The organism is Flavobacterium selenitireducens (assembly GCF_014748335.1).
Taxonomy (GTDB): Bacteria; Bacteroidota; Bacteroidia; order Flavobacteriales; family Flavobacteriaceae; genus Flavobacterium; species Flavobacterium selenitireducens.
Map to the genome: position 1 here is coordinate 346,029 of NZ_JAAVIY010000002.1, position 115,343 is coordinate 461,371.

Annotated in this window: 82 protein-coding genes and 2 tRNA genes (2 of these 84 cut by a window edge); 37 read left to right on the forward strand and 47 right to left on the reverse strand. The window is 49.3% G+C overall.

Annotated elements, in window-relative coordinates; all coding sequences use genetic code 11:
• Positions 1-390: the 5' portion of a retropepsin-like aspartic protease gene (locus HC229_RS05070; protein ID WP_191019377.1), read on the reverse strand. It extends 57 nt beyond the left edge of the window; the window shows 390 of its 447 coding nt (coding positions 1-390); its start codon is at positions 388-390; its stop codon lies off the left edge, out of view.
• Positions 391-475: 85 nt separating this feature from the next.
• Here HC229_RS05070 and HC229_RS05075 point away from each other — a divergent pair, with 85 nt between their 5' ends.
• The 9 genes from HC229_RS05075 (at position 476) to HC229_RS05115 (ending at position 9,062) form a co-directional block, all read left to right on the forward strand.
• A complete protein-coding gene (locus tag HC229_RS05075; protein WP_191019378.1) occupies positions 476-1,246 on the forward strand; it encodes a TatD family hydrolase in 771 nt (256 codons plus the stop codon).
• Between the two features lie 58 nt (positions 1,247-1,304).
• A complete protein-coding gene (locus HC229_RS05080; RefSeq protein ID WP_191019379.1) occupies positions 1,305-2,441 on the forward strand; it encodes a 1-acyl-sn-glycerol-3-phosphate acyltransferase in 1,137 nt (378 codons plus the stop codon).
• Positions 2,431-3,468: an asparaginase gene (locus HC229_RS05085; protein ID WP_191019538.1), complete on the forward strand. Its 1,038-nt coding sequence runs from the start codon at positions 2,431-2,433 to the stop codon at positions 3,466-3,468. The genes HC229_RS05080 and HC229_RS05085 overlap by 11 nt, the downstream gene beginning before the upstream one ends.
• A gap of 125 nt (positions 3,469-3,593) precedes the next feature.
• A tRNA-Ser gene (locus HC229_RS05090) sits at positions 3,594-3,680 on the forward strand.
• A 1,081-nt stretch (positions 3,681-4,761) separates the two neighbouring features.
• The gene (locus HC229_RS05095) at positions 4,762-5,622 is read left to right on the forward strand and encodes an STAS domain-containing protein (protein ID WP_191019380.1); all 861 of its coding nucleotides are present in this window, start codon (positions 4,762-4,764) and stop codon (positions 5,620-5,622) included.
• Positions 5,623-6,015 (forward strand): STAS domain-containing protein, encoded by a 393-nt coding sequence (locus tag HC229_RS05100; RefSeq protein ID WP_191019381.1) that lies wholly within the window; start codon positions 5,623-5,625, stop codon positions 6,013-6,015.
• The gene (locus HC229_RS05105) at positions 5,993-6,403 is read left to right on the forward strand and encodes an anti-sigma regulatory factor (RefSeq protein ID WP_191019382.1); all 411 of its coding nucleotides are present in this window, start codon (positions 5,993-5,995) and stop codon (positions 6,401-6,403) included. Before HC229_RS05100 ends, HC229_RS05105 begins: the two co-directional genes overlap by 23 nt.
• The gene (locus HC229_RS05110; RefSeq protein ID WP_191019383.1) at positions 6,394-7,422 is read left to right on the forward strand and encodes an ATP-binding protein; all 1,029 of its coding nucleotides are present in this window, start codon (positions 6,394-6,396) and stop codon (positions 7,420-7,422) included. The genes HC229_RS05105 and HC229_RS05110 overlap by 10 nt, the downstream gene beginning before the upstream one ends.
• The gene (locus HC229_RS05115; RefSeq protein ID WP_191019384.1) at positions 7,422-9,062 is read left to right on the forward strand and encodes a PAS domain-containing sensor histidine kinase; all 1,641 of its coding nucleotides are present in this window, start codon (positions 7,422-7,424) and stop codon (positions 9,060-9,062) included. The genes HC229_RS05110 and HC229_RS05115 overlap by 1 nt, the downstream gene beginning before the upstream one ends.
• 75 nt (positions 9,063-9,137) lie before the next feature.
• On the opposite strand, the gene HC229_RS05120 is transcribed toward HC229_RS05115, so the two are convergent.
• Together HC229_RS05120 and HC229_RS05125 are read right to left on the reverse strand one after the other, a co-directional pair.
• The gene (locus tag HC229_RS05120; RefSeq protein ID WP_191019385.1) at positions 9,138-9,590 is read right to left on the reverse strand and encodes a response regulator; all 453 of its coding nucleotides are present in this window, start codon (positions 9,588-9,590) and stop codon (positions 9,138-9,140) included.
• Between the two features lie 265 nt (positions 9,591-9,855).
• Entirely contained in the window at positions 9,856-11,031 is a 1,176-nt protein-coding gene (locus tag HC229_RS05125; RefSeq protein WP_191019386.1) for an NDNF family FN3 domain-containing protein, read from the reverse strand.
• A gap of 238 nt (positions 11,032-11,269) precedes the next feature.
• On the opposite strand from HC229_RS05125, the gene HC229_RS05130 reads away from it, so the two are divergent.
• Both HC229_RS05130 and HC229_RS05135 read left to right on the forward strand, forming a co-directional pair.
• Positions 11,270-11,623, forward strand: a complete 354-nt coding sequence (locus HC229_RS05130; RefSeq protein ID WP_191019387.1) for an MmcQ/YjbR family DNA-binding protein — start codon at positions 11,270-11,272, stop codon at positions 11,621-11,623.
• Positions 11,624-11,895: 272 nt separating this feature from the next.
• The gene (locus HC229_RS05135; RefSeq protein ID WP_191019388.1) at positions 11,896-14,610 is read left to right on the forward strand and encodes a T9SS type B sorting domain-containing protein; all 2,715 of its coding nucleotides are present in this window, start codon (positions 11,896-11,898) and stop codon (positions 14,608-14,610) included.
• A gap of 1,738 nt (positions 14,611-16,348) precedes the next feature.
• Here the strand turns inward: HC229_RS05135 and HC229_RS05140 are convergent.
• The 16 genes from HC229_RS05140 to HC229_RS05215 form a co-directional block, all read right to left on the reverse strand.
• Positions 16,349-18,574, reverse strand: a complete 2,226-nt coding sequence (locus HC229_RS05140; RefSeq protein ID WP_191019389.1) for a glycoside hydrolase family 3 N-terminal domain-containing protein — start codon at positions 18,572-18,574, stop codon at positions 16,349-16,351.
• A gap of 82 nt (positions 18,575-18,656) precedes the next feature.
• Complete coding sequence (locus tag HC229_RS05145) at positions 18,657-19,487, reverse strand: glycoside hydrolase family 16 protein (protein ID WP_191019390.1); 831 nt, start codon at positions 19,485-19,487, stop codon at positions 18,657-18,659.
• A gap of 35 nt (positions 19,488-19,522) precedes the next feature.
• Positions 19,523-21,397, reverse strand: coding sequence for an Ig-like domain-containing protein (locus HC229_RS05150; protein WP_191019391.1), 1,875 nt, complete (start codon positions 21,395-21,397; stop codon positions 19,523-19,525).
• A gap of 6 nt (positions 21,398-21,403) precedes the next feature.
• The gene (locus tag HC229_RS05155; RefSeq protein WP_191019392.1) at positions 21,404-24,538 is read right to left on the reverse strand and encodes a glycosidase; all 3,135 of its coding nucleotides are present in this window, start codon (positions 24,536-24,538) and stop codon (positions 21,404-21,406) included.
• 303 nt (positions 24,539-24,841) lie between these two features.
• Positions 24,842-27,649, reverse strand: coding sequence for a helix-turn-helix and ligand-binding sensor domain-containing protein (locus tag HC229_RS05160; RefSeq protein ID WP_191019393.1), 2,808 nt, complete (start codon positions 27,647-27,649; stop codon positions 24,842-24,844).
• A gap of 181 nt (positions 27,650-27,830) precedes the next feature.
• A complete protein-coding gene (locus HC229_RS05165; protein ID WP_191019394.1) occupies positions 27,831-29,849 on the reverse strand; it encodes a beta strand repeat-containing protein in 2,019 nt (672 codons plus the stop codon).
• A 69-nt stretch (positions 29,850-29,918) separates the two neighbouring features.
• Positions 29,919-34,679 carry a MopE-related protein gene (locus tag HC229_RS05170; RefSeq protein WP_191019395.1) on the reverse strand — a complete coding sequence of 1,587 codons (4,761 nt, stop codon included), beginning with the start codon at positions 34,677-34,679 and terminating at the stop codon, positions 29,919-29,921.
• A 371-nt stretch (positions 34,680-35,050) separates the two neighbouring features.
• A complete protein-coding gene (locus HC229_RS05175; protein WP_191019396.1) occupies positions 35,051-36,643 on the reverse strand; it encodes a T9SS type A sorting domain-containing protein in 1,593 nt (530 codons plus the stop codon).
• A 374-nt stretch (positions 36,644-37,017) separates the two neighbouring features.
• Positions 37,018-40,575, reverse strand: a complete 3,558-nt coding sequence (locus HC229_RS05180; protein WP_191019397.1) for a T9SS type B sorting domain-containing protein — start codon at positions 40,573-40,575, stop codon at positions 37,018-37,020.
• 372 nt (positions 40,576-40,947) lie between these two features.
• A complete protein-coding gene (locus HC229_RS05185) occupies positions 40,948-42,579 on the reverse strand; it encodes an alpha-glucosidase (protein ID WP_191019398.1) in 1,632 nt (543 codons plus the stop codon).
• 2 nt (positions 42,580-42,581) lie between these two features.
• Positions 42,582-44,297, reverse strand: a complete 1,716-nt coding sequence (locus HC229_RS05190) for a hypothetical protein (RefSeq protein ID WP_191019399.1) — start codon at positions 44,295-44,297, stop codon at positions 42,582-42,584.
• Positions 44,298-44,301: 4 nt separating this feature from the next.
• Complete coding sequence (locus HC229_RS05195; RefSeq protein WP_191019400.1) at positions 44,302-45,600, reverse strand: MFS transporter; 1,299 nt, start codon at positions 45,598-45,600, stop codon at positions 44,302-44,304.
• Positions 45,601-45,605: 5 nt separating this feature from the next.
• Complete coding sequence (locus HC229_RS05200) at positions 45,606-46,658, reverse strand: glycoside hydrolase family 130 protein (RefSeq protein ID WP_191019401.1); 1,053 nt, start codon at positions 46,656-46,658, stop codon at positions 45,606-45,608.
• A 45-nt stretch (positions 46,659-46,703) separates the two neighbouring features.
• Positions 46,704-48,185: a RagB/SusD family nutrient uptake outer membrane protein gene (locus tag HC229_RS05205; RefSeq protein WP_191019402.1), complete on the reverse strand. Its 1,482-nt coding sequence runs from the start codon at positions 48,183-48,185 to the stop codon at positions 46,704-46,706.
• Positions 48,186-48,193: 8 nt separating this feature from the next.
• The gene (locus HC229_RS05210; RefSeq protein ID WP_191019403.1) at positions 48,194-51,274 is read right to left on the reverse strand and encodes a SusC/RagA family TonB-linked outer membrane protein; all 3,081 of its coding nucleotides are present in this window, start codon (positions 51,272-51,274) and stop codon (positions 48,194-48,196) included.
• A gap of 185 nt (positions 51,275-51,459) precedes the next feature.
• The gene (locus HC229_RS05215; RefSeq protein ID WP_223845526.1) at positions 51,460-55,671 is read right to left on the reverse strand and encodes a hybrid sensor histidine kinase/response regulator transcription factor; all 4,212 of its coding nucleotides are present in this window, start codon (positions 55,669-55,671) and stop codon (positions 51,460-51,462) included.
• 238 nt (positions 55,672-55,909) lie between these two features.
• On the opposite strand from HC229_RS05215, the gene HC229_RS05220 reads away from it, so the two are divergent.
• Entirely contained in the window at positions 55,910-57,265 is a 1,356-nt protein-coding gene (locus tag HC229_RS05220; RefSeq protein WP_191019404.1) for an exonuclease domain-containing protein, read from the forward strand.
• Positions 57,266-57,462: 197 nt separating this feature from the next.
• Entirely contained in the window at positions 57,463-60,243 is a 2,781-nt protein-coding gene (locus HC229_RS05225; protein WP_191019405.1) for a T9SS type A sorting domain-containing protein, read from the forward strand.
• Positions 60,244-60,329: 86 nt separating this feature from the next.
• Here HC229_RS05225 and HC229_RS05230 read toward each other — a convergent pair whose 3' ends face one another.
• From HC229_RS05230 to mce, 8 genes are all read right to left on the reverse strand, one after another.
• A complete protein-coding gene (locus HC229_RS05230) occupies positions 60,330-60,689 on the reverse strand; it encodes a heavy-metal-associated domain-containing protein (protein ID WP_191019406.1) in 360 nt (119 codons plus the stop codon).
• A 27-nt stretch (positions 60,690-60,716) separates the two neighbouring features.
• Entirely contained in the window at positions 60,717-62,657 is a 1,941-nt protein-coding gene (locus HC229_RS05235; protein WP_191019407.1) for a heavy metal translocating P-type ATPase, read from the reverse strand.
• A gap of 4 nt (positions 62,658-62,661) precedes the next feature.
• A complete protein-coding gene (locus HC229_RS05240) occupies positions 62,662-63,933 on the reverse strand; it encodes an efflux RND transporter periplasmic adaptor subunit (protein WP_191019408.1) in 1,272 nt (423 codons plus the stop codon).
• A 1-nt stretch (position 63,934) separates the two neighbouring features.
• Positions 63,935-68,278, reverse strand: coding sequence for a CusA/CzcA family heavy metal efflux RND transporter (locus tag HC229_RS05245; protein ID WP_191019540.1), 4,344 nt, complete (start codon positions 68,276-68,278; stop codon positions 63,935-63,937).
• Positions 68,279-68,373: 95 nt separating this feature from the next.
• Positions 68,374-68,691: a DUF6660 family protein gene (locus HC229_RS05250; protein WP_191019409.1), complete on the reverse strand. Its 318-nt coding sequence runs from the start codon at positions 68,689-68,691 to the stop codon at positions 68,374-68,376.
• Between the two features lie 128 nt (positions 68,692-68,819).
• A tRNA-Ile gene (locus HC229_RS05255) sits at positions 68,820-68,893 on the reverse strand.
• A 244-nt stretch (positions 68,894-69,137) separates the two neighbouring features.
• Complete coding sequence (locus tag HC229_RS05260) at positions 69,138-69,503, reverse strand: VOC family protein (RefSeq protein ID WP_223845527.1); 366 nt, start codon at positions 69,501-69,503, stop codon at positions 69,138-69,140.
• A gap of 4 nt (positions 69,504-69,507) precedes the next feature.
• The gene (gene mce / locus HC229_RS05265) at positions 69,508-69,909 is read right to left on the reverse strand and encodes a methylmalonyl-CoA epimerase (RefSeq protein WP_191019411.1); all 402 of its coding nucleotides are present in this window, start codon (positions 69,907-69,909) and stop codon (positions 69,508-69,510) included.
• A gap of 559 nt (positions 69,910-70,468) precedes the next feature.
• On the opposite strand from mce, the gene HC229_RS05270 reads away from it, so the two are divergent.
• A complete protein-coding gene (locus HC229_RS05270; RefSeq protein WP_191019412.1) occupies positions 70,469-71,158 on the forward strand; it encodes a Dph6-related ATP pyrophosphatase in 690 nt (229 codons plus the stop codon).
• A gap of 48 nt (positions 71,159-71,206) precedes the next feature.
• On the opposite strand, the gene HC229_RS05275 is transcribed toward HC229_RS05270, so the two are convergent.
• Positions 71,207-71,674 carry a ferritin-like domain-containing protein gene (locus HC229_RS05275; protein ID WP_223845528.1) on the reverse strand — a complete coding sequence of 156 codons (468 nt, stop codon included), beginning with the start codon at positions 71,672-71,674 and terminating at the stop codon, positions 71,207-71,209.
• A 201-nt stretch (positions 71,675-71,875) separates the two neighbouring features.
• On the opposite strand from HC229_RS05275, the gene HC229_RS05280 reads away from it, so the two are divergent.
• The gene (locus tag HC229_RS05280; protein WP_191019413.1) at positions 71,876-73,219 is read left to right on the forward strand and encodes a serine hydrolase domain-containing protein; all 1,344 of its coding nucleotides are present in this window, start codon (positions 71,876-71,878) and stop codon (positions 73,217-73,219) included.
• A gap of 37 nt (positions 73,220-73,256) precedes the next feature.
• On the forward strand, positions 73,257-74,408 hold the full coding sequence (locus HC229_RS05285; protein ID WP_191019414.1) for a DUF3095 family protein: 1,152 nt from the start codon (positions 73,257-73,259) through the stop codon (positions 74,406-74,408).
• Between the two features lie 81 nt (positions 74,409-74,489).
• On the opposite strand, the gene HC229_RS05290 is transcribed toward HC229_RS05285, so the two are convergent.
• Positions 74,490-75,176: an NUDIX hydrolase gene (locus HC229_RS05290; RefSeq protein ID WP_191019415.1), complete on the reverse strand. Its 687-nt coding sequence runs from the start codon at positions 75,174-75,176 to the stop codon at positions 74,490-74,492.
• Between the two features lie 135 nt (positions 75,177-75,311).
• Positions 75,312-75,563 (reverse strand): hypothetical protein, encoded by a 252-nt coding sequence (locus HC229_RS05295; RefSeq protein ID WP_191019416.1) that lies wholly within the window; start codon positions 75,561-75,563, stop codon positions 75,312-75,314.
• A 355-nt stretch (positions 75,564-75,918) separates the two neighbouring features.
• Between HC229_RS05295 and HC229_RS05300 the strand changes: the two genes are divergently transcribed.
• Together HC229_RS05300 and HC229_RS05305 are read left to right on the forward strand one after the other, a co-directional pair.
• Positions 75,919-76,485, forward strand: a complete 567-nt coding sequence (locus HC229_RS05300) for a Crp/Fnr family transcriptional regulator (RefSeq protein ID WP_191019417.1) — start codon at positions 75,919-75,921, stop codon at positions 76,483-76,485.
• A 133-nt stretch (positions 76,486-76,618) separates the two neighbouring features.
• Positions 76,619-76,948: a DMT family transporter gene (locus HC229_RS05305; protein WP_191019418.1), complete on the forward strand. Its 330-nt coding sequence runs from the start codon at positions 76,619-76,621 to the stop codon at positions 76,946-76,948.
• A 42-nt stretch (positions 76,949-76,990) separates the two neighbouring features.
• Here the strand turns inward: HC229_RS05305 and HC229_RS05310 are convergent, their stop codons facing one another.
• Positions 76,991-78,412, reverse strand: a complete 1,422-nt coding sequence (locus HC229_RS05310) for a glycosyltransferase (RefSeq protein WP_191019419.1) — start codon at positions 78,410-78,412, stop codon at positions 76,991-76,993.
• Between the two features lie 521 nt (positions 78,413-78,933).
• Here HC229_RS05310 and HC229_RS05315 point away from each other — a divergent pair.
• The 7 genes from HC229_RS05315 to HC229_RS05345 all read left to right on the forward strand — a co-directional run bounded on the left by HC229_RS05315 (position 78,934) and on the right by HC229_RS05345 (position 86,894).
• Positions 78,934-80,634 (forward strand): sodium:solute symporter family transporter, encoded by a 1,701-nt coding sequence (locus tag HC229_RS05315; RefSeq protein ID WP_191019420.1) that lies wholly within the window; start codon positions 78,934-78,936, stop codon positions 80,632-80,634.
• Positions 80,635-80,778: 144 nt separating this feature from the next.
• A complete protein-coding gene (locus tag HC229_RS05320) occupies positions 80,779-82,080 on the forward strand; it encodes a cytochrome ubiquinol oxidase subunit I (RefSeq protein WP_191019421.1) in 1,302 nt (433 codons plus the stop codon).
• Positions 82,064-83,107 (forward strand): cytochrome d ubiquinol oxidase subunit II, encoded by a 1,044-nt coding sequence (locus tag HC229_RS05325; RefSeq protein WP_223845529.1) that lies wholly within the window; start codon positions 82,064-82,066, stop codon positions 83,105-83,107. The genes HC229_RS05320 and HC229_RS05325 overlap by 17 nt, the downstream gene beginning before the upstream one ends.
• 68 nt (positions 83,108-83,175) lie before the next feature.
• Positions 83,176-84,063: a GNAT family N-acetyltransferase gene (locus HC229_RS05330; protein ID WP_191019422.1), complete on the forward strand. Its 888-nt coding sequence runs from the start codon at positions 83,176-83,178 to the stop codon at positions 84,061-84,063.
• 76 nt (positions 84,064-84,139) lie between these two features.
• The gene (locus HC229_RS05335) at positions 84,140-85,048 is read left to right on the forward strand and encodes an oxidoreductase (protein ID WP_191019423.1); all 909 of its coding nucleotides are present in this window, start codon (positions 84,140-84,142) and stop codon (positions 85,046-85,048) included.
• Between the two features lie 12 nt (positions 85,049-85,060).
• Positions 85,061-86,029, forward strand: coding sequence for an SDR family oxidoreductase (locus HC229_RS05340; RefSeq protein WP_191019424.1), 969 nt, complete (start codon positions 85,061-85,063; stop codon positions 86,027-86,029).
• An 82-nt stretch (positions 86,030-86,111) separates the two neighbouring features.
• The gene (locus HC229_RS05345) at positions 86,112-86,894 is read left to right on the forward strand and encodes an AraC family transcriptional regulator (RefSeq protein WP_191019425.1); all 783 of its coding nucleotides are present in this window, start codon (positions 86,112-86,114) and stop codon (positions 86,892-86,894) included.
• A gap of 19 nt (positions 86,895-86,913) precedes the next feature.
• Here the strand turns inward: HC229_RS05345 and HC229_RS05350 are convergent, their stop codons facing one another.
• On the reverse strand, positions 86,914-87,888 hold the full coding sequence (locus tag HC229_RS05350) for a hydrogen peroxide-inducible genes activator (RefSeq protein ID WP_191019426.1): 975 nt from the start codon (positions 87,886-87,888) through the stop codon (positions 86,914-86,916).
• Positions 87,889-87,996: 108 nt separating this feature from the next.
• Between HC229_RS05350 and HC229_RS05355 the strand changes: the two genes are divergently transcribed.
• From HC229_RS05355 to HC229_RS05365, 3 genes are all read left to right on the forward strand, one after another.
• Entirely contained in the window at positions 87,997-89,025 is a 1,029-nt protein-coding gene (locus HC229_RS05355; protein WP_223845530.1) for an alpha/beta hydrolase, read from the forward strand.
• A 111-nt stretch (positions 89,026-89,136) separates the two neighbouring features.
• A complete protein-coding gene (locus tag HC229_RS05360) occupies positions 89,137-89,556 on the forward strand; it encodes an OsmC family protein (protein ID WP_191019427.1) in 420 nt (139 codons plus the stop codon).
• A gap of 143 nt (positions 89,557-89,699) precedes the next feature.
• Complete coding sequence (locus HC229_RS05365) at positions 89,700-90,416, forward strand: porin family protein (protein ID WP_191019428.1); 717 nt, start codon at positions 89,700-89,702, stop codon at positions 90,414-90,416.
• Here the strand turns inward: HC229_RS05365 and HC229_RS05370 are convergent.
• From HC229_RS05370 to asnS, 4 genes are all read right to left on the reverse strand, one after another.
• Positions 90,411-91,016, reverse strand: a complete 606-nt coding sequence (locus tag HC229_RS05370) for a hypothetical protein (protein WP_191019429.1) — start codon at positions 91,014-91,016, stop codon at positions 90,411-90,413. The genes HC229_RS05365 and HC229_RS05370 overlap by 6 nt on opposite strands.
• A 2-nt stretch (positions 91,017-91,018) precedes the next feature.
• Complete coding sequence (gene rpoN, locus HC229_RS05375) at positions 91,019-92,476, reverse strand: RNA polymerase factor sigma-54 (protein WP_191019430.1); 1,458 nt, start codon at positions 92,474-92,476, stop codon at positions 91,019-91,021.
• An 86-nt stretch (positions 92,477-92,562) separates the two neighbouring features.
• Positions 92,563-92,943: a GxxExxY protein gene (locus tag HC229_RS05380; protein ID WP_191019431.1), complete on the reverse strand. Its 381-nt coding sequence runs from the start codon at positions 92,941-92,943 to the stop codon at positions 92,563-92,565.
• Between the two features lie 97 nt (positions 92,944-93,040).
• On the reverse strand, positions 93,041-94,474 hold the full coding sequence (asnS, locus tag HC229_RS05385) for an asparagine--tRNA ligase (protein ID WP_191019432.1): 1,434 nt from the start codon (positions 94,472-94,474) through the stop codon (positions 93,041-93,043).
• A 329-nt stretch (positions 94,475-94,803) separates the two neighbouring features.
• Between asnS and HC229_RS05390 the strand changes: the two genes are divergently transcribed.
• A complete protein-coding gene (locus tag HC229_RS05390) occupies positions 94,804-95,430 on the forward strand; it encodes a porin family protein (protein WP_191019433.1) in 627 nt (208 codons plus the stop codon).
• 8 nt (positions 95,431-95,438) lie between these two features.
• The gene (locus HC229_RS05395) at positions 95,439-95,918 is read left to right on the forward strand and encodes a hypothetical protein (protein ID WP_191019434.1); all 480 of its coding nucleotides are present in this window, start codon (positions 95,439-95,441) and stop codon (positions 95,916-95,918) included.
• Between the two features lie 230 nt (positions 95,919-96,148).
• Here HC229_RS05395 and HC229_RS05400 read toward each other — a convergent pair whose 3' ends face one another.
• Complete coding sequence (locus tag HC229_RS05400; RefSeq protein ID WP_191019435.1) at positions 96,149-98,575, reverse strand: efflux RND transporter permease subunit; 2,427 nt, start codon at positions 98,573-98,575, stop codon at positions 96,149-96,151.
• Positions 98,576-98,804: 229 nt separating this feature from the next.
• Between HC229_RS05400 and HC229_RS05405 the strand changes: the two genes are divergently transcribed.
• The 5 genes from HC229_RS05405 (at position 98,805) to HC229_RS05425 (ending at position 105,432) form a co-directional block, all read left to right on the forward strand.
• Positions 98,805-101,069 (forward strand): cation:proton antiporter domain-containing protein, encoded by a 2,265-nt coding sequence (locus HC229_RS05405; protein ID WP_191019436.1) that lies wholly within the window; start codon positions 98,805-98,807, stop codon positions 101,067-101,069.
• Positions 101,066-101,800, forward strand: coding sequence for a sensor histidine kinase (locus HC229_RS05410; protein WP_191019437.1), 735 nt, complete (start codon positions 101,066-101,068; stop codon positions 101,798-101,800). Before HC229_RS05405 ends, HC229_RS05410 begins: the two co-directional genes overlap by 4 nt.
• Positions 101,769-102,488: a LytR/AlgR family response regulator transcription factor gene (locus HC229_RS05415; protein ID WP_191019438.1), complete on the forward strand. Its 720-nt coding sequence runs from the start codon at positions 101,769-101,771 to the stop codon at positions 102,486-102,488. The genes HC229_RS05410 and HC229_RS05415 overlap by 32 nt, the downstream gene beginning before the upstream one ends.
• A 280-nt stretch (positions 102,489-102,768) precedes the next feature.
• A complete protein-coding gene (locus HC229_RS05420) occupies positions 102,769-105,039 on the forward strand; it encodes a cation:proton antiporter (protein ID WP_191019439.1) in 2,271 nt (756 codons plus the stop codon).
• 3 nt (positions 105,040-105,042) lie between these two features.
• Positions 105,043-105,432: a hypothetical protein gene (locus HC229_RS05425; protein WP_191019440.1), complete on the forward strand. Its 390-nt coding sequence runs from the start codon at positions 105,043-105,045 to the stop codon at positions 105,430-105,432.
• Positions 105,433-105,435: 3 nt separating this feature from the next.
• Here the strand turns inward: HC229_RS05425 and HC229_RS05430 are convergent, their stop codons facing one another.
• Genes HC229_RS05430 through HC229_RS05450 form a run of 5 tightly spaced genes read right to left on the reverse strand, consistent with a single transcriptional unit; the run spans position 105,436 to position 110,303 of the window.
• Positions 105,436-107,670, reverse strand: a complete 2,235-nt coding sequence (locus tag HC229_RS05430) for a DUF5686 family protein (protein WP_191019441.1) — start codon at positions 107,668-107,670, stop codon at positions 105,436-105,438.
• A gap of 45 nt (positions 107,671-107,715) precedes the next feature.
• Complete coding sequence (locus HC229_RS05435; protein WP_191019442.1) at positions 107,716-109,338, reverse strand: serine hydrolase domain-containing protein; 1,623 nt, start codon at positions 109,336-109,338, stop codon at positions 107,716-107,718.
• On the reverse strand, positions 109,335-109,514 hold the full coding sequence (locus HC229_RS05440) for a hypothetical protein (RefSeq protein WP_191019547.1): 180 nt from the start codon (positions 109,512-109,514) through the stop codon (positions 109,335-109,337). Before HC229_RS05440 ends, HC229_RS05435 begins: the two co-directional genes overlap by 4 nt.
• A gap of 13 nt (positions 109,515-109,527) precedes the next feature.
• Complete coding sequence (locus HC229_RS05445) at positions 109,528-109,968, reverse strand: hypothetical protein (protein WP_191019443.1); 441 nt, start codon at positions 109,966-109,968, stop codon at positions 109,528-109,530.
• Positions 109,965-110,303 (reverse strand): PadR family transcriptional regulator, encoded by a 339-nt coding sequence (locus HC229_RS05450; RefSeq protein WP_191019444.1) that lies wholly within the window; start codon positions 110,301-110,303, stop codon positions 109,965-109,967. Before HC229_RS05450 ends, HC229_RS05445 begins: the two co-directional genes overlap by 4 nt.
• Positions 110,304-110,437: 134 nt before the next feature.
• On the opposite strand from HC229_RS05450, the gene HC229_RS05455 reads away from it, so the two are divergent.
• Positions 110,438-110,998: a DUF6642 family protein gene (locus HC229_RS05455; protein ID WP_191019445.1), complete on the forward strand. Its 561-nt coding sequence runs from the start codon at positions 110,438-110,440 to the stop codon at positions 110,996-110,998.
• Here HC229_RS05455 and HC229_RS05460 read toward each other — a convergent pair.
• The 5 genes from HC229_RS05460 to pyrH form a co-directional block, all read right to left on the reverse strand.
• Positions 110,992-111,858 carry a helix-turn-helix domain-containing protein gene (locus tag HC229_RS05460; protein ID WP_191019446.1) on the reverse strand — a complete coding sequence of 289 codons (867 nt, stop codon included), beginning with the start codon at positions 111,856-111,858 and terminating at the stop codon, positions 110,992-110,994. The two genes, HC229_RS05455 and HC229_RS05460, sit on opposite strands and share 7 nt — an antisense overlap.
• An 82-nt stretch (positions 111,859-111,940) precedes the next feature.
• The gene (locus HC229_RS05465; protein ID WP_223845531.1) at positions 111,941-112,936 is read right to left on the reverse strand and encodes an alpha/beta fold hydrolase; all 996 of its coding nucleotides are present in this window, start codon (positions 112,934-112,936) and stop codon (positions 111,941-111,943) included.
• A 155-nt stretch (positions 112,937-113,091) separates the two neighbouring features.
• Positions 113,092-113,313 (reverse strand): hypothetical protein, encoded by a 222-nt coding sequence (locus HC229_RS05470; protein WP_191019447.1) that lies wholly within the window; start codon positions 113,311-113,313, stop codon positions 113,092-113,094.
• The gene (gene frr, locus HC229_RS05475) at positions 113,310-113,873 is read right to left on the reverse strand and encodes a ribosome recycling factor (RefSeq protein WP_191019448.1); all 564 of its coding nucleotides are present in this window, start codon (positions 113,871-113,873) and stop codon (positions 113,310-113,312) included. Before frr ends, HC229_RS05470 begins: the two co-directional genes overlap by 4 nt.
• 60 nt (positions 113,874-113,933) lie before the next feature.
• Positions 113,934-114,641, reverse strand: coding sequence for a UMP kinase (pyrH, locus tag HC229_RS05480; protein ID WP_191019449.1), 708 nt, complete (start codon positions 114,639-114,641; stop codon positions 113,934-113,936).
• A 315-nt stretch (positions 114,642-114,956) separates the two neighbouring features.
• Between pyrH and HC229_RS05485 the strand changes: the two genes are divergently transcribed.
• Positions 114,957-115,343: the 5' portion of a thioredoxin family protein gene (locus HC229_RS05485; RefSeq protein WP_191019450.1), read on the forward strand. The gene runs 237 nt beyond the window's last position; only the first 387 of its 624 coding nucleotides appear in the window; it begins with the start codon at positions 114,957-114,959; its stop codon lies off the right edge, out of view.

The following is a 115,343-nucleotide window of genomic DNA, read 5'->3' on the forward strand; positions in this document are numbered from 1 at the left end:
GTGGATCAGCACGTCGGCGCCGATAATTCCCTGGACGCGCTTGGCCTTGTGTTGTTCGAGTGCCGTATTGACGTGGGACAGATCGAAAACCACAAGGTTGAAATCGTCATACGTCCAACGCCCGATCTTGAGCAGGTTTTTGTGCGCCGCTTGCGTAAACATATCGATGGCGCCTGCTCCGGCGGCCTTGGTCTTGGAATTTTCGGTAATCAGTTTAAAAAGTTCGGTTTCCTCAAATCCGACGCAACTGTTGGAGGCGCCCGTGTCGAGGATAAAATCGCCTTTTACGCCGTTTATAGAGGCCGACAACAACAAATGCTGTGTTTTGGAAATCTTGAATCTTATCTTCCGATAATGATCTTTGTCGAGAATCTCATCTATTTGATGCATAGGCCTGGCGTGAGCCCAAATTAAGTGAATTCTGACGAAAACAAGTCTTAAGGACTTTGTAACTTTGCGTCCAATTGCGTTAAAAATGATCTTTACCGACACCCATACCCATATTTACAGCGAAGAATTTGCCGATGACAAAGGCGCCATGATGCAACGCGCATTCGATGCCGGCGTGAGGCGACTGTTCGTTCCTTCGATAGATTCCACTTATACCGAAAAAATGTACGCGATGGAAGCCGATTATCCGGACAACGTTTTCCTGATGATGGGGCTGCATCCTGTTTACGTAAAGCCGGAAACCTGGGAAGCGGAACTTGCGTTTGTCGAGGCAGAATTGGAAAGGCGCAAATTTTATGCGATCGGAGAAATCGGAATCGACCTATATTGGGATAAATCGACGTTGGGCATACAGCAACAGGCGTTTGTGAGGCAGATCCGCCTGGCCAAAAAATACCAACTTCCGATCAACATCCACGGACGCGAATCGTTCGACGAGATTTTCGAGATTCTCGAAAGCGAGAAAGCTGACGATCTTTTCGGGATTTTCCACTGCTTTACCGGCGACCAGGCTCAGGCCGAACGCGCCATTTCGCTTGGGATGAAACTCGGGATCGGTGGCGTGGCGACGTTCAAGAACGGGAAAATCGACCAATTCCTGGCTGAAATCCCAATTGAAAACATCGTGCTGGAAACCGACGCGCCTTATTTGGCTCCGGTTCCGTTCAGGGGAAAAAGAAACGAAAGCGCTTATATCCTGAATGTGGCGCGAAAGCTGTCCGAGCTTTACAATCTCCCGATCGATGCGATTGCGCGAATCACTACGGAAAATTCAAAAAACGTATACGGCATTTAAGTAAAACCTAACAAAACTTCGAATTAATTTTCGTTTTTTTGCATGTAAACAAGCGCCAATGCCAAAATTTGATGCTATCCGGCCTTTTTATGACGCCGAAGTAAATGCCGCCCTGAAATCGGTTGCGAACCATCCGATGATGAAGGCGCTTATGAATTTCACCTTTCCCGACCAACCCGAAGAAATTTGGATGTCGCAACTTGAGCACACCCATTCGATACGCGATTTCCAGTGCAATTTTGTTTACCATTCGATCCAACAAGTTCTCGAACGCAGTTCCGAAGGCATTACCACAAGCGGATTTGAAAAACTCGATCCCAACACGGCTTACCTGTTCATCTCCAACCACCGCGATATTATCCTGGACACTTCGTTGCTCAATTGTGCTTTGTTCGAACACGGCCTGATCATGACGGCCTCGGCAATTGGGGACAACCTCGTCCAGAAAGCGTTTCTCCAGGTGCTGTCGCGTTTGAATCGCAATTTTTTGGTACAGCGCAATTTGCCGCCGCGGGAGTTGCTGATGGCTTCGAAAAATCTGTCGGAATACATACAACGCTTGCTGAGGCGCGAAAACCGCTCGGTTTGGATCGCCCAACGCGAAGGCAGAACCAAGGACGGAAACGACCAGACGCAACAAGGTGTGCTGAAGATGTTGGCGATGGGATCGAATGAGGAAAACTTGATGGATTATTTCAAAAAAGTCAGGATCGTCCCGATATCGATTTCGTACGAATATGATCCTACCGATGCCCTGAAAATGCCAAGATTGCTCGCGGAGGCCAACAACGAGAAATACATCAAGGAGAAGAACGAAGATTTCCTGACGCTGCTTTCGGGTATAATGGGCCAGAAGAAGCGCATCCATATTCACGTAGGCGATGTGTTGATGTCCGAAATCGACGCGATCAAATCTGAATTCGACAACACCCAAAAGCAAATCCAGGCGCTGACGCAGGTTATCGATTCCGCCGTGATCGACGGTTATAAATTGTGGCCGACGAATTTCATTGCCTACGACCTGCTGCACAAAACCGATACGTATACCGACCGCTATACCGAAAAGGAAAAGGAGCTGTTCGAACGCCGTCTTGAGATCAGGATAGATGAGGACAATCCGGTGCTTCTCGAAGGATTCTTGGCTATGTACGCCAACCCGGTCGTGAACAAACTCAAATATGCCGATGCCGTCTAAGCCTAAAATCCTGTTGATTTACACAGGCGGTACGATTGGAATGGTCAAGGATTTCAAGACCGGCGCACTCAAGGCATTCAACTTTTCCAAACTTTTGCAGAAGATTCCCGAACTCAAATTGCTCGATTGCGATATCGAGACGTTTTCGTTCGACAAGCCTATCGATTCCTCAAATATGAATCCGGATAAGTGGATCAAGATGGTCGACATCATCGAAAGCCATTACGATTCCTGCGACGGATTCGTGATTTTGCACGGGTCGGATACGATGAGCTATTCGGCTTCGGCCATCAGTTTTATGCTCGAGCATTTAAGCAAGCCCGTTATCTTTACGGGTTCCCAGCTTCCGATAGGCGACCTTCGTACCGATGCCAAAGAAAACCTGATTACGGCCATCCAGATCGCTTCATTGCGCGAACAGGACAAACCCTTGATCTCTGAAGTTTGCCTCTATTTCGAATACAAACTTTATCGCGGCAACCGCACGACGAAGATCAACGCGGAACATTTCAACGCGTTTACCTCACCCAATTACCAACCGCTTGCCGAATCCGGCGTTCACCTGAAAGTCGACCGGGACGCGGCTTTTCCGCTCAACGGTACCAAAAAATTGCGTATTCACCGCCACATGGATGACGATGTGGTCGTGCTCAAGATATTTCCGGGTATTAATCCCGAGGTGCTTTCGGCGATTTTAAACATTCCCAACCTAAAAGGCCTCGTGCTCGAAACGTATGGGTCCGGCAATGCGCCTACCGAAAAGTGGTTCGTTTCGGCATTGCAGAAAGCGATTAAAAACGGACTCCACATCATCAACGTGACCCAATGCGCCGGCGGAAGCGTCAGCATGGGGCAATATGAAACCAGTACACAGCTCAAGAAAATCGGCGTGATTTCGGGAAAAGACATGACAACGGAGGCGGCCATCACCAAATTAATGTATCTGCTTGGGCAAAAAATAGCCCCGGATTCGTTTCGCGATGCGTTCGAAAAATCGATACGGGGAGAAATGTCGCAGGCGAAGTAGTTTTTTACCTATTCGGAAGCAGGCAAATCCACCGAAAATTCCAATTCGCTTTGTTTCATTTTACAAAACCGGGACTTAATAGTAGCGCGAACCAAAAAAAATGTGTTTCTTTGCACTCGCAAATTAGAGAGGTGTCCGAGTGGTTGAAGGAGCAAGCCTGGAAAGTTTGTATGTGGGCAACTGCATCGTGGGTTCGAATCCCATCCTCTCTGCGTTCGGAATGCGCTTTCCATTGGAAAGCGCATTTTTTGTTTCTGCCGGCGTCGAAAGGCTTTCGCCTTTCGTAAGTTGGCAGAAACAAAAAATGCAAGCCGCCTTTTCCGGCGGCGCATTCCGAAACGACAGATTCCCTCTACGGGATCACCTCAGGTAATCCCATCAGCAATGGCTTTTCGCCTTTCGTAAGTTGGCAGAAACAAAAAATGCAAGCCGTCTTTACCGGCGGCGCATTCCGAAACGACAGATTCCCTCTACGGGATCACCTCAGGTAATCCCATCAGCAATGGCTTTTCGCCTTTCGTAAGTTGGCAGAAACAAAAAATGCAAACCGCCTTTTCCGGCGGCGCATTCCGAAACGACAGATTCCCTCTACGGGATCACCTCAGGTAATCCCATCGCAATGGCTTTTCGCCTTTCGTAAGTTGGCAGAAGCAAAAAATGCAAGCCGCCTTTTCCGGCGGCGCATTCCGAAACGACAGATTCCCTTGATATCGCCTCAAATAATTCTGATTAGTTGAATCCATCGGAAGCAAAATCGCGTGCCGACTTAAAGCGGCGAAGGTTAATGACACATTCCTTCTGGGAACATTGCCGATAATCCATCAGTTAAAAAAAAACTCTAGCCGTCTTTACCGCCGCTTCTCTCCGTACAGTCGTCCAAGTGACAACTCAAAAAAGCCTTACAAAAATTCTGTTACACAAAAATTTGCAACAGGAAATTTGAAACAAAATGCTGAGGTTTTGTATTCCGCGCGCATTACGTCATGTATGAAATCATTTTAGAACGGAAACTGTCAGATGGCGTCCCATCCAAAATCTAATGAAAATGCAAAAAATGGGGGAAACTTCGTCCTTGCCCCGAAAGTAGCCCGAGACCACAACACTCCTGACTCGTTAAGCCGAAAACCTCGCAATCGTTACCCTTGGAAAAGAAAAAACGCAAATGAACACGACTGTAGTTTGTTCATCGCCCAACCTTTTTCGGCAATAGCTAAAATTGCCATACAAAAGTTCCAAAACTGTAAGCTACGTGAAAAATTAGAAGTAGTTTAGACGATTATAAAAACACTATCAATGAGCACTATCCAAGCATTGCAGTCCAATTCGAAATTAATTACAGAAAAGTGGCTGCTTTTACAAGCAAGTGAAGAGGGAGATTTTGCAGATGCACAAACCGAAGAACAAAAAGCCGAGGCTGCCGAACTCGTAACGAGCCTGGTAAAATCCTTGACGGAAAATTCAATTGACGATCCGGATTCGGACGCTTTCAGCAAAGTAAAAGAAAACGTGGGAATCCTGTCGTTATCGCGCGCGAGACAAGGTTATTCTCCTCGCGAGACGGCAACGTTTATCTTGCGTCTCAAGGAAGCGATGCTCGAAGTCTTGTCGTCCGAAATTACCGACGCAAAACAATTATACGCCGACAGTCTTAAAATAAGCAAGATTCTCGACAACATCATGATCAATTCGTTTGAATCGTTCATAAAAGGACGCGAGGACATCATCATGCGCCAAACCGATGAAATAACCGAAATCTCTACGCCGGTAATCCGGGTTTGGGACGGCGTGTTGGCCTTGCCGATCATCGGGACGCTTGACAGTTCGCGCACCCAGGTCGTCATGGAAAGCCTGCTCCAACAAATCGTCGAGAGCGAAAGTTCGATCGCGATTTTGGACATATCCGGCGTTCCTGCGGTAGATACGTTGGTTGCGCAGCATTTGATCAAAACGGTAAGCGCGACGAGATTGATGGGCGCCGAGTGCATCATCAGCGGTATTCGCCCTGAAATCGCCCAAACGATCGTCCACCTCGGGATCGACCTTTCCGGCATCATCACCAAGGCTACGCTTGCGAGTGCGTTGAGGACTTCGTTTGACATGCTTCGTTACGACGTGGTAAAAAAATCCGAGAGAAAACTAGCAACCGGTGCCTAAATGGAAAAGATTCCGATATTAAAGTTTGGCGAGTTCCTGCTCGTCACGATTCAAGTCGACCTGTACGACCAACTCGCCGAAAACCTTGAAGCCGACCTTATCAATCTCGTCCGCAAGCACCACTCCCGCGGTGTGCTTATCGACATTTCGGCGGTTTCGATCATCGATTCCTTTATGGGCCGCATCCTGGTCAATATCGCCAAAATGTCGAAAATAATGGATGCCGAAACCGTCGTTACCGGAATGCAGCCTGCCGTGGCCATTACCCTAATCGAACTCGGTTTGCACTTTGAAGGAGTGTACAATGCACTCAATATTGAAAAGGGCATGGAATTGCTTCGCTCAAAAATCTACAACCTTGACGAAGACCATGACATTTACAGTTCAGAATAGGGAGGAGATTGCCGTAACGATCGAAAAAGACGCCATATTTTTTCGCAATGCGGTCAAGACGTATGCGACAAAGATATCCATGGGCCTGCTTTATCAGACCAAGATCATCACCGCGGCGAGCGAAATCGTCCGGAACCTGCTCAAATACGGTGGAGGCGGCAAAGCGATGATAGAAACGGTCACCGACGGGCGCAAGGTTGGTATCCGGCTAACGTTTAAGGATTCCGGGCCCGGCATACCGGATCTGGACAAGGCAATGAGCGATGGTTTTTCGACTGGAAAGAGTTTGGGATTAGGATTGCCCGGTGCAAAACGACTTGTCGACCAATTCGATATCCGTTCGACGGTCGGAGTGGGAACCACAGTTACCCTTTTGAAATGGAAGTGATAAAGCGGGCGTTTTTTACCGAAATGGAAGTGGAAGACCGCAGCCATATCGCATTTATCAAAAGACAGGTGAATGCAGATCTTGCCGATCACGGCATCAGCTTGCAGCAGGCAGCGAAAGTCGACCTCGTGATTGCCGAGCTGGCCACGAATATCATCAAGCACGCGGGATTTGGAAAATTGCTTTACCGCATTTCCAAAAAAGCAAGCGAAATCGTTTTTGAAATGTACAGCCTCGACAATGGTCCCGGCAGTGACAACATGCAGAAAAAAGTACAGGACGGCGTTTCGTCGAGTAATACATTAGGGCATGGCCTGGGCTCGATCAAACGGCTGAGCCGGGACTTCCATATTTATTCGGCAAAGAATTGGGGAACCGTCGTGTACTGCAAGGTCGTCGTTTCAGGGCCCGAAGTCATCGACAGCCGAAAGCCGACTGTAGACATGGGCGCCGTCCAGGTGTGCTATCCCGGCGAAAAGATATGTGGCGATGCCTATGCGGTTCGCAAAGTCGAAAAAGGCTACCTGATTTTTGTAGGCGATGGCCTCGGACACGGTTTCAACGCCCACCACGCCGTGAAGCTCGCCCTCGAAATTTTCGACAGCACGCGTTCGGTCGATCCGGTCGTTATCCTCACCGATATGAACCGACATGTAAAAGACAGCCGGGGTCTCGTTGCCAGTGTGATTTACCTCAATATGACAGATGCGAAGATGTCCGTATGCGGCGTGGGGAATATTTCGGTTCGGGTAGTCAACGGTCTTGCTTACAAGAGCTTTATTTCCTATAATGGGATCATTGGCGCGAATTTCCCGCGTACGATCGTAAACAGCACTTACGATTTGTGCAAATACGATATTTTAGTGGTAAATTCAGATGGTATCCAGAGCAAATGGAACCTCAACGCCATGCCGTCGATTTTGAAATATGACGCCAACATCATCGCTTCGGCTATCTATAAAAGTTATGCGCGCAATAATGACGACATGACCGTATTTACGGCAAAAATATCTATCTGATGATTGAAATCGTACGCATCGACCTCGACAACGAAATGGACCTTATCCTGGCCCACAAAAGAGCCATGAAACTGTTGGAACTTTGCGGGATCGGATTGTCGGCCCAAACCACTTTTGCGACCGCCGTCTCGGAAATTGCGCGTTGCTCGATAGGCGATGGCCTCGAGTCGTCCCTTTCCCTGGGAATTCAGGTAAGCGGAAGGTCGAGAAAAGATGTCGTGGCCATCATCAAGGACAAGGTCAACCTGAAAAAACTCCGGCCGAACCCTTTTCGGTACGCCGAGCGGCTTAGCGGCGGGATTACCGATGAACAAAAAGACGGTTTTTTCACCTACAGCTTATCTGCAAAAATTCGGTTTGCGACGTTGATAACAGATGCCAGGATCAAGGACTTCAGGAGTTTCTTCGAGACCGAACCGCCTCTGTCGCCTTATGACGAAATCCGGAAAAAGAACGTGCAGCTCATCACGCTTTCCGAGCAACTTTCCGACAGTGAGGAACAATACCGGCATCTATCGGAAAGTTTGCCGCAGCTCATATTCTCGATGAACCCGAAAAAAGAGGTCACGCTCAGCAACAAAAACTTCAAATCCTATTTTGGTAGTGAAGGCCTCGATTTCGGGTTGCTCAGCAGCAGCGTTCTTCACGGGGACGATCTGGACGGTTTTACCACCGTTTTCAACCACTCGCTCGCAGAGAAGAAAATCATGCGCTCTCAGGTGAGGCTCAAGGGCAAAAAAGAATTCGTATGGCATTTGTTTTCGCTGGTTCCGTTCAAGGACGAGCACAACAACGTCACAAAGTGGAATGGTTTTTTTGTAGATATCCACGCCCAGAAACTCGTTGAGGAAACCTTGCGCGACAACCAGGAACTCAAACAAGTGCAACAGCAACTGGTCAGCAACCAAAAGCTGCTGGAAGCTACCGTGGGCGACCTGACCAAAAAGAACAACGAACTCGAACAATTCGCCCATATCGTAAGCCACGACCTTCAGGAACCGCTGCGCAAAATGCAGTTTTTCGCCTCATTTTACCAGGACAGCGAACTTGCCACCAAACAGGAATATGCACCCAAGATCATACAATCTGCCGGAAGGCTCCGGGATCTTATCGGGGGAATCCTGCAATTTTCGCATATCGGCCATAAAGATTCCGAATTCCGCCAGGTCGACTTGGATGCGATCCTGAATAACGTCGTCGCCGATCACGAACTTTTGATAGCGGAGCGCACCGCAAACGTGGACATTTCGCCACTTCCGACAATCCACGGGGACGCCAGCCAATTGTACCAGCTGTTTTCGAACCTTTTGTCGAATTCGTTGAAATACTCTACGGAAATTCCGCACATTACGCTAAACGCCACGCAAATCACCGCCGGGCACGAAGACTTTCTCAAAACAGGGCGTGTCTACCACCATCTGATGTTTACAGATAACGGCATAGGGTTCAAAGACGAATACAAGGAATTCATTTTCAAGATATTCAAGCGGCTGCATGAGAACAAGGAATTTACGGGAACCGGTCTCGGGCTTGCCATCTGTAAAAAGGTAATAGAGAACCATTCCGGACATATCACCGTGGAATCCCAGCCGCAAAAAGGCGCGACTTTCCACCTTTACTTCCCTTCGGTCGGACATTAGGCATTGACATACAACGATAGGTTTTACGCGATCGATTTTATTTCGGACGGACGGCGGACTACCAAACGCATATCGTCACGTCAGCAAATACTGTTTCTTTCCCACGGGAAACCGCGGCTCGCTTTTGGAAATTGCAAGTAGTTTCAGGATCAATTCTCGAATTTTATCAGGGTCGGACGGTTTGATCGCGTAATAATGAGCGCCCATCGCGTAACAGTAATCGATCATTTCTTTGTTGGAATTCGTCGAAAGGATGACCAAACGCGAGATTTTGCTCACATGCGGGATGATCTTGACATGCTTCAGGCATCCCAACCCGTCGACAACGGGCATGTTGAGATCGATTAGGATCAATCGCGGGGCGTCGTCCCCGTTGAGCCGCCTGATGAGTTCAAGACTCGAGGTGAATTGTTCCAAGGTGACTTCCGGCGCGGTTTCGGCGACGATATCGGCATATACCGAAAGATCGTCGAGGTCGTCGTCTACGTGGAACCATCGGTTATTGGCAAAATCAGCGGGAGAATTCATAATATCGTGTCAGCTAGGAAAGTAAAATTCAGACGTCGCAAGAGTGGCGTGAACCCACTTCAAACGAAACATCCACACCAAAGCTAACGTGACATGCCTTCTCCCGGATTATAACTTGTGCCGAAATCGATTGTATGATTTCGATGCTGATTCCCCGTGTTTACTTTAAAGTTTCCGACTTTATGGAATGCAAACGATGGAGACGATTTCCCGGCCGCCACATATTTTTGGAAGCGGAGGGAAACCGGCACATCTGCCCGCGAAATTAATACCGCCGGACAGGCAGGACCCAAATGTTGTTGATGGTCTTTGGTTGGGCGGGAAAAATGGAATACGTTGGAGGCGGACTATCGAAACTAACTACTTTTGCGTATTCGGCGTTGGTTTGGGTAGACGTCCAGAACGAATTGCCTAGGAAAATGCCCATGTCCTGCATGGCATTCGCTGCCGTGAGCATCTCTTGGCTCGACGGTAGAAACCAGTCCGATTTCCCGCCGATTGTCGCATTCAGGCATAGTTTTGCAGCGCAGTTCGCCTGCGTGACGTTGGATGCGATCACATTCGAATTGTCGAGGCCTGAACCGAACGCATCGAAAGTCCCGGAAACAAACGAATTGTTGCCCCACGCGCTGCCTGTTGTCTGACTCGGGTTGTAGCTTAACGTTTCCGGATAAACCTCAAGGTAGCGCCACGAATCTTGTGTGACGCCTTTGTCGTAAAAGACGTAACCGCCGCCCGGACCAAAATATCCTGTCGTCCTGAACTGCTTTTGCTCACCGTAGCTCGCGCCGTTATTTGTGTTGAGGTAAGATCTTACATAATAGACCGTATTCGGGAGCAGGTTCGTTACCTCCATTTCATACGTATCGGGTCCGTTGACCAACTCCGAGACTAAATTGTCGTTTATCGTAGGATTTTGATCTGTTCCGTACACAAAGCCAACATGTACAAGTTCCTGGTCGAGCTTTTCGCCTTTCAGCAAAGCACTCGTCGTAAGGATGTTGGTTGTTTCAAGGGTCACGACCAATGCTCCGGTCGTGAAACTAAGTACGTTGCCAAGTTGCTCTCCCGTCAGGTTGCGCGCATATGCACGGAAATAGTATTGGGTGTTGGGCAAAAGGCCGGAAACCGTGATCGAGAATTCGCCGGTCTGGTCGGAATTATCGACGATTATTTCGCTGTTGTTGGAAGTAGGATTGGGATTCGTACCGTAAATGATACCATGTTGTTGTAAACTTGAATTCCCGCTCGATGTGATGTTGCCTCCCAAGATGTAAGTCACGGGATTAACTGGTATCGCCTCTGAGGTTACTACCGTTGGGCTCGTGGGTGAGGGTTCTGAAGGAGTGTCGTCACCGCCTGAGCAGCCGTAAAGAAACGTCAAAAAGATAGCCAAGATTGAGAAACCGGGCAGTTTAAAGAAGCGTTTGTTTGTTTTCATGTAAGTTTATATAAATTTTGACGATAAAAATAGCGCACCAACGCCACGTCGGGCTGATGGAGATTAATAGAAACAGTCATGTCCGAGCGCCAGGCGAACGATGATTACGGTGTGAATTTTTTTTTGGAAACTTTGTCGTGGGGCAATATAGGAATAAAAACGTGTTCAGCTGCAAACTGTTATCCATCGAAATTGAAAATGCGCCTTGGCGGAAGAAAGAAAAAGTAAGTCTTGAATTATGACCCTCGAAACCCTCGAAACCATCTGCAGCGCGATGCCTCACGCCCACGAAGAAATAAAGTGGAAATCTGACCTTGTTTTTATGGTCGCATCGAAAATGTTTTGTCTTGTCGATTTGGAATCGGTGCCGATGTCCGTTGCCTTTAAAGTGCCCGACGACCGTTTCGATGAGATATCGACCCAACCCAACTTCAAACCCGCGCCATATTTCGCCCAACACAAATGGGTGACGATCATAGACATCGGCAAGGTTTCTTCGGAGGAGTTTGAGCGCCATGTCAAAACATCGTACGAACTTGTAAAAAGCAAGCTCACAAAAAAAATTCGCGAAGGACTGACGCAAAACTTGTAACGGGAGACAAATTGCGCCAAATCCCACATCCGGCCAACACCCTCGCGATTTTGCGCACTGTAAGCGTCACATCACCGGTACGAAAACGTTCGCGCCACCTTAACAACACTACATCAAAACCAGTGATTTCGCCCATAAACACAAGGTGTTGGACACGCGATCTCAGCCCGTTGTTGCATCCGTCCAAAAAATAAAGGTGTATGGTTTTTATATCCGGAATTAAGGATTTGGAAACCAAACAAGCCGTATTTTTAGGGACTAACCAAACAAACATGAAAAAAAGTCTACTGTATTTTTTGAGGAAAATGCCCTTGCTTATTTCGTTGCTCCTTATCCCGAATTTAAATCTGAACGCCCAAATCCTGACCAATGGCGATTTTGAAAGCGGCGGAAGCGGACTCGGCTTCATGGTGCACGATTACACCCAGATAAATCCCGTAAACGGCACAAGTACGCCCGGTTTTTACGCCAGGACGACGAATCCTGCATTGATGAATACGACATTCACCGCAGGAGGGGATCACACCACGGGCACGGGCAACATGCTCGTTTTCGACGGCTCGCTGCTAGCCAACCGCTTTTTTTGGACGACGGGAAACACCGGAGGCGCTATCGGCGGATTCACGGCCGGAACGACGTACACGTTCAGCTTCTGGATCAAATCCGTATCGAACGAAGTTACTTCAGATGAGGCCACGAGAGCCAGCATCGGCATTTTCTTCGTCAATGCGAGCAACATCAATCCTGCGAACCAAAACTTTTTGGCGCCACTGCCTTCCGAAGGTTGGGTTAACATTCAATATTCATTTGTGGCAACGGCCAACAACGCCATGGTGCGGTTGAAGACCAACAATCCCGGTCCCGTAGGGAACGACTTCGCGATAGACGATTTTTCGATCACCGAAGGCGGGTTGCCGTTCGCCGGTTCCTTTGCCTTCGTCAACCCGACCTGTCCCAACGGAACGGACGGCTCGATTACCGTAAGCCTTACGGGCGGAACGCTGCCTTACACGATTTACAACCTGACGGGAACCGCAACCCAAACCAGCAACAACGGGATTTTTACCGGGCTTGGTGAAGGAACCTACGACATATCCGTATCCGATTCAGCCGGGCAGCAGTATACGCAAACGGGCATCGTCCTGGCCGCTCCCAACAGCCTGCAGGTGAATGAGCCTATCTCGATTTGTGCAGGAACGCCGACATCGTTGATGGCAACCGGAGGCACAGGTTCCTATACTTGGACAGCCAATCCGCCCGACGCCTCGATTTCGGATCCGAACAGCGCCACACCAACCGTAAGCCCTACGGTGACCACGACGTATACGGTTTCGTCCGGAGCGGTTTCTTCTGCGGTAAATCTTATCGAAAATGGCGATTTTTCACAAGGCGATACATTGTTCGTAACGGAGTATTCGTTCATTGCAGATCCGAATCCTTTCGGCGTACAAGCCTCGTATAGCATCGCGACCAACCCAAGTGCGTGGTTCGCACCTTTCGCTTCGTGCGGCGACAATACGACCGGCAGCGGTAATATGCTCGTGTTTGACGGATCTGTTGATCCTACCGGAAACATCATCGCCTGGAGCAATCAAAATGCGGTAACGGTCCTTCCGAATACCGATTATACATTTTCGTATTATGTGGCTTCGGTATCGCCTGAAAGCCCCGCGCGACTCGAAGTGCGAATCAACGGTGTGTCCCAGGGCAATCCCGTGACGGCTCCTGGCGCGACATGTTTGTGGACACAGGTTTCCTATAACTGGAATTCGGGTTCGGACACTACGGCCAACTTTGGCATTTACGACAAGAATTTCGCAAGCGGAGGGAATGATTTCGCTCTAGACGATATCACGTTCAAAGAGGCCACGACCTGTCTTTACCAAAAAAGTGTAACGATTACCGTCACGCCGGGAACGGTTCCGGTATTTGACGCGGTAGCTCCGATTTGTCCCGGTGGCAACCTTAACGCTTTGCCCTTAACCTCCAACAATGGCATTGCGGGAACTTGGTCGCCGGCTTTGAACAACATGGCCACGACCGTCTATACGTTCACTCCGACGCCCGGCCAGTGTGCTTCACCGGCAACGTTGACCATATCGGTAAATCCTGCGGTAACGCCTGTTTTTACTGCAATAAGCCCGATTTGCTCCGGAAGTACGTTAACCGCCTTGCCAACAACATCGAACAATGGGATTTCCGGGTCTTGGTCGCCTGCCTTGAACAATACCGCTACCACTACTTATACGTTTTCTCCAGATCCGGGACAATGCGCATCGACGGCAACCTTGACGATTACCGTCAACCAGGCCGATCTGCCTGATTTTGCAGAAGTAGCTCCCATTTGTTCAGGTGGAATGCTTGGCGCGCTTCCGACGACGTCAGATAACGGAATTTCCGGAACCTGGTCGCCTGTTTTGGACAACACCACGACGACTACCTATACGTTTACGCCAGATCCGGGTCAATGTGCTTCGACCGCGACGCTGACGATAACGGTGCTCGACGCGCCTGACTTTACGTTTACCGAAGGGTGCAACGGCATCAGTTACACGTTGAACGCCGTGCAGGATGATGCGTCGGGATCATTGTATGCCTGGTTCGACCCGTCAGGAACGCAAATCGGCAATACGGCATCGGTCGTGATCCAATCACCGGGCATTTATGAGCTTGTCGTTACCCAAAACGGGTGCAGCACGCGTAAAAACACGAATGTCCTTTCCGCCGCGTGCCAGATCCAAAAGGGAATTTCGGCCAACAACGACGGAGCCAACGACAATTTCGATTTGGCGGGCTACAATGTCAGCCAACTGAAGATATTCAACCGATACGGAACCAACGTGTATTCCAAAGCGAATTACCAGAACGAATGGTTCGGCCAAAGCGACAATGGAAACGAATTGCCGGACGGTACGTACTATTACGTGATCGACTTCGCTGACCTGAAGACCAAGACCGGATGGATCTACATCAACAGGGCGCAATAGCATAATTTTTCGGGAAATGGGGATTGGCCGGCAAACTGTTCATGTGAATGAGGACAGGGCGTCGACCGTCCCCATTTTATTTTGCCGAACCGGTCGCAATCCCGACAAAAACAAAGCCCTCGAATTCGCTTCAGGGCTTTTTCTTCATCCGGTTGTTTCGGCTGCTCCAAACAACAAAAAAGCCGCCATTTCGGGCAGCTTTCCTGGCTAGTCAAATAATAGATAGTGTCTGATTTGTTTTTTCGATGTCTCGGTCATTTAAAATAACCGATTAAACCGCACTTTTAGACGCCCGAACAACTTTCCCCGGCCCTATTGTAATCTGAAATCATCAAATTCGCGAATTCGCGGCAATAACCTTTTTAATCGCTTCAAAATACCAGAAACCAAGCAAAACTCTTAAGCATCCAAAAATCCAGATATTTCGACGCCCTGACAGGGTTATAGAACTGTCACCTTGCAATTACCGGAATCCATCAAATTCGCGAATTCGCGGCAATAACTTTTTTAATCGCTTCAAAGTGCCAGAAATCAAGCAAAACTTCGAAGCATCCAAAAACCAGATACTCCGACACCTTACAGGGTTATAGAACTGTCACCTTGCAGTTACCGAAATCCATCAAATTCGCGAATTCGCGGCAATAACTTTAATCGCTTTAAAGTACGAAAATCAAGCAAAACTCCCGAAATCCTTATAAAATTGTAACATCCAAAAACCAGATATTTCGACACTCTACAGGTTATAGAACTGTCACCTTGCGGTTACCGGAATCCATCAAATTCGCGAATTCGCGGCAATAACTTTAATCGCTTCAAAGTTCCAGAAATCAAAAAAATCTGAAGCATCCAAAAACCAGATATTTCGGGCACCCTTACAGGATTATAGAACCTGTCACCTTGCAGTTACCGGAAATCTATAAAATTCGCGAATTCGCGGCTATAACTTTAATCGCTTCAAAGTTGCGGAAATCAAGCAAAACTCTGAAGCATCCAAAAACCAGATATTTCGACGCCCTGACAGGATTACAGAACCTGTCACCTTGCAGTTACCGGAATCCATCAAATTCGCGAATTCGCGGCAATAACCTTTTTAATGGCTTCAACGGTACCAGAAATCAAAAAAAACTCTGAAGCATCCAAAAACCAGATATTTCGACACTCTACAGGTTATAGAACTGTCACCTTGCAGTTACCGGAATCCATCAAATTCGCGAATTCGCGGCAATAACTTTAATCGCTTTAAAGTACGAAAATCAAGCAAAACTCCCGAAATCCTTATAAAATTGTAACATCCAAAAACCAGATATTTCGACACTCTACAGGTTATAGAACTGTCACCTTGCAGTTACCGGAATCCATCAAATTCGCGAATTCGCGGCTATAACTTTAATCGCTTCAAAGTTGCGGAAATCAAGCAAAACTCTGAAGCATCCAAAAACCAGATATTTCGGGCACCCTTACAGGATTATAGAACCTGTCACCTTGCAGTTACCGGAATCCATAAAATTCGCGAATTCGCGGCTATAACTTTAATCGCTTCAAAGTTCCAGAAATCAAAAAAAATCTGAAGCATCCAAAAACCAGATATTTCGACACTCTACAGGGTTATATCCTGTCACCCTTTTAAATTGTAACAGGGTTCGTTTTAGCGAATGCCGAAGACTTCAAAAAATGCATAAAATCGTCGCAAATACAGCCACCGGTGAGAATTTAGAGGTGTCGATGTTTTCGATCCGGATTATTCCGACAACTCGAATTCCCCTTTCAATCGAATGTCTTCGGAAGAGGCCCCGACCATTACGTCGAAACTTCCCGATTCTGACTTGAACTCGAGGTTTTCGTGATAGAACGCCAGTTTTTCGTCGTCGATGGTAAAGACGATCGTCTTGCTTTCTCCCGCCGATAGTTTGATCTTACGGAAGTCCTTCAACTCCTTGACCGGCCTTACGATAGAAGCCACTTTGTCGCGCAGGTAAAGCTGCACCACTTCTTCTCCGAGGCGTTTGCCGGTGTTGGTAATCGTAACCGATACTTCCAGCTTGTCGTTTTTTGCCATCGTATTTTTCGAAAGTTTGAGGTCGGAATACTTGAACGTCGTGTAGCTCAAACCGTAGCCGAAGGCGAACTTTGGCGAATTCTGCAAATCGATGTAGGCCGAAACGTAATTTTTGTCGTCTTCGTTCTTGGCCGGTCGTCCCGTGCTCATGTGGTTGTAATAAATCGGAATTTGTCCTTCGGTTCTCGGGAAGGTCATCGGCAGTTTTCCTGACGGATTGTAATCGCCGAAAAGTACGTCTGAAATGGCATTGCCCGCCTCAGATCCCAACCACCACGTATAAACGATCGTCGGCATGTTATCGGCAGTCCAATTGAAAACCAACGGACGTCCGGCATTGATGAGGACTACGATCGGCTTACCGGTTTTTTGCAGTTCTTTGATCAATTCTTCCTGAACGCCAGGCAAACCGATTGAGCTTCGGCTTTTGGCTTCCCCGCTCATGTCGTGTCGTTCCCCTACGCTGAGGATCACAACGTCAGACTGGTTGGCCACGTCAACAGCCTCCTTGAACCCAGACTTATCGGGACTTGTGATACCGCAACCTTTGGCGTAAAGCAACTTGGTGTTTTTGCCAACTTTTCGCTCCAGACCTTCCCATTGGGAAACGATGTAACTCGAGTCGACATCTTTGAGATCGATCGCCCAAAAACCGTGATTGGCTCGTTTGAGTTTGACCATAGGCCCGATGAATCCAATCGTCTTGGTCGCCTTGGAAAGCGGCAGTGTATTGGCCTCGTTCTTTAACAAAACGATACTTTTGGCGGCAATCTCACGCGCAGCCTTGGTATTTTCCGGATTGTTTAGTTCTTTTTGCTGGCGTTTCGCATCGCTGTAACGGTAAGGATCGTCGAACAATCCCATTTCGAATTTCTTGCGCAGGATGCGTTTTACGGCGTCGTCGATGAGACTTTCGGACACTTTTCCTTCCTTGACCAATTCGGCCAGGCTGTAGCGATAGGAATTACTTTCCATATCCATGTCGCTTCCGGCTGTGATGGCTTGATAAGCCGCTTCTTTTTTGTCTTTGCTGTAACCGTGGTTGATCATTTCGCCTATCGATCCCCAGTCGGAGACCACGAAACCGTCGAATTTCCACTTGCCTTTCAGGATGTCGCGTTGGATGTGTTTATTTCCCGTGGCCGGAATCCCGTTGATATCGTTGAACGAGTTCATGAACGTGGCGGCTCCGGCGTCAAGTGCCGATTTGAACGGCGGCAGGTAGGTTTCCCAAAGCGCTCTTTCGCTAACGTCGACCGAGTTGTAATCGCGCCCACCAATTGCGGCTCCGTAAGCGGCAAAGTGCTTCACGCAGGCCATGACGGAATTCAGGTCACCCAATTTGTTGCCCTGGAAACCTTTAACGCGGGCATAAGCGATCTTGGAACCGAGATAAGTGTCTTCCCCCGCACCTTCCATTACGCGTCCCCAACGCGGATCGCGCGAAATGTCCACCATTGGGGCAAACGTCCAGTGAATGCCACTCGCAGCCGATTCCCGGGCGGCGATGCGTGCACCTAGTTCGATAGCGTCGAGGTCCCAGCTCGCGGCCTCCGCCAACGGTAGCGGGAACGTGGTTTTATAACCGTGGACGACGTCCAACCCGAAAAGCAACGGAATCTTCAGCCGTGACTGCATTGCCAGTTCCTGATAGCCGCGTGTGTAGTTTGCGCCCAGGACATTAAGCATCGAACCGATTTTTCCGGCTTTGATCTCCTCTTTTTTGTTCGGATTCATCGTCAACGGGCCCGTCACGGCGTGGTCGCCTGTGTATTGGTTGAGCTGTCCGATTTTTTCTTCGAGCGTCATTTTGGCCAACAACTCGTTTACTTTTTGGTCAATGGATTTTTGCTGGGAAATCCCTGAAAAGGAAATCAACAGCAGCATTAGCGATACGTGCTTTTTCATTTGTGTGATGCGATTTACAACCATGCGGAACGATCCGGCATTCCGGCATTCCGGCCTTTCTCATTTGTGGAACTGTCGGGTTTTACTTGTAGACTTTGACGTAATCCACAATCATTTTTTGTGGAAACGGCGTCTGGTCGGTTGGAAATCCGACATAATTCCCGCCAATGGCAACGTTGAGGATCAAAAAGAAATCGTGGTCGTACACCCATTCACCCGGAACATCGTTTTTAGAAATGCGCTTGTAGAGGTAGTCATCAACGAAAAAGTCGATTTTGCTTTCGGACCATTCCACTGCAAAAACGTGGTACTCGAGGTCAAATCGGCCGTTTTGCAACGCAAAAGTGGAGGAAATGGCGTTGCCTGCCGAATAACCCGGGCCGTGAACCGTTCCGTGGATGATGCTGGGCTGTTGGCCTTTCAGCTCCATGATGTCGATTTCGCCACATTGCGGCCATCCCACTTCGCCCACGTTGGCACCAAGCATCCAGAACGCCGGCCAGATTCCAGGTCCGTAAGGCGTTTTAAGGCGCGCTTCAAACCGTCCGTATTTCTGGGAAAAGAGATTTTGCGTCTTGACACGGGCCGAGGTATACGAGTTGCCGTTTTTTATTGCCGTGATCACGAGATTTCCGCTTCCGTCAAGGGAAACGTTTTCCGGATTGTTAGTGTAGTTTTCCAGCTCCTGGTTGCCCCAGCCGCCGTTGTTTCCGAGGTCGTATCCCCATTTCGTAGCGTCCGGAAGTTGGCCTGCTGTTCCTTCGAAATCGTCGCTCCAAGCCAGTTGCCAGTTGCGTTTTCCGACGTCCTGCTTGTCGTCCTCGTTACATCCCACAAGCGATATCGAAATCACGGACAAGGCGGCGATCGCCAGTCTTTTGTTGCGGCTGTTGTATTTTGAAAAATAATTCATTTTGTAATTTTTTAGTTGTTAGACGTGGCTACAGATTAGTTTCGGAACAAAATATTGTCGAAATAAATGTCGCCGTTGCCGTCGAATTTCAATTGGATCACATCTGCCAGGTTCACCGGTGCGAACGATGATAGCGGAATGTCGATGCTGTTCCATCCGGCTGTGGTAGGAACCGTAAGCGGGATCAGTTTTTCGACAGGACCTGTAGAGATGAGGTAGACGTTCAACGCGTTCGAGTTCGCTGAATAAAAATCGAGGTGAAGGAAGTTTTTCCCCGAAACATCGAGGCTGCCCGCCAATTGCAATCCCTGGTAGTTGAGGTTGCCGTAACGCAACGTGTTGTTTCCTGCGATCGGCACTTGGGTAACCGCAGTGACTTGTCCCCAATTCGGGTTGAGGTCGGAACCTGCCAAATTGGTGTAGCTGTCGCTGAAGATCGAAATGACATCTGCGGCCGGGTAGGTCGGGACAGGCGCCGCTACCGTAGGAACCGGAGGAATAACGCTCCCGTCGTTGACGAAATAAATGTTGTCCGCATAGAAATTCGTGATGTTGTTTCCTACAAATATAAGTTGGGCAAGATGGGCACGGCTTGCGAGCGCACCAAAATTGGCCAGCGGAATGTTCAGGCTGATCCAGTTTTGTGAAACGAGAGTAGGCGCGGTGAACGTTACCGTGGCGTTCGTGTCGTTTCCTCCGCCGAGCGCCCCGTCTGCTCCGGCGTCAAGCAATTGCACCTGGAACGTGGCTCCGGCAGGAAGCGCGTTGGGAATGTAAACGTCGAGACGAAGATGGGACATTCCCGAAGCATTGATCGTAGGGCTTGAAAACTCGATTCCGACGAAGTTGAAGTTCGTGTAGTTCAGCACGTTGTCTGTCCCGACGGTAAAATCGGCAGACTGCGTTGTTTGGTATGGCGCCCAAAAACCATTGTAATAATTGACAGGCACATTTTGGTAAGCGTCGCTGAAAATAGAGATTACACTCGCCGGGCTTGCCGTAGGAGTAGGGGCGTGCACATAAGCTCCGGATGAATTGATCGTAAGCGATCCCAAAGCCTCGACACCGCCAACCGTAGCCGTGATGACAGCGGTTCCGGCGCCAACCGTAGTCACGGTCCCTTGTTCGTTCACCGTCGCGACAGCTTCATTTGAAGAAGAAAACGTAAAGTAAGCCGGCGTGACGTTGACCGATTGGTTGATCCCGTTTGGCATATTGAAAGCGGTCACCAATCCGTCGATAGTAGTGGTAACGCCTGCGTAGGACGTTTGCGTAAGATTTTGCCCGCTTAGGATTTGCGGTTGCTGAGGCGTGATCGTCCCGAGCTTTTCAAAACGTATTTCATCGATCCAGAACGTATACCCGGCTCCGTTTTCAGGGCCTTCCGAAATAAAGAACATGCCTTTTTCCGCAGTTAGTTTTGCGGCGTCGGGAATTGGGATGATGTATTTTTTCCAGGCCGTCGAAATCGGCATTCCCGTGATGGACGCCTGGTATTTGTTGTCGCCGAAGTCGTTTCCGAACCCGATGACATCGATCGAGGCAGCCGTCGTACTCTTGGCCCAAAACGTCAACGCGTCATATCCGCTAAGGTTGCGTCCGACGCTTGTATAGAACGAGCCTCCGGCATAAGCGCCTGAAGGGTCGTTCACGTTTGGCACGTCAAAGCGCATCGAAGCCGCGGAGTTGTTGTAAGACACGTCCGTATCGACCTGGAATGCATCCGCGACAGCGCCTCCGTACGCCGAGTAGATGAGCCCCGGAGTGAACGTATCGATGAACACTTCCGGATTTTTGGAATATGAAGCTTCCCTTAAGTCAGCGTCATCGTTTTCGCAACTGAAAGCGGCAAGCACAATTGTCAACAACGACAACTGGCAGGCAAATTTGGTATTGAGATGTATTTTCATAGTCTTTTATTTTCCGATGTTGATGTGAATGTATGTCCTGATTTCCCACTCTCTTCCGTTAGGGAATCCGATAGCGGTCGGATCCGGGACCCAGTTTCCTGCGGCGTCCAGGACTTGCGTCGGGTTGTAGCGAGGCGAGTATTGGTCGAGTGACCTCCAGGTTCCGCGCACTCCGATTCGCGTTCTCGGGATAAAATTGATCCAGTCCGGTTTCCCGATTTCAGTAGAAAGGTCGGCCATCAACTGAAGCGGGAACGTCAGGTTGTAATCGCGGTGGTAATCGTAAGGTCCCCAATCGTTCACTCTTACAAAGGAAGTCAATTTTATTTGTCGGTAGATCACGCGCAAATCCATACCGTAGCGGTGGATCATACGGGCATCGCTTCCGTTGGCCTGGGCGTCGCCTCCGTAAAGCGTGGCGATGAAACCGAAGTCCTTGCTCCATTTCGATACGATGCGGCCGTTGATTTCATAAAGGTCTTTTGCCGGAGCCGCTCCGTCGAAAGCGAATGTAGTTCTTCCGTCAGGCAAGATTCCGATGGCTGCGTCCTGGGTTGTCGGCAAGTGGCGGAACACGATACCGGCGCTAACCGCAAATTTCGCGTCTTCCGTCCTGTCGTTTTCCCAGTTGTACATCCAGGTGCCCGGAGTAGGGTCGAACGTGAACAAAAGTTCTCCCGCAACCTGTTCCCGGTTCGCTCTTACGACAAATGGATCGTCGAGGATGTTTCTCGGTCTGCCCGGCGCCATTGCGTTGGCGTTGATCGGGCCTTCAAGCGGCTTTTGCCACAAGAAGTTCGGTGCGATCTGGAATTTGCCGAGGTTGTAGGTCAAACCAGTCAGGAAATTGTACTGGTTGCCGCTTCCGCTGTCTTTGAGTCGCCATCCGGTAAAGGTTTGGGTGTAATCGGCGCCACCGTTGGCAACCAATCCCATCGCGGCTCCCTGACCATACCAGTTGAATTTTCCTCCGGTGTAGGTTACTTTCGCTTTTCCTCCCCAATTGTCTTTAGATTCGATATCGTGCTCGAAAACCTGCTGATTTTCTTCTGGGCCTCTGGCAACCTGATAATCTCTGCCGTTCAATGGCGATCCGGCCCAAATTCCGCCAAGATCGATCCCGAATTTCCCGATTTTGCGGTTGACGTGCAGCGTGAAACGTCTTGTTTTAGGCTGTGGGATCGCAAAGGAACTTTCGGTGTTGGTCTGTTGTTCCAAATCTTCGTGGAAGACACCTGTTACGCCGAATTTGCCGATATTCTTAGAATATTTGAGCAATATCGCAGGGTTGGCGCCCCACCAAAGTTGCGGTCCGAAGGCAAGTTTCAATCCGCTGAACAATTTTTTTCCTTCCACTTCAAACCCGAGTGGTGCGATACCGTTGTAGATATCCATCGACGGGCCGTAGTTCGCCTCCGGGTACAATCCGAAGAAATCGCCTTCGTAGCCCCAGTGGTAGTGGCCGGTTCTGTAAAATCCGTTAAGGTTGAAAAGATTGTGGTTCCAGGTGTAGCTCGCGCTGTATAGCTGGACGCGGTTGTTCGAATCGAAACGGACTTCCTGGTTGTTGCGCTCGACGGTAACGGGACGGCCGCGGTTTTCGTAGAAAATCTGGTCGATAGGGTTCAGGGCGACGTTGCCCAGGATGTTGAATTCGACATTGGCTCTCATATTAGCCGCTGGATTGGCCTCTACGCCAATGTAAACCGATTGCATATGGTCGAATCCTAATTTGTTCGGATATTCGGTCACGTTAGGATTGGCGTCGTCCGGAGTCGTGATGAGCGATCCGCCGGTATTGAACGTCGTAAATTCGGCTCTTAGCTTGCTGAATCGGATCAATCCGCCCTGCTTGCTCTCGAGTGCCGCTTTGTCGCCTCGTGCCCTGAGCGTCGCATCCATAACCTGGATATTGTCAAAGTGATTGTTGACTGCCGACAAGGAATTGGCGGCATATGGGTTCAATTTGTGGGCTTCCTTCAAAACATAATACGCTGAACGCGGATACAATTCATAGAAGCCTTTCTCGTTCGTCGGGCCTTTGGCGCAGATCCCGAACCATTCTTCGTTCATGTTGTTCTGGCCTTGTTCGTAATCTCTCATATAGCCGCCGTTCGCCCACGATGCGTTCGTGTCGTGTACGTCAAGGCCGGCTGTCTGGCCGTATTTCCACCATCCGTCGCTGAACTGGAACGTGAATCCTCCGAGCGCATTCTGAGCTTTTCCCAATCCTGCCGCATTCTGGTAGATTTCCTTCCACTGGCTCAACAGGTAATACGATTGGGAGGTTTGATCCTCCTGGTTCGTGATGGCGTTGAAGGCATCGGCCCCGAACTCAGCGAACAAAACCGGTTTCCCGTATTCTTTTTTGACTTGCTCAAACAAATCCCCGAATGAAGTCCCGCGATAGACGTTCGTAGCGAAAATGTCGAAATCAGGGCATTCTTTCGAGATGATGTCGAGGTACATCAAGTCGCCGTTACAGAATGCGATCGGATGCGAGCCGTCTATCTTCTTCATCGAAACCGCAGCCTCGTTGAATAATTTGTACATGGCCACGGCGCGTTTGGTGGTCACACGCTCCGGCATAGGGATATTTTGCGTTTCGGCTCCGTCCCAGAACAAGCCGTAGTTGTTTTCGTTTCCGAGAAGGAACAACAGCAATCCTTTGGTGTCTTTGTAGTCGGAGGCGAGTTTCGCGACTTCATTCAACAGCATTTCGCGAACTGCCGGATCTGAATATTCCGTGTTCGGGACATAAGCGCCGTTGAGGTCGAGTCCGTATCGGCCGAACGAGTGGTTGATCATCGTGTGGATGCCGTGGGTCACGTATACGTATTCGATCCATTGCTTCGGCATTCCAGCATAAACCCTGATGGTGTTCACGCCCATGTTGCGAAGCAGCGACATTTCTTCGTCGAGCGCCTGTTTGATGAAGGCGTCAGGCTGCGTCCACAAACTGTAGGCGTAATTGGTACCTACCGGATAGTAGTCCCAGTTCATCCCGTTGACGATAAAATCTTTTCCATTGACTACCAATTTCGACCCATCGCTGCCGTTCGCCACAACAATCTTGTCTTGTTGCGCAAACGCGGAAGGAGAAAAAATGACAATGGTCAGTAATAAAATAAGTTTTCTCATTTCAATGTTCATTTGTTTGGTTTGGAGTAATACGGTAGGGTTGTACCGACGCAATTTTTGTCGCGCAACAAAAGTGTCGCAAAAAAAATTTCGATTCGCTAAAACTACATTTTTTGCTGTGCCGAAATCGAATTGGGCTTTGAAAGAAACCATACAATGCGATATTGCCCTGACATTTCGCTAAAACCCGCATTTAACACTGTTTTAACAGCGATTGACGCGTTGTAAATGGCCGTCGGATAGAGCTGTTAAAGTCATTTCGTATGGTTGTTGTATAGTTGTTTTGAGGCACGGATAAGGCGGTTAAACCGACAAAATGTACTCCACAACACCTGTTTCGTGCGGCAGGTCCATTTTTTTACGCAAACGATATCTCTTGACCTCGACGCTCCTCACGGAAATGTTCAAAAGCGGCGCGATTTCCTTAGAAGATAAATTCAATCTCAGATACGCGCAAAGACGTAAATCGTTTGGCGTCAAAGACGGATGCAACTGTTTTATCTTCTTGAGGAAGTCGTTGTCGGCATTGTTGAAGGCTTCCTTGAAAATCGTCCAGGAATCGTCTTCCGAAATGCTCTTATTGATGGTGTTGATCACCGATTTTATGCTTTTGTCGTCCTGGTCGGAGCTCGTCCGCTTCAAATCGTCTTTGATCAGCGCCAGCAACTCGTTCTTTTTCATGAGACCCATCGTCGAAACGGCCAGCTCGCGGTTTTTGCTGTCGACATCGCTCGAAAGCTGCTCGTTCTTGAGTTTCATGAGTTGCTGCTCGTTCTCAAGTTCTTTTATTTCAAGCAACAGGTTGTTCTCTTCGATGAGTTTTTGCTCTTTTTTGCGATAGTATTCTTTGTACGCCTTGTGGATGTAAGCCGCCAGCAGCAACGCCACGATGAGGTAAATGACAAGTGCAAGATTGGTCGCATACCACGGCTTGCAAATCGTGAACCTGTAAGTTGCCACGTCCCTCGGGTTGGAATTGGCAATTTTCGCCCTGACCTTGAACACGTAATCGCCTGGAGGTAAATTCTTGAAGTTGGCCGTCGTCCTGGCCGACCACTTGCTCCATTCCTCCTGCAGACCGTCGAGTATGTATTGGTATTCGGTGTAGATGTATTTGTTGTATTCCGGAACCGTATAGTTGAGGATGATGTTGTTCTCGTCATATGCAAATTCGCCCGTGTCCTTGACGGCGCAACTGATGAGTTCCTCGTCGAGTTTGTTGATCGTGACGTTGGTTATCGAGACATTATTGCTTTTGAACCTGAGGTCGTTGAGGTTGATTGTGTAGTAGCCGTCGGTTGTCCCAATGAGGTAAATCGAATTCGACAATCGCGTGACGTTTTCGTATCCGAGCATCGAGCCCGTAAGCGACATTGGGATCGGGATCGTATTCTTCTTGAGTTCGTTCCCGATTTTATTCACCGTGAAGTAATGGATGTAATTTTTCGAGAACATCCACAATTTGCTCGAATTATCGGCGATGAGTTTGCCCGACGTATACTCGTCTTTTTCGAAAATTGCGCTCAGTGTCTTGTCCCGTCGGAAGGCTTTGTGCTTTTCATCGAGCATGTAAATGCCTTCCTTATTGGCGTAATAAATCGTATTGTCGAATTTGATCAGACTCGCATTTTTGCCTTTCTTGGGCGTTTTGAGCATCGTCAGCGCCGAGCAACTCCGATAATTTTCATCGAGCTTGAATCGAAAAACGCCTTTGTATTCATGGCTGATGTAAACGTCCCTCGCGCCCGAAATCTCGAAATGCTTGGCCGAATAATCGAATTTGGAAATCTTGTTCCGAAACGTCCACTTTCCGTTGACATTGTGCAGTACCGAAATCCCGTAGTAATTTCCCTGCATCAACAAATCAGGTTTGCCAGGCACTTTTACGAATCCCCACGTTCCCGAAGCCGAGAAGATAGGCGTGGCAACACCATCGTTCACTACGAAAGTCCCGGAGTCGTGTCCGCAAAATATCGTGCCCTGATATCCGAAAAGCGACCAAACCTGTCCCTTTGTGTTGGCGATGAATTTAAACGGCTCGCCCGACTCGTAATTTTTGTAAAAAAGCCCCTGGTTGGTGCCGATGTACAGCTTGCCATTGTGAAGCAGCGAGGCATAGACGGTTCCCAAAAATCCGGTCTTGTCGGAGTAGCTTCGTATCGGCGATTTCAGGTTGATGCAATTGATGCCGTTGTCGAGCCCTATCCACAAATTTTCGTCCGCGTCCTCGAACACCGACAGGATCGTGTTGTTGCTCAATCCTCTGTCCTGGGTAATGTGATACTTGAGTTTCCCTGTCGAGGAAAGAATGAACACGCCGTTGGAGATGGTTCCCACTGCAAATCCTTTGTCGGACAACTGCTGGCAACTGTAGACGCTGCTGTTGATGATCTGGTCGTCCACATCCGAAAAGAAAGGCGCGAAACTTCCGTTGATAAACGTGAAAAATCCGTTGTGCTGGGTTTGGAGAAGCAAGCCGTCGTCTGCCGAAAAAATCGCGACGATCTTGTTGTTCACCGCAACGGGATGATTGGAAACGAGCTTTGCCTTGCCGTTCTCGATCTCGTACAAGCCTTCGTTGGCCACCTGGTAAAAAATCGAATTATTGGCCTGGAACGACTTCAGGATGCTGTTTTTTGGCGCGATCACCGTAAACTTTTCCGCCTTGGTGTCGTAAATGTGGATCTGGTCGAGCGACTGGAAAATCATCCATTGCTCATACGAAAAGATGTTCCAGAACTGCTCGTCATCTACTATGCGACTCTTTATTTTTTGGCTAAGCGACGTGTATTTCAATTGATTGTTCGGCTCCCGTGTCCAGAATCCGAACTCCATGTAACAACCGGTGTAAATCCTGTCGCCTACCACTTTTACCGAACGGACGATCGTTTCGTTCGGAGACGGATACAACGTCCAGGCCGATCCGTTGAACTCGAGCAAACCTTCGTTGTTCGCAAAGAACATAAAGCGTTGGGCGTCCTGCGAAATCATCCAGTTCTGGTTCCCCGCGTTGTAGGTAGCGGAACTATATTTTACGATTGGCGACAATTCCTGGGCAAACAGCAAAACTGGGAAGAGCAATAACCAAATAAGGGCAAATTTGATTTTCATTCTGGCAAAAAGGGTTGTTTTCAGTTTTTGGATGGTTTTCGGCTCGTGGCAACCGATGGTTTTCGTGTCGCAATATAAATTAAGAAATCGATTTCGTACAATTTTATCGTCTGATTTGGCGCCGCATCGCGAATTAACACCTGAAATGGGTGTCATTTCCGACGATGACGTCCCGTAATTTTTATCGGACCTGCTGGACTTCAAATACTGTTTTGCCGCTGTATCCGTCGATTTCAACTCCCGTAACGAAATTCTCGACCCACACTTCGACGTAATCGGTGGCAGCCAATTGAACGAGACAGCTCACCGAACGCTCGACAATTCCGACTCCGTGATGATCATAGGACGTCTCCTGTCGCAGTGTTCCGTTCACGTAAATTCCGATCGAATACATATCGCCATTGCTTTGATTGTTGGTGTGGAATGCCGCGTCGATGCGATAGAACCCTGCTGTTGTGGCGGTAAATCGGCCGTTGGTGATGTTGAACTCGTTCGAGGTATCAAAAGCTTCGGTATTGAACAGGACTTTTTGCCATCCGGCATTGGTCAACACTTGATTCGCCGATCGGTTGGCCCTTACAAGCGATAGTGAAGTGGCGGGATTGGTAACCCAACTGGTAGCGCCGGCTCCGTTCGTCTGCAAAATCTGGCCGTTGGTTCCTCTTACGTTCGGCAGTGAATATCCGTTGGCATTAGCGGGATTGTTGATTTGCAACGTCCCGTTGACGCGCGCAATGTTGTTATCGAACTCACCGTAAATCAGCGCATTGCTAGCGTTTGAATTGGAGTTGTCGATATACAATTTATTGGAACCTGTTTCAGACGCACCTGCGTTATAGCCCAAAGCGACATTGCCGGTGCCGACAGTGTTCGCAGCAAGCGTTCCGTAACCGATAGCGGTATTGTTGCTCGCGGTTTGGCCCGCTGTCAAAGCATTATATCCGACGGCGACATTATTGGTCGATGCCCCGTTTCCTTTAAGCGTATTGGAGCCAATTGCGGTATTGTAGGAACCCGATGAACGGTAACCGGACTGCCATCCCAAAAAGGCGTTGTGAGTCGCGGCACCGGTATTGAAGCGCCCGGACTCGGAACCGATATAGGTATTGTTTGCACCATTTCCGTGTTCGTCTCCGGCCATGAATCCTACCGCCGTATTGGCAGCGCCGGTGCTGATACGCAACGCATCGGAACCAACGGCAGTGTTGTTTGCAGCGGTCGTATTGCCGAGCAAGGCTTGTTGGCCAATCGCTGTATTGCCACCTGCGGTATTGTTGTGCAGTGCATGCCTTCCGATAGCCGTATTGTTGCTACCGCCTCCGTTGAAGAACAGTGCCTGGTATCCGATTGAGGTGTTGTTGCCGCCTGTCGTACCAAGCGAAGCCTCGAAACCTATAGCGGTGTTTTGCGTACCGGTAGCATTCGAAGCCAATGCCCGAAAACCTGTCGCCGTGTTGCCCGAACCAGATGTATTATTGGTGAGCGCGTGATATCCGACAGCGGTATTGTTGCTTGCCGTATTCCGGTTCAATGCTGAAAACCCGACAGCGGTAGACGCACTTGCGTTGTTCAGCGCTAAAGTCCCGTTTCCGATGGCGGTATTTTGGGCACCTCCGGTATTCGCAGATAATGCTCCGTTTCCGAAAGCAACGTTGTCCGGGCCGGTAGCGACCGCCAAAGCATTGGTTCCGAAAGCTGTGTTAGTGGTCGCTGCTCCATTGTTCAGCGCGTTCAATCCAAATGAGGTGCTCGTCGCACCGATTTTTCCTGCGGCGGTATTCGCTCGGCGGAAGGCGAGATCGACATTATCCGTCGTTCCCAGGAAATTGGCCGTTCCTGATAAGCCTGTGTTTCCTGTGGTCGTCCAGGCGTTCGTCGCACCCGAGCCCAATCGTTCCCAGACGGTTCCGTTGAAGAAGTAAAAGCCCGCGGCCGTAACGTTGATCGTCGTGCCCGTGGCGGTTCCGTTCGATATGTCGTTCACGTAAATCATGGTAGATGTCGGTGTAGCGGCCATCGTTTGGGCGCGAAGTCGGGAAACCCGCGGAATCAGGAGGCCGTCGACCGTTGTTCCGGTCAAGTTTGTCGCTGTGACGTCGAGCGTCGCTGCCGGAGCCGTGGTTCCTACGCCGACCTGAGCCATGCCTGCCGTCGAAAAAATAAAAAACAGCAGCGTTAATTTGATTCTTGAGTTCTTCATAGTTTGATTTTTAGAAATTAAAAAAACACCTCCCGATATAGAGAGGTGTTTTTCGTAATAACCTACAACTTACCTTTTGATTACACGCAATGTCTTGACGAATCCGGCTTGGGTCACAACCAGGTTGTAAACTCCGGACGGATAGCGTTCCCCGAATTGCTGCATCTCGATCGCATCGGTGGCGAACTCGCGGTCTTCTACCAATTTGCCCACCATGTCGTATACCTTGACGCGAACGTTGTCTTGGCTTGAACTATCCATATCGAGGGCAAAACTCTCTGAGTAAGGGTTCGGATACACCACCGCACGGAAGTCAACCGACGGCGTTTCATCGTCTACCATCACGATTCCTCTTGCGAGAGCGCCAGGAGCGGTAATTTCGCAAACCTCGGCAAACGGCGACCAAAAGCCTGCTGTCTGGATCGAAACGCGAACACCGTAAACGGCGCCGGCAGTGAAATTAGGCACTTGGTTGAACGTAAACCAGTTTTGCGAACGGTCGATGGTATTCTGGGCGAACGTTGTCATGTTCGTGACTTCGAAACGGTACGCCTGGGCCCTGTTTAGGCTTGTCGTTGCGATCAACGTATTGTTGCTGGCAATCGTTCCGCCGCAGCTGTTCAACGTCGGAACCGCCGGAGAACTTACATTACAAGGCGCTCCGTAGCCTGACCATGTTCCGTTCGATGTCTTGACTGCGACCTCGATCTGGTATTCCGTGCCGTAGTTGAAACGGGTAAGCATGGTAAGCGAGAACCAATGGTGGGAGCGTTCGATCGTTTGTTCGGCGTGCTCTCCGCCATCGGTCAGATTCGTCACGCGGAAGCGATATTGGGTTACGCCCGGCAAACTTGTCGTAGCGATCAATGTGCTGAGGCTCGGAAGCACGATGCCACATTGGGAAGGTGAAACCGCGGCTGCACCGCCCGGGCTTAGCACTGCCGGAGTTGAAATAAGGCACTCCGGGCCGTAATAGTTCAGCCAAATCCCGTTTCGGCGAAGCATTACCGAAACCGAATACGTTGTGGCATAGTCATAACTTGCAAGCATAGTAAGGCTGAAGTGAGGCGCTGTACGGTCGATTTCCTGAGCCACATTCGTGGCGGTGTTGACCACGCGGAAACGGTATCCGTTTATTGGTGCGCCGTAGCTCACCGCTCCGATTACCGAACTGATCGAGGTAAGGGTCGTTGCGCATTGCGTGCCCAAAACCTGGGAATAGATGCGGCTTCCTTCGTCGATAGTACCGTCGCAGTTGTCGTCGACGCCGTTGAACGGAACTTCAGTCGCACCTGGGTGTACAGCCAATGCGTCGTCGTCGCAATCAGTATTGTCCAGAACATATCCCGGAGTCGGCTCGCACGCAGAAAGCGAATCGTCAGGATTGCCATAACCATCTCCATCGGCGTCAGCATAATACGTATAGCACTCATTGCTGAAATAAACGTTGTCGATATAGATTTGCGTCAGGCCACTTGTGTTCTGCTCGAACTTCAACCCGTAAATCTGTTCCAGGTTAGCGCCCGGGAAGTTTGTCAACGGAATCTTCACCGTATTCCAGCCTGCAACCAGGTTGGCGGCGTCGTAGAGGTGGTCGCCGTTCGAAAGCAAGAAAATAAATACTCTCGAAAGCGCAGGATTTGCATTCAATGGAGCGTTGAGGTAAATGTCAACGTTCAGGTGGCTCATCCCGGCTACGCTGAAAAGAGTTTCGTTCTGATCGATCAATCCGAGGAATCCGAAATTGTCGAGACGCAAAGCCGTGTTCGTTCCATTCGGAATTTCGGTCATTGTCGTGCCTCCCGTCCAATAAGAACGAACTGCGGTAATGGCGTCGGCATAAACCGACGGCGTTCCCGTGTACATCGAAACGACGCGCTCCGCCTCTCTTGCAGGAGGAACAGGAGAAGGTCCGGGAGCAGGGAAAGCAACCGACAATTGAGCGGTGATGCTTCCGGCACCGTAATTTGCATCGGCCGCTTGGTTGGCTGTGATGGTCGATGTCCCCGGGCCTACGATGTGGACCGTGTTTCCGATGATCGTAGCAACCGCTGGATTGCTGCTTGTGTAGCTAAATGCTCCTGAACTGTTCGAAGTAGGGGCAGTCAGCTCAAAGTCCGGATCGCCGAAATTCTTGGCAGGAACCGAGAAATCAGTGATCGTAGGAGGTAGCAACGTAGCCGGCCTGAAGAAATAAACATTGTCGACATAAACCGTTTTGCCTGGTCCGTTTAAGCTTTCGAATTTGATAAATACGACGCCGTTCAGGTTTAAACCTGCGGCCACGTAAGTAGAAAGTGGAATGTTGATGCTGTTCCATTGATTCGGGACAAGCGAAATCTGGGCGTTTCGGTCGCCGTTGTTGAGCAACCAAATGTTCATCGCGGTACAATCTTCAGAATAGATATCCATGTGTAACGTCGTCATGGCCGTAAGATTGGTCGGGGCGAACGTAACGGTTTCAATCTGGAAATTGCTCATTTTTTTGGTGTCGTTGCCTTCGAGTTGCTCGTCTGTAGTACTTGCCTGATTTTGCCAGACCGGGGACGATTGTTCCGTGTAAGCATTGCTGTAGATCGAAATCACGTCCCATTCGTTGCGCGCAGGTGGCGTAGGAGCCGCAGTCGCCAACGGAGCGTTCGCCACAACAAGTGATGCGGTAATTGACCCTGCTTCATAAGTTCCGTCAGCGACTTGGCTGGCAGTGATCGTAGAAGTTCCGGCCCCGACTATCGTAACCGTGCTCCCGGAAATGGTAGCTACGTTCAGGTTGCTGCTCGTGTAAGTGAAGGCACCCGTGCTGTTCGAGTTCGGAGGCGTGAGTTCAAACGGCTCGTCCCCGACGATTTTTTCAGGAATGTTGAAATCTGTTATCGTAGGGTCGATTCCCGTCGGAACATAGAAATAAATGTTGTCCAGGTACATTTGGAACGCACTCGGGCTGGAATTCGACTCGAATTTGAGTCCGTAGATGTTCGAAAGATCGGCACCTGCATTGGTGTAGGTCGAAAGATCGATGTCGAGAGAATTCCATCCGGCGGTAAGACCGGTAGCAGTGTGAATCTTGTCTCCGTTGGAAATCAGGAAAACGAAAAGACTAGGTAGCGGAGCGTTCAGATACACGTCGACGTGGAGCTTGGTCATGCCGGCGGCGCTGAAGTTTGCTCCGTTGGTAACGTATCCGAGGAAGCCCATGTTGTTTACGCGAAGCGCCGTATTGCTTCCGTTAGAAACTTCGGTCACGGTTGTGGCGCCGTTCGACCAGTCTGCTCTTACTGCGGTCACGCCGTTTGCGTAAACCGTCGGTGTTCCCGTGAACATTGACACGACGTCAGAAGGATTCCTGACCGGCGGAACAGGCGATGCGCCCGGTGCCGGATAACTCGCGGTAAATGTAGCGTTTGCCACTCCTTGTCCAAAACCTCCACTTGCCGCTTGAGTCGCCGTAATGGTCGATGTTCCTCCGCCAACGATGGTCAAAACGTCGCCCGAGATAGTAGCTACGGCCGGATTGCTGCTTGTGTAAGTGAACGCACCTGCGCTGTTGGAACTCGGCGGAGTAAGCGCAAATGCCGCATCTCCGACGTTTTTCGCAGGAACCGTAAAGGCTCCCAATGTCGGTGGCTGGACGGTTGCAGGTCTGTAGAAATAGACGTTCGTGATGAACAATGTCGTATTGTTCGGATCAAACGTCACCGGAACGATCCATTTCAGGTTGTTAAGGTCTACAGCGCCCGCTCCGGAAGAATAGTTGCTCAGCGGAATATCGTATGAATTCCACACGCCTTGTGCTTTACCGAAAGGAACCTCAAGCTCGCGGTTGCTACCGTTAGCAGCTTCCAATTTTATTTTAAACGAAGCGAAATCAGGCGACCAGACATCGATATGCAGATGGGTCATCTGGGACACGTTCAGGCTCATCGCGCCATTGGCGGAAATGCCCGAATAACTGTGGTTCGTGTATTTTTTTACGACGCTTCCGTCGGCCAACGTCAGATCTCCGACGATATTGGCGCCTCCACCGAAGTTGTCGAATACGACACCTGGCTGGTTGGTATAGGCAGATCCATACTGAGACAGCACATCCCATGTATTTCTCGCCGGAGGTGTTGCAGGTCCTGCTGTTGGCGTGGTATTAGGATTCGTGACGACCAATGTGGCGGTTGTGCTTCCCGCAGCGTGGGTCGCGGATGCCGCCTGGTTCGCCGTAATCGTAGAAGATCCTCCGCCAACGATGGTAACGGTGTTTCCGCTGATTGTCGCAACGCCGAGGTTGCTGCTCGTATAAGTGAATGCACCGGCGCTGTTTGACGATGGAGCTGTCAGTGTAAACGCAGGGTCGCCGAACACTTTTGCAGGAACGGAAAACGCTCCCAAAGTTGGAGCAGGAAGTGGGTTTCCGCCTCCGCATGTGTTTCCTACGGTGTACGTGAATTGCTTGGTCACGCCAAGTCCTCCGGCTGCCCAGTCGATTTTCATCCTGATTTTGAACGCAAAGCCGGCTGTTAGCGGCTGTCCGTTCGATTGGTTGGAGAATGTCTGGCGGAACGTCGCCACGGTGCCTGCCACTTTAGGCATTGGCGTTTCGGCAAAGTTCGGATTGTCCGTAAAGGCATACGCCTGGTTGGCAAGTCCCGAAGGTGGGTTCAATACCTCGAATTCAACGGTTACGGCGTTCCCGGTGGTAGTGAAGCCGTAACGATAGTTGCCTAGACCCGCGCCTTGAGAAAGCTCGTTGGTCGTACCAGCACACTCGGTCTGGGCAAAACTACCAGGAATACTTGCGGCTAAAATCAGCAGCAGAAATACTAGTTTTTTGATTGTTTCCATAAAAGTTTGGTTTTCATAATTGGTTGGTTTTGATCCCAGGTCGCCCTGGATTCGCTTTAAAGTTTTAAAAATTAGTTCCCTATGCCACTACGGACGTGCCGCTGGGCTTGTTGTTTTTTTCCGCGACAGCGCATCGAACGATATCGTTTTCGTGGAAAAACTAAAAAATAGGCATGGATCAGTTACTGATTCGGCAAATAAGGGGCGTAAATAGCTAAGACTTGAGCTTTCAAAACCGACAATCGCGTAGTAGGAAACGTTTGTCAGGCGCGATCTCGAGTAGGAACGATCGCGTTTTGAATTCAATTCTCAATTCTAAAAAGAGAAAAACAGGCTGCCTTTTGAGATAGCCTGTTTTTCAAGTATTCAAATCAATTTTTAACCAATTTGACAGTCTTGCTGCCATTTTCGGTCACGATGTTGGCAAAGTAGATGCCGTTAGACAAGTCAGATGCGTCGATCACAACATTCGTATCGTTCGGCTGCAAGGTCCTGATTTGCTTTCCGGTCACGTCGCTCAAGCGAATCGAAGTAATCGTTTGGGTAGCGGTAACATTCCATTCGTTTTGGGCCGGGTTCGGATAGGCGTTGAATGCAGTCTGCCCGAAACGATCTGTCTTGAGGAAAGGCTCCACGACTGAGAAATAAATGTTGTCGAAATACACGATGTCGGATACCAAATCAGACGTCGTTCCCAGCTTGAACTGGAAGAAATTAGCTTTGTTGAATCCGATGCCTTCAAAGAACGAAAGCGGTACGTTGACACTCTGCCAAGAACCTTGTACAAGCGTGCCGTTGCTTCCGTTTGGAGTCAATTCGTAAACATATTCGTTGACGGCGCCGTTGTTGTTTCCAATCACGATGAATCGGATTTCGTTTGAGTTGGAATCTGCGAAATAATCAAAGTGCAACCATTGATAGTTCGAAATGTTCGTGACAAGGGTTGTCCCTTCTCCATATCCGGCTACGGCGAAATTCATTTTGATGGCCTCGTTCACGCCTTCTGCGCTAAGATCGAGATCCGGTTTGCCCGAAAATGTTCCGAACGCATAGTTCGGCGTCCAATTGTTCGTGTAACCGCCCGTATCGCTGTAAATGTTCAATACCTGAGCGTTAGGTGTTCCCGGCGTAGGTGACGGATTCGGCAAAGAAGGCACGAAAGTTACCGTATACGATTTCGTCACGGTTCCATCTTGGGAGGTCACCAAAACCATTGCGGTTCCTGGGAGTGTAGTGGCTTGCGTGATGGAAGTAATGGTAGCATTGGAATCTGTCGCTGTCGCAGATGTGATTTGTGGAATAACAGTCGTACCCACGACGAGTTCATACAAATAATTCGTAACCGACGCACTGAAGCCTGGCACCGTCGCTCCATTTACCTGCAAATTGCTCAAAGAAGCATCTGCTCCGGCTGGAGTAGCTGTTTTCCAGAAATAAATGTTGTCGAGATAAATCGTCGATGGCGTCGTACCGCCTGTTCCGTCAAACTTGATCTGGAAAACCGCGTCCCAAGTCATTCCAGTAAATGCGCTTTTCGGAATGTTGACGCTGCTCCACTGGCCTTGCACCACTGGAACGTCTACAAGGATTTCCGCTACGCCAGTTCCGTTGTTGATAGGAGAGACCTTCAGGTTGGTAGCAGTCGATGTCCAAACGTCAACGTGAAGAAATTCCATCCCTGACGCATTTTGGGTCGCAAGTTCGGTTCCCTGATAGTTGAAGTTTGGATAGGCCAAAACCAAATTGCCTGTTCCAGGATCGAATGTGGAGTTTACCTGGCCAAAACCAGATTGGTTCCAGTTCGGATCGAAATTTGTCGCAACGCTTGTAAAGGAATCGCTATATATGGAGATAACGTCGCCTGCGGCATTTGTAGGAATTGGAGCGTTGGTCGTCGGCTGTGCATAACTGGAGCCGTAACTCAACAGCACTGCCGATAACAACAGAAAAGTAATTTTTTTCATATCACACATTTTTAGAATTAAATTTGTCAAAAGCGAAAATAAAGAATATGATGTTTAAACAATCCGCAATGATAACATATATAAACTATACAAGCCAAATTTTTGAAAACCCTTGCTATTGCTCATAAATCGCTCAAAATAAACCACTAACGGTACGCTTGGCCATAAGGCTGTATGGTTTTGTATGGTCGTTGTATAGTTTTTTTATGTTTGTCGGGAACTATAACGTTTTCTTAGCGTCGGGATTTGATGCCGATATCGTCAAAAAAATATTCCCGTAACCTCTTTCTTTCTTCTTCCCGAACAAAAGCATCAACACAATGCTTGTTAAATTTTCATACGTTGCTGCTTTCGGATGCCGAACTCAAGCTCAGTTATCGTTTTAATGCAAAATGCGCCCTGAACGTTCCTTTTTCCTGGCCAAAGGCGTAGTCTATCGAGAACCAGTAATCCGTAGCAGGTAACGCGCTGCCATTATAAGTTCCGTCCCAGCCGTCGCTGCCGGGCGCGATTTGCTTGAGCAATTTTCCGTAGCGATCGAAAATGGAGATGGTGCCGCTCACACCGCTAATGTTCCAACTGTCGTGGAAACCGTCGCCGTTTGGTGTGAAAAATCTCGGATAATTCACGACCGTCGCCGACCCGGTAAGATAGGTGCAAGACGCGTCTATGACCGTAACGGTGTGGTTGCCCGCCGTTACATTATAGAATACATTCGACGCCTGGAAGCCGGAATCGTCTAGTTGATAAAAGAACGGGCCATCACCTCCAATCACGGTAACCGTTATCGTCGGATTGTCGCTAAACGCTTCAGATTGCTGTATCACCAAACTTTGCCCCTGGGACATTTCGCCCACGACCGCATCGACGGGATCCGAAACACATCCCGCTGAATTGGTGGCGATTACCGTATAAACTCCGATTTGATTGGCATTGTAGCTGCTTCCGGATGCGTTCGCGATTGGAGCCCCTTCAAAAAACCATTGAAAGCTGTGATTGGCTGGGCTAAGTTGGGTATCTAGCGTATAGAACTGGTTTGACGTAGGAGCTGATCCAGTCGTACAGATGACACCGTCGGCGATTTGCGGAACCGGAATGGGAGCAACCGAAACGGAGATCGTCACCGGGTTTCCGGCGCATACGTTCCAAACAGGCGTAACGGTATAAACGACAGTTCCTGGAACAGCGGCGTTTTGCAAGTTCAGGATATCGGAAATCTGGCTGCCACTTCCCGATGCCGCTCCCGCCACATTGGTCGGAACGGCCGTCCAGTTAAACGTCGTCCCTGCAAGGTTAGAGGTCAGGTTGATCGCAATCGCATCGCCATCGCAGAACGCAAGGTTGCCGTTGAACAGCACGTTCGGGCTCGCGTTGACCACAATCGAAATTGATCCCGGCAGGGTCTGGCTGCAACCGCTCCCTGAAAGCGCGATTCCGGTTAATTGATACGTTGTATTAGCGATAAGTGCCGCCGTCGTAACCACTGCCGATCCCGAAGCGTCGAGCGTCGCGGTTTGTACGCCACCTCCGATAGCCAAGTAGCTGACGGTCGCGTTAGGCGTTCCATTAAAAGTCAGTGTCGTGGATTGGCCGGGGCATAGCGAAAGCGGATTGGCGGTAAGCGAGGCGGTCGGTAAAGGAACCGTCGAGACCGTAATCGATTGTGAAAGTGGTTTCGTGCACCCGTTCGCTCCGGCTGATGTGACCGATGAAACCGAATACGTCACCGGAGACGTCACGCTCGGGGTTGTAATTGATGCACTTCCCGAACCGTCCAATACAATCGTTTGGCTGCTGCCTCCGTTTTGCGAATACGTGACGGTGGCATTCGGCGTTCCCGAAAATTGAACGGTGGCCGAATCACCGTGGCAAACCGGGGCGTTACTTGAAATGGTGGCGTTGGGCAACGGACTGACCGAAATCGTCACATCGTCATTGATCAAAGTGGTGCAAGTACCCAAAACCGGGGAAGTGGCGCTGACAAGAGCGTACGTAACATTTGACGTGAGTGCCGATGTCGTTATACTGGCCGTTCCCGATGCATTCAGTACAAGGGTTTGCGTCGGTCCCGAATTCACGGTATATGCGATAATGGCGGCAGGTGTTCCCGTAAACGAGACGATAGCGGTCGTTCCGGAGCAAACGGCAGAAGCTGCGGCAATGGTTGCCGACGGGGAAACCACCGGAGTGATGGTTATTGATTGCGTAAGCGCCTGCGTGCAACTGCCCGCCGAAGCCGCACTGACTTCGATGAGCGTATAAACCGACGCGGAGGTAATGTTAGAAGCGATTACCGACGCATTTCCCGAAGCGTCCAGCGCGACGGATTGTGGCCCGCTTCCGTTAACCGAATACGTCACGATTGCGTCGGGAGTTCCCGTAAAGGTCACTGTAGCCGGGCTTCCCGAGCAAACCGACGGATTCGCTGCGATCGCGGCCGTTGGCGAACTGATCACGGAGATGGTCATGGATTCATTGATGGCACGAACGCAACTGCTCAAAGTCGGTGACGCGCAACTTATCAGCGTATAGACGCGGTCAGCGGTCAATGCCGTCGCAGTGATACTTGCCGAGCCCGAAGCGTTCAGCGTGATGGTTTGGTTGGCGCCTCCATTTACGGTATACGTCAGAATCGCGTTTGGCGTACCGCTGAAACTGACTACGGCCGTGCTTCCGCTACATATCGAAGTGCTTCCGCTGATCGTGGCGGTCGGCAATGCTATAATGGTTAGGGAAACCGGAGTTCGCGGGCTGGCGATGCAGTTCGACGTAAGATTATAGGTTTCGGCATAATAGGTTCCCGCGGTCGTCGGCACATAAGAAGCGCTTCCAGATTGCAGCAAAGTTCCGCCATTAGCGGCGCTATACCAATTGACGCCTGTTCCGGCGCCCGGCGTGACCGACAAAGCGGTAATGGCTTCATCGCTGCAAATCACCTGATCGCCATTGCTTGGGGCGGGAACCGGGGACGGTAGAATCGAAACGGTGAACACATTAGACATAGCCGAGCAAAAATTATTGCTGAGGTTGGCGGCGTCCTGGGCGGCCTTTACCCGAAAATAAGTCAGGGAAGTCAGCGTAGGCGTGATGTAGGTCGGATTGGTCGCTCCCGGAATATCGGTCCAGGTTGTCGCGTCCGGGCTACTTTGCCATTGGTAAAAATACGTCGAAGTGCCTACCGTCGAAGCTTGCAGTTCGAGTGAGGTCGAATTGCAAGAGGAAAAAGTGGTACCGGTAACCGTCGGGCTGGTAACGGTAGTAAGGTCGCCGCAGGAACTAAAGGCGATGTCGTCTATCGCGAGGTCGTTTCCGCAACCGCCTACGCCGTTATTCTTCATTTTCAAGACCACGGACGTTTCGTTTACCGTCGTGAACACCAAGGCGAACTGCTGCCAGGTCGGCGTTGGCGTGCCCATAATGTTTCCGGTATTGCCGGATCCGAGCAAAAGCGTTTCGTCCGCATTCCAAATTTCAAACCGCACGTTTATCGGAATCTGTCCGGCACCGCAGTAATTGGTATTCGGATTATAGACATTCATCAGCCAGGCCGAAAATTCAAATGTAGTGTTGATGCAAAGACCGGAAACGGTTTTTTTGTAAAAGTCGCCGGAAGTGACCGCATTGGCGTTGACGAGCAACATTTTACCGTTGGGACCGTTGGTGACATCGGGTGTGTGATCCAACGAATAATGCCAGGTCGTGTATTGGCTCGAATGATAATATAATGTGTATTGTCCGTCCTGGGGCGCTCCCGGAATAAAAGTATAGGTTGTGATCCCGGAAGGCAATGCGGGTCCGTAGGTGGTGCCGTTTCCGAAATTCTCGGTAAAAAGAGGGTCTCCTTTACTGCCCGCGCAAAATCCCAATTGGGCGTGATGTACTGCGGATATCAGCAAAAGCGAAAACGTAATTATCGTCTTGGTAAAGCTCATCAATAGAAATAGGTTTTTGGAAACAAACCCGATTGAATTGCACGAGCCGATGCGCCGGATAGTGGCGGCAACGATTTCAGAAGCGAATGGTCAGGGTTTCGTCGAAGGTAAAAATAGCGGTATGACTTTACCGTTTTCGAGATGCGCTGATATAAAAACCATACAGCGTCCAAAAAAACTCCTGTTGCGCGACAGTGGTCGGCCGCATCTGCTTCCGAAAGCGTTGTAGTGGTAGAAAAGCAGCTAAAAACAGCGTTTTGATGTGGTGTTGTAAGGGTAACGAAAACGATGTAACGAGAAATCCGAGGTTGAAAAGCCGGGATTTTTGTCGGTTGTGCAGGATCGAAATTGGAATGCTGCGGTTTCAAACGATCATTTTTGGGTTTGGACAAAGATCAGGACGCCGTCTGTTTCGAGCTTCGAAATTCCATAAAGAATATCGACATTATCCGGAACAGTAATGTTGCGCGGCTTGCCGAAGTTGATTAAAACGGAGGCCCGTTTCCCGTTCCATTCCCGATCGAACGATATCAACCCGTCGCGAAATTCAAGGTTTGCATAAGCGCCATATTGAAGCACGGGCGTCGAATTGCGCAACGCAATCAGTTTTTTATAGTCGTGAAAGATGGAATTTTTATCCGCAATGGCCTTCTCAACGTTTGTATCTTGATAATCCGAATGTACTTTGATCCAGCTTTTCGTACTTGAAAATCCTGCAAACCGCGTCGCGTTCCACTGCATCGGGCCGCGCGATTTGTCGCGATTGTGCGAATTGCCGATAATCAGCGCCTCGGCAGCGGTCTTCCCTTTGTCGAGTGCCAGTTTATATTGTGTTCGCCCCTGGATGTCGGCAATTTCCGAAATGTTTTCCGCCATTATATTCCGCATCGCGATTTCCTCCCCAAAATACACGAACGGAACGCCTTTGGCCGTCAAAAGTAACGCTGCCAACGCCCGGTTGCGTTTCGCGTTCCCGTTGGCGAGCCTGTCCATGAGGCGCGCCATATCGTGGCTGCCGAAGAACAACGTCGGGTAACCGCTCATGTTCGCTTCCATGCTTTGCAGTTCGGCGAAAATGCGCTCGGCCGAGAATTCGGGAATGCTGCCAAAGTTAAAATTGAAAACCACATCGAGCAATGCCTTCGATTGGTATTGCTTCAACACCTCGATTTTATCGCTTCCGACTTCTCCTACGAGAAATTTGTCAGGAAACTCCTCTACTGTCTGTCGGATGGTTCGAATCGCCGATTTCACGCCAGGTTGGTCGATGTCAAACGCATGTTTTTGGTTGCCGTTTTCGATAGGATTGTCCGATAAGATGCCGTCCGTAGTCAAAAAATTGATCACGTCGAGCCGAAACCCGTCGACACCAGCCTTGAGCCAAAACCTCAGGATTTCCTGTATTTCAGCAACGACTTTTGGGTTCGACCAATTGAGGTCGGCCATGCGGACATCGAATTTGTGGTAATAATACTGGTCGGTCGCTTCGTCTTTTTCCCAAGCTGATCCGCCAAAGAACGATTCCCAGTTGTTCGGTTGATCGTTCCATATATAATAATCGCGATACGGATTGTCTTTGGATTTGCGCGATTCCCGGAACCATTTTGCGTCAGTCGAAGTGTGGTTGAGCACCATGTCCATGATGACTTTTATGCCGCGCCGATGGGCTTCGCTGAGGAATCGGTCAAAGTCAGCCCGTGTACCGTAAACCGCGTCGATTTCGTAATAATCGGCTACGTCGTAACCATTGTCGATTTTGGGTGATTTGAGGAAAGGTGTGAGCCAGATCCCTTTGATGCCGAGATTCTGAAGATAATCGAGTTTAGACGTGATACCGGCGAAATCTCCATAACCGTCTCCGTTGGAATCGGCATAGCTCGGCATGTAGATTTGGTAAAAAACAGTCTCCTTCCACCACATTTTGGGTTTCCCTGAGTGCTGTTCCTGAGCGCCCAGGGAAGAAAAAATCAATAAAACTAACCCAAAATGTATGAGGTTTTTCATACTTATCTATTCGAGCGGTAATCGACGATGACGCCGTCGACAAGCATTCGTTTGTCAGAATAGGTTATGCGTCCGTTTTCAGGAACTTCCACGATCACGACCGAATTTCTTGACGCGATTTTTACTTTTGCCGAACCTGACACGTTGCGCGCGATGAATTTGCCGGAAACCGTATCGTACAGATCGACTTTTTTCCCTACCGAAACCGAAACCGTTTTTTCGCTGGCCGCCGGGTTGTAAAGCAATGAGGTGGGATAAGCTTTGTCGCGGAAGAAATCCGTGGCCAACAGGTCGAGTTGCAAAACGTCCGCTACATCTGTTTTTCGGACAATGCTTCCGAAAATGCCCACGTGGCCGCTTCCGTATACGGAAAGTTGCGACTCCGGCGGATTCTTCCCGGCCACCCAAAGCGGCCCGTCTCCCTGGGCAACCGGTGCTTTGACGTGCTCGTATTGCGGCATGTTAGACGATCTGATAATGCCTTCGTAAGCGATCACGCCTTTTCCGGCGGCGGCCTTCTCGGGAATCGACTCGTGCTCGTCGGCCATGTGATCCGGATAAAACAATTTGGAAGCGTTGGCGGCATTGAGCATCCATTTCCCGATTGCCGAAGCGTAACGTTGGTCGTATCTTACCATGGGAACCAATGGCCAGGCCGCGTCGTAAGTGTTCATGAGGAATCCGTAACCGCCGCGGTCGACGGTGCTTCCAACGGTTCCTGAAATATCGTATCCGTTCCAATTCCCGACGAGCACGCCCCAACCTTCGCGGCATTTCGGCGTTCCGTCGAATGTCCAGGCCAGCATTTTATCGAGGTCGTAGGTTTGTTTTTCTTCAGCGTTGATGCGCGCTGCGAGATACGCTCCAAAAGGCATCAGCAATTCATAGGTTGGATTTTCTTTTTGGGATTGCAAAGCCGACAGGGCCGATTTTGCACCTTTCAAATATTTCGTATCTCCGAATTTTTTGTACGCCATATAAAGCAGCCAGGCGTGTCCCGCCGCCGCATCCGGTTGAGCGCAAATGTTGTTGGTCATCGGCTTCATTTTTCCGTAATCGAAATACGAATAATTGTAGTTTCCGTTAAGGATGACGTCCGCGTCGTGAAATTTATCGGCAATCGTGCGCGCCATTTCGGTAAAGCCGGGCTCGTTAGGATATTTGTCGTAAATCGCGTAAAAAAGTACGTTCGGATAAACGTCATACCACCAATCGCGACCGTAACCGCCGCCGAGCAGCGCCACTTCGGGAGCGGTATTGTTCATCATGATGTTCCAACCCGTTTCCCGGTTAAAGTAATTTTTTAGCATACCGACGTAATTCCTGCCGTCGGAATTGCTCTTGTCGATTCCCACCAGAGTAGCACCCAAAGTCGCGCCCATCGTGGCCAATGCCTCGTGGAACATGCCTTTGTTGTTTTGGCCGCCTTGCCGCACATCGCCAATCGCGGTGTAAAGCCCCACGACGTCCTGGTCGAAATTTTTGCGGCTTTTGTCGACCCAAACGATAGGCCAGAATTCGCCTTTAGCATGGAAGTCGTAAGCGGTCTTGTCGAAATCGAGGGCAAGTTTTTTATAGTCGATGATGCCGAACGGTTGAGGATTGTCTGGCATCAGGTCGACGCGTGGAATCGGCTTTTGGGCAACCTGGGCCGAACAGCCGAAAGAGGAGAGGAGTAAAAGTCCGAAAATCGGTTTGATAAGGTGTATAGGATTCATAGGCTTAAAGTAAGTCAAGTGCGGTTTCTTCGAGTGCGCGCGGATCGGTTGGTTTTTCGACGTCGGCTTCGGGCATGAGCCGGTTGCCTTGGGCGATGATTTTTTTGCTGACATAAATCGACAGCAGTTGCAGCAAGGCGATGATTCCGATGGCGTAACGCAGCGCAAAATCTTCCGATATCGCAAAATACAAAACCAGGAATGTCCCGGCTCCGAAGAGTCGTCCGGCATAAAGTCCGGCTTCGTGATTGAGTATGTATGTGAATTCGCTGCGTTTTTCGATTTTACAGACGATGTCGATCACGCGCAATTGGATCGGATAATACGCTAAGTCCATTAGCGGTTTGGCGATCAGCAGTAAAAGCAGGAACCCGACGACACCGATCTTGTTAAACAAAATTCCGTTGAGGCAAGCCCCGACGGCGAACAAAACAAGACCCGCGGAAAACGTTTTGATCCTGTCCGACGGCTTCGAAAACCGCCCGATGAAATAGATGATGATCGCCGCCAGGATCGCACCGATAGATTGTGCTTTTCCCAACGCGCCTTCCTCTCCGAGAATTTTGAAAATCAGCATCGCCGGAGCCGTGACCAGGAAACCTTGGGCGAGACCTTTGAGCGAGGCCAGCGCCAGCAATTTGTGCCAAAGCGGATGGAACTTGAAGTAGATGTATTTTTTCTCTGTCGGATTCAGGAATTTCCCGCGGAAGCAAACAACCGATGCGACGATCGTGATCACGAATACGACTCCGGTGATGATTTCGTAGGCGACGTGTTTCTGGGCTTCCCCATCATGCGATTGTATGAACCAACCGATCGCCGCCGGCACCATGATCGCGATGATCGTGTAGAAAAAAGTTTCCAGGCCGTAATAATAATTGCGGTTGGCATCGTTGGTGATCGAAAGTGCGAGATAATCGCGGTTCGACCAGTACAATCCGAACGAAAGTCCCATCGTGATCCCGGCGGTTCCGATCCCGACAAGCGTCAAATCGGTAAGCGACATCATGATGATCATCGAAACACCGCTGAGCATCATCCCGATCGCATACAAATACCTGATGTTGATATACTTGAGCAAAAATCCGTTGATCAGAAACGTAAGCGGGATTCCCGTGTAAATGCACAATTGATATATCACCACTTTCGAAGTGTCGTTGGAATTTCGCATGATGTAAGCCGCGACGAAAATATCGATCACAGGTTGCACGAGCGCATAAACCACGTTCGTCCACACGAGGATTTTGAAGTTGTGGCTTTGTTGGCGGAAATGCCCGATTTCTTCAGTTAATTTTTTTAGCATTCCCGTTAGATTAGGCGTGACAGGATTTCTTGGATCGAGAGTCGCGCGCCGCACACGAATTCGTCGGCGGCTCCATAATAGACCGTAATGGTGTCGCCGTCTTCTTCGACAATATGGCCGTTGGTGAAAACGACGTGGCCGAAAAATCCGGTGAGTTCATACGTTTCGGACGGAACCATGATCGCCTCATCGGTTCGCGCCAGGACTTTCGTCGGATCGTTTAAGTCGAGTAAGAAAGCGCCGAGGCAATATTGGTGTTCGTCATTGGCGCCGTGGTAAATCTCGAGCCAGCCTTTGTCGGTCTTGATTGGAGCCGCGCCCGCACCGACGCGTTTGCTGTCCCATTTGCCGGGACGCGTGCGCACGATGCATTCGTGTTGTCCCCAATGAACGCCGTCCGGAGAGGAAGCGATCCAGATGTAATTCCCGCCAAGATCGACGCTGCTCGGGCGATGAAGCGCGTAGAATTTCCCGTTTACTTTTTCTTCAAAAATCGCGCAGTCCTTATTATGTGCAGGGAAAATCAATCCGTGTTTTTCGAAATTTTTCCAGTCTTTCGTCGTGCGCAATCCAACACCGACTCCCATTGATGAAACTGACGTGAACGTCAGGTAAAACGTGCCGTCGATTTCAACGACGCGGCAGTCTTCGATCCCAAACGTTTCGTGTCTGCCTTCACCGTTGAGCCTCGGATAACCTTCGGGTTCGTAAAAATCGGTTCCGTTGTCGCTGCACAAAAGCCGCAAATGAGACAAGGTCGTGAGGTAATCGCTGCCTTTGTAGTTTATCACGCGTGCGTCGCTGTCGTCGAGTTCGGGATCGCCTTTCGGGATTTGAACGATCGACATCGCGCCTTTTTCGTCGAGAACGGGGAACGAGATGATGCCGTCGGTTTGTGTAGGGCGCTCGGCGACGCGTACGATGAGCCAGGTCTTTCCATCAAAGCGGAATGTTCCCGGATTCAGCAGGCACGTAATTTCGAGTCCGTCTTTGCTCGGAACGAGATCCGCCGGAGATAGCAACGGATTCTCGCCAAAGCGTTTTGCAATGTCTTTCATTTTTTTGAAGTAGAAAAGAACCGACCGAAGCCGGTCCTCATGTTGTTAATAACCCGGATTTGGAGTCAAAGTGCCGGCTGATGCGTCGATTTCGGATTGCGGGATCGGATAGAGATTGTGGAATTCCTGGAAGTTGATTCCTTTTGCATTCAAAACCTCCTGTGCGATTCCCCAACGTTTCAAGTCAAGAAGACGTTGGTTTTCAAACCCAAGTTCGACGCGGCGTTCGTGAATAAGCCAATTCTTGATTTCGGATGCGTTCGTCGAAGCCGGACGATCGGCCAAGGTGCCGGCCGGAACCGTCGATCCGTCTCCTGTTGGGCTCGTCCTGGCACGGGTCCTGATTTGATTGATGATTGAAACTGCTCCGGCGTAATCGCCCGTTTCGAGTAAGGCCTCCGCTTTCCAAAGCAGCACGTCGGCAAAACGGATGTATACTTTATTGTTCGGTGCATCGTCATTGCCTTTGTTGGTGCCGTCGAGCGTTCCCAACATTTTATTGACGTTTTGTGCAGCCGGATTCACGGTGTAGAACAAACGCGGATCGTTAGGTTCGAACTCGTCGAGGAAATTCTGTTCAGGAGCAAAGAATCCCCAGCCTAGCGGTGCGCAGATTCCGTTTCCTCTTCGCGGAGTGGCGTTTGTCTGGTGGTCAAAAACAAAGACATCTTCGTTTTCGGTGAACTCGGTATTCATGTTGAACGCATCGAAATAATTGGCATTGAGCGAATAGCCCAAAGCCGCAACCTGATCGACCAACGCCGGAACCGCTCCCCAATTCTGGGTATACAATTCAGATTTGGCCAACAACGCGAGTGCTGCCGCTTTCGAAACGCGCCACGGTTCGGTCTGTGAAGAATATTTAGTATTCGGAAGCAGGGTTGCGGCCTGGGTCAAATCTGTTTTGATTTGCTCCCAAACCAGATTTTTATCCGCGCGAACCGCCACTTCATAGGCTTCTCCAATACTCGTGACAGGTTGAAGGATCAAAGGCACATCGCCAAAATTCGTTACCAGCGCGAAGTAATAATGCGAACGAAGGAACAGGATTTCAGCCATCAATTGGTTTTTGCGGTCCGTCGTGATGCCGGTAAGCGATTCAATTTGAGGGTTGGTCAGGTTTTTCAGTACCGTATTGCAGCGTTTGATACCCTCGTAATTGTATTTCCATAAGCCATTCGGGCCGCCATTCGTCGAAACGAAGGTAAAACTGTTGAGTTCGTCGATCCAGGGTTGGTCGCCGTCAACGTTCCATTTTTTTTGGGCGTCGTCACTGGCCACGTCCTGGAGCACGTAGTCGTTTTGGAAGACGAGTCCGCCGTTCCAGTTCCATTCTGCCAGGATGTTGAGTCGGTTTGACAGCAGTTCGTAAGCCGATCTCGTCTGGTTCTCGATCCCGACCAGCGTGGGCTCCAAATCGACTTGGTCTTGCGTGAGGTTTCCGATCGGTTCCTGGTCCAATTCATCCTCACAAGCTGTCAGCGACAAAACACCGACGAGCAAAAATACGGGTATATACTTTTTCATAGTCTTTATTATAACTTGATTTTTGCTCCGAAAATCACCGAAGTCATTTGCGGATAAGTTCCTTGATCTTTCAACAATGTAGATTCGGGATCGAGCCCTGAATATTTTGTCCACGTAACCAGGTTTTGTCCTGAAACGTAAACCCTGAGATTGCTCACGGCCTTGAACTTTTTGTCGAAAGTGTATCCGATCTCAAGATTTTTCAATCGCAGGTAAGAAGCGTCTTCCACCATGGCGCTCGAGATTTTTTCGCTTCCGTTAGGGTTGAAAGTCAGTCGCGGCATGGTGTTGCTCGAGCCTTCGCCATCCCAGGCATTCAGCACGTCTGTCGTGGAATTGAACGGACGGGAATCGTAATCGAGAATCTGCTTCAAGTCATTATAACGGTCTACGCCGGATACGCCCTGGAACAAGCAGGAAATGTCGAACCCTTTATAGGACGCGTTCAGATTGACGCCATACGTGACTTTCGGGATAGGATTCCCGATGTGTGTGCGGTCATTCGCGTTGATTTGCCCATCTCCATTCACGTCGCGGAACTTCATGTCTCCCGGTTGCGTCGTTCCTGCATTTGCGAAAAGGTGGTTGTCGATCTCGGCTTGGTTCTGATAGATTCCCACGAATTGGTAGCCGTAATAAGCGTTGATCGGTTGACCGACAATGGTTCTCGTGTAGTTGATCGGATCATCGATATTGGCTACATATGTGTACAATTTTTGGACTTCGTTGTCAAGCGTAGCCAAATTGGCGTTGAATCCGTATTTGAAATCGCGATCGTTGTTCTGATAACCCAAAGCGAATTCGAAACCTTTGTTCCGCACCGATGCCGTGTTGAAAAACGAAGGATCGAGTTGCCCGACAGATGTGGCCGGAAGCGGCACCGTCAATAGGATATCATCCGTATCCTTGACGAAATAATCTGCGCTGAAATACAATTTGCTGTTCAGGAAAGTAAAGTCAAGCCCGACGTTGGTTTGTGTCGTTGTTTCCCACTGCAGGTTCGGATTCCCCAAACGCGCGAGTTGAGGCCCGTTTGGCGTGTTGATGTACCGATTTTGATAGGCGTAATTAGGAATTTCCTGGTTCCCGTTTTGGCCGTAACTGGCACGGATCTTCAAACTGGTCAACCAGGTCACGTCTTTCATGAATTCTTCATTCGTCAGGATGTAGTTGGCCGATATAGACGGAAAATATCCCCATTTTTTGTTAGGTCCGAAACGTGACGAAGCATCAGCACGCATTGTCGCGGTGGCAAAAAGCTTTTCCCTGAAACCATATGTTGCCGTTCCGAAGTAGGAGAACAACGTCCAGGCAGATCCGGAACCGCCCGTATACGCTGGCGGCAAGCCTGTTGTTCCGCCTCCGAGCTGTCCGTAGTCGAGATACAAAAATGGATCGAGCGTAATGTCGTAAGCCGAACGTGTTCCGCCCATCTGCTCATATTTGTTGGTGATATATTCCGTCCCTACAAGCGCGTTGATGCTATGATCGCCAAAAGTCTTAATGAAGTTGAACGTGTTGCTCCAGTTAAAAGTCACGTCCTGGCCACGGCTCTCGCTGAGATTGTTCGGCATGTTGTTGCGCCCCATCCCGAAAAACGGGCTGTCTGCCGGCAATATCGCTTGTTGGTCGCCGTAGTTCTGTGCAAAATTCTTGGTGTGGATGAAATCCGCATCGATTCCAAGCAACGTTTTGAACTTGAGCGATTTGTCGCCCAGGAAGGCATATTCGGCAAATACATTCCCAAAAGTGTTGAACAGTTCGCGTTTGTCGTTGGTGAAGTGCACGATTGCAATCGGATTCGAGCTATACTCGAGGCTTTTGTTGAAATTATCTGGCCCGATGTAGAACGGAAGATCGGTATACGGATCTTCGGCAGACCAAGTAGGATCGGACGGATCTTTGTAAACGCCCAGAACCGGCGGACGGATCATCGCATGACGGATCACGCCCGGAGCGTCGCCCGTAGAGGATAGCTTGTCCTGTTTGATGAACGTCAATTGCATGCTGCTTCCGACCGTAAATCTTTCACTTACGTTTCCGATCACATTCGTGCGGAAATTTGCCCGCTTGTACTTGTCGTTCCGCTCCACGACGATTCCGTCCACGCCGAAATAGCTTCCGGAAATGTAATAGGAAAGTTTATCCGATCCGCCGCTGGCCGAAATGTGGGCGCTGTTGCTGTAACCGGTCGTAAACAGTTCGTCAAGCCAGTCAGTATCGGACAAATCAGAACGTCCGCGCAACGCCGTGTATGGGTTTGGCACATTAGGATCTGTACCTGTCGTATTGTTGTAAGACGTTTCCATCACATCCAAATACTGTGACGTATTGAGCAATTTTGGAAGATTCGTCGCGAAATGGACGCCCGTAAACGCCTCGGCTTCGAACGTTCCTTTTCCGTCCTGCCCTCTTTTGGTCGTAATAAGCACGACGCCATTGGCCGCGCGAGACCCGTAGATCGAGGCAGATGCCGCATCTTTCAGAACCGTAAGATTCTTGATGTCGCCTCCCGGAATAAATCCTATCGAACGCGTCGGGACACCGTCTACCACATAAAGTACGTCGTTATTTCCAAGCGTGCCCTGGCCGCGAATCCTGATCTGGATACCGTCTCCGGGCGCACCGGAACTCGCCGCCACGAATACACCGGCCGCTTGTCCCTGAAGTGCCTGGGTAACATCCGGCACGCGCGTTTTGGCCATGTCCACAAGATCGACCTGGGTTACCGCTCCGGAGATCGACTTCTTTTGCTGACTCGAATATCCGGTAACGACGACTTCATTCAGTTGTTGGCTGTCGGCTTCCAGTACGGCGTTCACGACAGTTTGCCCGTTTGCAGCGATTTCTTTGGTCGTATATCCCATATAGGTAAAAACCAAAGTAGGATTGGCCCCGGCGTCGAGCAACGTATATTCGCCGTTGATGTCGGTTTGCGCACTCGTGTTCGTGCCTTTAACGGCCACGTTTACCATCGGCAAAGGACCGGAATTGTCAGAAACCGTACCTGTGATGGTTTGTGCTTTGAGGACGCTGAATGAGCCCAGCATCCAGACCAGGAACAGTTGGCAAATGAGTTTCTTCTTCATATCCCAATCCCGGTTTCGTTAGTGAATAGTACTTGTTTTCTCATGGTTTTGATTTTTGCTGTTATACGGTTTCAATTAGGTTTGCTATAACGTTTTCGTTGGTAGCATAAATTTAGAGCGGCGGCATAGAAAGACGTGTACACTATTCTGCCAAAAGTGTACACATCTGTTTAATGTATTGTAAATCAGTTTTTTGAAAATTGGATTGTCTTCGATCTATAATGCATTTGATAGTTCTTTGGCGTGGTTTTGTACACCTTTTTGAACTCCCTGTAGAAATACGATCGATTGTTGAAACCGGACTTGTAGCAAATTTCGGATACCGTGAGCATGTTGCGGCGAAGCAGTTCCGCGGCAAATTTGAGGCGCATGCTCCGGATCAGGTCGGCAGGCGTCAACCCGAAAATCTCCTTGGTTTTGCGGTACAGTTGGGAGGCGCTGATGCCGAGTTCCTTTTCGATAAAACCGCTGTGGAGCGATTCATTATCGATGTTGCGCCTCACAAGCGCGATTATGGTGCGGATAAAGTCTTTTTCGCGATTGCCGACGTGCGGTTCAGACACGTTTTCCAAAATCGTATCCTGGGTAAAATGGCGTAAGATGAGTTCTTTTTCCTCAAGCAATTTTTGGATGCGCACGAGCAGATGCTCCGGATAGAACGGTTTCGGGATATACGAATTGGCGCCGCTTTCCAAACCTTCTATACGATGCGCCACCGCGTCTTTTGCCGTGAGCATGATAAACGGGATGTGGCAGGTGCGTACGTCGGTTTTGATCTTGCGGCAAAGTTCGACACCGTCCATCACGGGCATCATGACGTCGCTGATGATGAGGTCCGGCACACTGTTTTCGACCACGTCAAGTGCTTCGGCCCCGTTGTAGGCGGTCGTGATGTCGTATTGTCCGGACAAAAGATCGCTCAGGAACGCGTGGATGTCTTTTTCGTCTTCCACGATCAAAATATTAGGACGGTTGTTTTCGAGCTTTTCGAGCGCGCGGACTTTCTCGGGCAGGGATTCGTCGGGTTTGTCCGAGATGTCCTCCAATATGTTTTTCAGATGATGGGAAATCAACACCGGAGCGGCTTCCATGTCGATTTCGTTTTCCGAAAACGCCGATTCTCCGCACGGAAGCACTACCGTAAAAACCGTTTCCCTGTCCTGTATGCTCGACACTTCGACTTCCCCTCTCAGCACGGTCACGAGCTTTTTGACGTAAGCCAGCCCGATTCCCGTCCGGAACATTTCGCTGTCGTGGGACTGTTTCGTATCCGATAAGAAAAAACGGTCGAAAAGCGAGTTCATTTTGTCCTCCGGGATTCCTTTCCCGGTATTGACGACCGTAAAATGGATGTTTTGGCCGTCATCGCCCGTAAATCCGACCTTTACAGAAATACTTCCGCCGATTGGCGTGTATTTGAACGCGTTCGACATCAGGTTGAAAATAATCTTCTCGGTCTTGTCCTTGTCGAACCAGCCCGGAATGCTTTGCGGGATTTCGAGGTGGTAATCGATGTTTTTGTCGAAAGCCCAATCGTCGAAAAGCTCGGCAATCTGTTCTACCAAACTCACGAGATCAAACCGTTTTACGCTAATCCCGAGCCGGTCGTATTCGGCTTTTCGGAATTCGAGCAATTGTTGCGTCAGGAACAGCAGACGCGAGGAATTGCGCTGGATCATGTTGACGAATTTGCGGTTGCGCCCGTCAAGTGCCGGCATTTCGGTAAGCTTTTGCACAGGACCGACGATGAGCGTGAGCGGCGTCAGGAATTCGTGGGCGATGTTCGTGAAAAACGTCAATCTGTTCTCGTGGATTTCCTCTTCTTTTTTGCGCGACATTATATTCTGCCTCAGCGACTGACGTTTGAGGTAGTAACTGCGCACGAACCAGGCGAAAACGATTGCCAGTATCGTATACACCGAAAGCGCCGCGTTCGATTGCCAGATTACGGGCCTGACGCGAATGTCGATCGCACGCACGGCATCGCTCCACACGCCGTCGCTGTTGGACCACTTCATCCAAAGCTCGTACTTCCCGCGCGGCACGTTCGTGAACGAGATGATTTTCCGGTTGTCGATCGCCTTCCATTCTTTGTCGAAACCCTCGAGCTTATAGGCGAAATGGCATTTGTCGTTATTTATATAGGTAAGGGCCGCGAGCTCGATGTCGAAGAAATTCTGGTCGTGTTTCAATTCTATCGAAGGATGCGTTTTGGAATCCGGCCCGACCACAAGCCCTTGATAATACGGTTCGGCTTGATCCTGTCCGGTGATCCGGTCTATGAGCAGATCCGGAATGGCGACCGATTCCCGGACCTGTTCCGGGTGGAAATAGTTGAATCCCTTGATTCCGCCCATGTAGACCACATCGGTTTGGCTTTGCAGATACGAGGCTCCGTCTGCAAATTCGTTGTTTTGCAGACCGTCATTGCGGGAATAGTTGATGAATTTCCGGGAATGGGACACGAAATTGGAAAGCCCGAAATTGGTACTGATCCACAAGTTTGCGTTTTTGTCCGATACGATACCGTGGATGGTGTTATCCGGAAGCCCGTCCTTTGAGGTAAAACTGCGGAATTTTGCCTTTTCGTCAGCTGTCGATTCGAGCACGTTGAGGCCGTAACTTGTCCCGATCCAAAGTTTTTGGTTTGCGTCGATCCCGAGCGAAAGCACGTCGTTGTTCGACAAACTTTGAGGGTTCCCGCTTTCGTTCTTGAAAACCCGGAAGCGCCCCGTGTTCACGTCAAATAAGTTGAGGCCGCCAAGCCGTGTCCCGATCCAAAGCTGGGAACGGTTCTTCGGGACGATAGAAAATACGATGTTGCTGCTCAGTGAGGCGGACCCGCTTCCGGCCGTAAATCGACTGGCATCGGTCACCTTCAACCCGTTAACGGAGCGTTCGAGTTTGAGCCGCAACATTCCGTAACCGTTGCTTCCAAGCCAGATGCTTCCTTGTTCGTCCTGGTAAATCGCATAGACGGATTTAAAATAACCGCATTTTTCCCTGCCTTCGATTTCGTTCCAGCCGATGAGCCGTCCGCGGTCGAGGTCGTACACGCTGATTCCGTCTCCGTCCGATCCTATGAAAACCAATTTGTCGTGGCCTTTGCACAAAGCAAAAACGGAATTGTTGATTGGGCTGTTGGCTTCGGTAAAATTTTGGTAAGTCAGCGGCTGTCCGGGCTCCGTCGGCAAACCGGATGTAATCCTGAAAAGCCCTTTTCCTTTCGTTCCCACCCAAAACGCCCCGCCTGCGTCGAGAAACGATCGTACGATTCCGCCTTCGAGTTCGGGAATTTGGGACGATGCGATGAGCGCGAACGACTTTTTTTGAGGAGAGATCTGCAGTAGTCCGTCTCCGTCGGTTCCCATCCAGAGCACGTTTTCGCTGGCGCGCACGAGCGTCGTTATTTTTTGGTTCCTCAGGTATTTTGTCCAGGAGGCGTTCGCAGGGTTGCCGTTCGAATCATACATAAAATAGCCTGAGCGGCCTGCGAACACAAAACCTTCCGGGACGTGCCCTACGATTGAAGTGGCCGTTCTATCTGTCAACTTGGGTTTCGGCTTCGCATCCGATGTAAGCAATCCGATTTCTCCCGACAGTTTCACCAAGCCAATCGTTCCGTCGTCGGCAAGGTCAAAAGCGCGCACGTTTCCGGCAAGCAGTCGAGGTGTGGCGACGCTTTGTTTCCCGGACACGTTCAGCGCATACAATTCATTATTCGAAAACAACATCAACAATTCGCCTTCGCCCGAAAATTCCATTTTGTTAACGGTTCCTGCCGGTATTCCGGAAATGCCGAGACGGCGAAACTGCTTGCCGTCGAAATACCCGATTCCCCAGTCTTTGACCGCGCAATAAACCCGTTTTGAGGCGTCGAGCGCCATGTTGAACTCCGATTCCGAAAGCGGCTGCGTTCCCTTGCGCGCAAAATAGTGTTGTGTGAACTTTCCTGTTTTTTTATCGTATCGGTTGATCCCGTGCATGGTCAACACCCAAATCTTGCCGCTTTCGTCTTCACCTATCTTAAGGATAACCTGGTTGCTAAGCGAATTTGGCGACCCGGGTTCAGGCCGGAAGATGCGGAAAGCATTGCCGTCGTATCGGTTGAGGCCGTCCCAGGTGCCGATCCAGAGTATGTTTTCCGAATCCTGGAAGATATAGTTTACCGAACTGTTGGACAGTCCCTTGGTATTGTCGAGCTGCTCCAGCGAATATTTGGTTTTCTCACCGGGCGGATGCTGAGCCATGAGCGGTTTTGGCTGCGTCCGTACATCGGAAACCGAACGATCGGCATCTGCCTTTGAGCAGGAAAAAAAGCACGCCAAGGCAATGCCCGTCATGAAAACGGCCCTGACAGCGGCAAAGCGGGATGCGGTTTTGTTTTTGAAAATCATGTCGGGTTTGGGCGCTTGAAACGTCCCTTTCGGGATACCGCGGGTTGACGGTAACGGGGCAGCTACTCAAATTTATGTAAAATCGGCTCACGAAGTGCATTTACCGGATGTATTTCCCAAAGCCCTTCCAAACAACACGGTTTCCGGTCATTTTTAACATTGGTTCACAAGCGTTTAAGGTTGCTTTTCGCTAGCTTTGCCTATTCGCGATTTCCCGCGTCTGCCCAATTTTTTCTTGATGAAATCCCAATACGCCATAGTTGACATCGAAACTACGGGTGGCAACGCCTCTGGCAGCCGCATTACCGAAATCGCCATCGCCATCCACGACGGAATCAAGGTAATCGATCGTTGGGAAACCCTTGTGAATCCGCAAAAGGAAATTCCGCTTCCTATTTTCGCACTCACGGGAATCAACAACGAAATGGTGCGCGACGCTCCGATTTTCGACGACGTCGCCGCTAAGGTGTTCGAGTTGCTTTCCGATCGCATTTTCGTAGCCCATAACGTCAATTTCGACTATTCGTTCCTACGCCATGAGCTCGAACTTTCCGGATTCAAATGGTCCGCCAGGAAATTGTGCACGGTGCGCGCCGCACGAAAGATCAGGCCGGGATTGGGTTCGTACAGTTTGGGAAATCTTTGCCGCTCGCTCGAAATCCCGGTTTTCAACAGGCATCGCGCAGGAGGTGACCTCGATGCGACGGTTATCCTTTTTTCGCAATTGCTGCAATGGGACACGGAACTTGAAATAGCCAAAATGATCAAGAAGACGGCCCAGGATCAACGGCTTCCGCCCAATCTCCCGCCGAACGACTTCGAGGCCCTACCCGAAAAACCGGGCGTCTATTATTTTTACAACCAGGCCAGGAAAGTAATTTATGTAGGGAAGGCGATCAATCTCAAAAAACGGGTGGCATCGCATTTTAGCGGCAATAGCGTAAAGCCGCAGCGACAGCACTTTTTGAGGGATATCCACGGCATTTCGTTCGAGGTTTGCGCCACCGAACTCATGGCCCTTTTGCTCGAATGTTCCGAAATCAAGAAGCTGTGGCCGGCGTACAACCGTGCATTGAAGCGGTTCGATCCGAAATTCGGGCTTTACGAATACGAAGCGCGCAACGGTTACCGTTATCTTGCGATCGGAAAATTGAGCAAGTTCCAAAAATGCGTCGAGGTGTTCAACAGCGAATACGATGCGATAAATTTGCTGCGCCAGCTCGCCGAAAATCACCGGATCGATCATCGCTTTTGCAATTACGGGAAGGCACAGGGCGAATATTTTGTTCGCCGGGACACGACAGATTTGCCGGATATGACGCATCACAACCTCAGTGTGTCAAATGCGTTGGATGCCCTGGCAAAGGAGCGACCGAGTTTTGCTTTGATAGACAAAGGCCGGTCTGCAGATGAGCGCAGTTGCATTTGGGTCGAGAACGGTCATTTTTACGGAATGGGTTATGTGGGCTCGGACGTAGGTTTTGCGCATCCGTCCGAAGTCAAGGACTACGTCACGCCTTACGGCAGCAACCAGTACATCATGACTTTGATCTATTCTCACGCCAAAAAACATCCGGGGAAAATCATGTCCTGACAATAACAAAGACTTTTGGAAGCGCCAAAATCACGATCAGGCGTTTTGTCGAAAAGCAAGGACGGCACGACGTAATTTGGGTAACAATTCCCTTTATTTAAGAATTTCATTGCGGCTCATCGTCAATTTTAACGTCGTTTATTATTGGGTGTAAAAGAATTCCCTTACATTTCCACCTATATTTCAAACAAATAACTATGTACAACTTTACGCTTAAGACATTTGCCGTATGCTTGATGTCGTTCGCCTTTTCGGCCAACGCTCAGGACGGTAACGGCGCCAAGGTTTCAAAACCTGGCAGCCAATGGGAAAAAGGCGGTCTTTTTGAAGGCTACAACCCTCAGCAAGAGGTGCTTCAGAAGAGAACGCAAAACGCAAAACACTTCCGCAACGCAAACGGTACCGTGACGGCTCAAATGGGCGGCACGATGCACTATCGCGACATCAACGGAAGCTGGCAGGACATCGATCCGGCGATCCAGCCGTTGACGGCGTCCAAAGGTTACGGTTACGGAAACGTAACGAATGAGATCAAAAGTTACTTTCCAAAATCGGCGGGAACCATGCCTGTGGAAATGTATTACAATGGCTCACAAAGCCTGAAGTGGTGGAACAACCCGAAAATGGAAACAACCCTTAACGGAAAAGTGTTGTCTTCCACTAAAATTGCCAAAGGCGAAGTGGCCGTCAACGGGAAAGCCATCCGTTACAACAACGCTTATCCCGGCATTACAGAGGAGTTCGAGGTGATCCCGACGGGTCTTGAGAACAACACTATCATAAATGCCATGACTTCTGAAATCAGCGCGTTGCCGGCAAAGGCGATGGTGGAATTCAGCCAAATCATTTCCCTTGGCCAGGGTTGGAGCGTGATCGCCAACGGAAAGGCGCAGAACGGGTCGTTCGATGCAAAGAATTTCAGCATCAGCATCCCGGGATTCGCCGATGGTTTGTCGTTCAGCAAAATCGTTATTTTCGACAACACGCTTACGAGAGATCAGGCAATGGTCTTGGCTTACGCGCCTTCTGAAAAATTGAACGATGTCCAAAAAGTACAATTGCGCGACCACGTTTTGGTGGTGGATTATCATGCGGATTTTACTGACGAAGGGTTGAAAATCACAACCAAAGTTCCTGCAAAATGGCTTAAAGACGGCCAAAGATCGTTCCCGGTAACGATAGACCCTACGGTAACGGTTGGCCCGATAACCGAAGGTAATTTCTACGGCCCTATGACACACTGGTACGGCTTCCAGCGCCATGCAAGTTTGTTCCTACAATCGGAAATAGGCGGATTCGGAGAAATCACGGCGATCGAATACTACAAAACAGGTGATCAGATAGCCAGAACAAAACCGACAAAAGTATACATGCGCAACATTGGTGCTTCTACACTCAGCGGAACGGCAGCGTGGAACTCTCCTACCTATATCGGAGGATTGTCGCCATTGTTCGACGGAAACACTACACAAGATGCGACTCCAGGTTGGAAAATGATCACCCTTACGAATCCACACCAATATCTTTCTGGTAACCTGATGGTCATGGTTTATGACGAGTTTGGAGGAAGTGGATCAGCACAATACTTCGCTCAGGCGACTCCTGCCGCACGTCAGGCGTATGTGCGTGTAGACGGAACAAACCCGGGCGACGGAGCGGCTACTGCAATCGAAAACCGCTTGACGTCGATCCGTATTACTTATACTCCGGACACTAACCCATGTTCGGCTCCAACAGCTGCGAGCGCAACAGTAACGAGCGGTTCGACGGCTACGATCAACTGGACGACAACTGCGGCTAACGCAGAAATTGTGATCCAACCTGCGGGAACTGGTGTACCGGCTGCTGCAGACAATACCGGAATCAACGTTGTGGGAGCTACAACTTACGATGCCGCTAACTTAACCGGTGCGACAGCCTACGAATTTTATGTAAGAAGCGAGTGCGAAACAGGAACATCGTTTAGTGCTTGGGTCGGACCTTTCGCATTTAACACGACCGTAATGCCTGGTTGCGCTACGAATCCTACTCCTGCTGACGGAGCCACGAACATTCCGGTAGGAAACGTGACGTTCGCATGGACCCCTCCAACAGATGGAGATCCGGCAGTTTCTTATGATTTGTACTATGGCCTTACGGCTGATGCGGTAACGAACTTCATCGCCAACTTTACCACGACTACTGCAGCAATCACGCTGACAGGTTACAACACGACGTTCTACTGGAAACTTGTTTCTAAGAACGCGGGTGGCAACAACACGACATGTGCGATCTGGAGCTTCACAACCATGGCTCCTCCGCCGGCGCCTATCAATGACGAATGTGCGACTGCTACAGCGCTTACGCCAGGAGGCGTGTTCGCTACGAACGCCATTATGGGAACTAACGTCAGCGCGACAGATTCTACTGGAGCACCGGAGCCCGGATGTGCGAGTTTCGACGGAGGCGATGTTTGGTATAGCGTTGTGATTCCTGCTTCAGGAAGTATTACCGTAGAAACCAACAGTGTTGAAGACGACATTCTCGACGATACAGGTCTCGCACTTTACAGCGGCGCTTGCGGATCACTTACATTGATTTCATGTAACGATGACGGAAGCGATGACGGTGCTTTCTCCAAACTATCCCTTACCGGAAGAACTCCCGGAGAAGTGATCTACGCCAGAGTTTGGGAATATGGCGGAGGAACCGAAGGAAATTTCATGGTTTCGGCTTATGACGCTTCACTGAGCACTGCAGGTTTCGACAACAATGCGTTCTCTTTCCACCCGAACCCGGTTAAGGATGTGTTGAAACTTTCGTATTCACAAGTTATTTCAGACGTTACCGTTTACAACCTTTTGGGTCAACAAGTTTACACAAAGGCAATCAACCAAACGGATGCCGAAGTGAACCTTTCCCAATTGTCTGAAGGCGCTTACCTTGTAAGAGTTACTTCTGACAACCAGGTGAAGACCATCAAGATCGTAAAAGAATAACGACTTGACATAAAACGAGAGAGGCTGCCCGAAAAGGCGGCCTCTTTTTTTTTGTCCTGACGCCAATTCGATGCGTACGATTTTGACTACGCCTTTTTGCAGCAATCGTCGAGTTTTTCGTAAGCTTCGGGAAGCGCTTTTATGTCGTCGGCATCGTATCCCATTTCCGATATGGATCGCCTGATCGCGTCGGCGTTTGTTTTTTGGCCGTTATAATAAACCGTCAACGTCATTTTCTTGTCGTCGAGTTCGTACATTTTCACGCCTTTCATCTTGAGCAGGTTCGATTGCAAACTCTTGCCGCAGCTCGGACATTCCTTACAATGGTCGCAATAGATATTGGTTTTGATCACGACCTTTTCATTCTTTTTTGACATTTGCGCCACAGACGAGGATCCGGCGAGCATCAATCCGACGAAAGCGATGAATTTTATAGCATTTTTCATAATCAGGTTTTTAGGGTTTCAAATATACTAACTCATTTTTATTCGCTGAAGGCGGACGGCGTTCAAAATGGCCAGCAACGCCACGCCTACATCGGCAACGACCGCTTCCCAAAGCGTCGCGATCCCACCGGCTCCGAGCGCCAGTACGACAATTTTGACCAGCAACGCCATGGCGATATTCTGCCAAACGATACGCTTGGTCAACCTTCCAACTTTTATCGCGGTGACGATGCGGGACGGGCGATCGTCCTGGATGACCACGTCGGCGGTTTCTATCGTGGCGTCGCTTCCGAGTCCGCCCATCGCAATCCCGACATCGGCCAACGCCACCACCGGAGCATCGTTGAGTCCGTCGCCGACAAACGCCAGTTTTTTGCCGAGAGTTTTGAGTTGTCGGACGTTTCGGACTTTGTCTTCGGGAAGCAGGTCCGCAAAAGCGCTATCGATGGAAAGTTCGCGGGCAACGCTATCCACGACGCTTTTTTTATCGCCTGACAACATCACGGTCTCGATTTTCATCCGATGCAGTTCCCGGATCGTTTCGATGGCATCCGGTTTTATCTTGTCGGATATTGTGATATAGCCTTTGTAGCGGCGGTCGACGGCGACGATTACAACGGTTTTGGCTTGCGTTTCCCAACCTTCGGGAAGGCCGATTTGTGCGTCCTGCATCAATTTCAGGTTGCCGACCACGACTTGTTTCCCGTCGATTTCGGCTTCCAGGCCTTTGCCCGGAATTTCTTTTATGTTTCCGATTTCAAATGTTGATACTCCGATTTTCTGCGCATACGATACGATGGCCGCAGCGATCGGATGCGTCGATTTGCGTTCGACAGCGCATGCGATCCCGAGCAATTCCCGTTCGGTTATGCCGTCCGGCCTGACTCGGTCCACTTCGAACACGCCTTCGGTCAACGTTCCGGTTTTGTCCATGACGACCGTGTCGATTTCGCTGATCACATCGAGAAAGTTCGCGCCTTTGAACAAAATCCCGTGACGTGAGGCCAGTCCGATCCCGCCAAAATAGCCCAACGGAATCGAAACCACCAGGCCGCATGGGCAACTGATGACCAAAAATACTAGCGCTCTGTAAAACCAGTCGTAAAAGGAATATTGCGCTACAAAAAAATAGGGCAGTGCAAACACCGCAACAGCCAAAGCGAAAACGACAGGTGTGTAAATCCTTGCAAAACGATTGATGAAAAGTTGGGTTTTCGATTTCCGGGCCGTCGCGTCCTGTACCAATTCGAGGATGCGGCTGAGTTTACTGTCCCGGAATTTTGCCGCGACCTTGATTTCAGACACCGTGTTGAGGTTGATCATTCCGGCGTAAACCGTTTCGCCTTTGCGCTTTGTATCGGGCTTGCTTTCGCCAGTGAGTGCCGCGGCGTTGAATGAGGATTTTTCGGAAAGCAATGTGCCGTCCAACGCAACTTTTTCTCCCGGTTTGACTTCGATGACCGTCCCGATATCCACGAGATTCGGATCCATGGGTCGGCCAACGCCATTTTCGATTATCGTCACCACTTCCGGCCGTATGTCGAGCAATGCTTTGATGCTGCGTTTGGCGCGGTCTACGGCTGCATCCTGAAACCATTCGCCTATCGAATAGAACACCATTACCGCGACGCCTTCGCTATACGATCCAATTGCAAAAGCACCGATCGTAGCCGAACTCATCAGGAAAAATTCATTGAAAAAGTCAAATCGTTTTGCCTTTCGCCACGCTATGTAAAGTACATTATATCCTGACAGCAGGTAGGCGGTGCCGTAAACGCAAAGCCCGATAGGGAAAGGTGGCAGATATCCGAACCCGAATTCAAGTACGAGCATCACAGCCAGGACTGCAGAACCCGCAAGCAACGGCCAACGCATTTTCCATCCCGAATTTCCGGAAGCGAGATCGTGGCTGTCATCTTCGTGAGCGGCTGAGTCGGTATGCGTATGATGGTGGTCTTCGTGAATCATCTAATTAATGTGCGTGACCGCCCTGGCCCCGATTTTTGAGCAAATGGCTTTGGATGTAATACGCGCCTTTGAGCACGATTTTCGCGTCCGGTGCCAACTGCTGCAACGGCGTCGCCTGTACGTAGCCCAACTGTGCCGTTCCGGTTTTGACTTCGACGCGTGCAAAATGGTAGCTTTTTCCGCTTTCCTCGTGAGCGTGCCCGTCGTCGTGCGCATGTCCTTGTTTTTGGTCGTGAGCCGTTTCTTTTTTAGGGTCGGATGCAGTTTCGCGCACTTGCTCTAAGATAAAGATAAACTCCCGACCTTCGGCATTCACGATGGCCTCTACCGGCAGCGCGTTAACCGTGTGCGCACCGACGTCAATAAGCGCATTGACATACATTCCCGGAATCAGGCGCTGTTTTTCGTTCTCGATATCGGCGTGAACGGCAACCGATTTGGTCTCGTTCTCGAAGGCTTTTCCGACACTGAAAACCTTGCCCTTGATTTCCGTATTGTCCTGGTTCGTGAGTACGAAACGCACGCTTTGACCAGTTTTTACTTTTTGCAGATCCTTTTCGTAAACTAGCAGGTCGACGTGCAGCTGGGAATTGTCGACGATGCTCACCAACGGTGTTCCCGGCGTGACGTTGCTCCCGATTTTGATGTTGACTTCCGTCACAGATCCTGAGATCGGGGCCACGACAGGAACCGTCGCGACCGGCCCGGAATTCGGGTTGATGTTCATCGTCTGCAACTGTTTTTTCAGCGAGGCGAAACGCGTTTTTTCGATTTCGAATTCGGCCTTGGTTTTCTGGAAAACTTTCTTTGCCGATACTTCTTCCTCGCTCAAAATGCGCTGACGGTCGAATTCGAGCCTGAGGAATTCCAAATTGCTTCTCGAGGTCAGGAATTCCTGTTGGATGCGCGTAAATTCTGGGCTTTCCACAGTTGCAATCACTTGTCCTTTGCGCACGTTCTGCCCTTCGATAACGACGATCGACTTAATGTTACCCGATACAAAAACCGATACATCGGCCTGGTTTTGTGGCGGCAATTTTGTATAACCGTTGGCATTGACGACCTCGCTGAGGTTTTTTGGGCTGAACGTTCCCAGTTCTATGTCTGAAGCCGAATATTGCGCTTCGTTCAGTTCCACTTCGACTGTTTCGCGTTCGCGGGTTTCGGGTTGGATTTGCGTGTCGTCCGCTTTTTTGGCCTCCTCGGTTTTGGCGCATGAAAAGAGAACGGCAGCCAATGCGATTCCGATTGATCTAAGAAAAATAGTATGTGCCATGTTATTGATTGATAAGGAATTGTATGTTGATGGCCGTCTGATTGTACTTCCGAACCGCTTCGGCATAGTTGACCAGGATGGCGTGAGCCGTTTCAAGGCTTTGCACGTATTCTGCGTACGGTAAATCTCCGTTTTGGTAGCCTTTCGTGGCGTTCGCGATGATTTTTTTCGCATTCGGATCGGCCGTATCTCGGTAGTAATTCACCAACGAAGTGTAGGTGGATAAGCGGTCGGATTGTTCTGCCAATCGATTTTGGAGTTCCGATTTTACATATTCGGCCTGCTGCTTTTCGCGTTCGATGTTTAACTCCGCTGCTCTCGCTTTCGCGGATGTCGCCCTGAAAAAAACGGGAACTGCGATCCCGACGGTAAATCCCTGGAAACGCAACGTATTGTCGTAATAGCGAGGCGTCCCGCCGACGTCGTGGTTGCCCGTAAGCGATTGGACGAAGTAGCCTGCGGAAATGTCAGGATACAAAGCCGATCTCTCCACTTTTCGAGTCGCTTCGGCAACCGCAATCTGGGTTTGCGCCAGCCGCAATTCGGGATTTTGCAACACGGCCGAACTGTCAGCCGCAGAAATCGGGATTGGGATAAATGCGGTATCGGCCACGGTAAAATCGTCGCGGAGATCGAGCAACAAACGCAAACGCGACTTCTCGATGCGCAACTGGCCGTCGTTTTGCGCGATACGTTGCAGCAATTCCTGCTGTTTGGCAAACGCGATGTTTTTCTCTAACGAATTTGTCTCGCCCACGCGGAATTTCACCTCGGCAGAACGCACGAACTTGTCCATGACGGACATCTGTCGCAACAGGATCGCTTGAAGCTTGCCGTAAAACAACAATTCGTTCCACGATTGCCTGATCGCAAAAATCACGTCTTGTTTCGTGGCTTCGGATCGCAATTGGCTCGCGTTCGAGTTTTCGCGCAGCAATTTTCGGTTCGACCCGACGCGAAACGGATTGATGCTTTGGGAAACGGACAAATTCTTATCGTGGGCGGCAGTATTTAGTTGTCCGAATGTTCCCGAGAGCTGTGTCTTCGGGATGTCCCAAGCCGTTGCGGTCAGTTCGTTTTGCGCTTTGATGTCGAGGTCGGAAGCCAGGATGCTGCGGTTGTTCCTGATTCCGGTCTCAACGGCCTGCGCCAATGTCAACGATGGTGCTTGAGCCGATGACAACGCAGGTGACAAGGCAAACCCAACGATCAGAATGCCTGTCCTGGCATCGCGGCGCTTGAATCTTGTAGATGTTTCTAAGTAGTAATACAGGATCGGCAATAAAATTAGCGTCAGCAACGTCGCGGTTATCAGCCCGCCAATGACGACTGTCGCCAATGGTTTTTGGACTTCGGCACCCGCGCTTGTGCTGATGGCCATCGGCAAAAATCCCAACGAGGCCACGGCAGCGGTCATGATCACAGGCCGCAGCCGCGTCTTGGTGCCTTCGCGTATCCTGTCCATCACGTCTACGACGCCTTCCGATTTGAGTTGGTTGAAATATCCGATGAGCACGATCCCGTTGAGCACCGCCACGCCGAACAAGGCGATGAACCCGACTCCGGCCGAAATGCTGAACGGCATGCCGCGTATCCACAACGCAAGGATTCCGCCAATGGCCGAAAGTGGGATCGCGGTAAAAATCAACAGCGACTGTGCGATGGATTTGAACGTGAAATAAAGCAAGATCAAAATCAGTAAAAGCGCCATGGGAACGGCGACGGCGAGTCGTTGGTTCGCCTCCGCGAGGTTTTCGAATTGCCCGCCGTAAGTGGTGTAATATCCCGGCGGAAGCCTGAGTTCCGAATCGAGTTTTTTGCGAATGTCTTCAACGACCGAAGCCACGTCACGTCCTCTTACGTTAAACCCGACGACGATGCGGCGCTTTCCGTCGTCTCGCGAAATCTGCATCGGGCCGTCTTCATATTGTACATCGGCGATTTGCTCAAGCGGAATTTGGTTGCCGGACGGAAGCGTTACAAAAAGCGATTTGATGCTTGAAATATCGGCACGGCTGTCTGCTTCAAGTCGCACGACAAGATCGAACCGCTTTTCGCCTTCGTAAACCACGCCGGCAGATTCCCCGGCAAATCCCATTCTGAGCACTTTGTTGAGATCGCCAATCTTGAGTCCGTACAACGCCATCTTGTCTTTGTTGTAGCGCACCGTGATTTGCGGAAGGCCGGCCACGCGCTCGGTTTTGGCATCGGCTACACCATCGATATTGCTTATGATCTTAAGAGCCTGTTCGCCTTTGGCAACCAGCAAGTCGATGTCTTCTCCATAGATCTTTACCGCCACATCGCTGCGCACGCCCGTCATAAGCTCGTTGAAGCGCATTTGGATAGGTTGGGAAAACTCGGTGGTGGCACCGGGAATGTCGTTGAGCACGGCTTCCATTTTTTGCATGAGTTCCTCTTTGGTATCGGCCGACGTCCATTCGTGTTTTTCCTTCAACAGGATGATAAGGTCGGCAGCCTCTACGGGCATGGGATCGGTCGGGATTTCAGCTGAACCGATTTTAGCCACTATCATCTTTATCTCAGGAAATTTCGATTTCAGTAACCGTTCCGCTTTAAGCGTGGCGTCGACTTCCTGCGAAAGCGAAGAACCCGAAGCGATCACGAAATGCGTGGCAATGTCGCCTTCGTCGAGCGTAGGGATGAATTCTCCTCCAAGCCGATCGAATACAAACAGTGATAACGCAAACAACAAAAGTGCTGTCGCGACGACGATTTTGCGGGCGCTGAACGCCTTTTCGAGAATCGGGGCGTACCAGGCGTGCAATTTACCGATGATGCGGTCACTCACATTGGGCTTGTGTCCGATCTGTCTTTGCAACGTTAGCGACGACATCATGGGCACATAGGTAAGCGACAGTAAAAACGCTCCCAATATCGCAAACGAGACGGTCTGCGCCATCGGCCCGAACATCTTGCCTTCGATTCCGGTAAGCGCCAGGATCGGAAGGTAAACGATTAGGATGATGAGTTCCCCGAAAGCGGCGCTGCTGCGGATTTTCGAAGCCGCGGAATACACTTGTGCATCCATTTGCTGTCTGGATAATTTGCCGGTATTGAGACGTTGCAGCCTGTGTACGATGGCCTCGACGATGATTACGGCTCCGTCGACGATCAATCCGAAATCAATGGCGCCCAAACTCATAAGGTTGCCGGAAACGCCAAACAATTTCATCATCGAGATCGCAAACAACAGCGACAATGGGATCACAGAAGCCACGACCAGGCCCGCCCGCCAGTTGCCCAACAGCAAAACCAAGATAAATATGACGATGAGCGCGCCTTCGACAAGATTGGTTTCTACGGTTTTGATGGCTTTGTCGACAAGCAGCGTCCGGTCGAGAAAAGGTTCGACGGCGACACCTTCGGGAAGCGATTTCTTGATTTGCTCCATTTTTTGCTTGACGCGGGCGACGACCTCACCGCTGTTTTCGCCTTTGAGCATCATGACCATTCCGGAGACTTCTTCGCCTTTGCCGTCTTTGGTCACGGCTCCGTAGCGAACGGCGCTTCCGATGCGCACTTCGGCCACATCGCGAACCAGGATCGGGATGCCATTTTGGTTTTTTACGACGATTTTACGGATGTCCTCTATCGAACTCACCATTCCGACGCCGCGGATGAAAAAAGCATACGGTTTCTTGTCGATGTAGGCGCCTCCGGTATTTTCGTTGTTGACCTCGAGCGCTTCGAAAATCTCGGTAATCGTCGTGTTCATGCTCTTGAGTTTGTCTGGAACAACCGCGATTTCATATTGTTTGAGCATGCCGCCGAGTGTGTTGACTTCGGCCACTCCGGGTGTCCCGACGAGTTGCGGCTTGATGATCCAATCTTGGATGGTGCGCAGTTCGGTTGCATCGTATTTCGACTCGAAACCCATTTTGGGAAACACGACGTATTGGTAGATTTCGCCCAAGCCGGTGCTTATGGGCGCCATTTCGGGTTTTCCGGCTCCTTTCGGAATGGATTCCCTGGCTTGTTCGAGGCGTTCCGAAATTTGGTTGCGCGCCCAGTAAATATCGGTGCTTTCGTTAAACACAACGGTTACGACGCTCAGTCCGAAGCGGCTGATGGAACGCAGTTCGATTACCTCCGGGATCGATTTTACGGATTGTTCTATCGGATACGTAATGAACTGTTCGACTTCCTGAGTGGCAAGCTTTGGTGAAGTCGTGATGATCTGGACCTGGTTATTGGTGATGTCCGGCAAGGCATCGATGGGCAAAGTCACAGCCGAATAGATTCCGACGGCAACCAGGAACAGCGTGAAAAGCCCGACAATAAATTTATTGTGGATGCTGAAATGTATGATTTTATCTAGCATGAGTTTTTCGTAATGGATGAAACGAATCGATACAAGTATCCTCAGGCGGCGTTGCAGGCCGCGGCGTGTCATCCCGGGAGCGACCCGGGACGTCATTACGAAAGTTGTGGCGGTTGCCAGATGCTTCCGAAGTAATCGGAAACCAAGCGTGTCTTGTAAAGTGAAGTTGGCTTCGGAAGCGCAAAAACGGTAGCATCTACCTCAAAAGCCTGGTTGGGAATATAATTGAAGATGTAGGCGCCGCAGCAGGCGCAACTGCAAAATGGAGAGCACAGGTCTACTTCGTGTTCGTGGCTATCGTGTGTTTGCGAATATGCTGTCTGCGATCGTGAGTGCGTCGCTTCTCCATCCGCGCAAGGCTTTGCAGCCAAGGCGATGAATAACACGGACAGTATGAGCGCCAGGCATTTCACGTCGTAAAAGTACTATTTTTTTGTTCTAAGAGTAGTTTAGTGAATCAGTTCCGACTAAAATAACCGGCCTGATAGCAAGATAAATCAGGATTCCGGATATAAAAAAACCCTCCATTTCTGAAGGGTTGTGGTCCCACTTGGGCTCGAACCAAGGACAACCTGATTATGAGTCAGGGACTCTAACCAACTGAGCTATAGGACCGGGTTTCACTCGCTGAACCGCGTTGGTTGCTACGATTCAGGTTATAAAGCGAACGCCTTATTCGTGGCTGCAATATTACTATTATTTTTTGTCGAGTGCAAGTGTTTTTTTGGAGTCTTTTCGATGGTGATGCGGGTTGTATTTGCCCAGACATAACAGATCTTTAAAGATCTGTTATGTCTAAGTTCGGAAAAGCCATTTATTGTCAAGTACAGAAAACCTGTACTTTTTCTTAATTAACATATTACAAATCCCGAAATTCGCCAAAGTGCCATAAAATTCCGGACGGATCATGTACAAAACACTCGCGTCCCCAAGTTTCTTCCCGGACAGCCGTAATCTTGACGTTTTGGAATTTAGACGGCAAGCCCAACGAAACCAAATGCTCCCAAAACGCGGGAACATCTTCTATTTCGAGGAAAACCTGGGTGTTTTCTACCCAATCCTTAGCGTAGTCATCCTGAAGGTAAAATGCAAAACTTCCGATCTTAAAAACCGAAAAGCCCTGCCATAACACTGTTTCCTCGAAACCGAGTTCGCTGTAGAAACGCCTCGAGGTCTCGAAATCTTTGGAGCCGATGAACGGTCGGATTGATTTTGGGCGTATCATCACGTTATCGGATTTCCTGGCAAAGTTCCACCAAGACGCCATTGGTTCCTTTCGGATGCAAAAAAGCCACGAGTTTGTTGTCGGCTCCTTTTTTGGGAATTTCGTTGAGAACCGTAAAACCTTCGTTTTTGAGGCGTTCGATTTCAGAAGCGATATCGGCCACGTCAAACGCGATGTGATGGATGCCTTCGCCTTTTTTCTCAAGAAATTTTGCGATCGGGCTATCCGGATTCGTCGCTTCAAGCAATTCAATCTTATTCGGGCCCGACTGGAAAAACGACGTTTTCACACCTTCGCTTTCCACTTCCTCCTGTTTATAGGAAGGCGTTCCGAGCAACTTCTCGAAAAGCACATTCGATTCGGCAAGACTTTTCACGGCGATGCCAATGTGTTCGATTTTATTCATGTCTGCGGTTTATGGAATCAAAGATAACGTTTTCCGAGGCGATGTCTCCGACTTGCGAAAAAGTGAGGTCGCCTTCAGATATTCCCGGGACTTTCTATGAGTTCGCGCATTAAATCGGCCGTTTTCCGATGTCTAAGATAGAGCGGGAAAGATAAGCTGTGTAAATAGGCATCCAAAAAAAGCACAAATTCGAAAACAGATGCTTTGCAAACGATGAACGATAACCTCAGATTGCCGAGGATTCGCCTGTAGATTTGGCGGCTTTCTTCCTCGACAATGCCCACAACTTTAATGCTGTGGACATCTCGATCCCGGCGGCCATTACAGTTTTTCCCAGGCGAAATCTATCAAACACCGAAAAGCTGGGCAGAGAAACCCTGCCACAATCTGATTTGCTTTAATGAAGTAGAAAAAGGCGGGCATTTCGCCTCGTGGGAAGCGCCTCAGTTTGTTGCATCGGAGCTGCGCGCGGCATTTAAATCGCTTCCCAAGTAACGATTACTCTTTAGATCAATCAACCCGTTGTTCAGGCAGCGGGTTTTTTGTAGTAAATTGCGCGATGTCCAAAAAAACATACTTCAACTGGAGCAGCGGTAAGGATTCCGCGATGGCTTTGCACGCCCTGTTGCAGTCTGACGAATTCACTGTGGACTATTTGCTCACGTCGGTAAACGACGAACCTGGCCGAGTGACGATGCACGGTTTGCGCGAGACACTTTTGGAAATGCAGCTGGACGCCATCGGGATCCGGCACGGTGTGATCCGTCTTCCCGATCAACCGTCGAACGACGAGTACGAGCGCGTCATGACGGAAAAAGTGACGTCGTTGAAAAGTCAAGGATTTGAATGCGCAGCGTTCGGCGACATTTTCCTCGAAGATTTGAAATCGTATCGGGAGAGCCAGTTGCGGCCATATGGAATCGATACGGCTTTCCCGCTTTGGAAACGGGATACGCGTGAATTGATGCGCGAATTCGTCGCCTTGGGTTTCAAAGCGGTCGTAATTTGCATCGATGCGTCAAAATTGGACGCGTCATTCTTAGGTCGGGTACTCGATACGGAATTCGTAAGTTCGCTTCCACAAGGTGTCGACGCCTGCGGGGAGAATGGAGAGTTCCACACCTTTTGCTTTGACGCTCCGTTTTTCAAGAATCCGATACGCTATTCGATTGGGGAAACGGTTTACCGTCAATATGAAGCGGGCGAGTACGAACAAGGATTCTGGTATTGCGATCTCGTGCCGCTTTGATGGGGTAAAGGCAAAAAAAAACCTCCCGGATTCGAGAGGTTTTTTGTTTTAGGCTTCAGCATCCCTTAATGCTTTGACTTTATCGTGATCGGCCATGAGCCTGGATTTTTGCTCGCGGATCATCGAGGTTTGTTCTGCAGAAAGATCGTTGCTGTAGTCTTCAAGTACATTTTGGTACGTTTCCTGCGCCTTATCTTCACCAAATTCGCATGAAGACAAGATCTGATGGCGATCATTTCCGGTAAGGGCAGCTTTCACGTCCATCCAGGCGCGGAAGAATTTTCCGGTCACGCGCGTTCCTTCTTCAGGTTCGCCACCGAGATTGCGAACTTCGCTTCTCAATTCGCTCAATATAGTTTCGCTAGTGCCTTTCCAGTTTGCGAACAACCCTTTTAGCTCGACTGAATCGGTTTCTTTCGAGGCGGTTTCGTAACCTTCTACGCGGTCGTTGTTGATTTCAATTAGGTTGTTCAGTGCCTTTAGCGCTTTTTCCGTATCAATTGCCATACGTTCCATAATAGTTGTGTTTTTAGTTGTTTTACAAAGATCGGACTTGGCCCGCAGGAATTTCTTACGCAATTATACTCGTGGTTTGCATGATTTCCCAAAACCAAATTTTTAAAACAACTATAAAATTAGTTTTTCAACTAAAATTTTAGTTACATTTGGTTCCAATCATCAATCATCAAACTTCATCAATCAAAAATCAGACGTGTTATGAAAAGACTGTTGTTACTTTTTATGCTGGCCGAAACCATTGTGTCCCTCGCCCAAAAAGAGGTGTCGCGCACATTGGACCGCTATATGCAGGCGCAGGCGACCCAAAATGATTTCAGCGGAACGGTGCTCGTGTCCCAAAAAGGGAACATCATCTACGAAAAATCGTTCGGGCTCGCCAACCGCGAGTGGAACGTGCCCAATTCGCCCGAAACCCGTTACCGCATTTGCTCACTTACCAAGCAATTTACCGCCGCGGCTGTGCTTCGGCTGGAAGAACAGGGCAAACTCACCATTTCGGACAAACTCAGTAAATATTTTCCTGATTATCCGAAAGGGGATGAGGTGACGCTTCACATGTTGCTCAACCACACCTCGGGCATAAAGGACGTAGGCGAAATCCCTAAGTGGTTCCGGCTCGATGCACGACTTCCGGTAGAAAAAATGAAGGACACGCTTATTGCCGTTTTTAAGGATAAGCCCTACGATTTCGAGCCCGGTAAAGGCTGGCACTATTCGAATTCAGGCTATATCCTGCTCGGATACGTGATTGAACAGGCATCGGGACAACCGTATTACGATTACGTGCGCGAGTACCTCCTTAAAAAAGCGAGTATGGACGACAGCGGTTTTCTGCAACACGACTTGATCGTCCCGAATCTTGTAAATGGTTACGCATTACTGCCATCGGGTTGGAAGCGATCGACTTCCGAAACAGGAAATTCCGGTTTTAGCGCCGGAAATATGTTCGCGACGGCCCGCGACCTTTTTAAATGGCGGGTTGCGTTACAGTCGGGCAAGATCATCAGCGCCGCGTCGCTAAAGAAGATGAACACGCCCCATCATCCGGAAAGGGGAGCGGGATACGGTATTTTCGTCGACAATTTCCTGAACCATAAAGTGCTCGAACACCAAGGCGCGATCGAGGGATTCAATACCTATATGGGCGAATATATAGATGATGGCGTCTGTATCATCGTGCTTACCAATCGCGACACCAATCTTGATTTCGTGCCAAAGGGTCTTGCCGGCATCATGTTCGGAAGGCCAGTCGAATCGTTTTACAAAAAGAAGCCCGTGCGATTTTCCGGAAGCGTGAGTGCGTTCGCGGGAGAATTCAAATCACCCGATTTGCCATTCCCAGTAACGGTTGTCGAGAAAGACAACAAACTGTATTGGCGCATGTGGCGTGATATCGAGCTCATCCCGGAGTCCCAGAAAAAATTTTTTATCGACGAGCAGGACATCGATATCCAACTTGAGTATATGACAGATGGCTCCGGCACGGTTTCCGGGCTGTATTTTATTTCGGCAGGAATCCGCAACAAACTAAAAAAAGCGTAATTTTTGATGGAGAACGGGTTTATTGCTAACTTGTTGCATGCTGTCTCAAAGTGAAAACTTTTATTCCGATCTTGTTGCCCACCGATTGCCGCTGGGTGAATTGCTGGGCAATCAAGATTTGTTCGAAACCGTTCCATCCGATTGGCTCGTCATCATCACCGATATCCGCAACTCTACCGATGCCGTTCTCGGCGGCCAGCACCAAACCGTAAATCTTCTCGCCACGGGCAGCATCGTATCTGTGCTCAACATCGCCTTCAAGCGAAAGATCACGGTGCCTTTCTTTTTTGGTGGGGACGGCGCGACATTCCTGATCCCGAACCAGCTTCGGCAAGACACCTTGTGCGCCCTGAAAGTTTTCCAGAAGAATACCCTCGACAATTTCGGTCTTGATATACGTGTCGGCGAAATGCCGGTCCACAAGATTTTGTCGGAAGGTCACGCGTTGAAAATCGCCAAATATCACAACTCTTCGGTGTTTTCGATTCCCGTTATTTTGGGAGACGGGCTCATGTACGCCGAGAAAATCATCAAAGGCAAAGAGTACCGGGACGATCATGTGTTCGACGAGAGTCACGACCTCGACCTTAGCGGAATGCAGTGCCGCTGGGATCGCATCTCGCCTCCGACAGACAAAGATGAAGTGGTCACCTTGCTTGTGGTAAGCCGCAACGATTTTAGCCAGGCCCAGGTTTTTCGGACGGTCATCGAGCAAATCGAACACCTTTACGGCCCGATTAGCAAACGACAACCGATATCGGTGAGCCAGTTGCGGCTCAATACGACCTTTGGAAGGCTGGGAACCGAAATGCGCGTCCGGATCGGTAAGATCAGGCTGCTGGAAATGTTGCGCCAAAAGCTGATTTCGCTTTGGGTTTTTATTTACTTGAGATCGTTCAAAGGTAGGCGTTACCTCGAAAAACTTGTCGACATGTCCGACACTTTAGTGCTCGACGGCAAGATCAATACGGTCATTTCAGGCACGGTCGACCAGAGAAAACGGTTACAGGAATTTCTCGACTCACTCGAGTCCGATGCCCGGATTCACTACGGCCTTCACATCAGCAACGCTTCCATTATGTCGTGTTACGTACGCGACCTCGACGACGACCACATTCACTTCGTCGACGGTTCCGACGGCGGTTATACCCAGGCCGCCCGAATGCTTAAAGCCAAGATCCACACTTGATTCATCGGAACCAAGCCGAAATAACGCTTCCTCCGGCCGTTTCCGGAATAGACCGCGACGTGAAAACGCGGCCCGATTTCGCTAAAGCTTGAAAGCGAAACATTCCTGGACTTTTTTGTTGTATTTCTCCTGGTCGAAACGATAGAGGAATGAGCCCTTGCGCGACGATTTCATATCTTTTTCGTCGGTTTTGACCAAGATGTCGAGCGCATTGATCTTGTTGATGAAGTTGCGCTTGTCGAGCTTTTCGTCGAGAATGGCTTCGTATAGGGTTTGCAGTTGTCTCATCGTGAATTTCTCGGGCAAAAGTTCGAATCCGATAGGTTTCGTGAGCGCACGCCTTCTCAATGTCGACATCGCGTTGGCGACCATATCGGCATGGTCAAAGATCAAGTTGGGCGCCTCGTGTATGTTGTGCCATTTTGCCGAGAAATCCTGGTTGAGTTCGCCTTCAGCCACGTTGGCATCGATGAGTGCGTAGTACGATACCGAAACCGTTCGTTCCACGGGATCGCGATCGATTTCCGAATAGGCGCGAAGTTGCTCCAGATACAAGTTGTGAAGGCCCGTCAGATGGTGAAGTACGCGATTTGCAGCTTCGTCCAGCGTTTCGTCTTTTTTTACGAATCCGCCCATAAGTGACCAGCGGCCACGTTCCGGCTCAAAGTCTCGCTTGATAAGCAGGATTTTCAGATTCTTCTTATCAAATCCGAAAATAATGCAATCTACGGCAAGGAGAATTTTCTCTTGGGACTGATAATTTTCCATGGATTGAAGCTACAAAAGTCGGACGCAAGATAACCACAAAGCCGCAATAAAACAACGTTCCACACTTATAACGCGCGCTTGAGACGACGCTTTACACCTGGCAAACTCGGTAACGTTGAACGCTGTACAACTAATTCAGACGAACAAACGCTCAAAACTCGACACGCAATCGACCAGGCCCTGGCGGTTTTCATCGCTGGCATCCTTGCAAAAAGAGGTCATGCACGAGCGCAGCAGTTCTTTCGATTTAATTTCGCCTTCAGGATCATTTTTGACGAAACGCAATCGAGGAAAATCTACCATTATCTTTCGTTTGATCGTATTGCGCTCGACCGCGTCATTTTCTGCAAGCAATTGCCTGAGCAGTTTCATCATTTCCCGCTTCATGTTTTTTTGTAAAGGTACTCGATAATGGCCGTCAACGGACGTCGCGCGGCGAAATAGAGATAATGTGCCTGTCCGATCGGTTTTCCAACGACCATCAGGTTTGAAAAAGCGGGTCATTTTGCCTTGTGTTAGCCCTACGATTTTTTAATTCAGGGAATTGTGTATTTATATGCCAAAGGGATAATGGTCAATTGTATGGCGTGTCGAGCTTCAACGACTATGCGGGAAGTACTTCGCGTGGAATCACGTTGACCTACAGCGGCGTCTATTGGTTTGCAATCGGATAAGTATATTGTTTTAGGAAAACAGGTTCGATAACCGGGTTTTTTGTAGGTTAGCTTTCCAATCCTGACATATGGAACTTCGAGCCATCCTGAACGCGCTTTGTCATTTGCCGACGGAATCTTCCGCAAAGTTGGAAAAGATTGCGACAGAAATGTCATGGCCAAAAGGCAAAATACTGATCAGGGCCGACAATGTCGAGGAAAATCTTTATCTGATCAAACGCGGAATCGTGCGCGCCTATGCTGTTTCAGATAGTGCCGAAACGACATTCTGGTTCGGGAGCGAAGGCGATATCGTCATTTCGATGAAGTCGTATGTTGACAATCAAAAAGGATATGAAGACATCGAGCCGCTTGAAGATTGCGAACTTTATGCGCTCAACGTTTCCGAACTCCAGGATCTTTATGCGCGCGACATCCACATTGCAAACTGGGGAAGGAAATTTGCCGAAAGCGAACTCATCAAAACCGAAGAACGCCTGATTTCGCGACAGTTCAAATCGGCTACGCAACGCTACCAGGATTTGCTCGGGAACCATCCGGACCTTATAAAACGCGTCCAGCTCGGCCACATCGCATCGTATCTGGGCATTACCCAGGTGAGTTTGAGCCGCATCAGGGCTCAAGTGATTAGATGATTGGGCAATGAGATAAATTAGATAATTGGCAATCTCGTTCTAATGACATCAACATTCAATTGTCTACGCATCATTTTTTATCCTATGTAAAACCCAAATAAACTCCCAATACCGAACTTTGCAAAAAAAAGCTATGAACTGGATCATCTTAATCATTGCAGGAATTTTTGAAGTCGCTTTCACGACATGTCTCGGAAAAGCCAAGGAAACCGACGGGCGCGAAATGTATTTGTGGTACGCCGGGTTCGCGATAGCCATTACCGCGAGCATGCTGTTGCTGATGAAAGCGATCCAAACCCTTCCATTGGGAACCGCATATGCCGTCTGGACAGGAATTGGAGCCGTGGGAACGGTGCTGCTCGGCATTTTCGTGTTCAAAGAGCCCGCAAGTTTTTGGAGAATTTTCTTTATCACGACGCTGATCGCCTCAATTGTCGGGCTCAAAGTCGTGTCGACACACTAAAAAATCGCCCTATTTCGGACACCGCTTTATGGGATGGGCTGACTATTTTTTTTCGTCGAGATCCCGCGTGAGCCAGCCGCGTTTCCCGTTCGTCGCGATTGCGTAAGGCGTTACCCAGAACAATCCGAATGTGTAGAGCAAGCTGTACGAATATGCCCAAAGCGATTCTCCGAACGTATAGCGCTTTGCGTAAAAAAGCACCGGAAACGTCGAAAGGATCAAGATACTGAACAATGTCGAGCTGAAGAACAACACCGGATGAATCGCGATGAAGAACAGCATGAACACGAAAAAAGGGTACGTCATCGCAAGCTTGAATGCCTGGTTGAGGTAGAAGAGGCGCGTGCCGGTTTTCTTGCCTTCGCGAAAGTTCCCGAAAACGAATTTCGACATCATGATGTTTTCGCGCACATTGCTGCGATCCCAGCGGATGAACATTTTGTACAAGCCGTTGTATTGTTCGGGAACGTTGGTGTAAGCGTAGGCATTTCTCTGGAAAAGCACGCGACGGCCTTGTTTTAGGATCATGTTCGTCATGGCGCGGTCTTCGCCTATATCAGAAGGTTTTCCCATCCAGGTTTGGCTGATCCAATCTTCGAGGCAGGCGAAAACCGCCGTCCTGCGATAAGCCGCCAAAGCGCCCGGCGTGCACATGACCGATCCCACCTGGCTTTCCGCCGATCTTACGAATTCGAAACTCATTACAAAACTAACGTTGAGCATCTTGGGCAACATCGCCTTTTGGTTGTTGAGTACGTGGATGTTTCCGGCTACCGCTCCACAAGTTTCATCGACAACGAACGGGCTCACCATATTGCGAAGCGTATCCGTCTTCACGATGGAATCACTGTCTACGGTCACGAAGATTTCCCCATTTCCTACGTTGAAACCATGATATAGAGCGTGGCGTTTGCCCATGTTTTTTGGTTGTTGGAAAATAGTCAATCGATCGCCAAGCTTTATTTTGGCCTGTTGCATCCAATACCAGGTGTCGTCCTGGCTGCCGTCGTCTATGGCGAGAAGTTGGAGTTTTGCTATCGGATATTGGCTTTCGGCAAGACTCATAAGTGTTTTCCAGACCTGTTTGCCTTCGTTATAAGCCGGAACGATGACGGTACAGGTCGGTAATGCTTCGTCCGAAACCGATTCGATGGGTTTGTATTTGAAATAAAGAATGGCATTGTAAATAAAGAACGCAACCTTGAAAAGCAGCAGCAGGGATGCGATCACTATAAATACAAAGCCGCCTGTAGATTGAAGGCGGTCGGCATTGAACTGGGTAAAATCGTCCTGAAGGTCAAACACCAGGTAAACGCTGAGCGCCATAAAAAAAAATGTAGTGATGAGTATCAAAGTGCCGACGGTACTTTTTGAAGGAGTTGTTCTCTTGCCCATCGAAAAAACGGGAGCGGCTTCAGAGGGAAATGTGCGTAATTGTGATGTGGTAATGGTTTCGGCTTTCATATCGGATCATTTTGGATTTGTGACGTACGCTCCAAAACAATCATTGTGCCTGTGCCAAAAACGCCCGGTTTAGCGCCAGTTACGGGAATTTCATTCAAAAAAGGCTGTGGATTTTCCACAATTTTGCTACACACTTTCCCCAAGTTGGGAAGCGCGGCAAACGCAAAAACGAAGCTTGGTATTGTGCGATAGGCACTATTTACAGAAGAAATAGCGATAGCCGAAGGTTGTTCCTGAAATTCCGAAAACGATATCGAAAAACTGGTAGGGGAATGTCAAAACGTGTATGCTGTTTCCGATAACTTGCGCCGCGGAAGCATACTAAATCATTGATCGATGAAACGGCTCATTTGCCGTTGATCCAAATGCGCCCAAGACAATCGCAGTGGAAATGCATCCCGATAATTCAAGATTAAGAACATTATCCATTTTGAATGATATTAGCGAGTTTAGTTATTATTGATCCCGTTGGAAATTTTGCCGTTAAGGCTCCGACAATTTTTACCAAACAAACATAAGTTATGAGTAAGTTCGCCACTATCGACTACGTCATTTTCATCGTTTACTTTTTTGTGGTCGCGGGCTACGGCTACTGGATTTACAAAAAGAAAAAAGGCGACGGTGTCTCAGATTCCAAAGACTTTTTCCTCGCAGAAGGCTCGCTTACCTGGTGGGCGATCGGCGCTTCACTGATAGCATCGAACATTTCCGCGGAGCAATTCATCGGGATGTCAGGAAACGGATTTTTTGCAGGCGTTGCCGTTGCAGCTTACGAATGGGTCGCCGCGGTAACGTTGATCATCGTCGCGGTTTGGTTCATTCCGGTGTACCTGAAAAACAAAATCTTCACGATGCCGCAGTTTCTCGAGACGCGGTATAACGAAAGCGTGAGCCTGATCATGGCTATTTTCTGGCTGTTTTTGTACGTTTTTGTCAATCTGACTTCAATTTTATACCTCGGGGCGATCGCAATCGACAACATGGCCGGAGGCGGGAACTTCCACATCATCATCGTCGTGATGGCGATTTTTGCGCTTGTGATCACGCTCGGCGGAATGAAAGTCATCGGGTTTACCGACGTAATCCAGGTTCTCGTACTGGTAATCGGAGGTCTGGCCACCACCTATATCGCACTGACATTGGTCAGCGAACACTTCGGATTAGGCACCGACGCCATCGCGGGTTGGAACAAAATGATGGAAGCGGCTCCTGACCATTTCAAGATGATGATCGATAAACCAGGCCCTGGCGCTTCCCAGGACGACATCAACAAATACCTGATGTTGCCGGGATTTGCGATGTATTTTGCGGGACAATGGATCATCAACCTCAATTACTGGGGCTGCAACCAATATATCACACAACGCGCACTTGGAGCGGACCTCAAAACCGCCCGCACCGGCATCCTTTTCGCCGGATTCATGAAACTCGCCATGCCGGTTATCGTGATGGTACCGGGAATCGCGGCTTACGTGATTTACCAGAATGGAGGCTTGCAAACCGAAATGGCGCCAAACGGTAATTTCAATGCGGACAATGCCTATTCCGCGATCCTGGGCTTTTTGCCGACCGGCCTCAAAGGGCTTTCACTTGCGGCATTGACAGCGGCGATCGTGGCGTCGTTGGCCGGAAAAGCCAATAGTATCTCGACGATTTACACGTTGGACATCCATAAAAAGTACATCGATAAAAACGCAAGCGAGAAAAAACTTGTAATGATCGGCCGTGTGGCGATTTTGGTCGCGCTCGTGATTTCAATCGGCCTGACATGGAACGACACCTTGGAAATCGGCGGCGCCGGCGGATTCACGTTCATCCAGAAATATACAGGATTCATCAGCCCGGGAGTTTTCGCGATGTTCTTCCTTGGAATGTTCTGGAAGCGAACCACAGGAACCGCGGCAATTGCAGGTGTATTGGCCGGGTTCGGATTGTCGGTATTGTTCAACAACTACGCGCCGGAATTATTCGGGCATGAAACCTGGCTTTACACCGCGTTCCCGAATGGAAAAGGCCAGTGGGAAATCCCGTTTCACATTTGCATGGGATGGTCGTTCTTTTTCACGATGCTGCTCATGATCAGTTTGAGTTTGTTCGGGCCAAAAGTAAACCCGAAGTCGTTCGAACTCGACAAATCGATGTTCAAGGTCGCCAATTCTACGTTGGCTTTGATCGTCATTACGTTGCTTCTCGTGGTGGCATTGTACGCAAGATTCTGGTAAATTATTGATTTTATATGGGAAAGGCCTTCGATCGTTCGGGGGCTTTTTTTTTGTTTAAGATCGGACATGTACGACCAAAAAAACCATCAATTATTTCGTTCCGAAGCGCCGCCGTCGTAACTTTAAGGCGCTAAAACCTTTGCCATGGACAACCTCGACGCAGCCCGTCTCCAAATGGCTTTTACGTTAATGTTCCACATTGTCTTTGCGTGCATCGGGATGGTCATGCCGTTCTTTATGGTCGTCTCGCATTACAAATGGCTCAAAACACGCGACCCTGTTTACCTTACCTTGACCAAAGCATGGCAAAAAGGCGTTGCGATATTCTTTGTAACCGGAGCCGTTTCCGGAACAGCTTTATCGTTCGAATTGGGATTGTTGTGGCCGGAATTCATGAAACACGCCGGACCTATCATCGGGATGCCGTTTTCGCTCGAAGGCGCGGCATTTTTCGTGGAAGCGCTCGCCATCGGGTTTTACCTTTACGGATGGAATAAAATCAACGAACGTTTCCATTGGATAACCGGCGTGATCATTGGCGTTTCGGGTGTCGCATCCGGCATTTTGGTAGTGTCGGCAAACGGATGGATGAACGCACCCTCGGGCTTTGATTACGTCGATGGCAAATTCCTGAATGTCGATCCCGTAGCCGCATTTTTGAACGACGCCTGGTTCTCCCAAGCCCTGCATATGACATTGGCGGCATTTGCTTCCACAGGTTTCGCCGTTGCCGGGATCCACGCCTGGCAGGTGTACAAAAAACGCAATCCGGAACTACACGCAAAAGCTTTCCGCATCGCCATTACATTTGGCGGAATCGCCGCGTTGCTGCAACCCATTTCGGGAGATATTTCCGCAAAGGACGTTGCCAAACGTCAGCCCGTAAAACTAGCTGCGATGGAAGCGCACTTTGAAACTCAAAAAGGCGCCCCACTGTTTATCGGCGGTATCGTAGATGAAGAAAAAAAGACGGTGACACACAAAATTGAAATTCCGAAAGCCTTGTCATTTCTGGCTTTTGGCGATTTCGATGCGGAAGTCAAAGGCCTCAACGATTTTCCCAAAGACGAACTGCCACCGATTGCGATCCCACATTATGCGTTCCAGGTGATGGTGGGAATGGGAATGGTCATGGCGTTGTCCGCAATCGTGTATTTTATAAGCATCCGAAAAAAGAAATGGCGCGAAAAGCGGTCGTTCTGGTTGCTGTTCGCGCTATTGGCACCAACAGGTTATATCGCGCTCGAAGCGGGCTGGATCGTCACTGAGGTAGGACGCCAACCGTGGATCATCCATAAAATAATGCGCACCAAAGACGCCGTGACGCCAATGCCCGGCATGATTTACAGTTTTTATTTTTACCTGATGCTTTACACGATCCTCACGCTTACCGTGATCTGGCTCATGCGCCGGCAAATCAAAGCGCTTAATGAAAAATTGGATTGATATGCTTTACGTCGTTTTAGTTTTTCTCGTCGTCTCTTTTTTCCTCTATGTTTTGTTGGGAGGTGCCGATTTCGGAGCCGGAATCGTAGAATTGTTCTCCTCAAAGGACAATCAGAAGCCCATCAAAAAGACCGTTTACGAAGTCATGGGGCCGGTCTGGGAAGCGAATCACATTTGGATCATCATCATGATCGTGATTTTGTGGATAGGGTTCCCGATGACCTACAACATAGTCGTGGTTTACCTGCATATTCCATTGACACTGGTTTTGCTCGGGATCACCTTGCGAGGCGCGGCTTTTATCTTCCGACACTATGACGCCGTAAAGGGTCAGAGTTCCCAAAAGTTGTACGACAATCTGTTCAGGATCTCCTGCCTCATCACGCCCATTTTCCTCGGGATGACCTTCGGGGCGCTGGTTACGGGCGACATCATGCTGCTCGAAGACCATCCGGGCATCGGATTTTACGACGCTTATGTTCATCCGTGGTTGCAATTGTTCCCGATACTGATCGGCTGTTTTTATGCCACTTTATGCACGTTTTTGGCCGCCGTTTTCCTCATTGGCGAGGTTTCGGATGCACAACGCGAGATGTACATCCGCAAAGGAAAGGTCGCTGTCATTGCAGTGGTCGTCACCGGATTTTTGGTCTTGATAACAGGATTCGCCCAGGGACGCGATTTCGTACTGGATTTCGTGCGCGATCCGTTCGCGGTTTGTTCGGTAGTATCGTCGGCTATTTTGCTTTATCCGCTTTGGCGTGCGATACGCTTCGGACGCGTCGAAAGATGCCGGTTTTTCGCCGGATTGCAGGTAGCACTGATCTTATTTGCGGCTGCGATCACGCATTTTCCGAAAGTGATCGCCACAACAACAGGAAAGTTGGACTTTATGCAAAACACCGCTCCGGATAGCGTAATGACCGTGTTGGGATGGTCGCTGATCGTTGGCGGTTTGCTGATCATTCCGGGATTTTTACATTTGCTGAAATCGTTTCACATGATCAAGATATTGGAGAAGGAGTGATGGTTTTTCTAAAGGAACAAGCGCCCGATCAGGGATATGACAAAAACAGAACTACTACAAAACGAAAAATGCTGCATTTCGAAAGAGCCAAACCATCCGACGCCGGACAATTATCCGGGATTGCCCATGTTTCCAAACAAAACTGGGGCTACTCGAACGAGCAACTTGCTTCGTGGCGAACCGAACTCACGCTGACGCACGATTATGTCACACACAATCACGTCGTCCGGATTTTTTTCCATCACGAACTCATCGGATTCTATGCGATAATCGATGGGGAAAACACAGAACTCGACCATTTGTGGTTGCTGCCGCAATACATGCGAAAAGGTTTCGGGTCGCTCATTTTTGCCGATATCAGGCGAACGGTCGCGACGCTGGGGAAATCAATATTCCGACTGGTGGCAGAGCCCCATGCCAAAGGGTTTTACGACAAGATGAACGGTGTGGTCATCGGTTCTTTCGAGAGTAAGATTCCCGGGCGGTTCCTCGAAATTTACGAGTTCACGACCTTCGCGAATCTGGCGTTGGCCGATGCAAAAGCCTCCGATTTCGACGAAATGGCTGCCGTTTGGCAAAGTTCCGTCGCAGTCACTCACGATTTTTTGAACCCCGACGACTTTGAGTTTTTCAAGGAATTGGTGTATTCCGGAGCCGTTTTCAGATCGGTTCCGACTTTGAAGATCGCCAAAATCGAAAACAGGATCGTCGGGTTCCTGGGCGTTTCCGACGACAATCTTGAAATGCTGTTCGTCCACGATGATTTTCGCGCAAAAGGCATCGGCAAATTGCTTCTCGGTTATGCGCTGGATCATTTGAGCGTCCGCAAGGTCGAAGTCAATAAAGACAATATCCAGGCGGTAGGTTTTTACGAAAAGGCCGGATTTCGTTCGTACGAGCAAACCGGGTCGGACGGTCTCGGGAAACCGTATCCGCTGTTGCGAATGAGCCTTTGAGTCAAGTTTTTTTGGACGTTTGAGCAAAGTTGTCGTGGAATTTGCGCGCGAACTTTGTCCCATAAAAAATCGAATTATGTGGACAATCAACAACATGCCCGACCAATCCGGAAAGCTCGCTATCGTCACGGGTGCCAACACGGGAATCGGCAAGGAAACCGCCAAAGCCCTCTACGACAAGGGTGCTACAGTGATCCTGGCGTGCCGGGATTCCAAAAAAGCGCAAGCGGCCCTCGAAGAAATTGTATCGGATGGTAGCAAAGGCAGACTCGAAATCGGTATGCTCGACCTCTCCGACCTCGAATCGGTACGGAACTTTGCCCAGGCGTTCAAAGCCAGGCACGACAAGTTAGACATCCTTATCAATAACGCTGGAATTATGTTAACGCCTGAGGCCAAGACCAAACAAGGTTTCGAGTTGCAGTTCGGCGTGAATTTCCTCTCGCATTTCGCATTGACGGCGCTTTTGTTTCCGACTTTGAAAGCAGCCGCGAACGCACGGGTCGTCACCCTCACGAGCGGCGCCGCTACATTGACCAACGGCATCGACTTCGGCAATCTCAGGATCGAAACCGGATACGATTCCCAAAAAGCGTATAACGACAGCAAGCTCGCCGATTTGCAATTCGCCTATGACTTCCACCGCCGTTTGCGCCAATCCGGAAGCCACATCCTATCGGTTGCGGCACATCCCGGCGTCGTGCACACAGATTTACAGCGCCATATTCCTACAAAGATCCTCCGGGAAGCGTTCTCCAAATTTCCACAGGTTTCCGAACCTTGGCAAGGCGCGCTTCCAAGCCTGTTTGCGGCAACCGAGCCGTCGGTCGAAAGCGGTGACTTTTACGGACCCGACGGAGCATCAGAATTTTCAGGATATCCCGCCAAATCCAAACACGATTCCGACGCGATCCGCGACCAAAATCAATGGAAGAAGTTGTGGGATTTTGCGGAGTCGGCCACGTCAACTCATTTTGAATTCTAAACGACAAGGGATATGAAATCGTCAGATACCACTGTTCTGGTCATAGGCGGTTCGGGTTTTCTCGGGTTGCAATGGGTGTTACAGTTGCTCGACGCGGGTTATTCCGTACGCACGACAGTTCGCGCTTTGGCTAAAAAAGGCAAGGTGTTGCAAGCGTTGCAGAGCGCCGGTGCAAATGTTTCGCGTCTCGAATTTTTCGAAGCGGATCTCACCTCCGACAAAAATTGGTACACTGCCGTTTCAGGTTGCCGATATGTGCTCCACGTCGCCTCTCCGTTTCCGGCGGACAATCCTCAAGACGAAAACGAACTTATCGTGCCGGCCCGTGACGGTGCACAGCGCGTGCTCAAGGCCGCCAAAGAAGCAAACGTCGAACGCGTGGTCATGACCTCTTCGTTTGCCGCCATCGGGTATAGCGAGCCCGACAAGACGCACGTTTTTTCCGAAGTGGACTGGACCGATGAAAACGCCCCGATTCCCGCTTACATCAAGTCGAAGACCGTCGCGGAAAAAGCGGCGTGGAATTTTGTCCGGACGCAGGGAAACGGGCTAGAACTTAGCGTGATAAATCCGGTTGGGATTTTTGGGCCTGTCATGGGCGACAATTATTCGGCTTCCGTGGCTACGGTGATAAAGGGAATAGTCGACGGGAAAATAACCGAAAGTCCTGATTTTACGTTCGGTGTCGTAGATGTTCGCGACGTGGCGGATTTGCACCTCAAGGCGATGGTGCATCCCGATGCCGCTGGTGAACGCTTCCTTGCGACATCTGATGGTGTAATGAGTTTCGCCGACGTGGCGGATCTCATCCGCAAGGAACGTCCGCAATTCGCATCTGAAATCAACATCCAACACAAAACCGAAGATTCGTTTTACATTTCCATGGACAACCAAAAAGCAAAAAATTGGTTTGATTGGAAGCCGATCGCAAAGGAAAGCGCGATTTTGGCAAGTGTCGATTCGTTATATGGCAAGGCGTGAATTCGTCGGTCGGGCCCGAAAACTTAACGTTTCTTAACTTCAATGGCGTAAATTTGCGTTGTCGTACCGGAATTACGATCATATGAAATTCAACAATATACAATCCTGCCATCTCGGCCCGGAAATCTCGCCGGAACAGTTCATCCCCGAGCATTTTTTCCTGTATTTGCTCAAGGGTTCAATGCTCGCATTCGATGGCAACAAAAAGTACGAGATGGCCGAAGGCGACTACTGCATCGCGCGTAAAAACCATCTCGTGCGATACACGAAACGCAAGAACGACGGACAATTCGAAAAAGTCATCATTACCTTCGACGCCGCTTTCCTGCAAAAGTTTTACGAGCGCCACAAGCCTGGTAAGCGCAACTGGATTGCCGACGACTCTTTTATTTTTGTTGAAGACGATACACTCATCCGGAATTTTATCCGGTCGCTCGAGCCGTATTACAACGGGACGGAAACGCTCGATGAGACATTTGCCGATGTAAAACGAGAAGAGCTTTTACTGATTTTGTTACGCCGAAACCCGGATTTATCAGGCGTTTTTTTCAATACGGCACTACCTGAAAAAATCGATTTGGAAGCCTTTATGCTCAAGAACTTCCGGTTCAACGTGAGCCTGGATCGGCTTGCGTTTCTCACGGGTCGCAGTCTGTCTACGTTCAAACGTGATTTTTCGAATATTTTCGGGACGACGCCCGGGCAATGGCTGACGCAAAAGCGATTGGAGGAGGCCCATTTCCTGATCCAATCCGAAAAGCGGAAACCGAGCGAAATTTATCTCGACCTCGGGTTCGAAAACCTTTCCCATTTTTCCCGGGCGTTCAAGAAGCGCTTCGGCTACGCGCCGAACCAAGCCGCGTAATCCGTCTAAATCCGCAAATCTAGCCCATCGCATTCTTGACATTCTCGATGAAATAAGGCGAGTCGTTCCACTTGATTTTCCGGAATTTGTAGTCGTTCTTGAGCTCGTCCGGAAGGCAATTCCAAATAGCCTCGTTCATTTTTTCGAGCAATAATTTTTTGGAAAACGTGTCGGTCACGACCAGGCTGATCTCGCGCACAGGCTTGGGTTCTTTGAACGGCTTGAAAAGTTCGGCGTGACTCTCATTGAGTATCGAGAGTTGCGGAATGATCGCAAAGCCCAAACCGGCGCGCACGAAATTTTTAAGGGTTTCGATCGAGCTGATGTCGTACGTGAATTGTTCCTTTATTTTTTTTGTGTTCTCAATTCCGCAAATGTCAAGCAATTGGGCATTGTAGCAGAATTCGTGCTGCAACAACAACAGTTCGGGTTTGTCGGTAGATTGGAGTTCGTAAAAATCATCTGAGGCTTTCGGATGGTTTTCGTTTAGGTAAGCCACGAAAGGTTCGGAAAAAACCGGATGTTCGATTAAATTCGGATTTCCCGTCGGCGTTGCCATCAGCGCCACGTCGATTGCACCAGATTCGAGGTCGCGCATAAGATGGTAAGTCGATTCTTCGCGAATGATGAAATGAACTTTTGGCGCCAGTTCGCGCATCGACTTGATGAAGAGCGGAATCAGGTAAGGCGACAACGTCGAGATCACGCCGAGTTTCAATTCGCCTTCTAACGTGTTTTTTTGGCGAATCACAAAATTCCGTATGTCGTCGGCCTCGCGTAGCAGTTTCCTGGCGCGTTGTATGATTTCAACTCCGGCAAAAGTTGGCGTCAACGGCACTTTGCTGCGGTCGAAAATCTTAATTCCTATTTCTTCTTCGAGGTTTTTGAGTTGGATCGTCAATCCCGGCTGCGTCACCATGCAGACTTCAGCTGCGCGCGCGAAATGGCGTTCTTCATCCAGAGCGACGATATATTTTAGCTGCTGTAATGTCATGATTATAATTTTATTTTATAAAGGTAAAAAATTATCAATTTGATTTATTATGTTGTGTCGCCATATCTTTGATTCATCAAAAAAACACAACAATCTAAAGCTTCAATCATGAAAACTAAAATCATCACTTCAATTGCGCTTTTTAGCGGTATTCTCGGCTTCAGCCAAATAGATACGGCACTTTCCGGAAATTACGCCGTCGAAGGCAAAACGCGCGAATTCCTTAAAGCCGTTCACGGTGACGGAACAGGAAAACAACTTTATGAGTTGTCTTACGACGATGCCCGCAAGGTTTTGATCGGTGCGCAAACCGGCGACTACAAGTTACAACCGTCTGATATTTCGGAAAAAACGATAACGCAGGAAGGAAAAACGATAAAGCTGACCATCGTTAAGCCAAAAGGTGCCAAAGGAAACTTGCCGACCGTCATGTATTTTCACGGCGGCGGATGGGTGCTCGGCAATTTTTTCACTCACGAGCGCCTGGTGCGTGAAATCGCCGCCGGTGCCAACGTGTCGGTGGTTTTCGTGAACTACACGCCGGCTCCGGAAGCACTTTTCCCTGTTGCAAACGAAGAAGCGTACGCGGCGACGAAATGGATCAAAGCCAACGGTTCGCAGCTCGGATTGAACACGGCGAAGCTGGGAGTTGCGGGAGACAGCGTCGGCGGGAATATGGCAATTGCCGTGACGTTGATGGCCAAAGATCGCAAAGGTCCGGAAATAGACTTCCAGTTATTGTTTTATCCGGTAACGGACAACAATCTCGACACCGCTTCTTATCACCAATTTGCCAACGGCCATTTTTTGACCCGGAACGCGATGGATTGGTTCTGGAAAACGTACGCTCCCAAAGCCGAGGATCGCAATTCAAAATACGCCTCGCCTTTGCGCGCAGATCTTGATCAACTCAAAGGATTGCCGCAGGCTCTTGTGATCGTGGCAGAGAACGACGTTTTGCGTGATGAAGGAGAAGCGTATGCCAAAAAACTGAACGCGGCCGGAGTAAAGGTAACGGCAACCCGCTATATCGGGACGATACATGATTTCGTAATGTTGAATCCGATTACCGACACACCGGCACCGAGAGCGGCAATTCAGCAGGCAATTGATTTCGTCAAGGCCCGGACGAGATAACGAGATTCGCCTGTTGGTGCCATCTTGACAAAACTGAATTAAACGACAACAAACGACAACGAACGACAACAAACACTTACAAATAATTACAAACGGTAAATCACAGAAATTATGAAATTCACAAGAAAAGCAAACGCAAACTGGAAAGGAACAGGAATGGAAGGAAAAGGAACCATTTCAACCCAAAGCAAGACTCTCGATGATACCCAACTTTCGTTCAAGACCCGATTCGAGGACGGAACCGTGGGCACAAACCCGGAAGAATTGATCGCAGCCGCACATTCTGGATGTTATACGATGCAGTTGAGCTTCCTTTTGAGCGACGCCGGCTATATCCCGGAAAATCTCGATACCGAAGCGAGATTGACATTCGAAGATGGGACGATCACTAAAATCCATCTCGAACTCAACGCAAAAGTTCCGGGCTTGGCCGAGGATAAATTCCAGGAATTGGCGGCGAAGGCAAAGGCGATCTGCCCGGTCTCAAAAGTCCTCAACGCCGAAATCACACTTACCGCAACACTGGATTGAGTGTTTTTTGACTGATTGATTGGAACAGGCTCTTCGGGGCCTGTTTTTTTTGACCTGACTTATGGAAACCACTGAGGTTTATCCCAACGACCAAAATCCCAGAACCGTTGACGGAAATTCGTACTTTTAGCGAAACATTCTGCATGAGAACCCTTTTCTCCGTATTGTGGCTGCTGTTTGGCGTTGTTTCGTTTTCCCAGGAAAAAGATTCCGTGGCGGCCGTGCTCCCTGAAATTCCCGGTTATGTCGAGCGCGATTCGCTCTATCGCGAAGACCAGTTCTATACCAGCTTTACTTATAACATCCTGACCGCGATGCCGAAAGATGTTTCCCAGAACAAATTTTCGGCAGGTTTTACGATTGGTTTCCTACGCGATTTCCCTATCAATGAGGAACGTACGTTTTCCATTGCGCCTGGCATTGGTTACGCGCTCCAGAATTTCAACTACAATTTGATCGTCAACGGAGAGGGCGTCATCCCGGAATACGAACTGATTTCGGACTCGACCTATTACGAAAAAAACAAACTTTCCTTGAACTATATCGACATCCCGATCGAGTTCCGTTGGCGCAATTCAACCGTCGAAAGCCATAAATTCTGGAGAGTTTACACGGGCGTCAAGTTCAGTTATCTCGTGCACAGCCGGTCGAAATTCGTCGGTGACGGCGGAAAGACGCTCATCATCAACAACGACGACCTGAACAAGTTCCGCTACAGCGTCTATCTTGCCGCGGGTTACAACACCTGGAACCTTTATGTGCAATACGGCCTGAATCCGATATTCAAGGAAGGTTCCGTAAATGGGAATTCCATCGATATGAGTTCGGTAAACGTTGGGCTGATGTTCTACATTTTATAGCCAGAAATACCACAACGCGATCTGAGGCACGAGTCCGCAAAAAAAGCCGATGGCGAGTTCCGTCGGCGTATGGGCTTTCATTTCGAGTCGCGAGCTCGCCACGAATCCGTTGACGGCCACCAATCCGACGATGATCAAAAGCGCATTCGCCTGGTTGTGGAAGCTCAAACCCATCACAAAAGCCGTCAGCGCGCTTATCCCAAGCATGTGTAAACTCGCCCTTATCTTTGCGAAACTCAGCAACAACGCCAAAAACGTGCTCGCCATCGCACCGGCAAAGAAGAAAAACAGTTCGAATATGGTGTCGATCGTAATGCTTTTCGAAATCAGGATGTAGAGCAAAATGCATTGTATGAACAACGGAATCTTGCGCTGGGACAATTTCGACAACATGATCGAATCGATTTTTCCGAGCGATCGCAACAAGAAGAAAATACAAGTAGGGATAAAAACCGTTATGATCGAAATCTGAAGTAAGATCAGCGATTTTTGCGTGCTGTTGTATGGGTTGACGTCAATCAGGAAATAAAAAAGCGTGGCGTAAACCGAGATAAAAACCGGGTGGAATACGTACGAAAAAAGAGGCAGGATTTTGCGCACCGTCAGATTTTTTTTCGCATCCTCGCCACGGGAATGTCAAGCTGCTCGCGGTATTTGGCGATGGTTCGTCTTGCGATCGGATAGCCGCGGTCTTTGAGGATATCGGCCAATTGATCGTCCGGAAGCGGTTTGTTCTTGTCCTCTTCGGCAATCACATCCTGAAGAATTTTTTTGATTTCAAGAGTCGAAACTTCTTCGCCCTGATCGTTCATCATAGCTTCTGAGAAAAATTCCTTGATGAGTTTCGTGCCGTATGGCGTGTCGACGTATTTGGAATTGGCTACGCGGGAAACGGTCGAAATGTCCAATCCGACGAGGTCGGCAATGTCCTTCAGGATCATCGGACGCAATTTGGTTTCGTCCCCGTCGAGGAAAAATTCCTGCTGGTAATGCATGATCGCGTTCATCGTCACGAAAAGTGTTTCTTGTCGTTGGCGGATCGCATCGATAAACCATTTTGCGGAATCGAGTTTGGACTTGATGAATGTCACGGCGTCTTTTTGCTGCTGCGATTTTTCGCGCGAATCCTTGTAGGTTTGCAGCATTTCCTGATAGTCTTTGGAGACGTGAAGCGTAGGGGCGTTGCGGCCATTGAGCGTCAGTTCCAGTTCGCCGTCCACAACGCGGATGGCGAAATCAGGCACGATGTGTTCGATGAGGCGTGTGCCGCTGGCAAAAGATCCACCTGGTTTGGGGTTGAGTTTCTCGATTTCGTCTATCGCTTTTTTGAGCTGCTCCTGGGACGCGCCGTATTTCGCACGCAATTTGTCGTAGTGTTTTTTGGTAAATGCGTCGAACTGGTTTTCGATGATGTCGGTTGCCATTTCTATGGATTCCGTGGGCGTTTTGTGTTTAAGCTGAAGCAGAAGACATTCCTGCAAATCTCTTGCTCCCACGCCGGACGGTTCGAGTTCGTGTACAATGTGGAGCACGCGTTCGACGGTTTTTTCATCGGTATAAATGCCTTGTGTAAACGCCATGTCATCAACGATATCGGGAATCGACCGCCTGATATAGCCTTGATCGTCAATGCTTCCGACAAGGAATTCGGCGATTTCGCGCTCGTCTTCGGTAAGGATAAACGTGTTGAGCTGGTTGATGAGATCCTGGTGAAAGCTCACCGAAGCCGCCAATGGGGATTCGCGTTGTTCTTCATCAGAATAATTGTTTGCCGACAATTTATAGTCAGGCGTGTCGTCGTCAGATAAATATTCGTCAATATTGATGTCGTCCGCTTCGATCGTTTCACTATCGTCGTAGTCGTCGTACTCATCGGTTTCGTAATCGTCCTTTTCGTATTCGTCGTCTTCCTGTCCGCCTTCAAGCGCAGGATTCTCGTTCATCTCTTCCTTCAAGCGCTGTTCAAAGGCTTGCGTAGGCAACTGGATCAGCTTCATGAGCTGGATTTGCTGAGGCGAGAGCTTTTGTTGGAGTTTGAGGTTTAATGATTGTCTTAGCATTTTTTTAGTGCGTCTGCGACGCTTTAATTTTTTAACACGAAGCCGCGAAGGCACAGAGACATAAAGACATAAAGAAGCTATCGCTTCTAATTTATGATTCGTTTGATGCCATGTTTAATCAGAGGCACATTAAAGTTAATTAAAAATCCGATATTTTTCCCAGTCAATTTCAATTGGCTTAACACTTGAGCACTCCAAACAGGGTTTATCAGTTCGACAGATTTGACTTCCACCACAACCGATTCTTCTACAAGAAGATCCAATCTCAGGCCTTCCTTGAATAAGATGCCATCATAAATAAGAGGAATTTTTACCTGTCTCTGAACTTTAAGACCTGCTTTATCTAACTCGTGAGCGAGACACACTTCGTAAATTTTTTCAAGCAGCCCCGGCCCTAATTTTGAATGTACCATATAGGCGGCATGAACGATCGATTTTGCGATGTTTTCTTGTTTAGGATTGATCATCTGTATGGCGTATAAATATATTAAGGCGCTAAGATACGAAACCTAACTTCGAGTCTTAGCGCCTTTGGGTCTTTGCGTCAAAATTCAAGACTTTTATTTAGAACTCCGCATTCATCGGCGTCCGCGGGAATGGTATCACGTCCCGGATATTGGTCATTCCGGTAACGAACAAAACGAGTCGTTCGAAACCTAGCCCAAAGCCGGAGTGGACCGCGGTTCCGAAACGGCGCGTATCGAGATACCACCACAATTCTTCTTCGTCAATTCCCAGGACACGCATCTTCTGAACCAAGACATCGTATCGCTCCTCTCGCTGTGAACCGCCCACGATTTCGCCGATTCCCGGGAACAAGATGTCCATCGCGCGAACCGTTTTCTGGTCTTCGTTCAAACGCATGTAAAACGATTTGATGTTGGCCGGATAATCGTACAAAATCACCGGGCATTTGAAGTGCTTTTCGACGAGGAAACGCTCGTGCTCGCTTTGCAGGTCGGCGCCCCATTCGTCTATGATGAACTGGAATTTTTTCTTTTTGTTCGGAGTCGAATCCTTCAAAATGTCGATGGCTTCCGTATATGAAACACGCTTAAAATTGTTTTCCAAGACGAATTTCAACTTCTCCAGAAGCGCCATTTCGCTGCGTTCCGCTTGAGGTTTTGATTTTTCCTCTTCTAAGAGTCGCTGCTCCAAAAACTGCAAATCTTCGGCGCAATTGTCCATCGCATATTTAATGACGTATTGGATAAAATCCTCCGCCAAATCCATATTGTCGTCGAGATCGTTAAAGGCGACTTCCGGCTCGATCATCCAAAATTCCGCAAGGTGACGCGACGTGTTTGAATTTTCGGCGCGGAATGTCGGGCCAAACGTATAAATCTGTCCCAAAGCCATGGCGAACGTCTCGCCCTCCAATTGTCCGGAAACGGTAAGATTCGTATGACGTCCGAAGAAATCCTGCTTGTAGTCGATTCCACCGGTTTCATTTTTAGGCAAATTGTCCAACGGCAGCGACGTCACCTGGAACATTTCCCCGGCGCCTTCCGCGTCAGCTCCCGTAATCACAGGCGTGTTGACGTAAACGAAACCTTTGTCCTGGAAATATTTATGCACCGCATACGACAAAACCGAACGCACGCGCATGATCGCACCGAACGCATTCGTCCGCACACGCAAATGCGCATTGGCACGCAGGAATTCCAAAGAGTGTTTTTTAGGCTGCATCGGAAACTTTTCCGCATCCGAATCGCCCAAAATCTCGATCTTTTTTACCTGGATTTCGTATTTCTGGCCTTTTCCCTGGCTTTCCACCAAGTCGCCGAATACGGAAACCGCTGCGCCAGTGGTGATTCGCTTCAAGGTTTCCTCAGGCGTATTCTCGAAATCCACGACGCACTGTATGTTATTCAGGCAAGATCCATCATTCAATGCAATGAACTGATTGTTCCGGAACGTGCGCACCCAACCTTTGGCCGTGACGTCCGTCAGCGGCTTGGTGCAGCAAAGAAGGTCTTTGATTTTCGTGTGTTTCATTATATAGAATACGTTTAAGGCTGCAAATATAGAGACGAATGAGCAATGACAAAAGACGAACGAGCAAAAGTGTCGGCTCAAATGTTTTTTTTTGAAGCTTTTCCGGCTGTTCGCTCCAAGTCCGCGCCGTTTGCGCCGTTTTTTGAGGTGCGGCCACGGCTTCCTTCGGTCGCCGCACCCGCACCCAAAAATCAGGCGCGCACAGCTTGCGGGCTATCCGCTTCCATCCGGGCTAGGTTACACGTTAGGTTAGATCCCGGCAAATAGTATTTCATTCTCCAAATTACCATATACATCTGATTTGTTATATTGCGCCCACAATCATTTTCATGAGAAAAATTTTACTTTTAGCGTGCGTCGCTTTTACATCGCATGCAAATTCGCAAAACTGGTCGTACGGAGTTATTCTCGGACTCAACATGTATAACGATCAAAGCTCGAACAGCGGCCAAAATGAAGTTTTCTTTGATTCGGGAAACGAGGAATTTGCGGCTCTTAACCTCGGTGGATACGTCGAATATCAATTCAGCGAAAATATGGGCATAAAGGCCGAGGCTACTTTTAATGAAAAAACGTTTGAGAAAGGTTTTTCAAATTTGTCTCTTAATGAGCGCTACACTTTGAATTATGTGGACGTGAATCCTCTGTTCAAATACGATTTCGGGAGCAAGTATAGACAAGGCTTCTATATGATCCTAGGCCCAAAATTCGGTTTTCTAACGAACTCAAAAGTCAACGCACCGGAAAACGACGAGGCTGCCACAGACGACTTCAAGCCAATATACGTCAACCTCGATTTTGGAATAGGTTGGCGCGTCCTTAAAGTTGTCGACGTTCAGGGCAAGGTTGATTATGGCCTTACGCCATTTTATAAAGATCAATATAACGGTTGCAAGATTTTTGGAGGCTATTTTTCGGTCAACGTGGATCTAGACCGCATTCTATTCAATAAATAATCATGTTAATGAGAACTTCAACCCAATTTACAGCTATTATCGTGTTCTTTCTGTCATTCTTGGTTTCCTGTCAGTTTAACTCGACGAATTCGAACCGGGAACAGGACAAAGTCGAGGCCGAGGCAGTCTCCGAGAATTTCTTCAAAGTTCTCTCTACAAAAGACTACGCGAAAACGCTTCCGTTTTTTAGTGAAAACTTCTTCGCTGTCGCGACCAAGGACGAATTGCTTAAGTTTTATGCAAGAAACGATTCGATTTTGGGCGATATGCAGGAACGTAAATTACGGGAATGGAACACGACGGTGGTCAGCGGCACGAACCCACGCTCAGAATACGTTTTGGTATATGATATAAAGCGGACGAACTATATGTCTGAAGAAATTGTTACGCTCGAGAAAGAGCAAGAAACAATCAAAATTTTGGGTTACCGTGTCAATTCGGAAGCTTACAACCCGAAAACCAATAAAACCGCAGCTGTAAAAAAATGAGATGAACTATTATCGTGCGAGGCTGATTTTTTGAAAATTCCCACCTTAAAAATTCCCCCGCCACCCGCCCTCAAGATATCCCAATCGGGCAACACTCAAGTACAGGAAAAACACACATTTTCTTAAATTTTCAAAACCCGACCATCTAGCTTCTCACCATCTTCTACCGCCGATGTCAACGACAAAAAACCCGCATCGATATGAAAATCCCACAAAACCGAAGTAATTACCTACGAAAGATCCTTATGCCCCGGCCTGCTCTCGATTTCATCATCGGTATGCTCGGCAATATCGATAAGCGATGGCTTAATCTCCTGCTCGTTGATCAGCGATTTGTTGAGTGTCAGGACCAAAGCCGGCAACAACATCAGGTTCGAAAGCATGCCGCAAAACAACGTCAGCGACACCAAACCGCCTAGGGCTACAGTTCCTCCAAAATCGGACAGCATAAAAACCGAAAATCCAAAGAAAAGCACGATCGAGGTGTAAAACATGCTCAATCCCGCATCGTTGAATGTAGCGTAAACCGAACGCCTGATGCGCCAATTGTTGCGCTTGAGCTCTTCGCGGTATTGCGCCAAAAACCGCAGCGTATCATCGACCGACAATCCAAAAGCGATACCAAAGACCAATATCGTACTCGGCTTGAGCGGAATGTCGAGAAAGCCCATGACGCCTGCCGTCAACAGCAACGGCAACATATTTGGGATCAGGGAAACCAACACCATTTTGATCGACCGGAACATAAAAGCCACGAGCAAACCGGTCAGGAAAAAAGCGAAAAGCAATGACGAAAGCAAATTGTCGAGCAAATAACCCGTGCCTTTCTGGAAGACGAGCGATTTTCCTGTAACGCTAACTGAAAAGCGATCTTCGGGAAATATCTTTTTTGCCTCCCGCTTGATCCGCGCCTCGATTTCAGGGATGCGTTCGCCGTTGTCGTCGCGCATGAAAGCGGTGATGCGCGCGAATCTTCCGGTAGAATCGACATACGACTTCATAAGATTCTGTTTGCCGCCTTTGGTCGCGTTTTTCGCATACGACAAAATAAACGACTGTTCCTGGGACGTCGGCAATTCGAAATACTCAGGATTTCCGTTGTAGTAGGCTTGCTTGGAATATTTGACGAGGCTCACCACCGAAATCGGCTTCGACAACTCCTGGATTTCGTCGATTTCGTTTTCGAACTCCTCCATTTTGTGCAACGTCGAAAGTTTCATAATGCCCTTCGGACGCTTGCTGTCGATCATGATCTCAAGCGGCATCACGCCGTCAAACTCTTTCTCGAAAAAGGCGATGTCTTTAAAAAAATCGGTTTTTTTAGGCATGTCTTCGATGAGGCTTCCGGAAATGCGCATCTCGGAAATCCCGAGCATTGCGATCGCCAGCAAACCCGCAGACAATGTATAGATCGCGAACCGTTTGTGTTTGACCGTGTCGAGAATCCAGTCCATGAAGCCTTTGACGGACCCGCGCTCCAAATGGCGCAGGTGACGGTCTTTTGGCGGCGGGATATAACTGTGAAGAATCGGGATCAAGATCAGGGAAAGGCAAAACAGCGCGATGATGTTCACGGCCGTCACGTTTCCGAATTCAATGAGCAATTTATTGTTCGAGGTAATGAACGTCGCAAACCCGATTGCCGTGGTTACGTTCGTCATGAGCGTCGCCATCCCGATTTTCGTCGTAACGCGCTGCAAGGCCTTGACTTTGTTGCGATGCACGAAGAATTCCTGGTGGTATTTATTGGTCAGGAAGATGCAATTTGGGATTCCGATGACGATGATCAACGCCGGAACCATTGCGGTCAATACCGTGATCTGGTAATTGAATAGTCCCAAAAACCCGAACGACCACAACACGCCAATGATCACGATAAACATCGAAATAGCCGTCGCACGCACGCTCCTGAAAAAGAAGAAGAACAGCAACGACGTGACCAAAAGCGAGGCTCCGATAAACAACCCGATTTCACTTTTTATGGTTTCCGCGCTAAGCGTCCTGATGTAAGGCATTCCCGAAACACGCGGTTCTACGCCAGATTCCTGCTTGAAAATCTCGATCGCGGGAAGGAGTTTTTGCAGCACGAAATCTTTCCTGGCTGATGTGTTCACGATTTTCTTGTCGAGATAAATCGCAGCGCGCACCGTTCCTGATTTTTTATTAAACAGCAACCCTTCGTAAAACGGTAAATCGTTGAAAAGCTGTTCGCGTACCGATTTGAGATAGGTCGCGTCATTTGCCTTGGCATTGTCGGTAAAATCGACGAGTTCAAATGTGGCGAGCGAATCGTTGCGCTGTAATTTTTTGAGGTTGTGCACATCGACGACCAGATCTACATTGGGATCCTTGCCGATTTTTTGCATCAGCTTGGTCCACGGCGCGTACGTCTTCGGCGTAAAAAGCACGCTGTCCTTGAGTCCGATGACGATGAGGTTGCCTTCCTCCCCGAATTTTTCAAGGAAGGCGTCGTATTCTACATTTGTAGGATCGTCGGCCGGGAGCAGGTTGGCTTCGGTATAACTGAACTCGATGTGTTTCCACTGGTTGACCAGCAACGCCGTCACAATGGCGACCAGAACGAGCATCAGTGTCTTGTTGCGCAACACGATACGCGCTATGAGTTCCCAGATGCCGAGGCTATTCCATTTGACCATGCGTTGTTTTTGAGGCTGCAAATTTAGACAATCGCCGAGGTTTATAAAGGATTCCCATCGTTGTTTTCGGTTAGATTTGATGGAATTTTAACAGATACAGCGGTTTGAAGTTTAACATCCGAGGTTTAAGGTCGAAGCCGTCCGAACTTTAAACCTCAAACTTTAAACCTTAAACAAATCCAACCCGCCGCAAATCTGTATATTTGGGAGCTTTTCGCACCATCCGAACATGAAGAATTTCAAGAATTCCATTTTTTACATCGTCACCATCGGCGGTTTGGGAGCGCTGATGTATTGGATCATCGCCCAAGGCAAGCACCTCGAAAACGGACGCAATGTCGTGTTGCCGTCGGTAAAAGACCAATGGAGCCAGTTCCTGGATTCGATGGTGCACAACCTTTCGCACCCGTTGGCGTTGCTGCTTTGCCAGGTCATCACGATTATTTTGGTGGCCCGGGTCTTCGGATGGTTTTTCCGCAAGATCGGCCAGCCTACGGTAATCGGTGAGATGATTGCCGGAATCGTGCTCGGGCCATCACTCGTAGGATTGTATTTTCCTGAATATTCGGGCATGTTGTTTCCGAAGGAATCGCTCGGAAATCTGCAGTTCCTAAGCCAAATCGGACTCATTTTCTTCATGTTCGTCGTCGGCATGGAACTCGACCTCAAAGCCTTGCGCAACAAAGCGAACGACGCCGTGGTAATTTCCCACGCGAGCATCATATTTCCGTTCACGCTAGGCGTTGGCTTGTCGTATTTCATCTACGAGGCCTACGCGCCCGAATCGGTTGAATTCCTGTCGTTTTCACTGTTTTTGGGAATCGCGATGAGCATCACGGCTTTCCCGGTTTTGGCCAGGATCGTGCAGGAGCGCAACATCCACAAGACAAAATTGGGCGCAATCGTCATTACCTGCGCCGCCGCCGACGATATTACCGCCTGGTGCATTCTCGCGACGGTGATCGCCATCGTAAAAGCCGGATCGTTCGTGAGTTCGCTTTACGTGATCGGAATGGCGATCGTGTATGTGATCCTGATGCTCAACGTTGTACGTCCGTTTCTCAAGCGTGTGGCCGAACTCAAAAATTCGCGTTCTAGCTTGAGCAAACCGGTCGTCGCCATTTTCCTGCTGACGCTCATCATTTCGTCTTATGTTTCGGAAATCATCGGGATCCACGCGCTTTTCGGTGCGTTCATGGCCGGCGCGATCATGCCTGACAATACGCGTTTCCGCAGCATTTTGATTGAAAAAGTCGAAGATGTTTCGGTGATTTTATTATTGCCGTTATTTTTTGTTTTTACGGGATTGAGAACCCAAATCGGGCTCATCGACCGTCCGGAATTGTTCCAGGTCATGGCTTGGGTCATCGTCGTGGCCGTTACCGGAAAATTCATCGGAAGTGCCCTTGCGGCCAAATTCGTCGGCCAAAGCTGGCGTGACAGTTTGACCATCGGCGCTTTGATGAACACGCGCGGCCTTATGGAACTTGTCGTACTCAACATCGGATACGACCTAGGCGTGCTTTCGACGGAAATCTTTACGATCATGGTCATCATGGCCATCGTCACAACCTTTATGACGGGCCCGGCGCTTGATCTGATCAATTGGATTTTTAAATCGAATACGACAATAATCCCCGAACAGATCAAACTTGACGATCGCTACAAGATCCTGGTGTCTTTCGGAAATCCGAGAAGGGGAAAATCGTTGATGCGGCTGGCGAACAGTTTCCTCAGGAAGGAAGCCGATCCTTGCGCGGTGACGGCGTTGCATATGACGTTGAGCAATGAACTCCACACTTTTGACCTCGAGGAACACGAAAGACGGATGTTCGCGCCCGTCGTAGCCGAAGCCGAACAGCTCGACCAACAGGTACTGACATTGTTCAAAGCCTCGAACGACATCGACAGCGATATTGTCGAAATTGCCAACAAGGGCGAATATGATTTGCTGCTCGTTGGGTTGGGACGCTCTATATTTGAAGGTTCGCTTCTGGGTAAATTGCTCGGATTTACCACGAGAATCGTCAATCCGGACCGTCTTATCGACAAGTTCATCGGGAAAGAAGGGCTTTTCGAAAATTCGCCTTTCGGGGAACGCATGCGACAAATCACGACGCGTACCAAAATGCCGGTGGGAATTCTCGTCGATAAAAATCTCGTGGGGCTCAATAAGATTTTCATGCCGCTTTTCAGTGCTGAGGATGGTTTTCTGTCGGAATTCGCCCAAAAACTCATTTACAACAACGACGCCTCGGTTTCAATCATGGAAAATGTCGATGAGGCGGGAGCTACCATTCCGAATGATGAACTAAGCGTGTTGCGCAAAAAATTTCCGGGCCAGGTCGAAACCGTTCTCGATCGCACGATGAAAAAGGAATTTCTCGACGACTTCGACATCATGCTCGTGAGCCTCGACAGCTGGAAAAGGCTCGTCGACTCGCAAAGTGTCTGGCTGTCGAACGTGCCGTCGGTGCTAATCATCAAGCCGTGACCTGGGAAATCGCAGTGATAGTGTTGCTGTTGGGTGCCGTAATTTTTTTGGGCGTCCGATTGTTTGCGGTAACCAAGTCGCAAAAAGTTTCGGAGCAACGCTTCGGACAGTTGGAGAGCAAAGTCGAAGATCTTCAATTGGAGACGTTGGAGTCCAAACTCAATCCGCACCTGTTCAAAAACATACTGAATTCGATACAATCGCATGCCTACCAAACCTATTTCGCGCTTGACAAACTCGCCAATGTGCTCGACTATATTTTATACGAAAGCCGCAAGAAGTTCGTGTCGCCTAAAGAGGAAATTGATTTTGCGCTGAGTCTCGTCGAAATCAATAAAATCAAGGTAAGTCCGCTGTTTGATTTACGGGTCAAGACAAAAATCGACGAGTCGGACGCGGATTATAACAACGAAAAACTGGCGCCGCTGGTTGTGACCGATCTCATCGAAAACGCCTTTAAACACGCCGACCTCCAAAATCCGGATTCGTTTATTTCAGTCGTTTTCGAGTTCTCGCGCGGCACATTGTCGCTAACGGTTTCCAATAAGATTTCCGAAAAGAAGGCGCTGCAAAAGGAGAAGTCGGGGATTGGTGTGAACGCTCTCGAAAAGCGACTTTCCATAGTGTACAAAGAACGCTTCAAACTCGAGCGTTTCATAGAAAATCAAGTTTATACGGCCCATCTCAAAATCGATCTTCGTGGATTCAAAACTCAGATGCATACTGCTTGACGATGAGCTTCCCGGCTTGGCACTCCTGAAAATATTGTGCGGACAGATTTCTGAGATCGAGGTCGTCAAAGCCTTCAACGATCCTGAAAAGTTTTTATCCGAAAAGGAAAACCTCGATTTCGATTTGTGCATCACCGATATCGAAATGCCCGGAATTTCGGGACTTAAGCTCGCATCGGCACTTAAGGGAAAACTCGTCATTTTTACCACCGCCTACAAGCACTACGCAACCGATGCGTTCGATTTGGAAGCCGTCGACTACATCGTGAAACCCGTGAAATCCGACCGTCTCGAAAAGGCGATCCACAAAGCGATCCAGCAATTCTCGAATAAGCGGGAAAAGCCGGCGTTCTTTCAGCCCATAACCGACAAAGGGCGTGCAATCTTGTATTTTCGTCGTATTTTACTCATCGCGACCGCCGAAAAGGATTCACGGGACAAAACCGTTTTTCTCGACGATGGGAGTAAGCTTTTGCTTAAAAACATCAATTTCCAAACGCTGCTGCGACAGCTCCCGGAATCGGATTTTTGCCGTGTCAATAAACGGGAAATATTGGCCATTAGGGCGGTGCGCGTTTTTTCGGCCCAATCGATAGTGACTACGCTGAACGAGGAAAACGGAAATCCCAAAGTGGTTGTGCTCTCGGAAATATATAGGTCGGAATTTTCGACAAAGTTAAACGACTGAGTTTGCCGGTTCGGAAACATTGCGCCCCACCCGCCACCCTAAATTTACGATTCACCCAAAATCACCCTTACAGATTTTCCTCCCAAAATGTTAAATTCTCCAAAACCAAGCCCAACGCTAACTAAACCCAAAAAGCCCCGTCCATTTCCCTTCCTCTCGCTAACAGCAAAACTTATTACAAATTTTCCCTATCCTGTTACATCCCACTCAAAATCGTCCAAAACGCTGTTCCAAAATTTAAATCCGAACGCCATCTTTGCCGCGTCAAACAAGCATTAAAATGGGAAAAATAAAAAACGCTTTGTTCTACGTAGGCATCATTGGCGGTTTCGGCGCGTTGATGTACTGGATTATCAGCAAAGGAAAACACCTTGAAGCGGGTCGGGAAATTTCAACCTCCGCATCGGAAACCGCTCACTGGGACGATTTCGTGAACGCGATGGCACACAATCTTACACATCCGCTTGCGATCTTGCTGGCCCAGATCGTCACGATTATTTTCGTGGCACGTTTCTTCGGATGGGTAAGCCGCAAGATCGGCCAGCCGTCGGTCGTGGGAGAAATCATCGCCGGAGTAATCCTTGGGCCGTCACTGGTCGGGATGTATTGGCCGGAAATATCGGCTATGCTTTTTCCGAAGGAATCGCTCGGCAACCTTCAGTTTTTAAGCCAGATCGGACTGATTTTCTTCATGTTCGTCATCGGTATGGAACTCGACCTTAAAGTCTTGCGCAACAAAGCTCATGACGCGGTCGTCATCTCCCATGCAAGCATTATTTTCCCGTTCGCGTTAGGTGTCGGACTGGCGTATTTCATCTACGAACGATTCGCACCTGAGGGCATCGACTTCCTGTCATTCGCTTTATTCACGGGCATTGCGATGAGCGTGACGGCATTTCCGGTTTTGGCCAGGATCGTACAGGAGCGCAACATCCATAAGACAAGATTGGGCGCGATCGCCATTACGTGCGCTGCCGCAGACGATATAACCGCCTGGTGCATTTTGGCGGCCGTGATTGCGATCGTCAAAGCCGGGTCATTCGTGAGTGCTTTGTACATCATGGCTATGGCCATTATTTATGTGTTCCTGATGCTCAAAGTCGTGCGACCGTTCCTCAAACGGGTAGGCGATTTGAACTCGACGCGCGAAAGCCTCAGCAAACCGGTCGTTGCGATTTTCCTGCTGACGTTGATCATCTCGTCTTATGTGTCTGAAATCATCGGGATCCACGCGCTATTCGGCGCCTTCATGGCCGGTGTGATCATGCCCGAAAGCGGAAAATTCCGAAATATCTTTATCGAAAAGATCGAAGACGTCTCGGTTATCGTTCTACTTCCGTTGTTCTTCGTTTTTACCGGTTTGCGTACCGAAATCGGGCTCCTGAACGATTCTTCGCTTTGGGCGACGTGCGGCTGGATCATTGCGGTCGCGGTCGGCGGGAAATTCCTTGGCAGTACGATCGCCGCTAAGTTCGTCGGACAAAATTGGAAAGACGCGCTTTCGATTGGCGCCCTGATGAACACACGCGGCCTGATGGAACTCGTCGTGCTCAACATCGGATACGACCTGGGTGTGCTTACCACAGAAGTTTTCACGATGATGGTCTTGATGGCCCTGATTACGACCTTCATGACCGGACCATCTCTCGATTTGATCAACTATATCTGGCGCAAGCCGAAGTCGATCGTCCCGGAGGAAATCGGGATGAAAGGCAAATACCGCATCCTGATTTCATTCGCGAATTCCCAAAGCGGACGGACATTATTGCGATTGGCGAGCGCCCTGACCAAAAAACAAAGCAGCAACACGGGCGTAACGGCACTTCACTTGTCGTTGAGCTCAGAAATGCACTCGTTCGAGCTTAAGGATTACGAAAAAAAGATGTTCGCACCAATTCTCGTCGAGTCCGAAATCCTCGAGCAACCCGTAGCTACCGACTTTAAAGTCACGAACGACATCAACCACGATATCACTGCCCAGGCCAATCAAGGCGAGTACGATTTGTTGCTTATCGGATTGGGCCAATCCATATTCGAAGGCACGCTTCTGGGCAAAGTGCTGGGCTTTACCACGCAAATCATCAACCCAGACCGCCTCATCGACAAGTTTATCGGAAAAGAAGGCCTGTTCGAGAATTCGCCTTTCGACGACCGGACGCGCCATATCGTGTTATCGGCAAAAATGCCCGTCGGAATCTTTCTCGACAAGAAAAACGAGGAGTTCAACCGTATTTTTCTGCCGGTTTTCTCGCCCGAAGACGACTTCCTTGTCGAATACGCCCAGAAGTTCATCCACAACAATGCATCCCAGGTTACGGTAATGGATGCCACCGGCGATTCCAAAAACACGACGGAAATGCGTGAAAAGGTGAGACACATCGAGCAGATCGCACCCAACCACATCGCCATGCGTTCGGATAAAGTCATCAACAAAGAATTTTTGCAAGACCAGGATTTGATGCTGGTCAGCCTCGAAAGCTGGAAAAAACTCGTGGATTCGCACAGCGTCTGGCTTACCGACACGCCATCGGTACTCATCATCAAACCGTAAACAATGAACAAACGACTAGTTTTCGGAGCGCTCCTCTCAGGATTGCTCGGCACTTTCCATGCGTTTTCCCAAACAACCGAAATGCCTGAGCCGCACGTAAAAACCGAAAAAAAATTCGAATACGGCCTCGACGGAATGGTCGGTGTGTCGGCGGGCGAAAGAACTGTCGGGATCAATGTAGGAGGCCCGAGTTTCAAGGTGCGCCTGTGCGAATTCAAGATTGGCGTGGCCGCGATGCCGTCGCTATTCATCCGTAATGACAAAGCGGTGCCTCGCCTTGCCGTCGGTCCCGTCGCGGAATACAAGCATTGGATGCTGATCGTTCCCTATTACGGGTACGACGAAAGCGACCGGCAAATCTGGACGTTCGGGATCGGATACAAATTCTTTTAAAAGTCAGATCCCGAGGTTGAGCGTAAAGGTCAGCTTGATGGCGATGTTGTCTTCGAGATCGGGCATTGAGTAGGTTCCGTATCTGTAAAATCCGGAAATTCCCAGACCGCTGTAAATTTGGTTGACTTCGAGCCCTGATTCGAAAAAGCCTTTGTCGAGCGTTTTGTAATCGAATCCGCTGTGTTGCTCGCGGTTTTCCATGCTTCCGAAAGCACCACGCGTCACGACTGTAAAGAACGGGCGTACTTTTTTCACGATAGTCACGCGAGGCGAGGAATGCTTGAGTTGGAGCATCGCGTACCGGCTCGTAAAAAACTCGTTGTAGAACATGGTCTCAAAACTGTTTTTACCGGAAAATGTGATGCGCTGCTGGATGTGATCTTTTACCGGGTTGTTCGGCGTCATGCTGTATAAATGCGTCAGCGGAACATTCCCGTAGGCCCATCCGCCCTGGAGCAAAGCCGAGAACTTTTGTCCGTCGAGGAATGGCTTTTCGTAATCGATACGGGCGTCGACCTTGCCGAAACTGAAATCGTTATCGGTAAATTTCGGCATCGCCTGGGTAAACTGGAACGTAAATTTCGGGAAGCGTTTCTCGGTTTCGATACGCGAATCAGGTGTTTGCAGATAACTCGAAAACGGGTTCCACTGAATGCCGACCGAAGCCAGCGTCAGGTTAAACTCTTCATACGATTTCCCGCGGTAGTTGAACGAATAGTTGAATCGCGGCTCGATATGGCTGTAAGTCAGTTGCCAGACGCTTTCCGTTTTCGGGATGATACGCGTCTCGATATAGCCGCGCCAGGTTTTGTGATTATAGAAAGTCGTGATGTTGATCGGGCGGGCATCATAAATCCGAAACGGCCGCCTGTCTGTCTCGAAGCGCGTCGAGGCGATTTCCTGGAGATCGTCCGTGAACGAAGCCCCGATCCAGCTTCCGGTGTAATTCCCGAGTCGAACCGCCGCTCCTAGGCTGTATTTCCATCGCCCGTCTTTTGTTCCGTAAGCCGCATAGCCGTTGAGGCGGTATTTTTCTGAAAATTTGTCGTTGGTCATCCCGCCAAGCCCGAGCCGGAAACCTTCGTGGTTGTTTATCGCCGCCAGATATCGCAATCCGAGGTCGAACGAGCCGATGGGAATATAACCGTTGAGAAATTTGCGAGCGAGTCTTAGCCGGCTTTCGATTTTCTCAGATCGCGAGATGCTGTCGAGCCCGAGATACGTCCGCTCGTCTCGTGGCGAAAGCGGCTCGATCCGGTGGGCGTTCCAAAATGCTTCGTCCCGGTTCACGGCGGCTTTCGTGATTTCGGAAGACACGGCAATGTGCCGGATTTCGATCGGAATGTTGAATTCGGCATTTGAAAACCACGTCTGGGACAACACATACGACTTATCGGATGCATACCGTTTGCGGTCGATGCGCTCGTTTTCCGGATCGAATTCGAGCGTCGTGCCCAAGATATTGATGTTGGAATCGCTACGGCCTTTCGCGATTTTAAACACGGTTTCGGATGGCATCCATATCCCGCTTTGAGGATAGAATATAAAACTGTGGATCGCCTTGACGGAAAGCACGCCTAAGGAACCCATTTCGGCTTTGGCTACGGCGAAATTCTCCAGGTCGATCCAGAGCACGCCGAACAGTCCTCCTCCGCGGAACTTGCGCTTTGCCTTGAACGCGATTTTGGCGGTTGTTCGCCCGTCGACTGTTTCCATTGCAACCCGTTCGAAGCTGTAGTTTTCAAGCGCATCTTCGCCCAGCGGACTGATGTATTTCGTCGTCAGCAATTCGTACCGTTTGTCGTAAACCGTGAACGAATGGAGTTTGACGCCCATGATTTCGTAAACGGGTTGGGAAAATCCGCCCATTTTAGCGCCCGTGATAGTTTCTTTCAGACGGTTTTCGGCAAATTCGTATCTCGAGGTTTTCTCGCTTTCAAACAGATGGTATTTGGTGATATAGTTCTTGAAATGGAAATCGGAAGAGTCGATGCGCACAAAAATTGGCCGCGGCGTGTGTTTCCCGATGAATACCGAATCGATTCTCCCGGCGATCGAGTCCGGATTGGCCGTGATCAACAATTTGTTGTAAGCTGAAATTCGAAACGATCGCAACGATGCCTCCGGGTTGTTCGCACCCTTTTTTTCTATGGCCTGCCTTATAATGTCAGAAGCGACGGGTTGAGCGCGGCAAATCGAGGCCAAAAATAAGAATGCGGTCAGGGCAAAGCGTTTCATTGTTGCAAAGAAACGGGATTTTCGGATGCGTGCGGTTTCGAAACCTCAGGATCGTTTTACAAATATTACATTGTGAATGCTGCCTTCGGACGATACCATCAGACCTGAAACCTCATTTTGGGCGTTTCGGGTAAAGCGGTAAAGCGTGCGTCGGCCGTTCCCGAACGCATCGTTTTGAACGGGATTCAGCACGACTTTCGGATTGTTTTTGAACGAGACGCAAAGTGTTCCGTCAGACGTGAAAAAACGGTAGGTGGTTTGCAGTTCTTCGGAAAAATACTCGCCCTCGAATGCCGCGACATTGCCATTGGCCACGACGTCGGACGTCATTTTGGAGAAGTAGAACGGGTTTCCAGAAAACGAGATGATCATTGGCACACCTTCAGATCCCGAGAAATCATATTTAACGCCTGGATTGTTCTTCCGATAATAAACGCCGTCCTTGTCCCTCAGCAACGCAATTCCTTTTTTTGCACCCAATCCACGCGATTTCAACGTATCCCGCTCCGAAAAAATCTCGATTTGCATGTCGCTGTCGATTTCGAGATAACGTCCGGTTATGGATGCGGCATGATCCTCGTCTATGTCTGGTTTTTGGCGAATCGCTTCGTTTCCGGGCGCTTCGTCGAGCAAGATGTCAAGCATCGAATTGGCCAACACGGCGGGATCTTGATCGTCTTTGTTGCACAAGATCGCGATCCCGAGTTTTTCCCCGGGAACCGTCACGAGATAAGATTTCCATCCCCATCCCGATCCGCTGTGGCCGACCGTCGCATGGCCCTTAAAAGTGTCGACGAGGACGCCGCGGGCATATTTCGAGTTGTTTCGCGTCGTTGTCAGGAACGATCGCAGCGGTTCGAACTTTGTTGCGGTTCCGTTCAGGACTTGCATCCACTTGACGAGATCTTCCCCGGATGTCCAAAGATTTCCGGCTCCGTAGCTTTCCTGCTTGCTTTCGGGAACCTGCAAAAATCCGTCCCCTGAACGGTAATAACCCTGTGCGCGACTGGGAAGTTGCTGTTGGTTCGAAACCTGGAACGCGGTCGATTTCATGCCCAAAGGATCGAACAAATGCCGCTTGGCGAACACATTCAGGTTTTCACCGCTGACCCGTTCTATGATAAGCGTGAGCAGATTGTAGTTCGTGTTGCTGTACGACGTTTTCTTGCGAAGGGCATCGGCCGTCGGTTTTTGTCTCGCGGCAAGTTCGAGGACAGTTTGGTTGTTGTAATATTCCGAATCGTAATCGAATCCCTGCAGATCCATGAGCGCGTGGTAATTGCGGATGCCGCTGCTGTGGTCGAGCAGGTTGTCGATCGTTATCGGGGAAACGCTCACAGGCATTTCGGGAAGATATTTCCTGATGTCGTCACCGGTAGAAAGCCTGTTCTGAGAAACCAGAATCCAGATGCAGGACGCCGTGAATTGCTTGGCTATCGAGCAGGCGTTGAACACGGTTTTCGAATCGATGTCGTTTTTTCGGGTCATGTCCGCCAAGCCGAAACCCTTTGCATACACGGTTCTGGAATCGCGCAATATCGAAACGCTCATTCCGGGCGAACCGGACGTTTCAAACTCCGCCAGCAATTTTGAGATGCGAACGGATTTGTCGGCTTGGCTAAAAATGGAGTGGACGATCAGCAACAGGAGCAGTGGCCACCGTTTCATTTACGGGACGATTTGTACTTCTGATAGAAAAATGTCGGAAGCAGCCCGAAGTTGAGCATCAGGAATCCGGAAGCGACGATCATGCCGCGACCAGGCCAGATCAGGAATTCAAACATAGCGCCCATTCCGAAAAGGAAACAGGTCAAAAAAGCAAGCACGTAAAATGAAGATTTCATGATTATTTTGGATTTATCGGTTGCGAAGAATGATTTTCTGTGCCCTGGAGCGATACCTTTCGTAAAACGCGAACGGGATGGTCGCCAGCAGCAGCAGCCCGATCGCGCATGCGGTGAACACGTTGGCGAGCGGCCATTGAAAAATTTTGGACAACAATCCCCAGCAGAGCAGCATGAGGTTGAACGAAGAAAGCATGTAAAGGATTTTCTTGCGTTTGAGGACGCCCGCCATCAGCAGCTTTTCATTTTTGTCGTGTTGTAACAGCTGTAGGGCGCCGTATCCGCCGAGGTTGCGGATGGCTTGCGCATATGCCGCGTCAAAATCAGGATCGTCGGCATTTTCGATATAACTGCAAATGTGGTCGACGAGATCGTCTCTCAGATTTTCATCTTTTATTCCGTGAAACGTCAGATTTGCCGAAATATAGTCGAGTTGTTCGTCCGAAATCGTCATGGCGTCATGGTTTGAGTGTTAAATATCAGTGACAACGTATCGATGAAATCATTGATTTCGGAACTGACCAGGGCCGCGTGGCTATTGCCTCGTTCGGTCATCGTGTAATACTTTCGGGCGCGTTTGCCGATGAAGACTTTTTCGGTTTCGAGGATGCCGTCGGATTCAAGCCGATGCAGGATCGGGTACAAGGCGCCTTCCGAAATATCGATTTTGCCTTTTGTGAGTTCTTTTACGCGTTGGGCGATCTCATAACCGTACATCCGTTTCGAATCGTGTAGCAGTTTGAGAATGATGGGTTGGAGCGTTCCTTTCGTGAGTTCTTTACTATACATTCGACAAATATACATTTTATTCAAATGTAATTTATAAAAATGTTTTTTTTTCTTGAATTTCGGAGTTTTGGCATTTCCGGATGCATTGCGTAACTTGTAGAATCGCCCTAATTGCGACAACGACCCGTCCCGATATGATCGAAGAAAAATCAAAATTATATTGTCTCGAAGCCGTAACCGATGCCGGCAAAGATCGGCTCAAGCTCTTGCCATTGCTCGAACACCTCGCCATGGAACACGACATCCCGAATGTCTACCAATCTTGCGACGACATTGCCACGTTCGAGCAAAGCCTCAACGATTTGCTTTATGAAGACAAGGATTTCAAGACTTACGAAGTGATTTACCTCGTCGTCGAAGGGGCCGAAAATCATATCCAGATACGCGGATATACCTATTCGTTAGAGGAAATCGCCGAACTTTTTGAAGGCAAACTCAGCAAAAAGATCGTTCATTTCCGCAACTCCAAGACGCTCGACATAGATATTGAAACGGCCCAGTATTTTTTGGACGTGACGGGAGCCAAGGCGCTTTCGGGTTACACTGAGGAAAGCAATTTCGACAGCTCGTTCCTCGACTCTAAACTTTTCGGATACTATTATAACGATACCGACGATGTTGCCGAACTCGTCAAGATGTTGCTCGAAAACTACAACGCGGCTTGCCAGGCGCTCGGTTTCCGGTTGTTTTACTGAGCAATCGACTTACTTCGATAGCCGCTTCTGAACCCGGACGGGGACGTGCCCGTTTTCGCCAAAAACAATCGGCTGAAATAGGCCGGGTCTTCATAACCCAAATCGTAGGCGATCTCTTTTGCGGTCAGCGCGGTATGGATCAGCAACCGCTTGGCCTCAAGCACGATCCTGTTCTTGATGATCTCGTTGGGTTGGGGCAGGTTGAGCCGCTTGCATTTGTGGGTAATCGTTTTTGGCGCCATGCAGAGCAGGTCTGCATAATCGGCCACGGAGTGTTTATTGCGGTAATTGGCGTCGACGAGCAGCGTGAACTTCCTGTAAAACTCAAGGTCGCCATTCTGGTCGGCCAGGATGTTGTCAAGGTGCTCGCTCTTCCACATGCGCGTGGCCTTGATCAGGACTTGTTTGAGATACGTCCGGATCATTTCCTCGAGGGACACATCGTTAAGTTGGAATTCGTCTTGCATCTGGCCAAAGAGATAGCTCACGAAAGCGTTGTCCTTTTCGCCGACGCGAACCAGCGGCATATTTTGTATGTTGTTGAACAGGAGGCCGTCGCACGCCACCTCGGCATCGTGAATTTCAATGCAGTAAAAATCGCGGTTGTAAAAAATTAAATGGCCGGCTTGTTCCCCAACCTTGTCGATCTTGAGAAACTGGTTGGGAGCGACGAACAACAGCGAAGGTTGCAGCGTTTCGTGCCTCCCGAAATCAACGGTGATCTCGTAACCTTTCGGAAGGTAAAATATCTTGATGTAGGATTGGTAGGCCGCCTCGTTGATCGCCGTCGCACTGTCGAGGTTTACTTCGATGAGGCCTAAGGTTTTGAGGCTGCTTTCAAATAGGTTGGAATCGATCATGGTGAAATGCGTGTCAAAATATACAATACGTGCTATGCAAAAAAGCTTGCGCCATCACAACAGATAGCGCAAGCAACAGTTTTTACTTTTTCGCGAATTTTTCGAGCTCGGAGTTGAACTTTTCCAATTCTTCGACGAACAAGGCATGGCCGCTGTTTTCGAATTTGACGATATAGGAATCTTTGATGCCTTTGTGCAACTCTTCGGCAAAGAAAAATCCGAGCAATTTGTCTTTCGTGCCATGGAAAATCGCAACCGGAATCTTGATTTTTTTGAGTTCCGGACGCAAATCAAGTTGGGCCAACGCCTTGATCGATTCCGTCGTGGCATATGGAGAGGCTTGCATGTTGATGCCGTAGATCCAGTCTGACAAGCCTTTCGACAGGCTGGTTTCGGTTCCGGAGAAGTCAAAACTGCCGATCACCTGAGGTCGGTTGGCCATCGTTGCGTTGGCAAAAGCCTCGGCCTCCTGTTGCGTCAATCCATACGGAAATCCGGGACGTTGCACCCAAGACGGTCCTGCAGCGGCAAAAAGTGCGAGTTTGCTGATGTGGGCGGCGTTGTATTTTGCAGTGTAATGGAGAACGACTGCTCCGCCCATTGAGAATCCGCCGAGGACCGCGTTTTCGATTTTCAGTTTCTCAAGAACTACTTTTATGTCGTCGGAAAAGACGTCGAAATCGTATTTGCCGTAAGGTTTGTCTGATTTTCCAAAACCTCTCAATGAAATCCCGATCACACGGAAACCTTTTCTCGAAAAGTATTGGTATTGATATTCGTACATTTCGTTGCTGAGCGGCCATCCGTGGATCAGCACGAGCGGCTGGCCATCTCCAAGATCAGTGACGTGGAGTTTCACGTTTTTTTCTACTTCTATAAATTCTTCCCTACCTGCCGAAGCTGGTATTCTTTTCCCTTGAGAAAAAGCCGGGTTAACGGACAACAATAAGAAAAGCCCGATTGCCATAGTTGCGAAACGCGCTCTTGCGAATTTAAAAATTGACAGGGTTCCTGTTGAAGGAGTGTCGATGTTCACTGATGTCGTGTTGGTGTTGGTAATTTTTGCTGACTGATTCATCTTTCTTTGTTTTATATGTTATTGTAATAATTCTACATTGCAAAGTTGGGGCGAATCAGGCTGTTACAAAATGGACGATTGGACGCGCTTCTTGTACTTTTTTCCCGACAGTCAAAAAAAACGTCATGTTTCGGATAAAACAAAAAAATCCGGTGTCAAAACACCGGATCACAAATAAGGTAACAGGAAGTCGACCTGCGAAAATATAGCTTCGCGATTTCCAACGCCATTTTACAAAACAAAACGGCTTTTTCAGGAAATGGCCGACCGCGCATCATATCGCGATAGCGCAAGACGACAAGTGCGCGTTTTGCTCTCAAGGCTTTCATTTGCCTGCGTGTGAGTTCGCGATCTCCCTTGTCGATAACGTGCATCATACTTTCATGATTTCAGCTTCCTTGACAACGAGGTGGTCGTCAATTTTCTTAATGAACGCATTCGTTAGATTCTGGACCTCGTCTTCGGCGCTTTTGCAAACATCTTCGGACGTGCCTTCTTTTTCGAGTTTCTTGATCTCTTTGTTGGCTTCCTGGCGGGCATTCCGAATCCCGATTTTGGCGTCTTCCGCTTCGGATTTGGCCTGTTTTACCAAATCGCGGCGGCGTTCTTCGGTCAACGGCGGGACCGAAATGATCACGGTATCGCCATTGTTCATCGGGTTGAACCCGATGTTGGCCACCATAATCGCCTTTTCGATAGGATGCAGCATATTCTTTTCCCAAGGCGTGACCGTAATGGTACGGGCGTCCGGAACGTTTATATTGGCTACTTGCGACAGTGGCGTGGCCGATCCGTAATAATCGACAAAAACGCCTCCGAGCATCGCCGGGGAAGCTTTGCCTGCGCGTATGTTCAAAAATTCTTTCTCGAGGTGGGCGATGGTTCCCGCCATTGATTCCTCGGTACTCTCTAATATAAAATCGATTTCTTCAGTCATTTTTTAAGGCTTTAGGCTTTGTGCTGTAAGCTATATGCTATGTCTTTTTTAGTCGCGATATTATCCCTGGACGACGGTTCCGATATTGTCGCCCTGGCAAATCTTAAGCAGGTTCCCTTTCTTGTTCATGTCGAAAACCACGATCGGCAGGTTATTTTCCTGGCTCAACGTAAACGCCGTGGAATCCATGACGTTGAGATTTTTCGAGATGACTTCAGAAAATGTAAGGCTGTCGTATTTCGTCGCATCCGGGTCTTTTTCAGGATCGGCTGTGTAGATGCCGTCGACGCGCGTTCCTTTAAGGATAACGTCCGCATGGATTTCCACTCCTCTGAGGACGGCGGCCGTATCCGTCGTAAAATACGGATTCCCAGTTCCGGCACCAAAGATCACGATACGGTTCTTCTCCAGATGACGCACCGCGCGGCGTTTAATATAAGGTTCGGCGATCGCTTCGATTTTCAACGCAGTTTGAAGGCGGGTAAGCATGCCTTTGTCTTCAAGGGCGCCTTGCAACGCCATCCCGTTGATCACCGTTGCGAGCATTCCCATATAATCGCCCTGGACGCGGTCCATTCCGTTGCTTGCACCAGCCACTCCGCGGAAAATATTGCCTCCGCCAATCACGATCGCGATCTCCACGCCTTGTTCGTGGATGAGCTTGATATCTTCGGCATATTCGGCCAGTCGAGCCGGGTCGATTCCGTATTGACGGTCGCCCATCAAGGCTTCGCCGCTGAGCTTCAGGAGGATTCTTTTGTACTTCATAATTTTGTTGAGTTGTGCAAATATAAAGATATTCCGACGTATGAAAACTGCGCTTTCAAAAGAACCTGCCCAAACTTTTCCGGTCAAAGTGAAAAGTCTGGATTTTTTGTCGTACAGGTTCTTCTTTTTGAGTTGCTTAGCGGCACTAGGGAATGAGAAAAGGGAAATTATACGGCGCAACCGACGAGTTTTTTAAGCGGTCGGGAAAGCTTGGGCAGGTTGTCAATGTTAACGCGCTCAAAAAGGGCGTTATCGCGACTTGTTTTCGTCGTAATTTTGTGGTGCCGGTAATCCGGAGTCCTAAAATGACATCGTATGAAAATGGCCGTCGCAGTTGGTTTGTCCAAAAGTCACACCTATCTAAAATATCGCAACATCACCACGAAATTGTTGTCCGAGGGCAAGGTTTCGGGGAATACCCAATCGGAAGCTTTGCTCGATTATACCAGGCTAAACGAATCGCGCATGAATCGCCTAGACAAAAAACTCGTGGTTCCGGAAGCGTTGATCAAGCGTCTGTTGGCGATAAAAAACCGATACATATGGCTTGTAATTTCGGAAGGCTGGTGCGGTGACGCCGCTCAATTGATCCCGGTCTTCAACAAACTCGCCACGCTTTCGCCCAATATCGAGCTTAAACTGGCTTTCCGGGACGAGAACGAACCGCTGATGCAGGCGTTCCTGACAAACGGAGCGCGCTCC

Bases quoted from the DNA above. Each gene is read 5' to 3' on its own strand.
- HC229_RS05075 (WP_191019378.1), top strand. From the start codon at position 476: ATGATCTTTACCGACACCCATACCCATATTTACAGCGAAGAATTTGCC.
- HC229_RS05080 (WP_191019379.1), top strand. From the start codon at position 1,305: ATGCCAAAATTTGATGCTATCCGGCCTTTTTATGACGCCGAAGTAAAT.
- HC229_RS05085 (WP_191019538.1), top strand. From the start codon at position 2,431: ATGCCGTCTAAGCCTAAAATCCTGTTGATTTACACAGGCGGTACGATT.
- HC229_RS05095 (WP_191019380.1), top strand. From the start codon at position 4,762: ATGAGCACTATCCAAGCATTGCAGTCCAATTCGAAATTAATTACAGAA.
- HC229_RS05100 (WP_191019381.1), top strand. From the start codon at position 5,623: ATGGAAAAGATTCCGATATTAAAGTTTGGCGAGTTCCTGCTCGTCACG.
- HC229_RS05105 (WP_191019382.1), top strand. From the start codon at position 5,993: ATGACATTTACAGTTCAGAATAGGGAGGAGATTGCCGTAACGATCGAA.
- HC229_RS05110 (WP_191019383.1), top strand. From the start codon at position 6,394: ATGGAAGTGATAAAGCGGGCGTTTTTTACCGAAATGGAAGTGGAAGAC.
- HC229_RS05115 (WP_191019384.1), top strand. From the start codon at position 7,422: ATGATTGAAATCGTACGCATCGACCTCGACAACGAAATGGACCTTATC.
- HC229_RS05120 (WP_191019385.1), bottom strand. From the start codon at position 9,590: ATGAATTCTCCCGCTGATTTTGCCAATAACCGATGGTTCCACGTAGAC.
- HC229_RS05125 (WP_191019386.1), bottom strand. From the start codon at position 11,031: ATGAAAACAAACAAACGCTTCTTTAAACTGCCCGGTTTCTCAATCTTG.
- HC229_RS05130 (WP_191019387.1), top strand. From the start codon at position 11,270: ATGACCCTCGAAACCCTCGAAACCATCTGCAGCGCGATGCCTCACGCC.
- HC229_RS05135 (WP_191019388.1), top strand. From the start codon at position 11,896: ATGAAAAAAAGTCTACTGTATTTTTTGAGGAAAATGCCCTTGCTTATT.
- HC229_RS05140 (WP_191019389.1), bottom strand. From the start codon at position 18,574: ATGAAAAAGCACGTATCGCTAATGCTGCTGTTGATTTCCTTTTCAGGG.
- HC229_RS05145 (WP_191019390.1), bottom strand. From the start codon at position 19,487: ATGAATTATTTTTCAAAATACAACAGCCGCAACAAAAGACTGGCGATC.
- HC229_RS05150 (WP_191019391.1), bottom strand. From the start codon at position 21,397: ATGAAAATACATCTCAATACCAAATTTGCCTGCCAGTTGTCGTTGTTG.
- HC229_RS05155 (WP_191019392.1), bottom strand. From the start codon at position 24,538: ATGAGAAAACTTATTTTATTACTGACCATTGTCATTTTTTCTCCTTCC.
- HC229_RS05160 (WP_191019393.1), bottom strand. From the start codon at position 27,649: ATGAAAATCAAATTTGCCCTTATTTGGTTATTGCTCTTCCCAGTTTTG.
- HC229_RS05165 (WP_191019394.1), bottom strand. From the start codon at position 29,849: ATGAAGAACTCAAGAATCAAATTAACGCTGCTGTTTTTTATTTTTTCG.
- HC229_RS05170 (WP_191019395.1), bottom strand. From the start codon at position 34,679: ATGGAAACAATCAAAAAACTAGTATTTCTGCTGCTGATTTTAGCCGCA.
- HC229_RS05175 (WP_191019396.1), bottom strand. From the start codon at position 36,643: ATGAAAAAAATTACTTTTCTGTTGTTATCGGCAGTGCTGTTGAGTTAC.
- HC229_RS05180 (WP_191019397.1), bottom strand. From the start codon at position 40,575: ATGAGCTTTACCAAGACGATAATTACGTTTTCGCTTTTGCTGATATCC.
- HC229_RS05185 (WP_191019398.1), bottom strand. From the start codon at position 42,579: ATGAAAAACCTCATACATTTTGGGTTAGTTTTATTGATTTTTTCTTCC.
- HC229_RS05190 (WP_191019399.1), bottom strand. From the start codon at position 44,297: ATGAATCCTATACACCTTATCAAACCGATTTTCGGACTTTTACTCCTC.
- HC229_RS05195 (WP_191019400.1), bottom strand. From the start codon at position 45,600: ATGCTAAAAAAATTAACTGAAGAAATCGGGCATTTCCGCCAACAAAGC.
- HC229_RS05200 (WP_191019401.1), bottom strand. From the start codon at position 46,658: ATGAAAGACATTGCAAAACGCTTTGGCGAGAATCCGTTGCTATCTCCG.
- HC229_RS05205 (WP_191019402.1), bottom strand. From the start codon at position 48,185: ATGAAAAAGTATATACCCGTATTTTTGCTCGTCGGTGTTTTGTCGCTG.
- HC229_RS05210 (WP_191019403.1), bottom strand. From the start codon at position 51,274: ATGAAGAAGAAACTCATTTGCCAACTGTTCCTGGTCTGGATGCTGGGC.
- HC229_RS05215 (WP_223845526.1), bottom strand. From the start codon at position 55,671: ATGATTTTCAAAAACAAAACCGCATCCCGCTTTGCCGCTGTCAGGGCC.
- HC229_RS05220 (WP_191019404.1), top strand. From the start codon at position 55,910: ATGAAATCCCAATACGCCATAGTTGACATCGAAACTACGGGTGGCAAC.
- HC229_RS05225 (WP_191019405.1), top strand. From the start codon at position 57,463: ATGTACAACTTTACGCTTAAGACATTTGCCGTATGCTTGATGTCGTTC.
- HC229_RS05230 (WP_191019406.1), bottom strand. From the start codon at position 60,689: ATGAAAAATGCTATAAAATTCATCGCTTTCGTCGGATTGATGCTCGCC.
- HC229_RS05235 (WP_191019407.1), bottom strand. From the start codon at position 62,657: ATGATTCACGAAGACCACCATCATACGCATACCGACTCAGCCGCTCAC.
- HC229_RS05240 (WP_191019408.1), bottom strand. From the start codon at position 63,933: ATGGCACATACTATTTTTCTTAGATCAATCGGAATCGCATTGGCTGCC.
- HC229_RS05245 (WP_191019540.1), bottom strand. From the start codon at position 68,278: ATGCTAGATAAAATCATACATTTCAGCATCCACAATAAATTTATTGTC.
- HC229_RS05260 (WP_223845527.1), bottom strand. From the start codon at position 69,503: ATGATACGCCCAAAATCAATCCGACCGTTCATCGGCTCCAAAGATTTC.
- mce (WP_191019411.1), bottom strand. From the start codon at position 69,909: ATGAATAAAATCGAACACATTGGCATCGCCGTGAAAAGTCTTGCCGAA.
- HC229_RS05270 (WP_191019412.1), top strand. From the start codon at position 70,469: ATGTCCAAAAAAACATACTTCAACTGGAGCAGCGGTAAGGATTCCGCG.
- HC229_RS05275 (WP_223845528.1), bottom strand. From the start codon at position 71,674: ATGGAACGTATGGCAATTGATACGGAAAAAGCGCTAAAGGCACTGAAC.
- HC229_RS05280 (WP_191019413.1), top strand. From the start codon at position 71,876: ATGAAAAGACTGTTGTTACTTTTTATGCTGGCCGAAACCATTGTGTCC.
- HC229_RS05285 (WP_191019414.1), top strand. From the start codon at position 73,257: ATGCTGTCTCAAAGTGAAAACTTTTATTCCGATCTTGTTGCCCACCGA.
- HC229_RS05290 (WP_191019415.1), bottom strand. From the start codon at position 75,176: ATGGAAAATTATCAGTCCCAAGAGAAAATTCTCCTTGCCGTAGATTGC.
- HC229_RS05295 (WP_191019416.1), bottom strand. From the start codon at position 75,563: ATGAAGCGGGAAATGATGAAACTGCTCAGGCAATTGCTTGCAGAAAAT.
- HC229_RS05300 (WP_191019417.1), top strand. From the start codon at position 75,919: ATGGAACTTCGAGCCATCCTGAACGCGCTTTGTCATTTGCCGACGGAA.
- HC229_RS05305 (WP_191019418.1), top strand. From the start codon at position 76,619: ATGAACTGGATCATCTTAATCATTGCAGGAATTTTTGAAGTCGCTTTC.
- HC229_RS05310 (WP_191019419.1), bottom strand. From the start codon at position 78,412: ATGAAAGCCGAAACCATTACCACATCACAATTACGCACATTTCCCTCT.
- HC229_RS05315 (WP_191019420.1), top strand. From the start codon at position 78,934: ATGAGTAAGTTCGCCACTATCGACTACGTCATTTTCATCGTTTACTTT.
- HC229_RS05320 (WP_191019421.1), top strand. From the start codon at position 80,779: ATGGACAACCTCGACGCAGCCCGTCTCCAAATGGCTTTTACGTTAATG.
- HC229_RS05325 (WP_223845529.1), top strand. From the start codon at position 82,064: ATGAAAAATTGGATTGATATGCTTTACGTCGTTTTAGTTTTTCTCGTC.
- HC229_RS05330 (WP_191019422.1), top strand. From the start codon at position 83,176: ATGCTGCATTTCGAAAGAGCCAAACCATCCGACGCCGGACAATTATCC.
- HC229_RS05335 (WP_191019423.1), top strand. From the start codon at position 84,140: ATGTGGACAATCAACAACATGCCCGACCAATCCGGAAAGCTCGCTATC.
- HC229_RS05340 (WP_191019424.1), top strand. From the start codon at position 85,061: ATGAAATCGTCAGATACCACTGTTCTGGTCATAGGCGGTTCGGGTTTT.
- HC229_RS05345 (WP_191019425.1), top strand. From the start codon at position 86,112: ATGAAATTCAACAATATACAATCCTGCCATCTCGGCCCGGAAATCTCG.
- HC229_RS05350 (WP_191019426.1), bottom strand. From the start codon at position 87,888: ATGACATTACAGCAGCTAAAATATATCGTCGCTCTGGATGAAGAACGC.
- HC229_RS05355 (WP_223845530.1), top strand. From the start codon at position 87,997: ATGAAAACTAAAATCATCACTTCAATTGCGCTTTTTAGCGGTATTCTC.
- HC229_RS05360 (WP_191019427.1), top strand. From the start codon at position 89,137: ATGAAATTCACAAGAAAAGCAAACGCAAACTGGAAAGGAACAGGAATG.
- HC229_RS05365 (WP_191019428.1), top strand. From the start codon at position 89,700: ATGAGAACCCTTTTCTCCGTATTGTGGCTGCTGTTTGGCGTTGTTTCG.
- rpoN (WP_191019430.1), bottom strand. From the start codon at position 92,476: ATGCTAAGACAATCATTAAACCTCAAACTCCAACAAAAGCTCTCGCCT.
- HC229_RS05380 (WP_191019431.1), bottom strand. From the start codon at position 92,943: ATGATCAATCCTAAACAAGAAAACATCGCAAAATCGATCGTTCATGCC.
- asnS (WP_191019432.1), bottom strand. From the start codon at position 94,474: ATGAAACACACGAAAATCAAAGACCTTCTTTGCTGCACCAAGCCGCTG.
- HC229_RS05390 (WP_191019433.1), top strand. From the start codon at position 94,804: ATGAGAAAAATTTTACTTTTAGCGTGCGTCGCTTTTACATCGCATGCA.
- HC229_RS05395 (WP_191019434.1), top strand. From the start codon at position 95,439: ATGAGAACTTCAACCCAATTTACAGCTATTATCGTGTTCTTTCTGTCA.
- HC229_RS05400 (WP_191019435.1), bottom strand. From the start codon at position 98,575: ATGGTCAAATGGAATAGCCTCGGCATCTGGGAACTCATAGCGCGTATC.
- HC229_RS05405 (WP_191019436.1), top strand. From the start codon at position 98,805: ATGAAGAATTTCAAGAATTCCATTTTTTACATCGTCACCATCGGCGGT.
- HC229_RS05420 (WP_191019439.1), top strand. From the start codon at position 102,769: ATGGGAAAAATAAAAAACGCTTTGTTCTACGTAGGCATCATTGGCGGT.
- HC229_RS05425 (WP_191019440.1), top strand. From the start codon at position 105,043: ATGAACAAACGACTAGTTTTCGGAGCGCTCCTCTCAGGATTGCTCGGC.
- HC229_RS05430 (WP_191019441.1), bottom strand. From the start codon at position 107,670: ATGAAACGCTTTGCCCTGACCGCATTCTTATTTTTGGCCTCGATTTGC.
- HC229_RS05435 (WP_191019442.1), bottom strand. From the start codon at position 109,338: ATGAAACGGTGGCCACTGCTCCTGTTGCTGATCGTCCACTCCATTTTT.
- HC229_RS05440 (WP_191019547.1), bottom strand. From the start codon at position 109,514: ATGAAATCTTCATTTTACGTGCTTGCTTTTTTGACCTGTTTCCTTTTC.
- HC229_RS05445 (WP_191019443.1), bottom strand. From the start codon at position 109,968: ATGACGATTTCGGACGAACAACTCGACTATATTTCGGCAAATCTGACG.
- HC229_RS05450 (WP_191019444.1), bottom strand. From the start codon at position 110,303: ATGTATAGTAAAGAACTCACGAAAGGAACGCTCCAACCCATCATTCTC.
- HC229_RS05455 (WP_191019445.1), top strand. From the start codon at position 110,438: ATGATCGAAGAAAAATCAAAATTATATTGTCTCGAAGCCGTAACCGAT.
- HC229_RS05460 (WP_191019446.1), bottom strand. From the start codon at position 111,858: ATGATCGATTCCAACCTATTTGAAAGCAGCCTCAAAACCTTAGGCCTC.
- HC229_RS05465 (WP_223845531.1), bottom strand. From the start codon at position 112,936: ATGAATCAGTCAGCAAAAATTACCAACACCAACACGACATCAGTGAAC.
- HC229_RS05470 (WP_191019447.1), bottom strand. From the start codon at position 113,313: ATGATGCACGTTATCGACAAGGGAGATCGCGAACTCACACGCAGGCAA.
- frr (WP_191019448.1), bottom strand. From the start codon at position 113,873: ATGACTGAAGAAATCGATTTTATATTAGAGAGTACCGAGGAATCAATG.
- pyrH (WP_191019449.1), bottom strand. From the start codon at position 114,641: ATGAAGTACAAAAGAATCCTCCTGAAGCTCAGCGGCGAAGCCTTGATG.